The 115,343-nt window shown below is 48.6% G+C and carries 89 protein-coding genes (1 of these 89 running past the window's edge); 37 read left to right on the top strand and 52 right to left on the bottom strand.

The features are described from left to right. Positions 1–130: 130 nt before the first annotated feature. Positions 131–502 (bottom strand): hypothetical protein, encoded by a 372-nt coding sequence (locus ACKFKF_RS05430; protein ID WP_446857316.1) that lies wholly within the window; start codon positions 500–502, stop codon positions 131–133. Between the two features lie 79 nt (positions 503–581). Continuing rightward, positions 582–1,460 (bottom strand): carboxylating nicotinate-nucleotide diphosphorylase, encoded by an 879-nt coding sequence (gene nadC / locus ACKFKF_RS05435; protein WP_446866744.1) that lies wholly within the window; start codon positions 1,458–1,460, stop codon positions 582–584. A 116-nt stretch (positions 1,461–1,576) separates the two neighbouring features. Here nadC and ACKFKF_RS05440 point away from each other — a divergent pair, with 116 nt between their 5' ends. Continuing rightward, positions 1,577–1,744 (top strand): metallothionein, encoded by a 168-nt coding sequence (locus ACKFKF_RS05440; RefSeq protein WP_446857314.1) that lies wholly within the window; start codon positions 1,577–1,579, stop codon positions 1,742–1,744. 380 nt (positions 1,745–2,124) lie between these two features. Here the strand turns inward: ACKFKF_RS05440 and ACKFKF_RS05445 are convergent, their stop codons facing one another. The 3 genes from ACKFKF_RS05445 to ACKFKF_RS05455 all read right to left on the bottom strand — a co-directional run bounded on the left by ACKFKF_RS05445 (position 2,125) and on the right by ACKFKF_RS05455 (position 5,293). Further along, positions 2,125–2,703: a Uma2 family endonuclease gene (locus tag ACKFKF_RS05445; protein WP_446866745.1), complete on the bottom strand. Its 579-nt coding sequence runs from the start codon at positions 2,701–2,703 to the stop codon at positions 2,125–2,127. Between the two features lie 89 nt (positions 2,704–2,792). Next, positions 2,793–3,008 (bottom strand): hypothetical protein, encoded by a 216-nt coding sequence (locus tag ACKFKF_RS05450; RefSeq protein WP_446866746.1) that lies wholly within the window; start codon positions 3,006–3,008, stop codon positions 2,793–2,795. 77 nt (positions 3,009–3,085) lie between these two features. Continuing rightward, positions 3,086–5,293: an NACHT domain-containing protein gene (locus ACKFKF_RS05455; RefSeq protein WP_446866747.1), complete on the bottom strand. Its 2,208-nt coding sequence runs from the start codon at positions 5,291–5,293 to the stop codon at positions 3,086–3,088. Between the two features lie 383 nt (positions 5,294–5,676). Here ACKFKF_RS05455 and ACKFKF_RS05460 point away from each other — a divergent pair, with 383 nt between their 5' ends. Together ACKFKF_RS05460 and ACKFKF_RS05465 are read left to right on the top strand one after the other, a co-directional pair. Then, positions 5,677–7,749: a TonB-dependent receptor plug domain-containing protein gene (locus ACKFKF_RS05460; RefSeq protein ID WP_446866748.1), complete on the top strand. Its 2,073-nt coding sequence runs from the start codon at positions 5,677–5,679 to the stop codon at positions 7,747–7,749. A 456-nt stretch (positions 7,750–8,205) separates the two neighbouring features. Next, positions 8,206–8,559: a hypothetical protein gene (locus ACKFKF_RS05465; RefSeq protein ID WP_446857308.1), complete on the top strand. Its 354-nt coding sequence runs from the start codon at positions 8,206–8,208 to the stop codon at positions 8,557–8,559. A 169-nt stretch (positions 8,560–8,728) separates the two neighbouring features. On the opposite strand, the gene ACKFKF_RS05470 is transcribed toward ACKFKF_RS05465, so the two are convergent. From ACKFKF_RS05470 to ACKFKF_RS05505, 8 genes are all read right to left on the bottom strand, one after another. Beyond that, positions 8,729–9,943, bottom strand: a complete 1,215-nt coding sequence (locus ACKFKF_RS05470) for an acetate kinase (RefSeq protein ID WP_446866749.1) — start codon at positions 9,941–9,943, stop codon at positions 8,729–8,731. Between the two features lie 68 nt (positions 9,944–10,011). Continuing rightward, positions 10,012–10,650, bottom strand: a complete 639-nt coding sequence (locus ACKFKF_RS05475) for a histidine phosphatase family protein (protein ID WP_446866750.1) — start codon at positions 10,648–10,650, stop codon at positions 10,012–10,014. Positions 10,651–10,753: 103 nt separating this feature from the next. Continuing rightward, complete coding sequence (locus tag ACKFKF_RS05480) at positions 10,754–13,246, bottom strand: phosphoketolase family protein (protein WP_446866751.1); 2,493 nt, start codon at positions 13,244–13,246, stop codon at positions 10,754–10,756. A 338-nt stretch (positions 13,247–13,584) separates the two neighbouring features. Beyond that, positions 13,585–14,019 carry an ASCH domain-containing protein gene (locus ACKFKF_RS05485; RefSeq protein ID WP_446866752.1) on the bottom strand — a complete coding sequence of 145 codons (435 nt, stop codon included), beginning with the start codon at positions 14,017–14,019 and terminating at the stop codon, positions 13,585–13,587. Next, a complete protein-coding gene (locus ACKFKF_RS05490) occupies positions 13,992–15,464 on the bottom strand; it encodes a GNAT family N-acetyltransferase (protein ID WP_446866753.1) in 1,473 nt (490 codons plus the stop codon). The genes ACKFKF_RS05485 and ACKFKF_RS05490 overlap by 28 nt, the downstream gene beginning before the upstream one ends. 286 nt (positions 15,465–15,750) lie before the next feature. Further along, a complete protein-coding gene (locus ACKFKF_RS05495) occupies positions 15,751–17,346 on the bottom strand; it encodes an esterase/lipase family protein (protein ID WP_446866754.1) in 1,596 nt (531 codons plus the stop codon). Positions 17,347–17,598: 252 nt separating this feature from the next. Next, a complete protein-coding gene (locus ACKFKF_RS05500) occupies positions 17,599–21,180 on the bottom strand; it encodes a WD40 domain-containing protein (protein ID WP_446866755.1) in 3,582 nt (1,193 codons plus the stop codon). A gap of 380 nt (positions 21,181–21,560) precedes the next feature. Beyond that, positions 21,561–22,886: an AAA-like domain-containing protein gene (locus ACKFKF_RS05505; protein ID WP_446857302.1), complete on the bottom strand. Its 1,326-nt coding sequence runs from the start codon at positions 22,884–22,886 to the stop codon at positions 21,561–21,563. A gap of 1,183 nt (positions 22,887–24,069) precedes the next feature. On the opposite strand from ACKFKF_RS05505, the gene ACKFKF_RS05510 reads away from it, so the two are divergent. Together ACKFKF_RS05510 and ACKFKF_RS05515 are read left to right on the top strand one after the other, a co-directional pair. Then, a complete protein-coding gene (locus ACKFKF_RS05510; protein WP_446866756.1) occupies positions 24,070–25,818 on the top strand; it encodes a putative bifunctional diguanylate cyclase/phosphodiesterase in 1,749 nt (582 codons plus the stop codon). A gap of 547 nt (positions 25,819–26,365) precedes the next feature. Continuing rightward, a complete protein-coding gene (locus ACKFKF_RS05515; RefSeq protein WP_446866758.1) occupies positions 26,366–27,850 on the top strand; it encodes an esterase-like activity of phytase family protein in 1,485 nt (494 codons plus the stop codon). A gap of 231 nt (positions 27,851–28,081) precedes the next feature. Here the strand turns inward: ACKFKF_RS05515 and ACKFKF_RS05520 are convergent, their stop codons facing one another. After that, positions 28,082–29,164: a hypothetical protein gene (locus ACKFKF_RS05520; protein ID WP_446866759.1), complete on the bottom strand. Its 1,083-nt coding sequence runs from the start codon at positions 29,162–29,164 to the stop codon at positions 28,082–28,084. Between the two features lie 593 nt (positions 29,165–29,757). Between ACKFKF_RS05520 and pstS the strand changes: the two genes are divergently transcribed. From pstS to pstB, 5 genes are all read left to right on the top strand, one after another. Then, complete coding sequence (gene pstS, locus ACKFKF_RS05525) at positions 29,758–30,801, top strand: phosphate ABC transporter substrate-binding protein PstS (protein ID WP_446866760.1); 1,044 nt, start codon at positions 29,758–29,760, stop codon at positions 30,799–30,801. A gap of 127 nt (positions 30,802–30,928) precedes the next feature. Next, positions 30,929–32,788, top strand: a complete 1,860-nt coding sequence (locus ACKFKF_RS05530) for an iron uptake porin (protein ID WP_446866761.1) — start codon at positions 30,929–30,931, stop codon at positions 32,786–32,788. An 88-nt stretch (positions 32,789–32,876) separates the two neighbouring features. Continuing rightward, entirely contained in the window at positions 32,877–33,848 is a 972-nt protein-coding gene (pstC, locus tag ACKFKF_RS05535; protein ID WP_446866762.1) for a phosphate ABC transporter permease subunit PstC, read from the top strand. A gap of 68 nt (positions 33,849–33,916) precedes the next feature. Then, positions 33,917–34,783, top strand: a complete 867-nt coding sequence (pstA, locus tag ACKFKF_RS05540) for a phosphate ABC transporter permease PstA (RefSeq protein WP_446866763.1) — start codon at positions 33,917–33,919, stop codon at positions 34,781–34,783. A gap of 3 nt (positions 34,784–34,786) precedes the next feature. Further along, positions 34,787–35,599, top strand: coding sequence for a phosphate ABC transporter ATP-binding protein PstB (gene pstB / locus ACKFKF_RS05545; protein WP_446866764.1), 813 nt, complete (start codon positions 34,787–34,789; stop codon positions 35,597–35,599). A 193-nt stretch (positions 35,600–35,792) separates the two neighbouring features. On the opposite strand, the gene ACKFKF_RS05550 is transcribed toward pstB, so the two are convergent. From ACKFKF_RS05550 to ACKFKF_RS05565, 4 genes are all read right to left on the bottom strand, one after another. After that, positions 35,793–36,200: an ExbD/TolR family protein gene (locus tag ACKFKF_RS05550; protein WP_446857293.1), complete on the bottom strand. Its 408-nt coding sequence runs from the start codon at positions 36,198–36,200 to the stop codon at positions 35,793–35,795. A 500-nt stretch (positions 36,201–36,700) separates the two neighbouring features. After that, positions 36,701–37,114 (bottom strand): alternative ribosome rescue aminoacyl-tRNA hydrolase ArfB, encoded by a 414-nt coding sequence (gene arfB, locus ACKFKF_RS05555; protein WP_446866765.1) that lies wholly within the window; start codon positions 37,112–37,114, stop codon positions 36,701–36,703. 21 nt (positions 37,115–37,135) lie between these two features. Further along, positions 37,136–37,318, bottom strand: a complete 183-nt coding sequence (gene rpsU / locus ACKFKF_RS05560; RefSeq protein WP_446857291.1) for a 30S ribosomal protein S21 — start codon at positions 37,316–37,318, stop codon at positions 37,136–37,138. Positions 37,319–37,414: 96 nt separating this feature from the next. After that, positions 37,415–37,705, bottom strand: a complete 291-nt coding sequence (locus ACKFKF_RS05565; protein ID WP_446857290.1) for an RNA recognition motif domain-containing protein — start codon at positions 37,703–37,705, stop codon at positions 37,415–37,417. A 261-nt stretch (positions 37,706–37,966) separates the two neighbouring features. On the opposite strand from ACKFKF_RS05565, the gene topA reads away from it, so the two are divergent. Further along, complete coding sequence (gene topA / locus ACKFKF_RS05570) at positions 37,967–40,165, top strand: type I DNA topoisomerase (protein WP_446866766.1); 2,199 nt, start codon at positions 37,967–37,969, stop codon at positions 40,163–40,165. Positions 40,166–40,467: 302 nt separating this feature from the next. Here topA and ACKFKF_RS05575 read toward each other — a convergent pair whose 3' ends face one another. Beyond that, a complete protein-coding gene (locus ACKFKF_RS05575) occupies positions 40,468–40,644 on the bottom strand; it encodes a hypothetical protein (RefSeq protein WP_446866767.1) in 177 nt (58 codons plus the stop codon). A 182-nt stretch (positions 40,645–40,826) separates the two neighbouring features. On the opposite strand from ACKFKF_RS05575, the gene ACKFKF_RS05580 reads away from it, so the two are divergent. The 4 genes from ACKFKF_RS05580 (at position 40,827) to ACKFKF_RS05595 (ending at position 43,036) form a co-directional block, all read left to right on the top strand. Further along, positions 40,827–41,075: a helix-turn-helix domain-containing protein gene (locus ACKFKF_RS05580; RefSeq protein WP_446866768.1), complete on the top strand. Its 249-nt coding sequence runs from the start codon at positions 40,827–40,829 to the stop codon at positions 41,073–41,075. Positions 41,076–41,183: 108 nt separating this feature from the next. Continuing rightward, positions 41,184–41,747: an elongation factor P gene (gene efp / locus ACKFKF_RS05585; RefSeq protein ID WP_446857286.1), complete on the top strand. Its 564-nt coding sequence runs from the start codon at positions 41,184–41,186 to the stop codon at positions 41,745–41,747. A 147-nt stretch (positions 41,748–41,894) separates the two neighbouring features. Then, complete coding sequence (gene accB / locus ACKFKF_RS05590; RefSeq protein WP_446866769.1) at positions 41,895–42,419, top strand: acetyl-CoA carboxylase biotin carboxyl carrier protein; 525 nt, start codon at positions 41,895–41,897, stop codon at positions 42,417–42,419. Between the two features lie 263 nt (positions 42,420–42,682). Continuing rightward, entirely contained in the window at positions 42,683–43,036 is a 354-nt protein-coding gene (locus ACKFKF_RS05595) for an ArsR/SmtB family transcription factor (protein ID WP_446857284.1), read from the top strand. A gap of 327 nt (positions 43,037–43,363) precedes the next feature. On the opposite strand, the gene ACKFKF_RS05600 is transcribed toward ACKFKF_RS05595, so the two are convergent. From ACKFKF_RS05600 to ACKFKF_RS05630, 7 genes are all read right to left on the bottom strand, one after another. Then, complete coding sequence (locus ACKFKF_RS05600; protein ID WP_446866770.1) at positions 43,364–44,026, bottom strand: GerMN domain-containing protein; 663 nt, start codon at positions 44,024–44,026, stop codon at positions 43,364–43,366. A 115-nt stretch (positions 44,027–44,141) separates the two neighbouring features. Then, positions 44,142–44,918, bottom strand: a complete 777-nt coding sequence (locus ACKFKF_RS05605; protein WP_446866771.1) for an LmeA family phospholipid-binding protein — start codon at positions 44,916–44,918, stop codon at positions 44,142–44,144. A gap of 952 nt (positions 44,919–45,870) precedes the next feature. Next, positions 45,871–46,527, bottom strand: coding sequence for a glutathione S-transferase family protein (locus ACKFKF_RS05610; RefSeq protein WP_446866772.1), 657 nt, complete (start codon positions 46,525–46,527; stop codon positions 45,871–45,873). Continuing rightward, positions 46,527–48,362 carry a proline--tRNA ligase gene (locus tag ACKFKF_RS05615; RefSeq protein ID WP_446866773.1) on the bottom strand — a complete coding sequence of 612 codons (1,836 nt, stop codon included), beginning with the start codon at positions 48,360–48,362 and terminating at the stop codon, positions 46,527–46,529. The genes ACKFKF_RS05610 and ACKFKF_RS05615 overlap by 1 nt, the downstream gene beginning before the upstream one ends. 435 nt (positions 48,363–48,797) lie before the next feature. Further along, entirely contained in the window at positions 48,798–49,325 is a 528-nt protein-coding gene (locus ACKFKF_RS05620; RefSeq protein ID WP_446866774.1) for a cofactor assembly of complex C subunit B, read from the bottom strand. Positions 49,326–49,406: 81 nt separating this feature from the next. Next, a complete protein-coding gene (locus ACKFKF_RS05625) occupies positions 49,407–49,784 on the bottom strand; it encodes a PadR family transcriptional regulator (protein ID WP_446857278.1) in 378 nt (125 codons plus the stop codon). A gap of 1,166 nt (positions 49,785–50,950) precedes the next feature. Continuing rightward, positions 50,951–51,601: a response regulator gene (locus tag ACKFKF_RS05630; RefSeq protein ID WP_446857277.1), complete on the bottom strand. Its 651-nt coding sequence runs from the start codon at positions 51,599–51,601 to the stop codon at positions 50,951–50,953. A 321-nt stretch (positions 51,602–51,922) separates the two neighbouring features. Here ACKFKF_RS05630 and ACKFKF_RS05635 point away from each other — a divergent pair, with 321 nt between their 5' ends. Next, complete coding sequence (locus tag ACKFKF_RS05635; RefSeq protein WP_446857276.1) at positions 51,923–52,477, top strand: DUF3611 family protein; 555 nt, start codon at positions 51,923–51,925, stop codon at positions 52,475–52,477. A 123-nt stretch (positions 52,478–52,600) separates the two neighbouring features. Beyond that, the gene (locus tag ACKFKF_RS05640; RefSeq protein ID WP_446866775.1) at positions 52,601–53,818 is read left to right on the top strand and encodes a glycoside hydrolase family 10 protein; all 1,218 of its coding nucleotides are present in this window, start codon (positions 52,601–52,603) and stop codon (positions 53,816–53,818) included. A gap of 18 nt (positions 53,819–53,836) precedes the next feature. Here the strand turns inward: ACKFKF_RS05640 and ACKFKF_RS05645 are convergent, their stop codons facing one another. Both ACKFKF_RS05645 and mazG read right to left on the bottom strand, forming a co-directional pair. After that, a complete protein-coding gene (locus ACKFKF_RS05645) occupies positions 53,837–54,076 on the bottom strand; it encodes a DUF2949 domain-containing protein (RefSeq protein WP_446857274.1) in 240 nt (79 codons plus the stop codon). Between the two features lie 525 nt (positions 54,077–54,601). Beyond that, a complete protein-coding gene (mazG, locus tag ACKFKF_RS05650; protein WP_446857273.1) occupies positions 54,602–55,423 on the bottom strand; it encodes a nucleoside triphosphate pyrophosphohydrolase in 822 nt (273 codons plus the stop codon). A 281-nt stretch (positions 55,424–55,704) separates the two neighbouring features. Between mazG and ACKFKF_RS05655 the strand changes: the two genes are divergently transcribed. The 3 genes from ACKFKF_RS05655 to ACKFKF_RS05665 all read left to right on the top strand — a co-directional run bounded on the left by ACKFKF_RS05655 (position 55,705) and on the right by ACKFKF_RS05665 (position 58,461). Then, positions 55,705–55,863: a hypothetical protein gene (locus ACKFKF_RS05655; protein WP_446866776.1), complete on the top strand. Its 159-nt coding sequence runs from the start codon at positions 55,705–55,707 to the stop codon at positions 55,861–55,863. A 204-nt stretch (positions 55,864–56,067) separates the two neighbouring features. Next, the gene (gene eno, locus ACKFKF_RS05660) at positions 56,068–57,360 is read left to right on the top strand and encodes a phosphopyruvate hydratase (protein WP_446857272.1); all 1,293 of its coding nucleotides are present in this window, start codon (positions 56,068–56,070) and stop codon (positions 57,358–57,360) included. Positions 57,361–57,852: 492 nt separating this feature from the next. After that, a complete protein-coding gene (locus ACKFKF_RS05665; protein ID WP_446866777.1) occupies positions 57,853–58,461 on the top strand; it encodes an exonuclease domain-containing protein in 609 nt (202 codons plus the stop codon). Between the two features lie 144 nt (positions 58,462–58,605). Here ACKFKF_RS05665 and ACKFKF_RS05670 read toward each other — a convergent pair whose 3' ends face one another. From ACKFKF_RS05670 to lipB, 3 genes are all read right to left on the bottom strand, one after another. After that, positions 58,606–59,976 carry a glycosyltransferase family 4 protein gene (locus ACKFKF_RS05670; RefSeq protein ID WP_446866778.1) on the bottom strand — a complete coding sequence of 457 codons (1,371 nt, stop codon included), beginning with the start codon at positions 59,974–59,976 and terminating at the stop codon, positions 58,606–58,608. 98 nt (positions 59,977–60,074) lie between these two features. After that, complete coding sequence (locus ACKFKF_RS05675) at positions 60,075–61,148, bottom strand: glycosyltransferase family 4 protein (protein WP_446866779.1); 1,074 nt, start codon at positions 61,146–61,148, stop codon at positions 60,075–60,077. Positions 61,149–62,273: 1,125 nt separating this feature from the next. Further along, positions 62,274–62,945, bottom strand: coding sequence for a lipoyl(octanoyl) transferase LipB (gene lipB / locus ACKFKF_RS05680; RefSeq protein ID WP_446866781.1), 672 nt, complete (start codon positions 62,943–62,945; stop codon positions 62,274–62,276). 261 nt (positions 62,946–63,206) lie between these two features. On the opposite strand from lipB, the gene hpf reads away from it, so the two are divergent. The 3 genes from hpf (at position 63,207) to ACKFKF_RS05695 (ending at position 66,353) form a co-directional block, all read left to right on the top strand. Further along, on the top strand, positions 63,207–63,857 hold the full coding sequence (gene hpf / locus ACKFKF_RS05685; RefSeq protein ID WP_446866782.1) for a ribosome hibernation-promoting factor, HPF/YfiA family: 651 nt from the start codon (positions 63,207–63,209) through the stop codon (positions 63,855–63,857). Between the two features lie 236 nt (positions 63,858–64,093). After that, positions 64,094–64,282 carry a hypothetical protein gene (locus tag ACKFKF_RS05690; protein ID WP_446866783.1) on the top strand — a complete coding sequence of 63 codons (189 nt, stop codon included), beginning with the start codon at positions 64,094–64,096 and terminating at the stop codon, positions 64,280–64,282. Continuing rightward, positions 64,272–66,353: an elongation factor G gene (locus ACKFKF_RS05695; RefSeq protein WP_446866784.1), complete on the top strand. Its 2,082-nt coding sequence runs from the start codon at positions 64,272–64,274 to the stop codon at positions 66,351–66,353. The genes ACKFKF_RS05690 and ACKFKF_RS05695 overlap by 11 nt, the downstream gene beginning before the upstream one ends. A gap of 477 nt (positions 66,354–66,830) precedes the next feature. On the opposite strand, the gene ACKFKF_RS05700 is transcribed toward ACKFKF_RS05695, so the two are convergent. Continuing rightward, positions 66,831–67,052 (bottom strand): ChaB family protein, encoded by a 222-nt coding sequence (locus ACKFKF_RS05700; RefSeq protein WP_446857264.1) that lies wholly within the window; start codon positions 67,050–67,052, stop codon positions 66,831–66,833. A gap of 27 nt (positions 67,053–67,079) precedes the next feature. Between ACKFKF_RS05700 and hemL the strand changes: the two genes are divergently transcribed. Both hemL and ACKFKF_RS05710 read left to right on the top strand, forming a co-directional pair. After that, complete coding sequence (hemL, locus tag ACKFKF_RS05705) at positions 67,080–68,501, top strand: glutamate-1-semialdehyde 2,1-aminomutase (RefSeq protein WP_446866786.1); 1,422 nt, start codon at positions 67,080–67,082, stop codon at positions 68,499–68,501. Positions 68,502–68,745: 244 nt separating this feature from the next. Further along, positions 68,746–69,954, top strand: coding sequence for an NACHT domain-containing protein (locus ACKFKF_RS05710; protein WP_446866787.1), 1,209 nt, complete (start codon positions 68,746–68,748; stop codon positions 69,952–69,954). 289 nt (positions 69,955–70,243) lie between these two features. Here the strand turns inward: ACKFKF_RS05710 and ACKFKF_RS05715 are convergent, their stop codons facing one another. The 5 genes from ACKFKF_RS05715 to ACKFKF_RS05735 form a co-directional block, all read right to left on the bottom strand. Continuing rightward, on the bottom strand, positions 70,244–70,690 hold the full coding sequence (locus ACKFKF_RS05715) for a phospholipase A2 (protein WP_446866788.1): 447 nt from the start codon (positions 70,688–70,690) through the stop codon (positions 70,244–70,246). A 62-nt stretch (positions 70,691–70,752) separates the two neighbouring features. Then, positions 70,753–71,295 carry a hypothetical protein gene (locus ACKFKF_RS05720; RefSeq protein WP_446866789.1) on the bottom strand — a complete coding sequence of 181 codons (543 nt, stop codon included), beginning with the start codon at positions 71,293–71,295 and terminating at the stop codon, positions 70,753–70,755. A 113-nt stretch (positions 71,296–71,408) separates the two neighbouring features. Continuing rightward, positions 71,409–71,552, bottom strand: a complete 144-nt coding sequence (locus ACKFKF_RS05725; RefSeq protein WP_446866790.1) for a hypothetical protein — start codon at positions 71,550–71,552, stop codon at positions 71,409–71,411. A gap of 53 nt (positions 71,553–71,605) precedes the next feature. Next, positions 71,606–71,992, bottom strand: a complete 387-nt coding sequence (locus ACKFKF_RS05730; protein ID WP_446866791.1) for a hypothetical protein — start codon at positions 71,990–71,992, stop codon at positions 71,606–71,608. 344 nt (positions 71,993–72,336) lie between these two features. Then, complete coding sequence (locus ACKFKF_RS05735; protein WP_446866792.1) at positions 72,337–72,726, bottom strand: hypothetical protein; 390 nt, start codon at positions 72,724–72,726, stop codon at positions 72,337–72,339. A 351-nt stretch (positions 72,727–73,077) separates the two neighbouring features. Here ACKFKF_RS05735 and ACKFKF_RS05740 point away from each other — a divergent pair, with 351 nt between their 5' ends. After that, positions 73,078–76,806, top strand: coding sequence for a WD40 domain-containing protein (locus ACKFKF_RS05740; protein WP_446866793.1), 3,729 nt, complete (start codon positions 73,078–73,080; stop codon positions 76,804–76,806). A 177-nt stretch (positions 76,807–76,983) separates the two neighbouring features. Here ACKFKF_RS05740 and ACKFKF_RS05745 read toward each other — a convergent pair whose 3' ends face one another. Next, positions 76,984–79,572: a sigma 54-interacting transcriptional regulator gene (locus tag ACKFKF_RS05745; RefSeq protein ID WP_446866794.1), complete on the bottom strand. Its 2,589-nt coding sequence runs from the start codon at positions 79,570–79,572 to the stop codon at positions 76,984–76,986. 215 nt (positions 79,573–79,787) lie between these two features. Beyond that, a complete protein-coding gene (locus ACKFKF_RS05750; RefSeq protein ID WP_446866795.1) occupies positions 79,788–81,002 on the bottom strand; it encodes a glycosyltransferase family 4 protein in 1,215 nt (404 codons plus the stop codon). A gap of 449 nt (positions 81,003–81,451) precedes the next feature. On the opposite strand from ACKFKF_RS05750, the gene ACKFKF_RS05755 reads away from it, so the two are divergent. After that, positions 81,452–82,639, top strand: coding sequence for a histidine kinase (locus ACKFKF_RS05755; RefSeq protein WP_446866796.1), 1,188 nt, complete (start codon positions 81,452–81,454; stop codon positions 82,637–82,639). Between the two features lie 205 nt (positions 82,640–82,844). On the opposite strand, the gene ACKFKF_RS05760 is transcribed toward ACKFKF_RS05755, so the two are convergent. After that, positions 82,845–84,359, bottom strand: coding sequence for a tetratricopeptide repeat protein (locus ACKFKF_RS05760; RefSeq protein WP_446866797.1), 1,515 nt, complete (start codon positions 84,357–84,359; stop codon positions 82,845–82,847). A 197-nt stretch (positions 84,360–84,556) separates the two neighbouring features. On the opposite strand from ACKFKF_RS05760, the gene ACKFKF_RS05765 reads away from it, so the two are divergent. Then, positions 84,557–86,191, top strand: a complete 1,635-nt coding sequence (locus tag ACKFKF_RS05765) for a glycosyltransferase family 39 protein (protein WP_446866798.1) — start codon at positions 84,557–84,559, stop codon at positions 86,189–86,191. Between the two features lie 59 nt (positions 86,192–86,250). Here ACKFKF_RS05765 and ACKFKF_RS05770 read toward each other — a convergent pair whose 3' ends face one another. Continuing rightward, on the bottom strand, positions 86,251–87,222 hold the full coding sequence (locus tag ACKFKF_RS05770) for a DUF6492 family protein (protein ID WP_446866799.1): 972 nt from the start codon (positions 87,220–87,222) through the stop codon (positions 86,251–86,253). A gap of 153 nt (positions 87,223–87,375) precedes the next feature. Continuing rightward, complete coding sequence (locus tag ACKFKF_RS05775; protein ID WP_446866801.1) at positions 87,376–89,160, bottom strand: N-acetylmuramoyl-L-alanine amidase; 1,785 nt, start codon at positions 89,158–89,160, stop codon at positions 87,376–87,378. Between the two features lie 394 nt (positions 89,161–89,554). Here ACKFKF_RS05775 and ACKFKF_RS05780 point away from each other — a divergent pair, with 394 nt between their 5' ends. Beyond that, on the top strand, positions 89,555–91,216 hold the full coding sequence (locus ACKFKF_RS05780) for a CTP synthase (RefSeq protein WP_446866802.1): 1,662 nt from the start codon (positions 89,555–89,557) through the stop codon (positions 91,214–91,216). Positions 91,217–91,401: 185 nt separating this feature from the next. Further along, on the top strand, positions 91,402–91,617 hold the full coding sequence (locus ACKFKF_RS05785) for a hypothetical protein (RefSeq protein ID WP_446857247.1): 216 nt from the start codon (positions 91,402–91,404) through the stop codon (positions 91,615–91,617). Positions 91,618–91,689: 72 nt separating this feature from the next. On the opposite strand, the gene ACKFKF_RS05790 is transcribed toward ACKFKF_RS05785, so the two are convergent. The 3 genes from ACKFKF_RS05790 to ACKFKF_RS05800 form a co-directional block, all read right to left on the bottom strand. Then, positions 91,690–94,626, bottom strand: a complete 2,937-nt coding sequence (locus ACKFKF_RS05790; protein WP_446866803.1) for a hypothetical protein — start codon at positions 94,624–94,626, stop codon at positions 91,690–91,692. Between the two features lie 79 nt (positions 94,627–94,705). Then, entirely contained in the window at positions 94,706–96,952 is a 2,247-nt protein-coding gene (locus tag ACKFKF_RS05795) for a hypothetical protein (RefSeq protein WP_446866804.1), read from the bottom strand. Positions 96,953–97,200: 248 nt separating this feature from the next. Continuing rightward, on the bottom strand, positions 97,201–99,432 hold the full coding sequence (locus ACKFKF_RS05800; RefSeq protein WP_446866805.1) for a hypothetical protein: 2,232 nt from the start codon (positions 99,430–99,432) through the stop codon (positions 97,201–97,203). 247 nt (positions 99,433–99,679) lie between these two features. On the opposite strand from ACKFKF_RS05800, the gene ACKFKF_RS05805 reads away from it, so the two are divergent. Then, a complete protein-coding gene (locus tag ACKFKF_RS05805; RefSeq protein ID WP_446866806.1) occupies positions 99,680–100,261 on the top strand; it encodes a YkgJ family cysteine cluster protein in 582 nt (193 codons plus the stop codon). A gap of 300 nt (positions 100,262–100,561) precedes the next feature. Here ACKFKF_RS05805 and ACKFKF_RS05810 read toward each other — a convergent pair whose 3' ends face one another. Beyond that, on the bottom strand, positions 100,562–102,778 hold the full coding sequence (locus ACKFKF_RS05810; protein WP_446866807.1) for an FdhF/YdeP family oxidoreductase: 2,217 nt from the start codon (positions 102,776–102,778) through the stop codon (positions 100,562–100,564). An 821-nt stretch (positions 102,779–103,599) separates the two neighbouring features. Here ACKFKF_RS05810 and ACKFKF_RS05815 point away from each other — a divergent pair. Beyond that, positions 103,600–104,103: a L,D-transpeptidase gene (locus ACKFKF_RS05815; RefSeq protein ID WP_446866808.1), complete on the top strand. Its 504-nt coding sequence runs from the start codon at positions 103,600–103,602 to the stop codon at positions 104,101–104,103. Positions 104,104–104,287: 184 nt separating this feature from the next. Then, positions 104,288–105,094 (top strand): hypothetical protein, encoded by an 807-nt coding sequence (locus ACKFKF_RS05820; RefSeq protein WP_446866809.1) that lies wholly within the window; start codon positions 104,288–104,290, stop codon positions 105,092–105,094. Positions 105,095–105,180: 86 nt separating this feature from the next. Here ACKFKF_RS05820 and ACKFKF_RS05825 read toward each other — a convergent pair whose 3' ends face one another. From ACKFKF_RS05825 to ACKFKF_RS05845, 5 genes are all read right to left on the bottom strand, one after another. Beyond that, on the bottom strand, positions 105,181–105,594 hold the full coding sequence (locus tag ACKFKF_RS05825; RefSeq protein ID WP_446866810.1) for a hypothetical protein: 414 nt from the start codon (positions 105,592–105,594) through the stop codon (positions 105,181–105,183). An 11-nt stretch (positions 105,595–105,605) separates the two neighbouring features. Further along, positions 105,606–106,565, bottom strand: a complete 960-nt coding sequence (gene secF / locus ACKFKF_RS05830; protein ID WP_446866811.1) for a protein translocase subunit SecF — start codon at positions 106,563–106,565, stop codon at positions 105,606–105,608. Further along, positions 106,562–107,977 (bottom strand): protein translocase subunit SecD, encoded by a 1,416-nt coding sequence (gene secD / locus ACKFKF_RS05835; protein ID WP_446866812.1) that lies wholly within the window; start codon positions 107,975–107,977, stop codon positions 106,562–106,564. Before secD ends, secF begins: the two co-directional genes overlap by 4 nt. 242 nt (positions 107,978–108,219) lie before the next feature. After that, positions 108,220–108,624, bottom strand: a complete 405-nt coding sequence (locus tag ACKFKF_RS05840; RefSeq protein ID WP_446866813.1) for a hypothetical protein — start codon at positions 108,622–108,624, stop codon at positions 108,220–108,222. Positions 108,625–108,954: 330 nt separating this feature from the next. Continuing rightward, the gene (locus tag ACKFKF_RS05845) at positions 108,955–109,938 is read right to left on the bottom strand and encodes a pyruvate dehydrogenase complex E1 component subunit beta (protein ID WP_446866814.1); all 984 of its coding nucleotides are present in this window, start codon (positions 109,936–109,938) and stop codon (positions 108,955–108,957) included. 218 nt (positions 109,939–110,156) lie between these two features. Between ACKFKF_RS05845 and ACKFKF_RS05850 the strand changes: the two genes are divergently transcribed. Both ACKFKF_RS05850 and ACKFKF_RS05855 read left to right on the top strand, forming a co-directional pair. Next, complete coding sequence (locus tag ACKFKF_RS05850; protein WP_446857233.1) at positions 110,157–110,612, top strand: cupin domain-containing protein; 456 nt, start codon at positions 110,157–110,159, stop codon at positions 110,610–110,612. Continuing rightward, positions 110,609–112,267 (top strand): CocE/NonD family hydrolase, encoded by a 1,659-nt coding sequence (locus ACKFKF_RS05855; protein ID WP_446866815.1) that lies wholly within the window; start codon positions 110,609–110,611, stop codon positions 112,265–112,267. Before ACKFKF_RS05850 ends, ACKFKF_RS05855 begins: the two co-directional genes overlap by 4 nt. Here ACKFKF_RS05855 and ACKFKF_RS05860 read toward each other — a convergent pair. Then, positions 112,252–113,541 carry a pentapeptide repeat-containing protein gene (locus tag ACKFKF_RS05860; RefSeq protein ID WP_446866816.1) on the bottom strand — a complete coding sequence of 430 codons (1,290 nt, stop codon included), beginning with the start codon at positions 113,539–113,541 and terminating at the stop codon, positions 112,252–112,254. The genes ACKFKF_RS05855 and ACKFKF_RS05860 overlap by 16 nt on opposite strands. Positions 113,542–113,576: 35 nt before the next feature. Between ACKFKF_RS05860 and ACKFKF_RS05865 the strand changes: the two genes are divergently transcribed. Further along, positions 113,577–114,044, top strand: coding sequence for a GNAT family N-acetyltransferase (locus ACKFKF_RS05865; protein WP_446866817.1), 468 nt, complete (start codon positions 113,577–113,579; stop codon positions 114,042–114,044). Further along, positions 114,031–115,343, top strand: the beginning of a protein-coding gene (locus ACKFKF_RS05870; RefSeq protein ID WP_446866818.1) for a phospholipid carrier-dependent glycosyltransferase. The gene runs 1,324 nt beyond the window's last position; only the first 1,313 of its 2,637 coding nucleotides appear in the window; the start codon lies at positions 114,031–114,033; the stop codon falls past the right edge of the window. Before ACKFKF_RS05865 ends, ACKFKF_RS05870 begins: the two co-directional genes overlap by 14 nt.

Below are 115,343 nucleotides of genomic sequence, written 5' to 3' on the forward strand. Positions count from 1 at the left end.
TTTTTGTCTCATTTGAGATCCCATCTCACCCAAAACTAATTAATCGAGGTGCCCGCCAGTTTCTCTATTCAATTCCTCTATTCAATAAAGGACGATTATATGAAATGATCGTTCTTTTTTGTACCTTAAATCATCGTCGATCGAGCAGTTGAATCAAGCGGCTGACGTTTTCAGTTTGGGCGGCAACGATCGCGGCTTGCTCTCTAATGGTGACTTGTTGAGCCTCATTCATACGCTCAATTGCTAAGGTTTGTTGGGTAGCAACTTCGAGCAGGTGTTCGGTATTGGTGGTGAGGCGATCGAGGCGATCGTCCAGATTTCTAAATTTTTCGTCCACATCATGAAAGCCTACCGTAATCAATTCTGTGAGCCGTCCGATCTGATCGATCAGAATTTCTAGTTTTTGGCTCTGTCGGCTGGATGCCTGAACAAGTTGAGTTACAAGTACGGGCAGTTGGCTCCACTGCTGCTCAATCGATGGGTTGTTTGGGAAGTCTGTCATCGCTGTTCTTCTCGCTGCATAGAGAATGGTAGCAGGTTAGCCGCTTGATCGATAAAATCCCGCTGTGTTGAGAAGTCTCTTATGCGTCGGGTTGGCTTTGTGAAACGTTGAAGCGCATACTCAAATCGAGCCAGGGCGATCGCGTCATCGGGCCACTGCTTGAAATAAAATCCACGCCTGTTTGGGCGATCGCTCTGATCGTTTCCAAACTGACATTTCCCGATGCTTCGATTTTGATGCGATCGTTGTAGTGGCGAATCTTTTGCACCGCGTCCTTCATCAACTCTAAAGGCATGTTGTCCAGCATAATAATGTCGGCTTGATGGTGTAGCGCCTCTTCAACCTGGGACAGCGATTCGGTCTCGACCTCGATCGTCAACGGGTAGGGAATGTGAGACCGAACCTTGGCGATCGCAGATCCAATACCCCCAGCAGCAACAATGTGATTGTCTTTGATCATCGCTGCATCGTCTAATCCCATTCGATGGTTGACGGCTCCGCCGACCTGAGAGGCATACTTTTCGAGCAGACGCAGCCCTGGCGTTGTCTTGCGAGTATCGACGAATTGAGTCGGCAAATCGGCGATTTTTTCGACATACTTTCGGGTCATCGTTGCAATGCCACTCAGCCGCATCGCTAAATTAAGCGCCACCCGTTCGCCCGTCAGCAGCGCATCAAACGATCCTTGAAGGTTGGCGATCGCTTCACCCTTTTGACAAGTCTCTCCTTCTGCAATCAAGGGTTGAAACCTGACGGCCGCATCCAAGTGATGAAACACTCTGGCGGCGATCGGCAATCCGGCGATGATGCCTGTTTCTTTGGCGATCCAGACGGCGTGATTTTGCTGAGTCCCCGATGGAAAGAGGCTCTGCGTGGTGCGATCGCCGCGCCCAATATCTTCGAGCAGCCAGCTTTGGAGGAGTGGGTCGATCGCCAAAAACGGTGGCAGTGTAGCCATTGAAATATCTGCGTGTAGAGTCTTCGTCATTATAAACAGCGATCGCGTTTGAATTTCTTAATATCTGAACGTCTGTTCATACGTTATGATGAAGTCACAAACCAAAGGAGACGATTATGACGACTGTTACCCAAATGAAATGTGCTTGCGAACCCTGCCTGTGTGTGGTGTCTACAGAAGGTGGCGCAGTTGAAAAAGATGGCAAACTCTATTGCAGCGAAGTCTGTGCTGATGGACATCCTCAAGGACATGGCGACTGTGGACACAAAGGCTGTACTTGCTAATTGGTTTTGAGCTGATTAATGGTGGGGCCGTACTTTTCGATGCGACAGCTAGAAGAGGCTGCCCCTATTTTTAATGGATATATTTTTAATGAAAGGTTGCGATCGGATTTTCAGTAGGTTACTGAGATCTAAGGATCGTGAATTAAACAACCTGTAATTCTCGCGGTTTCGCGTCGTTTAATTCGGCTTCTGCCCCCTAAATCCCCCAAATTTGGGGGACTTTGAACCGCGAAACTGCCTTAAATTCTAGAATGTCTGCTTTCTCAAAGTCCCCCAGAATGGGGGATTTAGGGGGCGAAGCAACTAGGCAATCATCGATCTTATTTAATTCACGATCCTAAGCGCGATCGCTACAAATTTTTGAGCAAGTCAGTCTCAATCTAGATACTTTGTCGAAAGACTCTGACGGCTTCTCCGTTGTCTGTTTGAGCTATCAAAACGCATCTTGTGAGCAGGTCGATGTTGAGCGTCTCCAGTCCTGGCAATTCACTGCAATAGATCTGCTCATAGCCATCTTCTCGCAGGTGATGCAAGGTAAATAATCCATCTTGCCAAAACCAGACTTCAGAGACTCCTAATATTCTATATCGCGCCAGTTTGCTCTCGCCGCCGCTTGTAAAAACAACTTCAATTGATAAGTCAGCGATCGGTTTTAATTCGCCAATGCAATAAGACTCATCTGCTTGTGCAGACGCTTCGGTTTCTTTTTCCTGCGTCATGGAGCCAGTTGGCTTAAAGTTGATGCCTTTTTCGTAGAAGAACGTTTCGATCAGGTAGCCAATTAGACTTTTGAAAAATTCGTGATCTTGTCCAGGCATCAGAAGTTCGATCGTTCCCTTGTAGTAGGTCAGTTTGATGCCGGGGGAATCGGTCAAGCCCTGCTGAATCAGCTTAAAACTCTCCCAGGTGCCAGGAAAGGTCATCACTGTGTCGTGGGTTTTGTCGAGTAATTGCGTCATACGATCGCACTGCTGGCTATGAATGATTTTAACTCGCAGATGATGTGAGCGATCGCTTCAGATCTTCGTTGGGTCGATTGTAGCTTGACTCATACAGCGCATTCTCCTGGATCATTTTTGAGAAGTGTCAGAAGGTCTTGAGCGGCAGCATAGCTTTCGTAGGGCGACCAAATCTCGATAATGGGCAGTGTGTTATTGATTTCTGGTTCTTGAGATTCTAGAAGCTCTACGAAGTTACTAACTTGCTGCTGTTGAGGGGCTGGGAGTTTGCGCCATTTTTCGATGAGTTGCTGTTCAGAAAGCATAGGTTCTCCGATCGCTTCAGCAACCATTATAAAAGGCAGGATCAGGAAAGCGATCGCTCCTCCTCATCCTCTCAGTTTCATCTCGGTTCGCGGCGATATTTTTTGAGTTCTGGGATGCCTTGTAGAGGGTTGCGTGCCTGGTAGTCTTTGTGTTGTCCGTAAAACCAGAGGAGGGTGCAGGGGAGGACGATCGTGCCCCACAACAAAGCCACTTGCCACCCAGGAAGAAGGTTTAGAAATGCAAGGGTTGAATAGCAAACAGTGATAGGCAACCAACAAAAAAATGAAAACGCCAACGCTGCAAAAGATCTGCGAGAATCCGGTTTATCTCTATACCAGGCAATAAGACCAAAAATGGCAGCAGGAATAGCAACAGAACCAGCAACAGGAAGATTACTAAAAACACCAACAGAAACAATGATTATAATAGCACCGATAAAACCAGCAGTGATATTCAAAGTAATGGTAATAATGCCAGCAACAGTAATAGCAGCAGTTTTACGGTTTGTTATGGTTTCAAACAAAATCTCGATTCCAGCCCACACTAAACGCTGTGCATACAATCGACGTAGTTCGACCAGAAATGTAACCACGCCGAACAGTCCGAAATTCATGAAGAGATCGGGGGCAAAACGGTCTTCAATGCCTTGTTGTAGAAAAACCCAGAAACAAACAATCACCAGACTATTCAAGCCAAACAGCCAAGATGTCCAAGCTTGCGGCGACTGAAATGGCAAGTAAAACATTTGGATGAGTGCTACAGCAGATAGTAAGAAAGCACATCCTAGAATGACGCGATAATGCCAGCCTGTTTTGAATCGATACGTCATTCGCCGGAAGAGTCGTGACCAATCGCCTTTGTCTGGTTTTCGTCCGTTGATTAATCGATTCAGTAAATCAAGCTGTAGCTTTGGTGGAAGTCCAGAGAGCAAAAACGCCCATCTGAAAAGAGATTGTTGAACGCCTAATAAGTTATTAACTTCTTGTCTAATAAGATGTTCGATGTCGGGTGTGATGGTTTGTTGTTCGAGTAAGGCTTCTGCTTGAGAACTTAACTTTTTGGGTAAATCAACCTGTTGGCGAAGCGCGATCGCACACACCGGAATCACCAAACGCGGATCAAGATTCAATGGAGTTAGGTCCGTCTCGATCGGTGCCTCCTGCAACAAATAGGCGATGCGATTGGCGACGATCGACAAGGCAGATCTCAACACAAGTGGAGATGAGAAAACGTCACCAGCCGAAACGTTAGTTGTAGAGTCATAAGTCGAACCAAAAAATGGCTCCCAAACCCAATCCAGTAGGAATTTATTATCGAGCTGCGATCGTTCAAGCTGACATTCTCGAAACGCTGCTTCTATTTCTGGCTGGGAAATCAATCTCCCCAAGTGCCAAGCAGTTCGCCCCGACATTTCTGCATTTGAATGCCACAAAAACGGAACCAACCCCTGAGCCGCTCCCGGAGTCCCAATTCTCGCCAAATCATTCAGTGCATTCTGGTTGCCCGACTCCGCCAACTTTTTGAGCGCTGGAACTGCCAAATCTCCCATCCGAATCAACGGTTGCCGCACATCTGAGGAGTAGCGATCGGCGAGAACCTGAGCCGCTTTGGGCAAATTGCTTAACGACAACGCCTGAGCCGCCGCGATTCTTTGACTGCTTCCTCCACTTCTCAAACTCGCTTCCAAAAACTGAAAAACCGCCTCGCCTCTCGATCGCGTATTCGCCGCCACCGCCGCAAACGCCTGCACGATCGCTTCCCCTTCCGTCACCTCTCCCAATCGACTTTTGAACGCCTCAATAATTTGATCTGCCAACGCTTGATCGACCTGTTGAGCGTCTGCCAAACACTCAAACGCAGCGATCGCATCCCTCTGATAAATCCGCTCAATCAGCGAAGTGCTGTCTCCCACCAATCCACACCAGAGTTTGATCGGCTCCCGCCACGCGATCGCATCTGTCTCAAATCGAGCCACCAGATCATCCGCCCGATCGCGAAACTGATCTGCCACAAAAAACTCCTGCAACGTCAAATGAGCAAACTGATAGCGATCGCCTCCATCAATTTCCATGAGCAATCCACTGCGCTCGATCACTTCCTTCAACAATGGCTGAGTATCTTTGACCTCCAGATTCAGACTCGGCAACACCCGCGCAACTTGAGCAAACACAGACTGAAAATTGAGACTGCGACGACCCCTAGCGGGTAACTCGAAGAGATCGCTCCCTTGTTGTTCTTGCAGACAAGCCGCCAAATGACGCAGCACCAGCCGTTTCTCTCGCATCTTGTAAACGCTATAGCCTGACCCAGAATCTTGTTTTAAAGTCTCCCAGAATTGGGCGGTTGGGGGCAAAAGATTTGAACATCGAAGCGAAAAAACTTCATCAAGTTGACGTAACCTTCAACTAAAGCTTTCTGAAATCACGAACTACTGAGCGATCGCACCCGATTGACTGACAAAACCTTCTGCGTGGCGATCTGCTTCGCAAGCTCCTTGGGAAATAAACCAACAGATGTCAAATAGGTTCTGTAGACCACAAGTTTGACGAGTCGTCTTTTGACAAGGGCTATCACACTATGGGAATAAGCTTTTGTTGCACAAAAGTTAATGCTGTCAATTGTATTTGCTGCTTCCTTCGTGTGAGTTAAGTTAATTAGTACAAACCAATGAAATCAAAGTTGATGTTGATGTTGATGGGTGCAGTTTTTGCGACCTGTGGATTTGGGCCTGCTGTGAGTGCCAATCCGATCGCCCCCAAAATCAATATTTCTCGCTTGAGTGAAATCGATCGTCCCGAAACAAGAGCCAGTCTGCTGTTGATAACTCCTGAGTTTCAGTTTAGTCAGTTATCGCTCAAAGCGACCCCCCTGCAAGTGAGTCAAGCCGATTCTGATACGCCTGAAGAAGAACTGGTGGTCGAAGAAAAGCGAAGAACGGGATCGACTCCAGTATATGTGATTCCAGCCGCCGAAATCCAAAAGCAGGGTGCAGACAGTTTGGCAGAGGTGCTGCGCGGTTTACCAGGATTCGCAATTAATGACGCTGGATTTGGCGCAGATATTCATACCGGAACCTCTTATCGAGGAGCGTCGATTAATCAGTCGATTTTTATGATCAACGGCAGACCAATCGGCAGCAACATCAATACCTATCACGGCGCAACAGACCTTAATGCTATCCCAGTCGGCGCGATCGACCGGATTGAACTGTCTAGCGGCACTAGCGCCACGCTCTACGGCTCAGAAGCGATCGGAGGAGTTGTCAACATTGTCACCAAAGAAGGCTCAAGACAGTCTAAATTTGCTGGAGCTTCACAGTTTGGGTCTTTTGATGAATCTATCTATAAAGGTCAGTTTGGTGGCTCTGTAGGCGATCTGCGATATGCCTTTGGATATGATCGCGCCAAAGCTGAAAACAACTATCGAGTTCCGGTTGGGGCGGCTAATCGAGGCCCAGATGGTCGATTGTTTAACGCTGACTCAACTAAAGATAACTATTTTGGCAACTTCATTCTTGATTTGAATGCTCGAAATAGCCTGACCTTGGATGCGTCTAAAATTACAAGTCGGCGCGGCCTGCTGTATTTTGGGTTTCCCTTGCAGCGAGACCGTTTGGATCATGATGCGCTAAATGTGGGCTTGACTTTGAGTTCAAAATTAGGAGCTGGAGAAGATTCTAATCTCAGAACGACGCTGGCATTCAATCAAGATTATTTCAGCACCTATGGCCCGGCTCAAGGCAGGTTTTTTCGCAGTGGAAAGCTTGATTCACAAGCAATCAGCGCCAGGGTTGAGCATGACTGGAGAACGTCCACAAACAACACATTACGCTGGGGAGTAGACCTCAAAAACTCCTCATTAGATGGCGAAACGCTAAGTAATATTCCCCGATTTATTCCTCTAAACGAAACTGAAAATCGGGATCAGTTTCACGGAGCATTGTTTGCGCTCAACACCTGGCAAGTCACGAAAGGATTTCAAGTCGATGCAGGCTTGCGGCAAAACTTTAATAGTCAGTTTGGCAACTATCTTAATCCGAGTGTGGGCGCTCGTTGGGACGCATCACCTGCGATCGCCTTTCGAGGAAGCTGGGTGTCGGTGCATCGCAATCCTGGGTTGGATCAGTTGTATGTGTTTGACACGGTGCATAACTGGTTACCCAATCCTGATCTCGATCCAGAAACAGGGTCTTCGTGGACAGCGGGGGTTGATATACGCTTGGCACAAAACGTGACGGGGCAGTTAACTTATTTTGGGAGTCGATTAAACGATCGCTTAGGCATTCAAGCAGGTCGTTGGGCAAATATTGGTCTGGTTAATACCAATGGATTGGAAGCGGCGCTGCGGTGGAAAGTATCTCGTCAGTGGTCAACCTTTCTCAACTACACTTACACCGATGCCAAGATCGAAACAGGTGCCGAAAAGGGCTTCCAGCTTGGGTTAATTCCGTTCTCTGTGGGGCAGATGGGAATTGGCTACGAGTCAAATGGGTGGCAGCTTAATTTGTATGCCAGCTACTACAGTGGGGCGCGTCGAGCCTTTTTCAACAATTTTGGTGATACTAGCACCGATTTCTCCCCTGCCTGGGTCAATCTAGATTTGAGTGCGAGAATTCCTATTACACAAGGGTTGGGGCTGACGATTTTTATTGAGAACTTAGCCGATCGTAGTTATGAGAAAGTCAATCGTATTTATCAACCTGGGCTAACCTATCGAGTCGGGCTACAGTCTACCTTTTAGATTTAGCGTGCAGGAGAATGGAAGACTCAGGTTTATGGGTAAGGGAGGTTTTCAGCAGTGATATCACTCACCACATCAAAGACAAGACCGCTCTAACACCCTAAAAAGGAAATGGCACTGACTAAAGGTGAAGTTTGCTTAATAAGGGCTATTCTACTAAAGTCTTGTTTGGAAATTGCTGAACTAGCTACTTGACGAGAACCGAAATTCCAGATATTCTCTCAAATCAAGGACATCTTTTCGTTGCGGGAAGTTGTCCGATCGCCCAAAAAATCTAGTCTGTCGCCGCCCAAAGTTGCTGACAACAACCAAGGGCAGCTAACCCACGAGACTGATAGAGCAGTCCGGAGGGCTAATGGAGGATTTTAACACTCCTTTGGCCGCTCTGACTTGTTATGACCGTCGGGGCGGCTAGTTTTTTGGGTTTCTTCGGAAACCTAATTTGGAGTAATGACAATGGCAGAGCGCCTTTTGAACGCTGGCTTTTGGCTGTGCGATTTTGCTTACGCATTTCTAGAATTGATTCAACGCCGATTCCTTCCCGATTCCATTCCCCGTTTCACGATTACTTCGCTTCGCATTCCGCTTCAGGATCTCTTACCTGATGCTGTCGTTCCTCAATCTGATGAGTTTGAAGTGTTGCGCGTGTTAATCATCGGTTCTTCAGACGGCGTGACCGAAACGATTCAAAATTTGCACGTTCGACGATTTGCGAATGCTACTGAGTGGAGTCCTTTGCTGCCTGCGCCCTCATTTGGCGAAGTGATGAGTATTCTCACCCGACAGCGACGAAAATTGGCTGAATCGTGAATTCAATTTGATGAAGTCTTTCGCTGCGGTGTTAGCGTCTTCTGCCCCCAACTTCTCATTCTGGAAGACTTCCCCACAAAAATTGCGGTTCAAAGTCCCTCACTTGTGGGGGATTTGGGGGGCTGCCCAGATTGATAACCGTAGCGAAAGATTTCATCAAATTCACAGCTTACTGTCTCAAAAGTTGCCAGCATTCTTGCGCGATCGCCCAGTCTTCCTGAGTCTGAATCACCAGCACTCGAATGGTCGAATCTGACGTAGAAATGTCCTGATCTTTGGGAGAATTTGCGTTCTTTTCGGGGTCAATTTTCAAGCCTAAAAACTCAAATCCTTCGCAAGCCGCCGCCCTGATTTCTGGGGAATTTTCGCCCACGCCAGCCGTAAAAATCAGCGCATCTAACCCTTTGAGCGAGGCTGCCATTGCCCCAATTTGAGCGCGAAGCCGATGAATGTAAACGTCAAACGCCAATTTCGCCTGAGCATTGTTTTCTGAAATCGCCGCCAAAATTTGCCGCAAATCCGCAGACACCCCAGACACGCCTTTCAATCCCGACGATTTGTTTAACATTTCATCCAGACGATCGGCGCTCAAGCCCTCCTGACGCAATAAGTGAATCAAAATTCCTGGATCAATCGAACCCGATCGACTGCCCATCATCAGCCCTTCCAGCGGCGTAAAGCCCATCGTCGTATCAATACTGTGACCATTTTGAATCGCAGCCAACGAACAGCCATTGCCCAAATGACAGGTGATCAGGCGCAATTCTGACAAGTCCCGATTGAGAATCTGGGCGGCACGATCGGCACAATAGCCATGACTAATGCCATGAAACCCATAGCGACGAATGCCTTTTTCAAACCACTGATAAGGAATCGGATAGACCGTCGCAGCGAGGGGCAATTGGGCATGAAACGCCGTGTCAAAAACAGCAACCTGTGGCACTTCACCGAATACCGTTGTGATCGCTTCAATCCCCTCCAAATTAATCGGATTGTGAACCGGAGCAAACATAGAAAGCTCATCGATCGCCGTCTTCACCTCTGACGTAATGCGGACACTTTGCCGATATTTTTCTCCCCCATGTACAACCCGATGTCCGACAACATCAATGTCTGAAGGCTTCTCAATCACTTGAGTTTCACCATTCCACAAAGTATCTAGCATGTGAGTCAGAATGCTCGATCGCTCCGTTGCTTCCAGTTCCTCTTTGAGAATCGCCCCCTGTGTTTTAACCTTAAGTTCTACAACATCTTGCTGATGTGTCCAATCCGCAGTCGCTTCCCAAATCGGTTGCAAAAAGTGATCCGGCAGCGTATCTCCGGTGATCTCATACAAACAACTTTTCTGACTACTCGACCCAGCATTCAACACCAAAATTTTCATCCCTCATCCCTCTCGCGAAGCGTGTCGAAGACAACCGCTCATCCCTCATCCCTCATCCCTCATCCCTTCTATGTTCCCTGCAAATTCTGCAACTCAACACTGAGATGAGTGCGATCGCCCAACCGTTCCAACAGCGGCCCATTCGCATCAAACTTAACCACGCTCACCGAGGCTACAGGTGCCCCAATCCGAACGCGAAATCGACCCAGATCAATCCCCAACAAGCTACACAAAATAATCCGAATCGTCGCCTTGTGCGAAACCACGAGAACATTCCCACTACCGCACTGTTGCTGAATTTCGGTAATCACAGTAGACGATCGATTAGCCACCTGAACGGCTGTCTCTCCTGCGGTGGGCGAATTCCAGGCGGGTTCCGTCAGCCATGCTAGATAGTCATCCGTAAACATTTCTTTTACCGTTTCGACCGTTTCACCTTCCCATTTGCCATACTGAATCTCTTTTAATCCGTCTCGTAACTGCATTTCCATTCCAATCGCATCACAAAGCGGTTTTGCGGTCGCGATCGTGCGCTTCATCGGACTGACAAAAATAGCCTTCCAGGGAAGTGACCGATACGCTTGACCAAAGGCCTCTGCCATCTGCACTCCCTCTGGTGTGAGGTCAGGATCTAATCCGCCACAGTAGCTATTTTCTCGACTAAAAGGGGTCTGCCCGTGACGCAGAAAGTAAATTTTTAGGCTCATTGACTCAGAGTAAGGGATAGTGGTGGGAAATGAGCGATCGTTGGATTTTGTAACCGTTGATCGCCCATTCCCGCATCTTACACATTTGCTTGTAGACCTGACACTAAGAACCCGATCGTGCCCCTCCTTCTGCTCCTTCTAGAGCGGGTGTTCCTCCTCCATCCGTGTGATCTAGCGATGTTTTTGGCGTTTCACGAGTTTCAGGATTGCGGTAAAATCCCCAATTCCAGTTTTGAACTTCTGGCATGTCTTCGCCATTCTCGTTGATGTAATGTTTGTGATCAATGAGCTTGTCTCGAATGATTTGCTTGACGTGTGCGCCAGTGCTTCTGAGTCGAGGCACGCGATCGATCACATCCTGCGCCAGATGAAAGCGATCGAGGTCATTCAGTACGACCATATCAAACGGCGTGGTCGTCGTTCCTTCTTCCTTAAAACCTCGAACGTGAATATTGGAATGATTGGTACGGCGATAAGTCAAGCGATGAATGAGATAGGGATAGCCGTGATAGGCAAAAATAATCGGCTTATCCGTCGTAAAGATCGAGTCAAAATCTTTGTCAGACAAGCCATGCGGATGTTCGATCTTAGGTTGCAGCGTCATCAAATCCACCACATTCACCACTCTAATTTTGAGATCGGGGAAGTGTTGACGTAAGAAATCAACGGCCGCCAATGCTTCTAAAGTCGGCACATCTCCCGCACACGCCATCACGGCATCGGGTTCAGCGTCTCGATCGTTGCTGGCCCATTCCCAGATTCCCACGCCTGCCGTACAGTGTTTGATCGCATCCTCCATGTTTAACCACTGCAATTCCGGTTGTTTTCCGGCCACAATCACGTTGACATAGTGCTGACTGCGTAAACAGTGATCCGCGACCGATAATAAAGTGTTGGCATCCGGTGGTAAATAGACGCGAATTGTACTGGCTTTCTTATTCACCACATGATCGATAAAGCCAGGATCTTGGTGTGAAAAACCATTGTGATCTTGTCGCCAAACGTGTGAGGTCAGCAGGTAATTTAGCGATGCGATCGGTCTTCTCCAGGCGATATCTCGACAAGACTCTAACCATTTGGCGTGCTGATTAAACATCGAATCAATAATGTGAATAAACGCCTCATAGCATGAGAAAAATCCATGTCTTCCAGTGAGCAGATAGCCCTCTAGCCAGCCTTGACAGAGGTGTTCGCTGAGAACTTCCATCACGCGCCCATCGGGAGAAATATGATCATCCGTGGGCAAAATTTCTGCTGTCGAAACGCGATTGGTCACTTCTAAAACAGCCCCTAACCGATTCGAGTTATTTTCGTCAGGACTAAACACTCGAAAGTTTTGGTTCTCTAGATTCTCGACCATGACATCGCGGAGAAACTGCCCCAAAATGCGCGTCGATTCGGCCTCTATCGTGCCGGGTTGCTCCACTTTCACGGCGTACTTTCTAAAGTCGGGCATTTTCAAAGCTTTGAGCAACAGCCCCCCATTTGCGTGAGGATTTGCGCCCATTCTACGATCGCCCGTCGGTGCCAGTTCTGCCAATTCAGGAATCAGCTTTCCCGTCTGATCAAATAGTTCTTCTGGACGATAGCTTTTCATCCAGGTTTCCAGCATTTTCAAGTGTTCTGGCTTGCTGGCTAACTCCGCTAAAGGCACTTGGTGCGATCGAAACGTATTCTCAACTTGAACGCCATCGACGACTTTGGGGCCTGTCCAACCTTTGGGCGATCGTAAGATAATCATCGGATACTGAGGACGCTCCGTGAACCCGTGAGTTTTTGCCTCTCGCTGGATGGATTGGATTTCTGCAACGATCGTATCGAGCGTTTCTGCCATCAATTGATGCATCGTTTCTGGATCGTCCCCTTCCACAAAGTAAGGTTTGTATCCATAGCCAGTGAATAAGTGTTCAAGCTCCTGATCGCTTAATCGTGCCAAAACTGTAGGATTCGCAATCTTATAACCGTTGAGATGCAGAATAGGCAACACTGTGCCGTCACGAGCCGGATTGATGAATTTGTTTGAATGCCAGCTTGCCGCCAACGGCCCCGTTTCTGCTTCGCCATCACCGATCACACAGCAGACTAATAGATCAGGATTGTCAAAAACGGCTCCATAAGCGTGAACTAATGCATACCCCAATTCTCCACCTTCATGAATCGAGCCTGGGGTTTCGGGTGCCGCATGACTGGGAATCCCACCGGGATAAGAAAACTGGGTAAACAGCCGTTTCATGCCCGCTTCGTCTTGCGAAATGTTGGAATAAAACTCGCTGTAAGTTCCTTCTAAATAAGTGTTGGCGACCATTCCAGGCCCACCATGTCCCGGCCCAGCAATATAGATTGCATTCAAATCGTAGCGTTTGATAATTCGATTGAAATGAACATAGATAAAATTCAAGCCTGGTGTGGTGCCCCAGTGACCGAGCAGACGGGGTTTCACCTGTTCTAATCTAAGTGGCTCTTTGAGCAAAGGATTGTCGCGCAGATAGATTTGTCCAACGGATAAATAATTTGCTGCACGCCAGTATGCGTTCATTTTGTGCAGTTCTTCATCAGTCAAAGCAGGCTTTGTTTGAACTGTGTTAGCAACTGTCATAAGAATAATTGCCCGTGAACTATGGGTGTAGTCTATCTCAACAAACTTGAACACGACCAAAAGGAGGAATAGCCAGTTTTGATGGTTTCCCTGGTTTTGGTCGCACTGGCACTATGTTGAAGAATTACGATCAAGAATACAATTAAATCTTGGTTAAAGTCGGAGAACTCGACGAAATTTTCAGCTACATCAACGCGGAAATAGCTGCTAAAACCAATGGTCATTCCTAAATCGCTTTATGAAGCTATTCGACAGCGCGCTCAATTTCAGTGCGAATACTGCCACTATCCCGAACTTTTGAGTTCTGCTCCTTACCCATCCTGAAAGGCTAATCAAATCTAAGAAGGATTTTGATTTATCTTGATTGAATTAAATAGCTGCTTATCCAGGTATACATAGCTTTGCGGCGCAACTAATGACGTTGAAACGTGACTCAAGGAAAGAAAGTGATTGAGTTGATAAACTTTACCTACTTCTATGGCAACTCCTTGTCTAATATGGTCATAATAATCTTGAAAAAATTGTTGATCAACGCCTGCAACTTCACTATAAAATCGCCACAATTCCTCCGGACTTGCCACCTGAATTCCTTGAACCTCAAAATATCCAACTATTTTCTTAAGCGGAGTAGTTGCATAAATAACAACATGTGATACTTCAGAGGCAAAACGAGTTTTACGAAATTCTACCTTCTTTTTGCCTTCTAGAATTAATTGTGCAAATTCGGGATGCATAGACATTAAAACTATGTTGCAAGGTGATTCTTTAGCCATTTTGCTGCTTTAAAAGATAAACTAGAGATAGATTGTGGAGCTTTTTTAATAATGCTTTCCTCTAATAGTATTTTTAGTGGAATAGGTTCAATAACCGAGCGAGCGAGTCGAAAGAGAATTACAAGAACATCACCTTTACTGCATAGACTTTCGATTTCGGGATAGTTATAAACAGTTCTTTTTCCAACAGAACGAGCAATCATGTGAGGATCACTAGAGACAATTATACTCTCGACTACCCCATATGTAGTGACCCCTCCATGCTTTCCTGAGCAGTAGAAGAAAATAATGTCTCCAGGAGCAATCTTCCTTGTTTTTGCATGGCAAAGGTAGGCTTTACGGATACCATTTCCAAACGAATGTTCCCCTGGTAAAAGTTCTAATTGTGCCTCTGCTCCTGGAAAAAGCACTTTGTGATATCTGGGGACAATTGGGATTAAAAATGAATTTGTTCCATCAAACTTAACTTGGTTTGGCCCAAATCTAATATTGAAATCTAAAGGTGCTAAAAACTCATAATCTTCGCTTGAAAATTTGAGTAATTTGAGAAGGACAATTTCACCCCTCTTCGAGGTGCATGAGGCCTCAAAGCCAAAACTCTCTAAAAGATTTAGAAGTTCAATTTGCTTTTCAAAAGTTGTGATATAAATTGATGCTTGCTGATTCTGATCTGCGTAATCAAAAACCGCTTTCAGCAGTAGTTCACCAAAACGGTAGCCTCGAAAGTTTTCAGCAATCTTGAAGCTGCACACCTTTAAACTTGGGGTTGGCATCCCCTCATATTCTGGGACATCGTTGGGCTTAATAATACAGATGCCACCAATCCCACCGCCTCCCGTCTCAATTGTCCAAACCGGGCGATGTTGCAGCTTGCATTTTCTAAACCATTCATCGAACTCTGGGTAGTCCAATCGAAAAGAATCAAAAATCGGCTCTTCTAGGTCTAACTCATGAGCATATCGACTGCGGACTGCTGGAGGGGGAATAGGTGTGATTGGGAAGAGTGCCCGAACAATTGAAATCGCTTCATCGGCTGTTGCGACTCGTGTTTCTAATCCTAATTGTGAAGCTTTTTTACTTAGCTTTACATCATTCGTAACTAAGTAATCAACTGCATCTGCATCTACCGCAGACAACAGCGTCAGATCAACTTGATCATGCTTATTAAGGGATTCAACTGTGAAAGCAGCTTGAATTTTTTTCGTTACTGAGGGAGGGCTAGGTAACACTGGGTACTTATCGAGGAGTACCTTTCGCATTTCCCACCGCTTCCTATTTTTGTCTCCGCTCAACTCTTGAATAGATGCATTATGAATGTAATACTGCTGTTTTCCCTCGTTTAACCGTCGTAAGAGTTCAGCGATCAGTGGTGTATCCGTTTCGACATTCTCTAATTCCGTTGGCTCTGCGGGAATAATAATATTAGTATCCAGAAGAAACTTCATGCTCTACACCGCTATGAATTTCAGTAGTGCTAGTAGTGTAAGGCACTAGGACAGAGAATTAGCAGAGATGCCTACGTGTTGTGCCTTCAGCAGAGTTTAAAGCATGATTACTCTCACATCACTTGAATCATGGCTGACTCGAACCAACCGATCGCCCCGATCGAATTAAAGCGATCGTCAAAATAACTGCGATCGCCTTACATGGATCAGTTAAACCAGACAGAATGCAGACTTTATCCCTCGTTTAGAATTGAGTCCAAAGTCTCTGGGGTTAACGGACAGATTTCTACACAAATCGTACAGGCTGACCTTCTTCGGGAATACGATCGACTTCGATCCGATAGGTGCCAGAAAATCCGGTGCCACCAATATCAAACTCCCAGCCGCCGTCTACTTTTCGCATGGGGGTTGCGCTTTTGAGATCATCCTCTCCATCCGCAAACTCTTCGCCCGTGTAGAGATATAGCTGAAGCGTCGGCTGCAAAATTGCCCGCACATAATACTGTTTGGAAAATACAAGATTGTCAGAAAAGCCCAACCCAAACAAATCCCGCTCGCCCACGTAAAATTCTAATCGCATTACTAAGTCCGTTTGCGTCACGCTCGAACCCGTATTCAAAAAGCCCTCCCAAATCAGTCGATCGTCGTCTGCCCAAGGAAACGAGAGCTTGCTAGCGTCTTCGCTAAAGTCGGCTGACCGAAACGGCCCATAACAATTTTCGGCCTCTTTACTTTGGTGAAACAACTCAAAATCAACGCCGCGCGGCTTAACTGACACACCTAAAAAGATCTCACTTTTGCCAAACAAATCAAAGCCCCGTTTGATCTGAGCGCTCACCTGACGAAGGCGCGATCGCACATCGCCCAAAAAGAATCTGGTTGCCACCTCAAACGATTCACGAGCGCTAATTAACGAATCAAATCCCCCATGTGGCTTGTGCAAAAATGTCCGAGGGGCCCCTTCGATCTGAGCAGAAAACTGTTTGACCAACCCATCGCTGCGATTGTAGTTCAACCCATCTTCTCCCGCCGCCGCAAACAAACGATTTAACACTGCCGCACCCTGGCTGGCGTAAGAGCGATAATTCGTCCCCACGACACAGAGCAAGCGATCGAGCGGAAAGTGCTTTGAGAAATTCACATACGCTGCATCGTTGTTGGGATCTTTCTGGTTGTCAGGGTTGAAGTGTTCTATCTCGTTTGATGACTCTAAATTTAGCCAGCGAAACTCTCGCACCAGTTGAAAAGAAATGCCTTTGTGGGGCGTTCCGAGCGTAACGATTTTGTTGATGGCGCGATCGGCTGCCAATGCGCCCCGTTTGGGATACGCCCGTTGAATCGCTTCTCGCACCACCAGACCGCCCATCGAGTGAGCAATAATGTTGACCTTGGGCGTACACTCCTGCTTAATCGCAATCAGAGCGCGAATAAACTCAATCAGCCGCACCAGCGCCTCCCCATAAACAGAGAATCGGCGATCGCACAAATCGTAGTAGCGAAACACCCACAAACTATGACAGGGATCATCCGTCGATCGCAGCAGTTTCAACGCCATCGCCGGGTCGATAATCACCTTCCCCTGAAAAAAGCTCGGGTCAAACACCTTCAGCGCTTCAGGAATCACCGGAGGAGCCGTCATCTGGTTGGCATAATAACCGACCACATTAGTCGCATCGTGATAGCGCCAGTCAGACTTGATAAACCGCAGAATCAGCCCCTCATAAATGTAATTTTCGCCACGTTTTTGTGGGTAGACGCTCCCATCGTTAAAACCTTGATAGGTGAGTCGCCGCTCATCAACGGTATCCGTCCCCCCAAAGCCGCGCACCAAAATCACAGGCAACGGACGACGCACTGGATCAGACCATCCGGGATTTGACATATTCACTCCAAAAATCTCGACGAAATATGAACAACCTGACGAGACTCAGCCGATTCTACAAGTCCACCTTCAACAGTCCCACGGAACCATTGTGATGCATGACTCTCCCGTAAACTCACTGAGCCGTTGTAAATATTTTCAAACCTAGTTTTAAAGCCCGTCCCTCATCCCTCATCCCTCATCCCTCATCCCTCATCCCTCTCGCGAAGCGGATTACCCCCAAAGGGGGAACAGATCATCGAAGACAACCGCTCATCCCTCACAAAGCGATCGATCCCTCGCCTCCACCTCCCCATTCGTCCTTAAATAATCTCGCGCCCAGTCACAGCCATATTTCAGCAAGTCTAGATTGAGAATTCGGTACAAGTCCCATAAAATCACCGTCTGATCATCACTTGCAGAAGCCAACAATCGCCCATTGTGGCTAAAAGCAACATCCCAAACCGTGCCCCGGTGTCCCGTCAGCGTCGTCAAAAGCGTGCCATTGATACTCCAGAGCTTGACGGTGCCATCCATACTCGAAGCGGCGATCACCTGACCTGTGGGGTTAAAGTCTACTCGAATCAGCGCATGGCTCCCAGAAGTCAATTTGCGAGGTTGATCGAGAAACTGACCCTGACCATTCTGTGTCCAGAGTTGGATCGTCCCCTCGCTGTCAGTTGAAACGATCGCCTCTCCAGTGGGACTAAACTGCACCCCCCACACGGTTGAACTGCCGTTTAAAAGCGTTTTGTCTGGCCGACTCAAAAACTGCCCTGTCGAATTTCGCTTCCAGAGTTGTACTTTGCCGTCACCTGCCGCAGACGCTAACCAACGCCCATCCGGGCTAAAGGCCAAATCGAGAATTCTAGCTTTGTGTCCCTGCAAGGTTTGCAACAGGGTGCCGTCTAGCTTCCACAGTTTGATCGTTGTATCGTCGCTGCCCGAAGCGATCGTCCGTCCATCAGGACTAAACTTAATCGCCATAATTCCCGCGCCGTGTCCCTTAAAAGTTTTCAACGCAGTGCCATCGAGCTTCCACAGTCGGATCGTCGTGTCGTCACTGGCAGAAGCCAAAATTTTCGTCGGAGCCGTATCCGGGCTAAACGCTACTTTATTCACCGCCGCACTGTGTCCTTTGAGGGTTTTTGAAACGGTGCCATCAGGTTTCCAGAGTTTCACGCTTTTATCCGACCCCGCCGACGCGATCGTTTGCCCATCAGAGCTAAACGCCACACCCCAAACCACAGAACTGTGACCATTCAGCGTCTTGAGCAGGGTCGATCGCGGCTTCCACAAACGGACTGTGCTATCTGCCCCCGCCGTCGCCAACATCAACCCATCTCGACTAAAATCCACGCTATACACCCCCGACAAGTGCCCCTTGAGCGTCGTCAAAAGTGAACCATCTCGCTTCCACAACTTCACCGTGTTATCGACGCTGGTAGACGCGATCAGTTGACTATCGAGACTAAAGGCAACCTCGTTTACGCCTGCCGTGTGCCCTCTCAGCGTGTGAAGCAGCGTGCCATCTGACCGCCACAACTTCACCGTGTTGTCTTCACTGCCCGACGCGATAAACGCCCCATCGGGACTATATGCCACTCCCAAAACGGCCGCCTCGTGCCCCAAGAGCGTTCTAAAGGGCTGAGGTGAAAACTTTCCGGCATCCTGTCGCCAAAGCTGGATCGTATTGTCGGCGCTGGCTGACGCGATCGTGCCTCCATCGGGACTAAAGGCGACACTCCACACCGGAGAATTGTGGGATTTGAGAGTCAAAATCAGCGTCCCGTCCGATCGCCACAGTTTGATCGTGTTGTCTGCGCTGGCCGAGGCGACTAGCTGACCATTGGGGCTAAAGGCGACATCCCAAACGGGCCCAACATGTCCTCTGAGCGTGCGATAGGGGGTGGTGAAGCTTCCCGTTTTGTCGCGCTTCCAGAGATTCACCGTGTTGTCTAAGCTGGCTGACGCGATCGTTTGTCCATCGGCACTAAACGTGACTTTGTAGACGGCTCCCCCATGCCCATGCAGATCTTTTAACAGCGTGCCATCGGGTCGCCACAGCTTAATCGCATTGTCTGAATCAGAAGAGGCGATCGTCTGCCCATCGGGACTAAACGCCACCCCCAAAACGCCCGTTCCGACTGAGAAGCGATTGGACTCAACCACGCCATAGATCGATCGTTGCAGAGCCGTTTCGACTTTTTCCTCGGTTTCAGGGTCATGTTCATAAACAGTTTGAAGTCGGCGCTTGGACTGAATAGCCGCCATCAGCGCATCAAACCGTCGATCAGACGCATACAGCGCATCCGAAGACGTCGCACTCGCCCGAATTTCACTTAGAGTTGCCTGACGAGATTGCCAAAACGTCGCCATCGCCAGCCCGATCGCCACCACCAATAAGACACTCATCAGCGCCAGCAGCGATCGTTGTCGTTTGAGGTGAGTGCGCTGTTCTTTGAGGCGAGCCTGCACTTCTTTGAGCCGTTCTGCTTCCAGGGTTTTCTGGACTTCCTGGCGATCGAGATCCTGACTGGCCGCCAAAAACTGATAGTCCTGGTCGCTGAGACTTTTTCCCCGTGCCCACAGTTGAGCATCCAGCAGCGTTTGACCTCGCAACAGTCGAGAATCGTCCGCACAGCCAGAATTCAGCCATCCCGTCAGCGCCTCTGCGTAGGGCCGCCGTTTTGCCAGTTGTCGCTCGACCCATTCGAGGTTAAAGACCGCTTCATAGATGGGGTTTTTGATTCTCAACTGTCCCTGATGTTTTTCAACCAGACCCGACAGCAATAAATCTCCCTGTTCTCGGCTGCCATCGGCGGGAATGCCCTGATGACTGGTTCTAAACGTGGGCAAGTCGGCGGGAGCAGCGGGCGGCGAGAGAAGAATTTGTTGATAGAGTCCCAAAAGTCGGCCCGACTGAGGTTGGTTTCGCAAGAGGCGATCGCGAATCGTTCTCAGATGTTCTGGCTCGTCTTGAGTTTCCCAGTTGTGAATGATGCGGCTGTGAAAGATGTGTTCGAGTCGAGCGGTCAGCGGTTGAGTAGATTGAGCGGCTGGCTCTGCGCCTCCCAGTTCTTGGACAACGATCTGACACATTTTTTGCGTCAAAAACGGCTGGCCGCCCGTCCAATTTAAAATCTGCTGCAACACAGCCTTGGGGTGACTGACGACGCTAATCAGATCCGGGAGCAACGGAGCCGCCTCCGACAATTGAAAGCCATCTAGCTCGATCGCCTGTCCGATGTTAAAAGGCGTTCGTGTTTTGTCGGTGATCAGATCGGTGGGCGTGGCGACCCCCAAGAGGGCAAAGCTGAGATGGTTGTAGATCGCCTGTTCTGCGCGTTTGTTGTAGCAGGCCCGAATCAGCGCAAAAAAGTCATCCGTCGGAAACTTTAAGCCCAGCACGCTGTCAATTTCGTCAATAAAAATTACGATATCTTGCGTCACCTGAGCGAGAAGAATGGTTTCTAAAAAATCACTCAACCGATTGACCAGAGAGAGATGGGTGCGATCGCGCCACCAGCTTCCCAGATTGACTTTTAGCTGAAAATTGCTGACCAGAGAAGCGGCGATCGAGGCGTACCATTGTTCTGCGGTGACTTGTTGGGTGCCGATCGCGGTGATATCAATTACGCCACAAAAGATTCCCTCTTCGCGGAGTCGCTGCATCGTCTGCACCCGCAAGCTTGACTTTCCCATTTGTCGGGCGTTAAAGACATAGCAAAATTCTCGCTGCTGTAACGCCACATACAGGTCATCATCGGCTCGACGCTTAACGTAGCTGGGCGCATTAGGTGGAAGACTGCCGCCAACTTGATAGCGAGAGACGGGAAGCTGAGATGCGACCATAGGAGAAGCTTTAAGTTTTGATCTGGACGCTGGACTGTAGACGCTAGACTGTAGACTTTGGACGCTGGACTTTGGACGCTGGAGTTTAGTATTCAGTAGACCCCCTGCGTGAATAGAATTTTCGATGTCACCTGCCGCTTAGGTCTTGCTCCGTTTGGGTCGGCTTGTGCCCCCTAAATCCCCCATTCTGGGGGACTTTGAAACCGCAAGTCTTGGCTCAAAGTCCCTCACTTGTGGGGGATTCAGGGGGCGTTTCCGGATTCGCGCAGGAGGTCTAGTCTTCGGTCATTGATTTTCAGTCCCAGGTCTAAAGTCTAAAGTTTACAGTTCAACGTCTAAAGTCTAAAGTCCAAGCTCCTCTATCTTTACTCAAAACTTTTCTAGCTCACCGCCAATGACTGGGCAAAGTATTTGCGATACAGGTGACAGCTTGGTACAACGTGCTGGTCGCGAATCTTGACCAACCCCTTGCTTTGAAGTTTGAAAGACTGAACGGCTTCTAGCTCGATCGGGGTCGGAGACAACACAACTCGCTTGAGCGCCTCTACCAGTTCGGGGTATTTCTGCAAATCCCACAGCAGGTTTCTCAAATGGGGGCTATAGATACTTTCGGTGGAGATGGCGTTTTCATTGAGTTGTTCGAGGGTGACCTCTTCTAGACTGAGGTGATGCAGCGCCAACTGTACCAGATAAGGACTGCCCCCCACCAGCGTCAGCAAGTCGTCAGCGCAGGTTTCGGGTTGTTCTAGTCCATATCGCTGGGCCAGATCGCAGATTTGCTCTTGGGTAAAGGTTGGTAGCTCGATCGCCAGCCCCGCATTAAAGGGCGATTGGTGCATATTTAGCGGCACGTAGACTTCGGTAGAATGCACCAGCACGAGGCGCAGTTTTTGCCAGAGATCACTTCTACCATCGCCATAGCGGGCTTTTTCGTACCAGGCTCTCAACATGCCAAAAAAATCGGTGGCAATTTCGGGATATTCAAACACCACATCGACTTCATCAAACGCCAGCACCAATGGGGTCTCGACCTCTGACAAAATGTAGTTCTCAAAGTAGTTGGTGCAGTTGTAGCTGTTGCCAAACAGATCGTCCCAATGCTTCTCTAGCTGGTTGGGGAGGCCCAGGCTCTGAGTGACAACGGCACAAAACCACTGCAAAAAGCGCTTTAGATCAGTGAACACAGTCGAGTCGGCCAGTTGCAGGCTGGAAATGGCCGTAGCAAATCGCTGATCTCTGGCTTGAGAAAGTACTCTGGCGACGAGGGAAGTTTTTCCCATTTGGCGGGGGGCTTTAATTCTCAACAACGCCCCTGGTTGAAGAATGGTGTCGTAGGCCAATGTCTCGATCGGGGGCCGTTCGACATAAAAGTTGGAGTCTAGCGGTAGTTGACCACTCAACAATACTTGCTGCCGATTTCCCCCCAGGGAGTCTGAGTCCGCATAATCTTCGGCTCCTAACGTCAGGTCAAACGCCCGAAAGTAGTTTTCTAACGTCTGCTGATCGACCGCAACTTTACGACTTCTCACCCGGGCCAACGTGTTGGGGCTAAGTCCGGTACGATCGCTCAATTCTTGCAGCGTATAGGGCTTTCCAAAATTGCTTTGGCTGACCGATCGTTGCTCTGCGGTCTGCAATCGTTGCCACCCTTTTGAGCTTAGGATGATTCCTCGTTTTCGCTTGATTTGATGAGGGCGTTGCGACATGCGGGTAAAGGGGGACGACACAGAAGAAACCGGATGACCATGAAAGGAGCATTCTAATACGATTTCACCCTGTCGTTGCACCGTACAGGACAGTTTCCAGGTTCAAAGAATGATCACTTTGTACGGAGATAGAAAAGTTGTTGAGCGGTTGATCAAGCTAACTGGCAAACTCGACAAGTTTCTTCTGTGATGCAGCATTGCAATCTAATTGTCTGGCTTTTAAGAGTAAGAAAAAGGGAGAATAGGCGATCTTAAGTTCATCAAAACCCTCTCCAAAGGTGAAGATTTTGCCGTTTTTTATCATCGCTTTTTATCCGCACTGAGTGAGCTAAAAATTAACAATGATTGCCTCGTCACTATATCAGGCTTAAATTGTGGATCTGATTTGTTTTTTTAGGTTAAAACTATATAAATTACTTCAGGTCGGAGTTAATACTTCAAGTATCTAATTGTGATGCGCCTAAAATAGTCATCATTTATCAGAAGCCAGCTTATTTCCTGCAATTTTTGCTCACCGTTTGAAGTGAAAGATCGCGCTGCATCAAGTTTGGCACTCGCTCTTGTCTTGAGTCTTTTTCTAACTTGTGTGCTTAACTAGTGATCTTGAGTAGTCAAGGATTCCCTTGAGATGCAAGCTGTACAAAGGTAGCAAAACTCACTTTACTTACCTCAGTAGTATGATTAGATCTAAGTAAGAAGCCGAGTAGTGTAAGATGTAGCTTTCCAGCTTTCCTCTACCAAGATCTGTGCATCAAGATCGGTAAGGTAATTTCTGTCAGATCGGCGATCGCTGAAACCGGAGTTCCTGAGTTTGTAACTACCTTCAAACAATTCAAGGGTGCATGAAGAGTGACCATTATGAGAATCAAGAACCCAGGTAGCCCAGTATGCTCAATCAAGATAAGTCAAGACTGTAGCGGCCAGACTGTGACCCTGATGAAACGAAATAGTAGAGCTAACCTGATTGACTCAAGCGCGATCAGGGTGACGACTCCTGTTGAGCGCTTCTGCAACGTTCAAATTGATGATCTGCCCCTCAACAACCAGGATTGCGGTCAAAATTAGTGCGTATAAACTGTTTCTTAAGTTGAGTTGTACACACGCTCTTTTTGCCCAAGTCTTATCGCTAAATCATTTTTTCGACGTTCTGTGACCGCTCTCTTAAATTTCCTTGAATAAACAAATGGCGACTATTCTAGTAATCGAAGACGAGGACATCATCCTTGATAATCTACTAGAGATTTTAGAGTTAGAAGGCTTTCAGTCGATCGGGGCAGAACACGGAGCCGCTGGGATTGCCAAAGCCAAAGCCTATCGACCCGATATCATTCTCTGCGATATTAGAATGCCCGAACTCGACGGTTATGGTGTCCTTGAAGGTCTACGCCAAGACCCTGACACGGCGACGATTCCGGTGATTTTTCTCAGCGCTAAGGGCGATCGTTCTGACGTTCGTCGCGGCATGAATTTAGGAGCCGATGACTATTTGACGAAGCCTTGCGCCATCGCTGACTTGCTAGAAGCTATTCAGTCACGCCTTAAAAAAAAAGCAGTCCTCTTACAGACTTATAGCCAGTCGTCGCACTCATTTTTGCAGTCGATCGCGCATACTGACTCGTTGACCAATTTGCCCAGTCGCTTTCTGCTTCACCAGCATCTTCAACGGGCGATGGAGCAGTCAAATCAGGAGCAGTCAAATCAGGAGCAGTCGATCGCGGTGCTCTGTGTCAATGTCAATCGGTTTAGAACCATCAATGCTACTTATGGTCATGGAATTGGCGACGAGTTGCTGCAAACGATCGGTCAGCGGCTCCAAAAAACTGTCCAATCAGCCAGTCTCATTGCTCGCATGGGTGCCGATGAGTTTGGGGTAGTTTTGACAAGCGTCCTTGATCAGCAAGCGGTTGCGGATGTTGCACAACTGATTTTGACGGCAGTGACAAGCCTCTATTCTCTCAAGGGACACGAGATCAGGGTGCAGGTCAGCATTGGGGTTGCCTTACATTCTCGACATGCCAAAAGTTCGGAAGAGTTGGTCTTGAGGGCAGAAACGGCGAGGCGCTGGTGTCAAAAGCAGGGACAGAGCAGCTATATGTTTTATAACCTGACGATGGATGCGGTGGAGGCCGAGCGGCGATTAATTGAGTCTGACCTGGGTAAAGCGCTTGAGCAGTCAGAGTTTCAGCTTTATTATCAGCCACAGGTCAACCTGATGACGGGTCAGATTGTGGGCGTGGAGTCGCTGATTCGCTGGTGTCACCCTCAGCGGGGAATGATTCCGCCGAATGCGTTTATTCCGGTTGCCGAAGAGATGGGGTTGATTATTCCGATCGGCGAGTGGGTGTTAAGAACGGCCTGTCTACAAGCGCAACAGTGGCAGCAGATGAGTCTTCAACCGCTTCAGGTCTCGGTTAATTTGTCGATGCGTCAGTTTCAGCAGGCGGATCTGGCGCAACGGGTGGCGCAAATTTTGCAAGAAACGGGGCTTGCTCCTGAGTTATTGGTCTTGGAACTGACCGAAACTTGTCTGATGAAGGATGTGAATTCGACGATCAAAACGCTGCGATCGCTCAAGAAGATTGGCGTAGAAATCTCGATCGACGATTTTGGAACGGGCTACTCATCGCTCAATTATCTCAATCATTTACCGATCGATACGCTCAAGATGGATCAGACGTTTGTGCGGGAGGCAACGGTCAACCGAGGGGCGGCGGCAATCTCGACCGCAATTATGGCGATGGCTCAAAGCCTGAAGCTAGAAGTGATTGCAGAAGGGGTCGAAACGCATAAGCAACTGCTCTTTTTGCGGGAGATTGGCTGTCAGGCTATGCAGGGGTTTCTCTACAGTCCGCCGCTCCCTGCGGATGAGTTGCAGCCGTTGTTGAGAACCGATCGACGCTTACAGATGATCAGCGCTTGCTCTAAAGGTTGATGACAGCGGGGTGGATCACTGCTCGACACTTGCTGGAATAGAAATGGGTATTGCAGATAACAGGGATGATCTGTGAGAAGCGTTCATCTTTTCGCCCCCTAAATCCCCTAATCTGAGGGACTTTGAAGGTTTGATTTCCCTCTGCACTGAGGACAATTCATTCTGTAATTCAGCAACACGCGATGTGCAACTAACTTGCCCTCATCCCAACCCTTCTCCCCAGGGAGAAGGACTTTCAAAGCTTGTCCGATTCCCTCTCCTTGGGGAGAGGGCTAGGGTGAGGGCAGGTTATCTTCAAGCGTTTAGGAAAAGTTGCACATCGCGTAGCAACGTCTAGAAATGACATTAAAAACTTTGAGGTGAGGTGAGATCGATCGTCACGGATTAGAAAACAAATTTTTGACTCATCAACCGATCCGGAGAGCTTCACCCGTTCCTCAACCTACGCTTAAATACGGAACTTTTGTATAAAGTAGCCAAGAAGAAGCTCAGCACTTAAAGCTAGCTTAAAGTCGTCTTAATAAATTCATAGAATGCTGAAATTGTAGTGATTTATACGCTCAAAATGTTGCGATCGAACGCTCGGTTTCTACTGACTCATGGCTTGCTGCTTCTGATGATGGCAGCGCTGCCGACTGCCGCTAAAGCAGGGGTATTAGTCAATAGCTTGACCATTCCTGGAGAATCCACTGACAAAAATCCTGGAAATGGTGCAAATGTCAATCGTCTCGGTTTTTTCTCAGACCTTTACTACGATCGCCACGAAGATGTCTACTATAGTTTGGCGGATCGGGGGCCGGGTGGCGGAACGATCGCCTACAACACACGGGTACAAAAGCTGTCTCTAAATGTAAATGCTCAAACGGGTGAGGTTGGAGGCTTTAAGCTGCTCGACACCATTCTGTTTACCAAAGAAGGTCAAAACTTTAATGGGTTGAACCCTAAAGTCTTGAATGGTGACTCAGCCAAATTGGGTCTGAGCTTTGACCCAGAAGGCTTTGTGGTGGCTCCAAACGGCAACTTTTATGTGTCTGATGAGTATGGGCCATCGATTAACGAATTTACGCCAAAAGGGGTGTTTGTGCGATCGCTGACCACGCCTGACAATCTGATTCCTAGAGAAGGAAAAACGCCCAACTTTTTTGACGGTCGCCCAACGATCACCACAGGTCGCCAAGACAATCGGGGCTTTGAAGGAGCGACGCTCAGTCCTGATGGCTCAAAGCTGTATGCGATGCTGCAAGATCCTTTGGTGAATGAAGGCGATCCGGATGGTCGCCGAGGACGCAACATTCGCATTGTGGAATTTGACACCCAAACTGGAAAAAGCACGGCTCAATATCTCTATCAGCTAGAAGACCGCGCCGACATCAACGATCGCATTCCGGGCACAGCAGAAGACTTTGTCCCCAACGCTCAGGGACGCAACATCGGCATCAGTGCGATCACGGCGATCAATGACAAAGAGTTTTTGGTCTTAGAACGAGACAATCGTGGCATTGGCGTAGAAGATGCGAAAGGCACAACTCCGGTGGGCAGCAAGCGCGTGTTTAAAATCAGTCTGGCAGGCGCGACCAACGTGCAAGCTGTCAGCCTCGCAGGAACCAATGCACTTCCCAAGGGTGTGACTCCAGTTACCAAGTCTCTGTTTTTGGATATCGCCGGATTGCTCAAAACCGCAAACATGAGAATTCCTGAAAAGATGGAAGGACTGGCGATCGGCCCCAAACTCAAAGATGGTTCCTATGCAGTTTTGGTGGGCACCGACAACGACTTTAGCGTCACCCAAAATAGTAGCGGTGTTCAATCTGATGTTTGCACTGGGGGCACTCAAGTTGCGCTGGATGCGGGCTGTCCGACTGGAGAAACGCTAATTCCAACCTTTCTGTACTCCTTTAAGGTGAGCGGTGACGACCTCAAAGGATTTGTCCCCCCGTCAAAAGTCCCCGAACCGACGACGGCGGGAAGCCTAGTGCTGCTCGGCTTAAGTGGATGGCTGCTTAAAAAGAGAGGCGGGCGATCGGGGGTTTAATACTTCGTCAAGCCAGGGGTGAGGGGTTGCCTTTGGCACGCTTCGCGAGGGGGATGAGGGATGAACAAATCCTGATGCTTTTTTCGTCCCTTGACTTTGAGACGACGGGCTTTAAACAACCTGTGCCGAGTCACGAACCCAATTTCAATGAGATCCCCAATCTCTTTTCAGAAAGCGGGGATCTTTGTTTTTACCCTGATTCAATATTTGGATTCAAAATTGGGCAGACGGCTAACCTCTGGGATCTTTGAGCCAAGTGACGAGAATCGTTCCAACTTCTCCCTTCATGGGCACCAGACTGATGAAAATAGTCGTGCTGCCTTTCTTGAGTTGGTAAAGATCACCACCCCCAAAGGCTCCCAGTTTAGTCACCCCTTCTGTGAAGATGGTATTCAATTCTGCTGCCAGAAAGGTGTTGTAAAAAGCATCTGGAGCTTGACCTGCTGAAAACTTTAGGCGATCGATGCCTTTTCTAGGCACTGCTGGTATTCCATTCTGAGCCTCTTCCTCGGTTGGAATCTGACCGAAAAAGAACTGCGGTTGCTCAAACTGGTCTACGGTGGGAATGTCTCCCTCCACGTTGTCTCGCCCCGGCGGAAAGACTGAACCAATCATCTCGACAAACTCTTCGGGAGGCACCACAGCCCCTTTGAGGGTAGAGAGATCCTGAATGCGCTCAGGAGCCAGCACGACGACCGTAATACTACCATCTGGAAGCAAGCTGAGAAAGAGCGTCTGTTCGCCTTTGGAAACCTGAAAATACTTTGCGCCGCCTTCGTCTCCGGCTGGCTGAACGTTAAAGCCTTTTTTCTTGGGTTCAGATTGATAAAAGTTGGCGACAGCATCCAATGTGCCAGTGGCGATTCGGCAATTTTCGCCCAGTCCTTTGGCAAAGCAGTCAGGTGTAGACGGCTGAAAATGAGGAAAATCGGCGAAGGGATTGGTGACGTTTTCGTTTCTGCTGGCATTTGTCCCTTGCGCGGCAGGAGGAGTCGGCGTTTCTGTCGCTGGTGTAAGTTGTGGCAGCGTTTTTAAGACGGTGGGGCTGGTTGAGGGACGGTTAATTTTGGGCGTGGAGGGCCGGGTCGCTTTGGGAACCGTGACTCTGGGGGTGAGTTTGGTCTGAGCGCCTGCTTTGGTTGTGGGCAGTTGGGTGATTTTGACGGGAGCCTCTTTGTCTTCGGGCGGCTTTTTCTGCTCTTCAGGAAACGGGACAAACAAAAACAGGGCGTGCAGCCCCAAAGCGGCAAACAGCATCGGGCGAAATAGCGTCTGCAATGGAGGCAGAGAGGGTAGAGGAAGAGATTTGATCATGAGCCGTTTTGCGGGGGTCTGCTTGGGAGGGATGAGGGAGGAAAGGTTGAGAAGTGGGCAACAGAACAATGTGAGCCTTGAAGACTCAGGATTGCTTGTTTACGGTAGTCAAAAACTTGTGGTCGATCGCTGCCCTATTAACGATAGAGGATCTGTTGGCGATCCGGTTAGTCGTGGGTCATATTAGCATTGAATTTTTTCTATCTTCAGTAGATCAACTAGATTCCTCAGTCGATTTACTGATTTATCCTAAGTCGTTGAATTAGCAGTTACTTAGGGTAGCAACTCTCGATAACTACAACAAAACTTACAGCAATGTTGGTCTGATCAGTCAGCGTGATAAAACCTTTGTCAGTTTGCATTGATCAATATACAACCTTGGACAGAGTTGTAGCGACCTCAAATTCATCAAGATTCTATGCTGTAATGCGTTTCAGATTGTATTTAATCTTCCGTTCGCTAGAATTTAACTAAAGATTAAATAGAAATTAACCATTCATTATTCTTTCGTTTGTTTTGGCTTAACTACTTAAGTTGTAGGGTTGTCAGTGTGACTTCAGTATTAATTCGGTCTTTGTTGAGGACGAGGCACAATGTCATTTTCTACAACTGCTCTGCGTCGTGCTGTTACTGCCTCAGTGGTGACTGCTGCGATCGCATTTAGTCCCGTTTTGACCGCAATTGCTCAAGCGGTGACGCTCAATGGAGCGGGGGCAACTTTTCCGGCTTTACTCTATGACCGTTATCGCGCCGAGTTTCAGAAAAAAACAGGCATTTCAGTAAACTATCAAGCGGTCGGTAGTGGGGCTGGAATTCGTCAAACGATCGCGGGTGTGGTTGACTTTGGCGGCAGTGATGCAGCGATGACGGATGCGGACATCGCAAAAGTCAGTCGTGGGGTCATTCTCGTGCCGACCGCTGGGGGTGCAGTCGCGGCGGTTTACAATCTTCCAGGTGTTTCCAATCTCAAGTTGTCTCGATCGGTGCTTCCCGACATTTTTGCAGGACGCATTACTCGCTGGAATGATGCCAAAATTGCGGCTGACAATCCGGGTGTCAATCTACCGAATTCTGAAATCAAGACGGTCGTTCGCGCCGACGGGAGTGGAACGACCTTTATCTTCACCAACCACCTGAGCGCCATTAGCCCCTACTTTAAGGGCAGAGTTGGCGTAGGGACGGCTCCCAAATGGACAAACAATCCTCTTAAAGGGCGCGGAAATCCTGGGGTCGCCGCGCTGGTATCCAAGACGCAAGGGTCGATTGGCTATGTCGAGTACTCTTATGCGAAACAGAACAATCTGGCGATCGCAATGGTGCAAAACAAGAAGAACGAATTCGTGATGCCTTCTCTAGAGGAGACCAACAAAGCGATGGCTACCATCACCTTTCCCGATAACTTCCGTGTGTTTGAGGGCGATCCGTCCGAAGGGTATCCGATCACGGGGTTGACCTGGATGATGGTCTATCGGCAATATGACAGCAAAGAGAAAGCGGATGCTATCAAGAAGTGGATTGATTGGGTTCTCACCGATGGGCAAAACATCAACGGCGATCCCAAGCTTGAGTTTGCTCGCATTCCGCAGGCTGTTGCCGATCGCGCTCGTCAAAAAGTTCAGAGTGAAGTGAAACCGTAGGAAAAAGTTTTGAGTTTTGGGTTGAAGCGTTTCTGACGGGCTGCTTTCTCGTTCAGCTTGTAGAATCCGAAGCCCAAAGCTCAAGATTTTGCCGATTCAACGTTTGTGATGTGAGGAATTTAATACAATGTCTAGACTTTTCTGGAGTTTGCTGGGGATCGCTCCAGTTTCTCTGTGTTTTAGCGCGATCGCCGCAGTTGCGGCCGTCCCGGAAGCTCCTGTTCAACCAGAAGTTTCAACGACCCAATTGGCACAGGCAACCCCTTCAGTCAGTCAAGTGCTGAATCAGGTTGATGCGAATGCGCCCCTGGCTCAAGTCACGTCTGTCTCACAGCTTTCGGATGTGCGTCCTACCGATTGGGCGTTTCAAGCGTTGCAGTCTCTAGTTGAGCGCTATGGCTGTATTGCAGGCTATCCTGACAAGACCTATCGCGGCAATCGGGCCCTGACTCGCTACGAATTTGCGGCTGGGGTGAATGCGTGTCTCGATCGCGTCAACGAACTAATCGCAGCATCGACGGCTGATTTGGTCAAAAAAGAAGATCTCGCCACCCTGCAAAAACTGCAAGAAGAATTTGCGGCTGAGTTGGCGACGATTCGCGGGATGGTCGATTCGCTCGAAGCCCGCACCACGACGCTCGAAAAGCAGCAATTCTCAACCACCACCAAACTCGCTGGAGAAGTTATTTTCTCCGTAAGCCAGGCTTTTGGCGATGAACGAGCCATCAACTCAGATGTGCAGCGCGTCATTGATTTTCCAGGCACCTCGGCAGCCGCTCGAAACACAGCGATCACGAATGCGATCGGGGCGGGTGCTGCTAGAAATGTCCAAGACAATACCATCCTTGCAACTCGCGTTCGTCTCGCACTGGATTCTAGCTTTACGGGACGCGATCGCCTGAGAACTCGTCTGCAAGCCAGAAACATCACTTCTTTTAGTGGGGCAGTGACCAACACCAATATGACCCGCCTGGGCTATGACGGCTCTAACGAAAACACCGTTGAATTAAACCGTTTGGAATATCGCTTTCCCCTCGGCGACTTAACGACTGTTTTCGTCGGAACAGGCACCAACGATGGTTTGGAGTTCAACGATTCAGTTCCAACATTAAGTCCTGTAGAATCGAGCGGTTCTGGAGCGATTTCTCGATTTGGGCGCTACAACCCGATTTTTAGAGCCTCTACAGGAACGGGGGTCATCATCAACCAGAAGTTTGGCCCAGAATTTACGGTAGGAAACAAACTCACCTTATCACTGGGCTATCTGGCTCCCACAGGGGACGCACAAGATCCGACGGTCGATCGTGGCTTGTTTAACGGCAGTCATGCAGCCCTGGCACAGCTTGTGTTTCAACCAACTCCCAACATTGGGCTGGGGGTCACTTACGTCAACGCCTACTACAGCACTGGAGCGGGCATTACGGGCAGTACAGGCAGCGGATTTGCCAACAACCCGTTTAATAGCTCACAACAAACCGACGCTTCGACCACGGCGACCGCAGCCCAGAGATTAACCAACGTTCCGACGACGACCAACGCGGTTGGACTACAGGGCAGCATTCGCTTAAGCTCTAAATTCATTGTTTCGGGCTGGGCAGGTGTTACGGATGCCAAAGCAGAACGGCGCGTCATTGGGGGCGGATCAGCGATCGATCCCTTTGTCCGTCGGGGAGACAAAGCCACTATTTGGAACTGGGCCGTCACGCTGGCGTTCCCTGATTTGCTCAAGGAAGGCAACCTGGGCGGCATTGTCTTTGGGATGCCTCCAAAAGTGACCGACAACGATTACGGATTAAACAATCGCACCGCGACCAGCGTCCGTCGAGAAGATAGCGACACGTCATATCACCTGGAAGCGTTTTATCGCTATCGGCTGAATGACAACATCGCGATCACACCCGGCTTGTTGGTGATTTTTAACCCAGAACACAACAGCGCCAATGACACGATCTACGTGGGTACGTTGAGAACGACGTTTACCTTCTAATCCACGGGCGGGAGAAGGTGAAATCAGGACTGTTTTAAGCGCCTGCAACCCACTTTCTCCCCTGTCCTTTATTGAGGTTGAATGACTCATGACTGTTGACCCCGTTGAATTGAGCGATCGCTCCACTCCCAGCCTGCTTACCAGCGAACAAGACACGTCCTGGTTAGATCAAGGATTTGCGCGTATCGTTCAAGGAATCGCCCTGGCGACGGTGGCGATTTTGTTTTGGATGGGGTGGGTGATTTTTGTTGAAGCAAAACCTGCCATTCAAGCGTTTGGATTAGGATTTTTGACGCGCCAAGAATGGGATGTGAACGAGCTTCAATTTGGGGCTATCACCTATATTTACGGAACGCTGATCAGTTCGGTGATCGCCCTTCTCATTGCCATCCCCGTCGGGCTTGCAGTGGCTCTGATCACGAGTGAAAACTTTTTGCCGCCGTGGGTACGATCGCCCCTCAGTTTCTTGATTGAGCTAATCGCGTCGATTCCCAGTGTGATTGTGGGCTTTTGGGGTATTTTGGTTTTGATTCCATTCCTCAAGCCATTTCAATTATGGTTATATCAGCAGCTCAGTTGGGTGCCTTTGTTTAGCACTGAAACCTTTGGGCCGAGTGTATTTGTGGCGGGTGTGATTTTATCGGTGATGATTTTACCCACGATCGCTGCGATTAGTCGAGAAGTTCTGCTATCCATTCCTCGCGATTTGAGAACGGCATCAATGGCACTGGGCGCAACTCGTTGGGAAACCATCTTTTCGGTACTACTTCCGTCGAGTGCTTCAGGAATCATTGGAGCGATCATGTTAGCGTTAGGTCGAGCATTAGGCGAAACGATGGCCGTAACGATGGTAATTGGCAACTCTGATCAGTTGAGTGTGTCACTATTCGACTCAGGCAATACCATTCCTGCCATTCTCGCCAACCAATTCCCTGAAGCATTAGAGCAAATTCACATCGGATCGTTAATGTATCTGGCTCTCATTCTATTCGCTCTAACATTGCTCGTAAATATTGGGGCCGTCTTTTTAGTGCAAGTCTTCAGCTTCAAAAACAACTAGATTGATTACTAAATTTACTACTAAAAATACGCTGATCATTTCCTCCCTCCTCCCTCCTCCCTATTTCAATGGATCAAGAACTGACCAAACCCCTACCCGCTACCCGGACTCTCTTCACCTATGGGATGACCGCGATCGCTTTCCTGCTCACCGGGCTGGCACTGCTTCCCCTGCTGTCGATTTTGTTTGAAATTCTTAGCAAAGGCTTGCCTCATCTCAAGTGGGAGACTTTTACAGCCCTGCCTGCTCCTGTTGGCGTTGAGGGGCCCAATGGCTTTGGAAATGCGATTTTGGGAACGATGCTCATGGTGAGTCTTGCGGCTCTGATTAGCGTTCCGATCGGCGTATCGACTGCGGTGTATCTATCTGAATTTGGGAAGCAAAGCTCGATCGCTCGGACGATTCGTTTTGTTGTATCAATTTTGAGTGCTGTGCCGTCGATCGTCGTAGGAGTTTTTGCATACGGTGTAATTGTTGTAACGACGAAATCTTTTTCTGCATTCGCAGGCAGTTTTGCGTTGTCGATCATTATGTTGCCGATTATCGTTTTAGCAACTGAGGAAGCATTGAAGCTCGTTCCGGTTCCCCAACGGCTTGCGTCTGCTGCTCTGGGTGCAAACTCGATGCAAACTACATTCCGAATTGTATTAGCGTCCGCATTACCAGGGATTACGACTGGCATTCTGTTAGCGATCGCTCGTGCCGCAGGTGAGACGGCTCCTTTACTATTAACCGCTCTCTTTAGCCAGGGCTGGATCGAAGGACTGAGCGGGCCGATCGCGTCCCTTCCAGTCTTGATTTACAACTACGCCAACTCCGCCGCCAACGAACAATATCAGTTAGCCTGGAGCGCCTCTGTCATTTTATTGGGAATGGTTTTGATCACCAACATTTTGTCACGCCTGATTACCCACAAAAGCTCACCTTCTCGTTAAGTTATGCAACCTAGACTCGATCGCTCCCTCACTTCCAATAAAGACAGTTCACTCGCGCTTTGTGTGCAAAATTTGAGCTTTTATTACGGCGATCGCAAAGCAGTAGAAGGCGTTTCGATGGACATTTATTCCAGTCAGGTGACTGCGATTATTGGCCCGTCTGGCTGTGGCAAATCGACTTTTATCAAAGCGCTCAATCGAATTGGTGAACTAGAAGGCAACGTGCGGGTTGAGGGACAGGTCAAATTTTTTGGGCAAGACATCTACAGTCGGCGCGTGAACCTCAATCGACTGCGGCAACAGATCGGCATGGTGTTTCAAAAGCCCAATCCCTTTCCGATGAGCATTTACGACAATGTGGCTTACGGGGTGCGGGTGTTTAGCCGTCCGTCGCGATCGACCCTGGATGAAATCGTCGAAACTGCGCTGCGAGGAGCAGCCCTCTGGGATGAGGTCAAAGATAACTTGGGCAAATCGGCTCTGGGCTTATCCGGTGGTCAACAACAGCGACTTTGTATCGCTCGATCGCTCTCCGTCAAACCCAAAATTCTGTTAATGGACGAGCCTTGTTCTGCGCTAGACCCGATCGCCACCATGAAGATCGAAGAACTGATCCACCAACTTAGAGAAGAGTTGACGATCGTCATTGTCACTCACAACATGCAGCAAGCTTCTCGCGTCTCCGACTACACTGCCTTCTTTAGCACCGACGAAAGTCGCATCGGTCAGCTAGTCGAAATGGGCACCACCACCGACATCTTCACCGCCGCCACTAATTCTCGAACTCGCGATTATGTCGAAGGGCGATTTGGTTAATGTGACGTGAATTCGATGAAGTCGCTCGCTGCGGTTGGCCGTTCGGGAAAGCAAGCTAAATTCTCTAAGAGTGAGGGACTCTGAACTCTAATGTTAAAGTCCCCTAAAATTGGCAGCTTGAGGGGTAGAAGCGCTGAACACCAAAGCGAAAAGCTTGGTCGAATTCACGTTTGGGTAGATGAATTTATTCGGATTACTCGATCGCTAGAGAGACTCGATCGCCGCCCACATCTCGCAGCACGCCCAGGGTTTTCACGACTTTTTCGTAAGGAAGGGCTTTGTCTGCCTTGAGCACGATGCTGCCTTTGGGATTCTTTTGAAAGTAAGTCACAACTTGTTGAGCGACTTGAGCTTCATTCACATTAGCAGTGTCGATGAGGACTCGTCCCTGTCGATCCAAACCAATCACCAGAGGATCTTGAGGTCTTTCTTTATTCGTTCCTTTGTCTGTAGTCGGTAGTGATGCGTCTACTGCCTGAAAGTTGGTCAGAGACATGGAGACGAGAATGAAGAAAGTGAGAATCGTCATGATCACATCCATCATCGGAACCAGATTCACTTCTGGCATTTGTGATCCTTGTTTTTGGTGTTTAAATTTCATGTCTGGTAGCGTTGTTCAGAATGGAATCAAGACGGTTTCTAACTGCAAACGGATAGGTCTAAAGTTTTCATATGAGCGGGGTCTGAGGGATATGTCTCATCGCCCAACAAGGCCAGCAAGGAAGCCAGTCCTACAAGAGTTTCCAGCAGTTAAACCGTTCGCTCCAGGGCACAGGCGATCGTGGCGATCGACAGCACTCCCAACGGCACCATGACCGGCCCACCTTTACTGACCATATCGAACAAATTGGACATAATTTAAGGATGCTCTCTACCGAGTAATCTTAGATACGGAACTTCGATAGGCACACCCCTACTACAATAGCGGAAGTTCTCTCTAAGACTGGTTAAGGGTAGGTAAGGGCGATCGTAAGCCTACGTTAAGCTCTGATTTTTGCTCGACATCAATGGCTAGAACAACGCTTCCAAAGGAACAGTTCTTTCTAAAATTCTGCAAGTACGGATGTCAACTATCTGAGCTGCCGAACCCTATTCTAATCGTCACTCGGTTACGGGTCTTCTTAAAGATTTCACCTGACTGCGCTTGACCTTGCTCTCAAGGCGTTTTTTCTGAGAACTGCGCGTGGGCTTGGTGGGTTTGCGTCTGCGAGGAATGATCGTCACCGATTTGATCAAGTCCCTCAGTCTTTTTAAGGCTTCTTCTCGATTTTGCTCCTGGCTGCGATGCTCTTGAGCTTTGATCACGACCACGCCTTCCTGGGTGATGCGCTGATCTTTGAGGTCTAAAAGGGCAGACTTGAGGCGATCGGGCAGCGACGAAGCTCCAATGTCAAATCTTAGATGAATAGCACTCGCTACTTTGTTGACATTTTGCCCTCCTGCCCCCTGAGAGCGGATCGCCGTCATTTCGATCTCACTTTCAGGGATGGTGATGTGTTGGGTAATTTGCAACATGCCCGGAGGGTTGGATTAACTTTAGCGATTGAATCGACGTTGTTTTTGTTTAGCCAGAGCTTTACGCTTGCGTTTTTCGATCGGAGTCTCAAAGTGACGGTGCTTCCGCATGTCGGGGAAAATGCCCGCCTTAGAGACTTCGCGCTTAAAGCGACGCAATACGGAATCAATTCTTTCGTCTTCGCCTGGAATGACTTGGGTCATAGAAATCTCCGAGTGAGTGAACTGTAGGGGTGATCAAAGTGAAGCGGACTGCAAACATCCGCCCCTAGACAAACTAAGACGGCCTAATGTCTAATTCTAATAGCGACGCGGCGATCGATTGCCACCCCCCGCAGGCCCCCGATCTTCGCGAGGCTTGGCTTTGTTCACTTTCAGGTCGCGCCCCATCCATTCTGCTCCGTCGAGGGCGGTAATAGCAGCTTCTTCTTCGGCATCACTGTTCATTTCGACGAACGCAAAGCCCCGCATCCGTCCAGTTTCGCGGTCAGTAGGGAGTTGCACTCGCTTGACCGTTCCATATTCAGCAAAGATCTCAGTCAGGTCTTCTTGTTTGACCTCGTAAGAGAGATTGCCGACGTAAATTGACATGAGAAAGTCTCCAAAAATCAAAAGCGGGTGAACTTCTCTTCGGAGAGACGCGCACCAACGCACGACACAGCCGAGTCGAATTTTCTCACGCTAACATGCATAAGCTGAAAATACGATAGAATTCGCAGATTTCTTTACTAGAAGATTTGGAACCACTCGCTAATTAAACATTTTTTCACTCGTCTTAATTCAAGTGTACTATGAATGAAACTAATTTTTGACCGTTTGCACGCCCATTATTTAGGCCATTTTTAGGCAAGTATGGCTAATCTACTCTTGATTGAAAGTCCTGGCAAATCTAAAAAACTCAGCCAAATTTTAGGCGCAGGTTGGACGGTGAAAGCCAGTTTGGGGCATGTGCGCGAGTTAGCAAATGATGGTGAAGATTCTCTAGGATTTGATTTGATGGGCGATCGCGTCCAGTGTCGCTATGAACCGAGGGGCGATCGCGCTAAAAAGGTTCTGGCAGACTTGCGGCAAGCGGTCAAACAGGCGGATGTGGTTTATATCGCCACTGATCCTGATCGCGAAGGGGAAACGATCGGCTGGCATTTGCAGCAAGAACTGCGGCTCAAAAATCCTCGGCGGGTGGTCTACAGCGAAATTACCCCGGCGGTGGTGAAGAAAGCGATCGCCGCTCCTCGATCGTTGGATCAAGCCTTGATTGATGCGGGACGCGCTCGTGACTGTCTCGACAAACTGGTGGGCTACAAAGGCAGCAAGCATGTCGTCTGGAAGCTCAACAATGGGGCAAAGTCGATGGGACGGGTTCAAAGTGCCACGCTGCATCTGTTGTGTCAGCGAGAGCAAGAAATTTTAGCCTTTAGGCCACAGGACTATTGGAGTGTATGGGTGGACTATGCCGAAGGGTTCAAAGCTTTTTATCGACGCAGTTTGAATCCGACGAAAAAAGCAGCCCCCTCCCCCGACGATGCCGCAGAGGGCAAAGAAGCACCCGAATCCGATCGCGTCACGTCTCAAGCCGAAGCCGATCGACTGGTGGCGATCGCGCAGTCTTCTCTCCATCAGGTGGTGCAGATTGAGCGCAAAAACACGACCCAATCTCCGCCGCCAGCCTTCATTACGTCTACGTTGCAGCAAGCGGCGGGGGCTAAGTTAAAGCTGAGTCCAGATGCCACGATGAAGATCGCTCAGTCGCTTTATGAAGGCGGACATATTACCTACATGCGGACGGATTCGGTGATGTTGTCTGAGCAGTTTCGTCTCGCAGTGCGGCAGTTTCTCGAAAAGCACGATCGCGACAATCTACCCACGCGATCGACGCAGCACCGCTCTAGTCAGACGGCTCAAGAAGCGCATGAGGCAATCCGGCCGACGGCGGTCGATCGCACGCCTGCACAACTTAATCTTTCTGGAGAAGCTGCCAAACTCTATGACCTGATCTGGAATCGGGCGGTTGCGTCTCAATGTGCCCCGGCTCAAATCGCCAAAACTCGTGTGGTTACCCAGTCCGGTGAGGCTTATTGGGAAGCGAGGGGGCAGATTCTCACATTTGCGGGCTACACCTGCTATTGGAATAATCTCAGCAGCGATTTGGAGTTGCCCAACCTTCAACAAAATCAGCCTTTGGCGCTCAAGCAGGCTGGCTCCGAGCAGAAACAAACTCAGCCACCGCCGCGCTACACCGAACCCAAGCTCGTCCAACTAATGGAACGCAAAGGCATCGGCCGCCCCAGTACCTATGCGCCAACGGTGAAGACGCTCAAAGATCGAGAATACGTTCAAGTCGTGAAAGCTAAATTGCAGCCGACGGCTTTGGGCATGGAATTAGATGCATTTTTGGTGAAAGCTTTACCGGATTTAATTCAACCTGAATTTACGGCTCAGATGGAGTCTGTTCTTGATCAAATTGCTGCCGGAAAACAAGACTGGCAACGCTACTTGACTGACTGGCATCGCACCTATTTTGAACCTGCTTTAACTCAAGCGAAATTATTTATTCAAACGAGCTTTCAGAGTTCGCATCCTTCGACATTTGGCGGCTACAGTGCAGAGGGAAGCAGCCCATCTAAAAAGTCACCGTCTGCAAAATCTTCGACGGTCAAATCTTCCAAATCTTCTGCAACGATCGCTAAATCTTCTAGTAAATCTTCGACTAAATCGACGACCGCTCACTCTGATAAAACACCCAGCAAAACGTCTAGTAAGCCTAAATCTTCAGTTAAATCTTCGACAAAGCCAGCGACTTCTAAAGCTAATTCATCTTACAAACCACGATCGCCTGACTCAATCGCTGACTCTCTCACAGATGCGCCCTGTCCGGTTTGTGGAGCCTTGTTAGAGCGATATATCTACACCAAAGACGATCAAGAAAAGACGATGTTGAGATGTACGATCGCCGAAAATCGTCGCGGCAAATGTAAAGAGGTAGCGTTTTTTGACTCTCGTGGTCGGTTTTGGTCACCCAAGTTTGGAGAGTTAAATGTTGAGTTGATTTAATGTCAATTTGATGAAGTTCTTTCACTTCGTTGCTTAGAGCTTTTGCCCCCCAAGCTGCCAATCTGAGGGACTTTTGAAAAGATAATAATTTAACGTGAATTCGATAGAGTTTTTTCGCTTCGGTATTTAACGCTTCTGCCCCCCAACCCCCCAAATCTGGGGGACTTTCGGACAGGATTTCTTGCTCAAAGTCCCCCAAACTTGGGGGATTTAGGGGGCTGCCTGGAGTGATCGCCACAGCGAGGGATTTCATCGAATTCACGTTAATTTAGAGTAAAGGCTTGAAGAATTTGAGACGATCGCTATCTTCTTTCAGGCAATTCAAACACGATTTCAAAGCGCTCATTGGGAAACAATCGTCGATAAACTTTCAGGAATTCTTCAGCATCCGATCGTTTTTTGTAGCGATCCAAAATAATCCACTGAGGCGAAACAAACCGCACGATGGCCCACGGCTTTAGCCGCTCTCCATAAGTCATAATAATGAAGTCTCCTTTGAATCGAAGGAAGTACAGCCAGCGCGGGAACTGTCCAGGTCGAAGCGTTGGCTTTTGAATTACAAAATAGATTACTACATTTCTCGATAAAATGTGAGATATAAAGTGCGTTTTGATAGTTATTGTCTGTAGCTTTGTAACTTGCACTCCCAGAACATTGAGCAGTGAGGCAAGAAAAAGCGACAGATATAAAAGAGCGTTTCGGAAAAGCGATACGGCAGCGCAGACGAGCACTTGATCTCTCTCAAGAGCAGTTAGCCGAACGTGCAGGGCTTCACCGTACTTATATTTCCAGTGTTGAGAGAGGGACTCAGAACCCTTCATTAGAAAACATTGAGAAATTTGCGGAGGCGCTGGAGATTTCGATCGCCGATCTCTTCACAAAATACGGCATCGAGATCAAAGACCAGTAGACACCAACTACTTCCTCCCTCCTCCCTCCTTCATTCCCAAAACTCTCTTTTACAGGGTGACGCAGAGCGGTAAAATGAATTGCCGAACGTTCTCCCCTAAACACACTCATGATCTCCAGTAATGATTTTCGACCTGGCGTTAGCATCGAGCTAGACGGTTCTGTCTGGCGGGTCGTTGAATTTTTGCACGTCAAGCCAGGCAAGGGATCTGCCTTTGTTCGCACCAAGCTAAAAAACGCGCAATCAGGCAGCGTCGTCGAGCGCACCTTCCGGGCTGGGGAGACTGTGCCGCAAGCCAATCTGGAAAAAAGCACCATGCAGCACACCTACAAAGAAGGTGATCAATATATCTTCATGGACATGGAAACCTATGAGGAAGGACAACTCAGTGCCGCCCAGATTGGCGATCGCGTCAAATATCTCAAAGAAGGCATGGAAGTCAACGTCGTCAAATGGGGCGAACAGGTTCTAGAAGTCGAACTGCCCAACTCCGTCACCCTCGAAGTTACCCAGGCTGATCCCGGCGTAAAAGGCGACACCGCCACAGGTGGAACCAAACCCGCGATCGTCGAAACAGGCGCTCAGGTCATGGTGCCCCTCTTTATCTCAGTTGGCGAAAAAATCAAAATCGACACCCGCAACGATACTTACCTGGGTCGCGAACAAAGCTAAAAGTTTGAGTTTTGAGTTTTGAACGGCGCTCAGAGAATCTACCAATCTTCTCATTTCAGCCCACCCAGGTCTTCTCACTCAAAGCTCACCTCAGCACAACCGGAACTCAAAACTCAAAACTCTTTTAAAACTGGAGCGATAGAAACTGTGCCACTGGACTTAAACGAACTCCGCGAATTGTTGACGGCTCTCAATCAAACCGATATCGCAGAGTTGACGTTGAAGAGTGATGATTTTGAGTTGACCGTGCGGCGAGGAATGCGAAGTGACACCGGACTGCCCCAGACGAGTGTGAGCGCGGTGACCGCTGGCTTGCCCACTTCGGCGATTTCTCCAAGTTACCAGGAAACCGCTCCCCTTCCCATGCCCGAAGTTCCTGCGGCTAGTCCGATTTCCAGCCCTTCGGCTCCCCCTCCTAGCGGCGATCGCCGCTTTGTCGAAATTCTCTCTCCGATGGTGGGCACCTTTTATCGCTCTCCGGGTCCCGATGAGCCGGCGTTTGTCGAAGCAGGTGATCGCATTCGATCGGGTCAAACGGTCTGTATCATCGAAGCCATGAAGCTGATGAACGAGATCGAAGCAGAAGTGTCAGGCGAAATTGTCGAAATTTTGGTACAAAACGCTTCCTCTGTGGAGTACGGACAGCCCTTGATGCGAATCAATCCCACGTAGATTCGATAGAATTCGCTGCAAATTTTTCACCTAAAAAAGCTCCTAAATTCCCCACAAGTGATTTGTGCTGTCTTTATAAAGACAAGGCTATACACTCTCACAAAACTTTATTCTGTAAAATTACGGTTTGTGTATTGTGGAAAACACGGGTGGCTCTGTGAAGTTTCCAAGAAGCCTGTGTTAGCGAATCGATAACTCTATTGCTATAGAGAAGTCATCTGGCTAAAATCTGGGGATCACATTCATCCTGTCGTCGCATTGACATGAAAACAGCAAAGCCTGTCCCCCAGGAAGTCGTCCAACAAGTTGCTGATTACTTTAGTGTTTTGGGAGAGCCGATGCGTCTCCGCATTTTGAATCTGCTGCGAGATGGTGAAAAGTGCGTTCAAGATCTCGTAGAAGCCACGGACACGAGTCAGGCAAATGTGTCTAAACACTTAAAGGTGATGCTTCAGGCTGGCATTCTCACACGTCGCACCAAAGGCACCCTGGCTTACTACTGTGTGGAGGATGAGTTAATTTTTGAGCTTTGTAATCTGGTCTGCGATCGCCTTGCCAGCCGCATTGAGCAACAAGCCAGACACTTTCGCGATTTCACCCTGGCCAGCAAGCGATGAGAGAAGGCACCTGAGTTCTAAGGATCGTGAATCAATCTGGCGAATGCTGTTAGCTTCACAAATGCCTTCGGCAACGTGGCTATCAAAACAAAACCCGCAATCGCGGGCTAAATGGCTAATTTAACGTGAATTCGATGAGAGTTTTTTCGCTTCGTTGTTCACGGCTTCTGCCCCCCAAGCTGCCAATTTTAGGGGACTTTCAGAGAGGAATTCTGGTTCAAAGTCCCTCACTCGTGGGGGATTTAGGGGGCGTTCCTGGATCTAAAAGCGAAGCGAAGCGTTCCTCAAACTGACGTTAATTTAATTCACGACCCTAAATTTGGAACTCTACTTCTCTGCTTTCTCAAATCCCTGACGGGTCATCGGCTGATCGAGCATCAATCCTTCGCCGCCCAGCGTTTCGAGTGGTTTGCCCTCAACTGAGAGAAAAACGGGCGCATTAGGGTCGGCACTGGTCGCAGTATAGAGAATCTGAGCTACTCGACCCATCATTGCAGCGCTGCCGCCACCCGCTGTAAAGGATTGAGACAAATCGACGTGGATGCCATCTGGTTTGACCTTGAGACTGCGAAGCTGCGTCCCTGGAGGAATCACCGAGGTGAGCGTTTTGTCAGGAGTTTGGGTGAGGAGGGTTTCGATCGCCACCGTTAAAGTCGCTTCAGTCCGATCGTCGGATTTGAGCTGGATGGGGACTGGGGTCGGTTTCAGTTCGCCCTCAGCATCTTTGAGGTAATAGATCTCAGCCGTTTTTTGCTTAGGGACGGGAGCCACTTTGGGCTGAGGCTTTTGGGTTTGTTGAATTGGGGCAGGCGGCGGGGCGGGTTGGCTAGATGGAGACGGTTGAGACTGCTCGATCGGCGCTTCTGCCGTTTTCTCGACTGCGGAATGCCACGCCAAAAATGCGGCTGCGCTGCCTCCGGTCACCACTAGCGCCGATAGACCTGCGATGACTCCAACGGGAATGCGGCGATTGGGCTGTTGATCTTGCATATGAGAAATCTCCTAGAGGTGGGCTTTGACAAAGGATCGTCAAGGTGAGTATGCGGAGAAGCGTGTGACTCAATACAATCGTAGCGGTCTGAATTTCGGAAGTTTTAGAAAAACGTTACTTTTTGGGATCAGGTCTGACCTGCACAAACGCGGCCAATTGTAGCTGAGTCGGAGTTATCTGCAATTTTAGAACTCGTGTCGTAATTTGGGACTTTTCTAGCTGACGAAGATCAAAACGATCGAACACACGTGCGATCGCGCCCACAATTTGTTTGGGAGCAGGCTGGCCGTTGACCAGAAGGGTGAGATTCTCCAGTCGTAGCGATCGCCCTGAAATAATCTGCGGTTCGGCTTCGACGACGATCGCCAGCTTTTCGGGGTAGCCTTGCTCTTGAAGTTCAACCTGTAGACGAATGCGCTGATTGGGCAAAAAAGTGACTTGTGGATTGACCAGATCGTAGCGTTCGGCTTGTTGGGCTTCGCTGCGTCTCAAAAATCGGATGCCCAAATTACGAAGTCGCGCAGTCACCGTGGGCGATCGCAGTGCGCGATTAATATCGTCTGACTTGAGAACGAGCCGCACCCCTGCCTGAATCGGTTCTGCTAACTTGAATCGTCTGCCTCTGCGCTGAAGGGCGATCGGGTCGGTTTCTAACTCTAATGCTTCAATCCGAACTTCTTTGACTGGAAAAAGTCCTCGTCCGGCGACTCGAATGCGATCGACTTTTCCATTCAAAATCTGATAGCTTGGGGCATTGTCCACCCGAACTTTTAGCTGCTCAACTGAGACAAACTGAGAGCGGATAGTCTTTTCAGCGAGGCGATCGACGATCAAACCAGTCGGAGACACCAATCCAATCAAACTGGATAAAACGATCGTCAAAAATTCCATTACGGCTCAAACGCGGGAATCATCTCTGCATCTCAAATTCGGTATTTCTGCTTTTATTTGTTGTTTTTGCTGATTATAAAGTCGAACTGAACTTAGCCCAGTGGTGATGGTGGTGAGACATAATAGATTCTTAACTCGTACAGCGTCTATCTTAATGCTTGGGGCTGGTTTTCTCTTGATTACCTTGGGAAAATATTTGAGGTATCAATCTCCTCTCTTCAATCAGTGGACAGGTAGCATTCAGAGCCAGTTTGATGACGTACCTGGAGCTGGATTATTTCTTCTGGTTCCTAGTTATCTCACAATCACAATAGATCTGATACTCACTGGAATAGCTATTTTAGGAATGTTTCTCATGTGGAGCATGGCAAGAAGAAGAAATCCTCTGTTGAGAATTGTTTTACTTTTAACAGGTAGCCTTCTTGCATCTTCTGCCTTGGCAGCTTTTAACTCTGCTTGGGACAGTTTCAGATGGTCATTCTATACACTTGCCGTTGGACAGATCCTATGGGGTTCTGGACTAGTGTGCAATATCATAGCGATTTTTAACTCAATTAAATACAGCAATGGTAATAGATAAACCAAGCCCTAATATCGTTTACTATCACAACATGAGCAGCGGTTTACAAAGCCTTCCTAGCGCCACCAGATCTGTGAACTCTTAACCAATGAACGCTCTACTACACACCCAAGCGTGGCAGTTGGTTGGATATGGCAGATAAACTCGGTGTTCTGTCGCGTCAATGTTTAGACCGCTGCACTCCAGACAAGATCACCTTAACTCAACGTGAATTCGACAAAGTTTTTCCGCTTCGTTATTTGGCGTTTCTGCCCCCAACCCTCCAATTTGGGACTTTTAGACAAGAGTTTTCGTTCAAAGTCCCTCACTTGTGGGGGATTTAGGGGGCTGTCTGAATCTGTGACTGCATGGAAGGATCAAATTCACGTTCCATTACGGCTCAAACGCAGGAATCGTTTCCGTCTCGGTGTGGGCAGCTTCTAGCCATTCTTGCATCGCGGGTAACGCCAAAACTGCCTTCACATAAGCTTGACAAACCGCATCAAGCGCAACCTGGTACGTCCGAAAGCGCAACACGACAGGGGCAAACATAGCATCGGCGATCGTAAACCGCCCAAAGAGCAGACTTCCGTCGCCACCATAGGTTTCTCGGCAGTTTCGCCAGATGGTCGTGACGCGATCGATATCCGCTTGCACCTCGGATGTCATTCCTTTTCCTGGTAGAGTTGCTCGACAATTCATGGGCATTTGTTGCCGCAGAGCCAGGAAGCCGGAGTGCATTTCTGCACTGATAGAGCGCGCCACCGCACGAGCCACCGGGTCGCCCGGCCACCACGATCGCTCTGGAAACATCTCGCTCAGATACTCAAAAATTGCCAACGAGTCCCACACCGTTCGATTTTGGTGCAGCAGAATGGGCACTTTGCCGTTGCCATCTGGACAATGTTGCAGGATTTTCGCTTTCGACTTTGGACTGTAAAGCGGGATGAGAATTTCGGCAAACGATAAGTCAAATTGCTTCATCGCCAGCCACGGACGCAGCGACCAGGATGAATAGTTTTTGTTGCCAATAATCAAGGTCAGAGCCATCATTTGAGTGCCTCTACAATCCAGCTTTTGAGAGTATCAACTACCTCGGTTAATGGAATTTCTTGCACCGCTTTGTCGGCTCGTTTGACGACTTCGACTTTGCCATCTTTGAGTGATTTTCCGGTGACAACTCGATAGGGAATGCCGATTAAATCAGAATCTTTGAATTTGACTCCGGCTCGTTCGTTGCGATCGTCCAATAACGTCTCAACGCCAGCTTGATTTAACTCGTTGTAGAGTTTCTCAGCCGCCGCCACCTGATCGGAATCTGCGACATTGGGAATGATGACGATCGCATGATAAGGCGCAATGGCAACCGGAAAAATAATTCCATCTTTGTCATAAGACTGCTCCACTGCCGCCTGTGCCAGCCTCGAAACGCCCACCCCATAGCAGCCCATTACCAGCGGCACTTCTTCGCCTTGCTCATTGGTGTAGGTCGCCCCCATCGCGGTCGAATATTCGGTGCCAAGCTGAAAAATGTGTCCGATTTCGATGCCGCGTGCGGTCTTGAGGGTCTGAGTCGGATCGTGAAGGGCACGATCGTCCGCCTTAGCCTTTCGCAAATCCACCACTTGAGGTAGCTCAAATTCTTTACCCCAGTTTGCGCCGACGACGTGAAAGCCAGATTCGTTTGAGCCGGTGACGAAGTTTGTCAGGTCAGCAACGGTGCGATCGGCTAACCGCAAAAACTTAGTCGCCTGTAGATTGGGCGTGACTTCTGCATCCAGAGACTTCGGTGCAGGCGGTTTGAGGTAGCTGTTGGCCAAATCGGGCGCAATGTATCCCAATGGCAACGGTTTCGACAACCATTTTTGTTGAGTCTCCGCATCCGGAACGGTCAGCCCAATCACCGCTTTGCCGCCATATTGACTGGCCAATTTCACCAACTCATTTTGCAGTTTGACCTCATTGACATCCTGATCGCCCCGAATGCTAATCAGCACAGGAACCACCATGCCATTGTCGTAAACCACTTGATAGAGAACGTTTTTAACCAAATTAGTTGGCGAACATTTGAGGAAATCACAGACTTTGGCGATCGTCTCCGTCCCCGGTGTCTCGCGCTTCTCATAGGTAGTGAACGGCGAAGGTTCAACATCAGGCGGAAGCGACGTCGCTTTCTCAACATTGGCGGCATACTTACCATCGTCGGTATAGAGAATCTCATCTTCTCCGGCTTCTGCCAGCACCATAAATTCTTGAGAACCCGACCCACCGATCGCCCCCGAATCTGCATCCACCGCCCGAAACTCTAAGCCCGATCGCCGCAAAATATTGTGATAGACCTGATTCATTTTCTGATAGCTGACCTTCATTCCCGCTTCGTCCGCGTCAAACGAATAGGCATCTTTCATAATGAATTCTCGCCCACGCATCAAGCCAAACCGAGGACGAATCTCATCGCGAAACTTGGTTTGAATCTGGTAAAGATTGAGCGGCAACTGACGATAAGACCGCACCATATCACGAGCGATCACCGTGATCACTTCTTCATGCGTCGGGCCAAGACCGACTTCGCGCTGCTGGCGATCGATCAGCGCAAACATAATGCCTTCCGCTTTGGTGTAAGTGTCCCAGCGTCCTGATTCGCGCCACAGCTCGGCGGGTTGCATTTGAGGCAGCAGACATTCTTGTGCCCCGGCTGCATTCATCTCTTCGCGCACAATCTGAGACACTTTTTGCAACACACGCCACATCAGAGGCAGATACGCATAGATGCCGCTGCCAACCCGCCGAATGTATCCCGCTCGCACTAATAACTTGTGGCTCGGAATTTCCGCATCTGTCGGATCTTCTCGTAGCGTCACAAACAGCATCTGAGATAGCCGCATCGCCCGTTCCCTTTTTGACGTTGAATAAGTCTCAGTCTAAAACACGGGGGGAAAGAGTGGGACAATTCGCGGCTGTGACCCAGGCGTACTCGATGTGCAACTTTTCCCAAACGCTTGAACAGACTGCCCTCACCCTAGCCCTCTCCCTGGGGAGACAGGGTGGTTTCGTACACCAAAAGGAAAACCCAAAAGCCTGATTTTTCAGTCTCTGCGAACACTTTGTGGCGCGTAGCGATCGCAACTTTGAGCGAACCTCAACGAAGGAACCAAAAATCCTCACTATTTTTTTCTTGTATGAAACCACCCTGCTTAGAAGATTTCCTTTAATAAATTTACTCGGCTGTCTCCATTGAGAATTCTGAAAGTCAAAGTTCCCCAGAATTGGGGGATCTAGGGGGCTTCCCAAGATTGGTAACTTTTTTGCTACAAATCTCCCTACTCCAAAGCCTTTAGCTCCAAAACTCGCTGTAGCTCTGCTAACTCATCCCGATGTCCCTGAACGGTGATCGCAGTGAGCATCTTGGTCTCAGCGGACGACTCTACTTTCAAAGAGACCTGCTCCGATCGCGCCGCCCCTCGCCAATAAAAAACTCCCGCCAACGGTGACAGGAGTAGTAAGCCTAGCCAAAAGTTTGACCCACTGGGCAAAGAGTACGACAGCACTAGCGCAAAGCACAGCATCCCCGTAGCGGCCAACAGCGTCAAAAAGATCGCTAAAAACCAACTAGGACGAACTACTCCCTCAAACGTCACCTGATTTTCGGCAGCGTTGACTGCGACAACCCGATAGGCTCGTTGGTCAAAATACTGCCTCAATTGAGACAACAGTGACTCCTCCGATTGCTCAGAGGTCAGCTTCATGGTTTCGATTCTGGGTTTGACCGAGGCGCGAATAAAGAAAAACAGCCCGATCACCATCAAAATCGTCAAGAAGAAGGTGGAAGGAATAACAGAGGTGCTCATGTTGCAAATCAGGAGAGAAAGGTGGCCTGCCCAAGTTTAAGTCTAGTAAACAAAGGGGTCACTTTTGGGAGATCTCCAGAGTTAGCGATCGGCACCGACTTTAGCAACCGTCTGACTATCGCGTTTGACGGCGTATTCTTCCCACAGTCGCGCCAAATCTTGAGCCTGCTGCATTGCCTCAGACCGGATTTGATACATCCGACGTGGCCGCCCTCTCCCTTCGACTTTTTTCCAGTAGCCCGTTACCATTTCTTCGTCTTCCAAAAACTTGAGTGCACTATAAAGCACGGTGTCTGAAAGGCGGTAAAGCGGATGTTCGGTCTCTAAGAGTTGGATGAGTTCTGTGCCGTATGAGTCGCCCCGCAGAAGGACTGCGAGAACGTAACACACCGCCAATTCCTTATTTAGGTAAAAAGGTGGTGGATCTTTGAAAAACTGATAGATATCCTCAAATTTCATCTGTCTGAATCCAAGCTTGCGACAATAACGATTGGCTCTCGATGATGCTTTGAAATCTGGTGTCTGACCTAGCATCATCACGGTAGCAATTACGCCTCTTAGATGGCCGTCCTTCTAAAGGACGAAATTACCTTGAGGGTGAAAAAATTGCAGTCAAACATAGAGCACGATCGTGGGGTTATTACTTTGAGCGAGCCAGCAACGTATGTCTTTGAGAAGCGTCCAGTTTTTAGGACATTTCTTGGCAGGTTGTTGGTTCAAAAATGTAACGTTTTTGTGTGGTCAAGAAAACCCAAAAGCTAGTGCCGGGCATCAGGGCTTTTTCCAAATCCTACTGGTGTTGTACAACTTTTATACTGGGGGAGTATGAACTTGGTATGTCACCAGTAAAAATGCGCTTATCCCAAACAGCAACCTCATTAAATTGCTTAACCATATTTTAATTGTACAACTTGATTTTGAAGTTGGCTTCCTAATTTGCGGGTTAAGAAGTAAATTATTTTAACTTTACCGTAAACTTTTGACCTCACCTCTTATCAGTCAAGGAACTTGCTAACCCTGTAAGCCTCTCTCACGATTAGTAAAGACTTACAACCTGTTTAGAATCGACGTTTCAAAAAATGTTTCGCACACGAACCTATTATCAATGCTCTAAGTTTTCCGGACGTTAGTGAAGAGACTTAACAAACATTAATAATATCAACCCTCCCCATCTCTCGATTTCGATTATCCCGATCGTCTTAGAGCAGTCATGGCTCAATTTAAGGTCAACTACACTTGACAATTGACGACTTAATCTAATTAGCTTTAAGAAAAAATATCAGCTAAAAGTTGCTCACGTCTACTTAATGAGAACCTCTACCTACCAGTACAAAGGGCCAGCTTTGAACCTTTTTCCGGGATACCTGGATGAAGTTCATTAATCGAACGTACGAATTTTTGACGCACAACTAATAGAGACGGGTTGAGAGCAATTTCTAAAAAAGGTGACTGTCGAATGGGATATTCATTCTAGCGACCCAAATCGATTTTCGTCCGGACTGTCACCCCTTGCGATCGCCGTTTTAGCAGCACGAGAATGAATTTACTTGGGTGAGAGTCTATACTTCTTGTCTAAAAAAGCTGCGCTAACTTGTGCCAGATTTATAACTGACTAAACGAAAATCTCAAACCAGACCTGTTCTCAGAGCAACCACCGCCGCCTGCACTCGATCGTCCACAGACAGTTTGTTCATAATGCCGCGAATGTGGGTTTTGATCGTGTTGGGACTGAGATACAGCGCTGCGGCGATTTCTGGATTACTACAGCCGTCTACCATCAATTTCAAGACTTCTAACTCACGCACCGAAAGCTGCCCCACATTGGTATTGACCGCAGGTGGCTTGAGATGTTCTACAACCCGTCGGGCAATTTGTGGATCGAGGTAAGTGGCTCCTTCTTGAGCGGCCGCGATCGCCGCAACCAGTCGATTGACATCTGACCCTTTGATACAGTAGGCATCGGCTCCACTGGAGAGGGCGGCAATAATCTCGGTTTCTGAGGTGTGCGAGGTGAGCATGACAATTCGCACGTTGGGCAGGGCGGCCTTGATCTGCTGGGTGGCTGCGATTCCATCCAGGCGAGGCAGTCCGATGTCCATCACGATCAGGTCTGGCTTGTGTTTGAGGGCAGCTTCTACGCCTAAGTAGCCGTCATTGACCTGAGCGACGATCGTCAGTTGGGGATAGTCTTCAAGGGATTGTTCTAACCCTAGCTGCATCATGGGGTCATCTTCGACGATCAAAATTCGCAGGGGCGGTAACTCGATCGGATTCATAAGTTGTCGTGAATAGAGGGACGTTTCTCCATGATAAGTTGTATCCCAAAAACATTTCTCTGGATAGAGGGTTTTACGCCCTATTCGATTTTTGAAGGTTCTAGAGGTGTTTGGGGCTGCTAAAATCGTACTCTCTGGGGTTGAGGTGCAGGGTTCTCATTAAGTTAGAAACTGTAGGTTTAATAAACTTGAAGCCTGGGTTAGATAACAACTTTATTCAATCCACAATCATTTATTCAATCCACGATCAAACATAGAAGTAACCGACTTAATGAACGCATCCCTAAATGCCCTAACTAGCGCCATCGCAGGCTATTGAAGATGACCAAATCAGATCCGCCCACGCTTCGACAAATTGCCAGCACCTTTCGGCTAACGGGTTGGATTAGCTTTTGGGTGCAATTGGTGTTGACGGTGATTTCGAGTGCAATTTTGCTGTTTGCCTCAGTTTCAAATCGCACCCCCACCACTAATCCGGGAACCAGTGTCGGCGTTGTGTTGACGGTTTGTGGGATTGGGGTGTTAGGCTTTAATATGTTTTGGGCGATCGCTCGCTATGTTTCGATCGGGCGACGACTGGATGGCGCTCCTGAAATTCGACCCAAAAAAGCAGATGCAATCCAGACGCTGAGAATGGGACTAATCGCGAGTCTGATCGGGACGCTGCTGGCACTGTTGGGAGCAGAAGCGATCGTGGGTCTGCTGTTTGGGAAGGCGGTCAGCCAGGGCGTTGCAGGTTTTGTCAATACTGACCCTGCCAAGTTTATCCAACCGCTTGACATTCTGGTGGTGCAGGCAAGCATCAATGTGATTTTGGCGCAGTTTTGTGCGATTTCTGCATCGCTGTGGCTGCTTAATAAGATGAGTCGGCAGTGAGGAATCTGCGATCGTCGCCTTGTAACTGTCCTGATGGCAGGCTGTGAGCTATGAGTAATGGGTCATTCGACTGATCGCGGGCCCCTGTTTTGTTTGAAAATCCTTCGAGTGCTTGCCTGATTCATGTCTAACGCTCAAACCGTCGATGATTTGGAGAAGAAACCGCGATTTCCTAGGGTCTGGCTGCGTCGAGGGCTGCTGACTGTCCTGGCGTTTGGGTTGGTGGTTTCTCTGTGGCAGGCTCCCGTGGTACGGGTTGCTCAGGGGAAGACTGCTGAGATTCGTGGGGTCTGGATGACCAATTTTGGCGCAAGTCTGATGTACTACACGACTCGGCTGGATGAAACAGTGGCAAATCTGGCCCAGCATCGATTAAACACACTCTATCCTTGTGTCTGGAATCGCGGTCGCCCTTTGCATCCCAGTCCGGTTTTTGACCGGGCGAGTCGATCGCAGTCCTTTAAATTGCCCTTTCAAGATGTGTTGTCTGGCGTGGTAAAACAGTCTCATCGTCAGGGTTTGAGAGTGATTCCGTGGTTTGAGTATGGGTTGATGATTCCGGTACGATCGCCCATTGCCCAACAGCATCCCGATTGGTTGACGAGGACTCAAAGTGGTGGTGGCACGATCGAGCTAGCCGAATCAGGCATCGAGCAAGGTTGGCTCAATCCTTCTCATCCAGCAGTTCAGCAGTTTCTCACCGACCTGATTGTAGATGTGGTGAAACGCTATCCGGTTGATGGGATTCAGCTAGACGATCATTTTGCGCTCCCGATCGAGTTTGGCTATGACCCTTATACAGTGAAACGTTATCGGGAAACTCATCGCGGCAAATCTCCTCCAAAAGACATGACAAACCCTGAATGGATGGCCTGGCGGGCTGACCAAGTGACTCAATTGATGGGCAAGATTAGTCGAGCAGTCCGATCGGTGCGTCCGGGGGTGGTGATTTCGCTGTCGCCTAATACCCCTGATTATGCCTATCGAAAATCGCTACAAGACTGGCGACGCTGGGTAGATTTGCGGCTGGTGGATGAGGTTGTGGTGCAGGTGTATCGTTCTGATTTGAGTGGTTTGAAGGCTGAGTTAGAAGGCGGTGGGTTTCGAGATTTGAGTTCTCAGGTGCCGATCGCCATTGGTCTTTATGCGGGTCGATTTTTGAGTGCAAAACCGATTCAGCAGTTGCAGCGAGAGGTCGAAACGGTGCGATCGTCGCAGTATTCAGGAGTCTCTTTTTTCTGCTGGGAAACGACTTTTTGGCTGTTTAAAGGAAGCCCTCAAACCCAAGTCGAGCGGGGTTTTACCAAACTCTTTCCGACTGCCAGCCGTCCGACTGGTTAGGTCACTGAATCTAATCCGCTACTTCTCTAACCAGTCCAAGATTTGATTGAGTTGGTCGAGTGAGACAAAGCCATAGCGCCAGAGAATCATCGGCAGCGGGCCGCGTTCTTGTTGAGAATATCGCAGCGCCATCGCGATCGAAGGGGGCGAAATGGCTAATTCATTCTGCAAAAAATTAATTAGCTGCACGTTGCTTCTGTCGAGATTGACAACAGCCTCCTCTAACTCATTGATAATCTCTTTTGGCAACGCAACCATTTCTCAGCAAACCCCTGGATAAAATTGTTAACTAGTAGACATTTTGGATGTTCATGCTATCACTAAAGTTAAGAGTTGAGCCAAACAACTTTAGTGAGTTTTTTTGAGTGTGGAAGTGACTTTGTTAAGAAGTCTGCTGAGAGAAGTAAAGTGCCACAGCATTCAAGCAAAGCCCGACTCAAGTTCTATGCCCTCACTTAAACCACACTTATTTCAAAGTGATCTTTAAGATTGATTAAAGATTAAATCATTTTACGCAAGTATTTCTACATTTAGAGGCTTCGGGAAGCATTTAGACCTCTGACCCCTACATCTAGGATCATGCAGGTTAACCTTTGTCCGATCTCTTCGAGTTACCCGCAAGGGGTCGCTTCCAGGGGTCTGCAAAGGGTTGAGATTCTTGGCTTCGGTGTTTACGGCTTCTGCCCCCAACCTCCCAAATTTGGGGGACTTTGAGATAAGCACATCCCCCTCGCAAAGCGGGACAAAGTTCTCCCTCATCCCTTATCCCTCATCCCTCATCCCTCATCCCTCATCCCTCAGCTTTACCTTTGCCTGTTGCCAGAGTTGCTCCAATTCTTCCAGACTGTACTCAGTAAGAGGACGATCGACTGCCCGTTCCATTTGCTCTAGTCGTTGGATAAATCGTTGATTGGTGCCCCGCAGCGCTTCGACGGGATCGAGGTCACACCAGCGGGCCAGATTGATCACGGTAAACAGCAAATCGCCTAGCTCTGCCTGCTGTTCTGCGGGAGTTTCGTCGGTCAAAGCTTGCTGAAATTCGCCCAACTCTTCCTGAAATTTAGCCCAAACGTCGGCGATCGTTTCCCATTCAAAGCCTGCTTGAGCCGCTTTTTGAGAAATCTTCATGCCAGCCGTCAAAGGAGGGAGCGATCGAGCGTAGCGCTTGAGTTTGTAGCTAAGTTGCTGGGTGGTTGCAAAATCTTCGCCTTTTTCGGCGGCTTTGATCTGCTCCCAATTGCGATGTACGTCTTCTACAGATTGAACCTCGACCGTCCCAAATACGTGAGGGTGACGACGAATCAGCTTTTCGGTAATTTTTTGAGCCACGATCGACAGATCAAACTGTCCCGCATCTTGAGCCACCTGCGCCTGAAGGACAACCTGTAACAAGAGATCACCTAATTCTTCAGCGATCGCGTCTTGGTCTCCCGTTTGGATCGCGTCTACTACTTCATAAGCTTCCTCAATCACATAAGGAGTCAAGCTTTGAGGCGTTTGGGCTAAATCCCAGGGACAGCCACCATCGGGCGATCGCAGTTGAGCCACTACCTCAATCAGTTGTTGAAGTGCTGTAAGAGTCGAGACGGTTGTGGGAGAAGTCATCTTTAGAGTTAGTTGATTTGATGAATACGAGATGCAGTTTAAAACTAATGTCTCTTTTGAATTAAGGATCGAGGATGAAATAACCTGTCATTTTGGCTGGCGGTTCAAACCGCGCCTATGAGAACGAAGTCTGCCTTCGCAGACTAGAAAAGCGTTTTAACCTGGGCAGGTTTTGTTCTTATAGGCGCGAATTAATTTGCCGGGCTTATTTAATTTATGGCCCCAAGCAGGGTTAGGAATCTCAAGGTCAATCGATTTGTGATCCCCGAATTTCTTGTGGAATGTCACTACCCGCAAGTTTTTCTTGTATTCGTCGTGCCAAATACACTGTTATGGTCATTGCCATGTCACGATCGCCAGAGAGCTTGTATCCATTTTCCAAACTAATGCGACAAAAGCGGCAAGGACATTGGATCGGCGATCGAAGACTCTGTGTTTAAAGTCCAAAGTCTAATGTCTAATGTCTAATGTCCAATATCTTTTCTAGATTCGCCCAAGCATCATGCCCCGTTGGGTTTTCCAGGTTCATGACTTGAGGCTACCTTTATCGTAGAAGATGTTGGTAATGACAAGCTTAAAAAGAGGGGTGCCCAGAAGTTGCATATTCCTCGTCGCCTGTCCTTCATCCCTTTAGAGAGGTCTACATGATTGACATGTCCGAAACTGCGATCGATTCGATTCATGCCCGTGAAATTCTTGACTCACGAGGGCGGCCGACGATCGAAGCCGAAGTCACGCTTCTCAATGGTGCGTTTGGGCTTGCCCAGGTTCCGAGTGGAGCGTCAACCGGAAGTTTTGAAGCTCACGAACTGCGCGATGATGACAAAAGTCGCTATGGGGGCAAGGGCGTTCTCAAGGCGGTACAAAATGTGGAAGAGACGATCGCGCCAGAGCTAATCGGGCTGGATGCGGTCGATCAAGAATTAGTCGATCGCGCCATGATTGCGCTGGATGGGTCGCCTAACAAGTCAAATTTGGGAGCCAATGCGATTTTGGCTGTGTCTCTAGCCACCGCAAAAGCCGGAGCCGAATCGGTAGGCTTGCCACTCTATCGCTATCTGGGCGGGCCGTTGGCCAATCTGCTGCCCGTTCCCCTAATGAATGTGATCAATGGCGGTGCCCATGCCGACAATAATGTGGATTTTCAAGAATTCATGATTGTGCCGATCGGAGCCTCCTCCTTTAAAGAAGCGCTGCGCTGTGGGGCAGAAGTGTTTGCTTCGTTGAGTAAAGTGTTGCATGACAAAGGCTTGCTGACGGGCGTGGGTGACGAAGGCGGCTTTGCGCCCAACCTAGAATCCAATCAGGCGGCACTAGATTTGTTAATGATCGCGATCGAAAAGTCAGGCTACAAACCGGGCACCGAAGTTGCTTTGGCGTTAGACGTCGCCGCGAGTGAATTTTACAAAGACGGCAAGTACACCTACGATGGCACGGCTCACGATGCGCCTGTGTTTATCGATTATTTGGCGAGTCTGGTCGATCAGTATCCGATCGTTTCTATTGAAGATGGTTTGCATGAAGACGACTGGCAACACTGGCAACTGATGACCGAGAAAATTGGCGATCGCTGTCAGCTAGTGGGCGATGATTTGTTTGTCACCAACATCACTCGGTTGCAAAAAGGGATTGAACAAAAAGCAGCGAATTCTATTTTGATCAAGCTGAATCAAATTGGATCACTAACAGAAACGCTACAAGCGATCGACTTGGCCACACGAAATAGTTTCCGATCGATCATCAGTCACCGCTCTGGAGAAACGGAAGATACGACGATCGCAGATCTAGCCGTGGCCACTCGTGCGGGACAAATCAAAACCGGATCGCTTTGTCGTAGTGAACGGGTCGCCAAATACAATCGTCTCTTACGAATCGAGGACGAATTGGGCGATCGAGCGATCTATGCAGGCAAAGTTGGCATGGGGCCAAAATCGTAACCAAACCGTTGATTAGAGAGCAGATGAGGCATGAGAAAGTTGATCGGTCTCATCTGTTGTCTAATTCTTGTTAATGTGAATTCGATGAAATCTTTCGCTACGGTGATTAATCTGGGCAGCCCCTTAAATCCCTCAATACTGGGGGACTTTGAACCAGAAATCTGATCTAAAAGTCCCCCAAATTTGGAGGGCCACCGTGTATACATAAGTCGATTGATCTGTACTTGCCATAATCCTTCGCTCCCTAAATCCCCCAAATTTGGGGGACTTTGAACGCTGATCAGGGTTCTAAATTCTGGAAGTCTTTTTTGCTTAAAGTCCCCCAGAATGGGGGATTTAGGGGGCTGAAGCCGACTAGAACGAAGTGAGTATAGACTTGTGTATACACCGTAGCAAAGTTGGGGGGTGGGGGGCAGAAGCGCTGAACAACGCAGCAAAAAGACTGCATCGAATTGATGTCTTGTTAACGTGATCAGGATGGAGTGCTGAAGATTGCCTGACTTTTATTTAGTGCTGGATTTAGAAGCCACCTGTTGCGATCGTGAATCTATTCCCAGAGAGCAGATGGAGACGATCGAGATTGGGGCGGTGATGGTAGAGCGCAAGACATTGGAAACGATCTCATCAAGTTACCCGCAAGGGGTCGCAGAATTTCAAACGTTCATTCGTCCGGTCACTCACCCCAGGCTGACGGAGTTTTGTACGCAGCTAACCTCAATTACTCAAGCAGATGTAGACAGTGCCCCAAAGTTTGAGGAAGCGATGGAAACCTTTGAGCAGTGGTTAGCCAATTATCCAAACTACTTGTTTTGCTCGTGGGGTAAGTTTGACCAACTTCAGATCAAAAAAGATTGTCGTCTCCATGAGATTCCGTATCCCCTCGGTCGCAAACATTTTAATCTCAAGACTCGATTTGCTCGCAGTCAGCGTCTGAAGGATCGAGTCCCCATGCTGCAAGCGCTAGACCTGATTCAGAGTCCTTTAGAAGGAACGTTGCATCGCGGCATTGATGACGCTCGAAATCTTGTCAAGCTGTTGCCCTACGCGCTGGGAGTAAAGGCGATCGAACCAGCGAACGATCGTACAGAAGCTTCTATTTAATGTGGCTCTACGTTAGTTTGATAAGTGTAAAGTCCGTCACTCGTGGAGGATTTAGGGGCTGATCGAATGAACAATCGCAGCGAGAGATTTCAGCGACAGGTGAATTTCAAAATTACTCGCTGCGTGATCTAACCAAACTAGTTTCTAAGAAACTTTGCTCAAGGTTTTGGTTGGCAACGCTTTGGGAGCCGAGTAAGCCGATCGTCCGCCTACCAACTTTTCATGCGTGATTGACTGAGCCAACACTCTTCGATACAGATCACTCAATTGGGCTGCAACGCCTGACCAGCTAAAGTTTCGTTGAACTCGCTCTGACGCTTGTTTTCTCAGCTTTTTGGCCCAGAGTTCGTCGGAGTGAATGCGCCTGATCGCGTCGGCAAAGGCTTCTACATTTTGAGCAGGCACGAGCAATCCAGTTTCTTCGGGAACGATCGAAAACTTCAAACCGCCCACCGCAGAAGCAACGACAGGAGTGCCACAGGCCATCGCCTCGATCGCCACCAATCCAAATGGCTCATAGTGACTGGGAATCACACACACATCGGCAGCCGTGTAATAGAGCGGCAAGCGATCGTGACCTACTCGTCCGACAAAAGTGGTTTGTTCTGAGAGTCCCAGACCTTCGACGATCGTTTCAATTCTCCGGCGTTCTTGTCCATCTGATTGAGTTGGGTCACTCCCGCCGACAATGACCAGATGGAGATTAGGATTTTCTTGCAGTTGGGCACAGGCGCGAACCAGCGTTTCGATCCCTTTGCGGGGATCAAATCTGCCCACATAAAGGGCGATCTGCTGGTCAGGTTTAAAGCCAAGCTGCGATCGTGCCTCTGATCTGGGAATCGCCTGAAAGTTTTCGATGTCGGTTCCACAGGGAATGACTTCGATGTGCCCCAGTTGAGAAACTAGCGTGCGTAAGGCTTCCTGCTCCTGGGGACTGGTGGCTACAATGCAATCTGATTGTTCTAAAATTTGTTGTTCAACCGCTAGACGAATGGGCGCGATCGCAGGTTGATTCTGCACCGCCTGATACTTAATAGCACCCAGTGAATGATAAGTGTGAATGAGCTGCACGTTATGGGTTTTCTTCACTTCTAAACCCACCCAGGCAGACATCCAATAATTGGTGTGGATCAAAGGATAGTGATACTTGGCTTGATAAGTTTGAAACGCTTCGACGAATGCTGGCATAAATTCAAACAAGCGATCGCGAGGTACAAATTCCTGCGGCCCAGCAACCAAGCGAATGGTTCGGCAATGGGGAGAATGCTGCACGATCGTTTCATCGTCTTCTCGCGTTTTGCGGGTAAACATATCGACCTGCCAGCCCAATTTTGCCAGCGCTTCTCCGACCTGCCGCACATAGACATTTTGTCCGCCTGCTTCTTCTTTGCCGATATCGGCTGCCGGGTCGCCATGCTCCGAGATGAGTGCGATCGCCTGTCGGTTGGGCAACGTTGATCGTATCAAACCGTGGGATGTCGGGTTAGATGCCTTATCTTCTTTGAGAAGTACCATTCTTTTACCTCATTAGTTATGTAGTGTTTAGCAATCGGTCTGCAACTGAAGACTGCTAAAAGCTACTAGCCGAAAGTGGATGTGTCTCGAATCGTGTCTTAGCTCATCGCTAATAGATTGGACAGTCGCTCGATCACACTCAGCCGCTTGCCTAAAATTTGTCGATAGACGGCTTCATAGCCATCGGTCATTTTCTGAACGCTAAACTTATCAACGACATGCTGACGACAATCGGCGCGCTCGATCGTTTCAATTTGATTCAACGCTGTGATGCAGTCGTCTACGGTGTCACACAAAAAGCCCGTTTTACCATGATCAATGACTTCGGGCGCAGATCCTAACCTCATGCCAATGACCGGAGTCCCTGAAGCCATCGACTCGACCATTACTAAGCCAAATGGCTCACGCCAGGTAATCGGAAACAACGTCGCGACCGCGTTGCCCATCAGCGTATTTTTTTGAACGTGATTCGCTTCGCCCAGATATTCGATCTGAGTGCCGTCAATATGGGGTTTGAGTTCGGCTTCGTAGAAGTCTCGATCGACCACATCAATTTTGCCCGCCATCTTTAGCTTCCAGCCTGTGCGTTTGGCAATCTCGATCGCCACATGGGGCCCTTTTTCAGGAGACAGCCGTCCGAGAAATGCTAGATACGGCGGCTCACTCGGTTGAGCATAAAACTTGTAGCTATCGACATCGATGCCGTTGTAGACCGTCGCAGCGCAGTTTAACTCCAGTCTTGGCTCACGTTGGGCATCCGAAATGCTCACATAGGGCTGACGGCTGGCGTGGCTATACATCTTCTCGTTGTCAGGAGTAAATACGCCATGTAGCGTATGGACTGTGGGCGTTTTGGAGAAATGTGCGTAGGGCAACGCGGGGCAGCCCATATGAGAGTGTATGATGTCAAAATCCTGGGCTTTTTGATAGACCTGACTGAGTTGCAGCATTTCATAAATCTGGTGTTCTTTCACCGTTGGATCAAGCCGCAACGCTCGTGCGTGAACCGATTCTAGCTTTGCCAAACTGATCGAGTCGCCAGATGCAAATAGCGTCACTTCATGGCCACGACGCACCAATTCATCGGTGAGCAAGCTTACTACTAACTCAATCCCGCCATAAGCTGGGGGGGGGACGCGCTCCCACAAAGGGGCAACCTGAGCAATCCGCATACAAACCTCCTACAAAGTCAAACTGTTTAGAAGTCTCGTTCTAGCTACAGAGTCCTTCCAAGCTAATTTCGCTTGAGAGATATGTCAGATTTAATTGAAATTCAAATTTCTGCCAAGTCGGAGATTTCACCTTGACAATTTGAGAAGTTCCACTTTTGCTACAAGCGTGGTACACCAATGCTACAAGTTGTCGTAAGAAGAAACACTTATTTGAGAGACCTTGTTCAGAAGCGTCGAAACCCGCTCACTGCCTAGAGATATCCGCTAAGAAGGCGGCAGGTTTATTTAGCTCTCTCAAAGTTTAATCCGCTACAAATTAGACTAACTGAGCGAAGGTGAGGGTATTACGCCATGCATAGGTTGCGATCGACTTCTAAAATTGGTCACGATCGCTGACAAAGCTTATTTCTTCGATACACAAAAAATCATTTGTTTACTCAAAATCTCGCCCTCTAGATCCAACTGCACGTTTAGGAGCGCAGAGAACCTATTTCGAGCCTGACGAACCCTGAACCGGAAAGTTTCCGAGCACGATCGCAAATTTTGTATTACTTTCCTTCGCCGCTCACTGCCTGGGTTCCATAACCATTTGGGCAACCCAAAATTCCCCACCCGTCAAGGCTGTCGAATGCCGTTAGCTTCGCAAGTACCTTCAGCAACGCGCCTAAAAGAACAAAGTTTGCCTTCGCAGACTAGGCCGATTCAGGCTTTGTTAATCCGAGAAGGCGGATTTTGTTCTCGTAGCTGCGGTTTGAACCGCCAAGCAAAAAGTTTTGTCAGTTAACGTGAATTCGACAGAGTTTTTTCGCTTCGTGATTCAGCACTTTCGCCCCCCAACCCCCCAATCTGGGGTAGGGTTGATTTATTCTAGGGAGAGAAAAGCGAACAGCCGATTCCCTCATTAGTTGCTAAGAACCATCCAAATGAAAGAATCAGGGTTTTGGGTTTCCTTGATTTTCCCTTAATCAGAATGAATCAGCCCTACCAATCTGGGGGACTTCCGGATGGGATTTTTTGCTCAAAGTCCCCCAAACTTGGGGGATTTAGGGGGCTGCCCGGAGCGATCACCGCAGCGAAGGATTTTATCGAATTCACGTTCAGTTAACTAGCACCGACCCATAACCTTTATTCAACCCATTCCACCTCAAAAACCTCAGCAAAAGCCTTCACCACATCGGGCTTAATTTGTTGAACCGTGATGCCTGGAATGAACTGTTCTAAACTACCCACAGGCCGGTCAGGAATGCCACAGGGGACAATTTGATCAAACCCCCGTAAATCAGGGCAAACATTCAGCGCAAATCCGTGCATCGTAATCCAACGGCTGACTTTGATGCCGATCGCTGCTACTTTTCGCCCTTCGACCCAGACTCCGGTTAAGCCAGCAATTCGCGTTCCGCTTAAGCCATAATTCGCCAACGCTTGGATGATCACTTCTTCTAATTGGCGCAAATACCAATGCAAATCTTTTTGGTAAAACTGCAAGTTCAAAATTGGGTAGCCCACCAATTGACCCGGACAGTGATAAGTTACCTCGCCTCCTCGCTCAACCCGGTGTAATTCGTACGCTGTTTGGGTGGGATCAAACTTCAAAAAGTCGAGTGTTGCGCCGTGACCCAGGGTGTAAACGGGAGGATGTTCTAACAAAATCAAAACATCGTTTAATTTAAGATTTTCTTTACGTTCTGCGACTAGCTTTTGCTGCCAGGCCCAGGCTTTTGAGTAAGGAATGAGACCGCAATCGTACAGCACACAACAGCGCGTCAAAGATAGATTTTCTAAAGGTGAAAAACTCACAAGCGATCGCAATCTTACCTTTAATATAAACGAATTCTAAACGGCTGACGTATCCCAACGTAAATACTATTTACAATGTCTTATTACAATGTCTTAGAACCGCTGAGAAATCAAGGGGAGTTACTCCTAAATTGCCCTTAGATCACAACAGAAATCATCAAGAATTATCACAGGATGCAACACATTCTAAAGAGGACTGTCTGCCAGAATACAAAGTGTTAGGGTAACAGTAACACCCAAATCTTTAAGGGGAGAGCCTCTATGAAGCTTGTTATCCAGGGCAAAAATATCGAGATCACTGAACCGATTCGTGAGTATGTCAACCAGAAGATTGAGAAGGCTGTCAGCCACTTTCAAAACCTGACCACCGAAGTTGATGTACATCTATCTGTTGCTCGAAACCCCCGGATCACGCCCAGTCAAATCGCTGAGGTGACAATCTATGCCAATGGTGCCGTTGTGCGCGCCGAAGAAGGGAGCGAAAGTCTTTACGCCAGCATTGATATGGTTGCCGACAAGATTTCTCGACAGCTTCGCAAATACAAAGAGAAACGCTACGATAAGCGACACGAAGCCAAAACATCAGAAGTTCTAACCGATCAACCTGTTACCGAATTGTCCCTCGATCGCACCCCCGAACTTCCCGCCACTGTTTTACGAACCAAGTATTTTGCGATGCCACCGATGACGATCGCAGAAGCGCTAGAACAATTGGAACTAGTTGGACACGACTTCTATATGTTTTGCAACTCAGAAACAGGCGAAATTAATGTCGTTTATGAGCGAAATCATGGCGGACATGGCGTGATTCAACCCCGCAAAAACAACGGACACACTCACTCTAGTAAAAATGGAAAAGCCCACACAAACGGTCATTCAGCCGTCGATCGCGAAGGACACGCCGTAAGTTAGCGCCAAGGATTCCAAATCTCTAACGTTAGATCCCTGACTTCTTAAAGAGGTTGGGGATCTTGTGTTTGATAAGCTGTTTTATTGAACTCAGTTGTCATCACTTCAAAAACAACTTTATTAAGATAAACGGTTAATTTGATCACAAAGCGATCGCGCTACTCCATAATTCAGACATACCAAATTTTCTTCGAGATCAAAGCATTGATTGACCTGATCTGTTTACCTGATCAAAGGTTTTGCGAAAATTTCTGATCGACCAATCCGTGGATGAAGGATGTCGTCACTTTCTAGCTTTGCCCAAATTCTTGATCCAGCTTGGACAACCTTTAAGAAAAATTCGCCAATCGATCGCAGACTGCTTAATTTTTGAGGCAGTTGAGATGACTTACTTTTCTTTTCTTCACGGAGGAATGTATGAGCGATAGACTATCATCGGGTTCCCGAAGCGTTGCGATCGTGGGGCCCTATTTAAGTGGAAAAACAACCCTTCTCGAAAGCCTTTTGTGGGTGACAGGCGCAACGACTCGCAAAGGCAATGTGCAAGATAAAAATACGGTCGGAGACAGTGCCCCAGAGGCCCGCGATCGTCAAATGAGTGTCGAAGTCAACGCTGCCAGCACCCAATACGGCGGCGTTTCTTTTAATTTTCTCGATTGTCCGGGGTCAGTCGAATTTTCTCAAGAAACCTACAATGTGCTGATTGGCGTGGATGCCGTTGTCGTCGTGTGTGAAGCGGTGAGCGATCTCTTCGAGTTACCCGCAAGGGGTCGCGTTCTTAGCCTTGCGCCCTTATTCAAATTTCTCGACGATTGGGAGATTCCGCATCTAGTTTTCTTCAACAAAATGGATCGGGCTGATGTCGATTTTATGGAGGTTTTGCACGCACTCAAATCGATTTCTAGCCGGCCTTTGGTGCCTCATCAATATCCCATTGGGCGGGGCGAAACGCTCACAGGCTTTATCGATTTAGTCACCGAGCAAGCCTATCACTATCATCCCGGTGCCCCTGCTGACCGCGTGCCGTTTCCCAAAGAATTAAAGGAACAAGAAACGATCGCTCGCACTGAAATGTTAGAAACGCTGTCCAATTTTGACGACCATTTATTAGAAGAACTGCTCGAAGACATTGAGCCACCCGAAGCCGAAATCGTTCAAGATCTCAAGCTGGAATTGGGCGCGGATTTGATTGTGCCTGTGTTTGTGGGAGTTGCCGATCGTGATTTTGGCGTTCGTCCTTTATTGGATGCTTTGGTACGCGAAGCGCCCGACTCCGAAACGACCGCAGAACGACGCGGCATTATTCTCAGCGCCAGTACGCCGTTGGCTCAGGTTCTCAAAACCTACTTTACGCCTCAAGGGGGAAAGCTCTCGCTGGTACGGGTTTGGCAAGGCACGATTCAAGATGGCACAGTCCTAAACGGGGTGCGAGTCGGCGGCATTTATCGTCTAACCGGGCAACATCAGCAGGGGTTACAGTCCGCTCAGGCGGGTGAAATCGTCGCCCTGGGACGCATGGACGGCATCAAAACGGGCGATACGCTTACCTGTATCGAGGCCCAAAACGCGACGGAGTTGCCCAAAGCCGAGCAAATCGAACCCGTCTACGCCCTCGCCATCAACGCCGAAAAACGCAACGATGAAGTCAAACTCACCGGAGCCTTGACCAAACTGTTAGAAGAAGATCCTTCACTACACTGGCATCAACACGGCGACACCCACGAGATTATTCTCTGGGGTCAAGGCGAAATCCATCTGCAAGTGGCGCTCGATCGCCTTCGTCGCAAATACAATCTGCCCATGTGTACCCATTTGCCGCAGGTCGCCTACAAAGAAACGATTCGTAAATCCGCCACCTCTCACGGACGCTACAAACATCAGACAGGCGGACACGGACAGTTTGGCGACGTGTATTTGGATATCAAACCCATGTCACGCGGTCAAGGCTTTCAGTTTGCCGAAACGATCGTTGGGGGAGTCGTGCCCAAACAGTACATTCCAGGCGTGGAAACGGGGGTACGAGAATATCTAATTCGCGGCGCGTTGGGCTTTCCGGTCGTCGATGTGGCAGTAACTTTAACGAATGGGTCTTATCACAGCGTCGATAGCTCAGAGCAAGCCTTTAAGCAAGCGGCCCGATTGGCGATGCAAGAAGGATTGATCAAGTGTGAGCCTGTTTTACTCGAACCGATCGTGCGGGTGATTCTCTCAATTCCGACAGATTTCACCTCCAAAGTGCTGCGGCTGGTGAGTGGTCGGCGCGGTCAGGTGTTGGGTTACGACGCAAAAGCCGATTGGCAAGGTTGGGACGAAGTGACCTGTCTGTTACCCCAGGCGGAAATGCACGATCTGATTGTGGAACTACGATCGCTCACAATGGGCGTGGGTTCTTTTCACTGGCAACCCGACCACCTACAAGAAGTCCCTGACAAACTGGCGGAACGAGTTCTCTCAACGCTGGGAAATGGCAAAGAGAACGGTCGATCGCACAGCCATTAAACCTGGATTTTAATCTGGATTCGATGAAGTTTTTTCGCAAAGTTCTCTACTCGTGGGGGATTTAGGAGGCTGCTAGATTAACAACCGCAGCGAAAGATTTTATCGAATTCACGTTAATGTCAATTCGATGAGAGTTTTTTCGCTTCGTTGTTCACGGCTTCTGCCCCCCAACCCCCCAATTTTGGGGGACTTTCAGAGAGGAATTCTGGTTCAAAGTCCCTCACTCGTGGGGGATTTAGGGGGCGTTCCTGGATCTAAAAGCGAAGCGAAGCGTTCATCGAACTGACGTCACGTTAAAAGCGATCGAATCACGCGCTTGTTATAGAAAACTCAATCAAAAAGGGAGAGCGATCGCCATTCAGCAAAATCGTTCTCCCTTTTTTCAATCCAACGAATTTGAAATTTCTCCTCAACCAATTGCAGAGCAAATGCCCCTAAAATTCACAATCTAAAAACCAAAATCAAAAAATCAGAAAATTAACCAACTTCAACCACTGCCAGACAAACTTCTTGAGAGATGCCACTGTTTAGACTTACGGCCTGGTTTCTGACAGCGCTCCAAGCGATTTGATGAGCTTTGGTCTCTTCCCCATACCACTGAAGAGCAGAGTTAAACGCTACTCTGTAAAAGTGTTGAGCCGTCTCAGAAAGCTGATTGCGAATGCTCGCAGGTAACTCCTGATTGTTTTGGTACGACATCCTAGCCGCCTCCGGTAAGTGAGATAATTGTTTAGTATTGCTTGCAAAACTCAGAAATCTGCCTATCTTGAGGAATATCTTCGGAATTGGCATCAGAAAGCACTGCTACAGCTATTGCAACGCGATCGCAATGGATTAAAGGAGAAAACATTGATTACAGGCACTTTGAGAACCACTAAATCAGAAGAAATCTTTGCCGCTGCTCAAAAACTAATGCCCGGTGGAGTCAGCTCTCCCGTACGAGCGTTCAAATCGGTGGGCGGGCAGCCGATCGTCTTTGATCACGTCAAGGGCGCATACGCCTGGGATGTCGATGGCAACCAATACATTGATTACATTGGCTCCTGGGGGCCGGCCATTTGTGGTCATGCCCATCCCGATGTGTTAAGAGCGCTTCATGAAACGTTAGAAAAAGGCACCAGTTTTGGCGCTCCCAATGCCTTAGAAAATGTCTTGGCGGAAATGGTGATCGATGCCGTCCCCAGCGTCGAAATGGTGCGGTTTGTCAATTCAGGGACTGAGGCTTGTATGTCGGTTTTGCGACTGATGAGAGCCTTTACCAACCGCGAAAAGCTGATCAAGTTTGAGGGCTGCTATCACGGTCACGCCGACATGTTTTTGGTGAAAGCAGGCTCCGGAGTTGCGACGTTGGGCTTGCCCGATTCTCCTGGCGTTCCTAAATCGACCACCAACAACACGCTAACGGCACCCTTCAACAATCTGGAAGCGGTGAAAGCTTTGTTTGAAGCAAATCCAGGTGAAATTGCGGGCGTGATTTTGGAACCGATCGTCGGCAACGCTGGCTTTATTCCTCCCGAAGCTGGTTTCTTGGCCGGCCTGCGCGAATTGACCCGCGAACATGGCGCGTTGCTCGTCTTTGACGAAGTGATGACAGGCTTTCGGATCGCTTACGGCGGCGCACAAGAAAAGTTTGGCATCACGCCAGATTTGACGACGCTGGGTAAGGTGATCGGCGGTGGGCTGCCTGTGGGTGCCTATGGCGGTCGCAAAGACATCATGGCGATGGTTGCCCCGGCTGGCCCCATGTATCAAGCCGGAACGCTGTCTGGCAATCCGTTGGCGATGGCGGCTGGTATCAAAACATTGGAACTATTGCGCCAACCAGGGACGTATGAGCAACTCGATCGCATCACCTCCCGCCTGACTCAAGGGCTTCTGCAAGTTGCCAAAGAAACAGGTCACGTCGCCTGCGGTGGCTCGATTAGCGGCATGTTTGGCTTCTTTTTTACCGAGGGCCCGGTTCACAACTACGAAGACGCGAAGAAGTGCGACTTTAATAAGTTCGGTCGCTTTCACCGGGGCATGTTAGAGCAGGGCGTTTATCTGGCACCGTCTCAGTTTGAAGCGGGATTTACTTCCCTGGCGCATACCGATGAAGATGTCGATCGCACCCTGGAAGCCGCCAAAGCAGTCATGACCAGCTTGTAGAGAAATTTGAGTTCTGGCTTGAATCGCAACTCAAAATTAACTTGTAGATTCTGGTTAGCATAGAATATTCGACATCAGGGCAATCTTTTTGGGGTTGCCTTTTTTGTTGTAGTTAATCCGCGAAGCGAGTTAGCACGAGTTATTCCCCACAAGGATTAAAATCTAAACGTTGCGTTAGGGTTTCCGTAATTCCTCGGAGGAAATGATAGAACAGAGACGTGAATGATGTTTAGCGAGTTGCCCCGTGTCTAAACTTTTTCAGCGTCAATGGATCTTGGTTTTTGTTCTGACATTTCTAATTACTTTTGGCTCGGTCACGGCAACGCATTCTCAAACGCCTTCAAGTCGAGATGCGGTAATTCTTGAGGTCAAAAAGTCTGCCGATCGACATGTCAAAACAGACAGTTTGATGCAAACTTCGACGGTATTAAAGCGGTTTGAAAAGAATGACGCAGGATTGACTCCACCTGAAATTATTACAATTTACGAGGAGGAATACGCCCGACTCAAGGAAGCAAAGGAGGCTGACCCCTGGGAGCAGTTTTTACCGAAAGTGGGGTGGGTTGCCGCTGGTTTACTAGGTTTTTGGGCAATTTTTCGAGACACGATTAACACCTGGACGAAAACGCTTGCAGACAAATTCTTTAAGGCAATCTACAACCGATTTGCTGGGACGAAACTTTTCTGGGGCATTGCGCTCAAGAAATATCATCAGGCGTTGATTGGCAAATATCGCGAACTCAAGATTCCGTTTCGCTCCGCCGATCGACCGCTCAAAATGCAAGATGTCTATGTGCCGCTCAAGGTCAAGGGTAGCCAAAATTATGACTTAATCGATGCATATCAAGCGGTTTCGCAGTACAAGCGATTGATGGTGACAGGGAAACCGGGATCGGGCAAGTCGATGCTGCTCAAGTATTTGACGCTGAGTGAGGCAGAGGGGCGGTTGGCGAGTTTGCCAGATCAGCCTGTAGCAGTTTTGTTGGAGCTATTTCGCCTGAGTGATGGGTCTGAGATTTTGCCGCAGTTAGTCAAGGCGCTGGAGCGAGAGGATTTTCCACACGGGGAGAACTTTTTGCAGCAGGCGTTAGACAAGGGAACGATTTTGCTGCTGTTGGATGGGCTGGATGAAGTGGGAAGTGCTGCCCGATCGCAAGTCATTCAAAAGCTCAAAGATTTTCTCGATACCTATGAAAAGTGTCGGTTTGTGATGACTTGTCGATCGCAGGTTTATCAAGGCGAATTTAGCGATCGCGTCGATCGCACGTTAGAAGTCGTTGAGTTTACTGATGTGCAGATGCGGCGATTTCTCAAAGCTTGGGCGATGCCGCCAGAGAAGTCGATCGATCAATTAATGCAGACATTGCGTGATCGTCCTCGCATTCTCGAACTGGCGAGAAATCCATTGCTGCTCACAATCATCGCTAAATCCCCCAAAATTGGGGGACTTTGAACCGTAGATCATTCTTAAAATTGGAGAATTTTTCCATCTTAAAGTCCCCAGAATGGGGGATTTAGGGGGCTTTCCGAGATTTCACAACTCAAATCGGACTGCTATAGTTCAGCAATTTTCAAAGGGCTAGAATCTTCAACAAAGTCAGTTCGATGAAGTTTTTCGCTTCGTTAATGAACGCTTCTGCCCCCCAAGCTGCCAATTCTGGGGAACTTTCAAACAAGGTTCAAAGCTCATCGAACTGACATTAACTTCAGCAAACTTGATCTTCAATTAGTGCCATTTTTTTCTAGGGTGTTAGCCGTCTTGTCCCTATCGCGGTGCGTGCTGCCACTACTTTATAGTATGTATTAGCCGTTTCGTAGCAAGCAACTCGCCGCCGTACTCCTGGTCGGTGTTGTTGCCTGCAAGCTCTCCTCATGTTGGACAAGAAGCGTCGATCGCACTCTAGAAACCCTAATTGAGCCTGAAAGCGCCGTCTGATGCGACCTCGGTAATTCTGTAAACGCTGTCTGAGATTGAAATAGCAACGATCGTGAGCAACACAAGCCTCCCGAAAATTAGCAATCCCTGGAATACGATCAACTCCTGGTCTACTGCATCCGTCAGTCTCGAAACCACCACTAGTTGCACTACGCGCAGTTGCACTCATCGGTACAACGGCTTCCAAAGCCATTCCGCTTGATAAGACAACACTTGATAAGAAAAGTCCAATCCACTTGTCCTTAATGTTCATCTTTTCCTCTATTAGTCCTGTTAATTACAAAGCGCTATGTTGCTGAATGGAATCGTTCAGGTTCAAAAATTACGTTCCGAGATTGCAGTCGAGGGGGCATTGCCATCTGCTCCACGGTTTAATCTAGCGGTGTAATTAACCCATCGGGTTCTCAAGCCCGATCGCAGTTCTCTAAAGTTCAACGGATCATCAAATTTGTAGAAGACTGAGTTGCGCGTAAACTTGCGAGCATTTTGATCCCAACCGCCTCCCGTCGTGAACTTTAGGGTACAGGTGCAAGAAGGAATTCCTGAGAGAGTTACTTCTCGGTTGGCTTGTACATAAACAAAGCGGAGAGTTTTGCCAGAAGTGCGATCGACAAGTTTAATTGCCGCGTCAAATCGATTGCCGTTGATCACCCGCAGGGTTGCCCGTCCTCGTTTGTTTTGAGGAGACGTGATGTTTGTGCCGTTGGGCAATGAGCCAGAAGTACGACTGATCAGAATTGGTGCATGGAGCGATGAGACAGAGGATAGTGGCAGCGATCTAGCTTCAGGTTGATAGACGGTAATGCTAAATGCACTTAAACTGAATGCACTTAAAGCACCCATTACAAAGGGTTGCATGATGACTGATCTCCTATTGTGTTTCAAGTTGTGTTTCAAGATTGAATGTGAGCGCTCGTGGTTAGTTAGAGTCCACTAAGTTCCAGTTGTTTGATGCAAGTGAATATGGGTAGTTAAGGCAAGCGATCGCGCACCAGATCCCAAATCACCTTTTCGTATCGCCACTGTGCTGATTGGTTGGGATAGTTTGTACAGGCTTGCTGGAGTAGCCGATTTGCGGTGCTGCGATCGCCCTGTAGCAGAGTCAGCAGTTTCAAGTAAAGCGGATGGTCAGTAGAGAATGTAGGAGTTGGAGAAACGGGTGGCTGATTCAGTTTCCGCTTGGTTTCTGAGGACGGTTGGGCTTCGGATGAAGTAGATGATTGGTCGCGTCGGTAGTAGTAGTGACCGCTGGAGAAGCAGTAGTTTGGTTGACTGCTTGTATGAGATCTTGTGGTGGCTGGGCTTCGGTAGCTTGCTCATGGGTTGGCAGTTCCTCACGGCGACTCACCAGAAACAAGCTACTGATAAAAATGGTTAGATAGCTACTAGTGACAAACAGCAGCATCAGTACCAAAGGAAATGAAATTGCAGGCTCCGGTTTAGAGATGGGTGCAGTTCTCAATTGTGGATATGGCTCAATATTCTCTACTAATGCGTGAGATGTAAGCCTATTGAGTTGATTTGAAAGTTGACTTGAAATCGGTGGGATTGGCATCGTTGACTCCCTGTTTCAAGATGAATGGATTGTAGAGTGGAAGCGATCGCTAGAAGTGAAAGCGCGATCGCCCATCTTCTGAAATCGAAAAGTAGAATTTGCAGTTCGACAGCTAGATGTTGAAGGTGAACAATGTAGCTACTATCAGTGGAAATCAACCTACCCAAAAAGCTTCTTCCCTATCAATTCCTCTGCATTTAATCCGATTTAATGTGTAGCAGTGAGAACTATCCCGATTGCTCTACCAGTTCAAATTGGGACAACAACGACATCGTGACTAAATGACCAGCCGACCATCTCTCTATCCCTGAAGGACGATCGGACTGGTCTTTACCGATTAGAGTTTACACCGTCCGGCAGACACGCCTCTGCTGAGTGATTGGCACCCTCTCTATTTTCTGTCCACTTGATCGCATGGTGCGCCAACCGGATTGGGTGGGTACTCGGTAAGTCTGGGGGTTAGTAAGTACCCGTTGGTTCTTGTACCCGATGATAAAAGGCCGCATCTCGCAACGTCGCCGCCACGCAGGAGCCGGAGCACCCTGAAAAGAGCGACGGCGGTTGGATCGGGCGATTAGGGTTGACTCAACCTCAGTCCCCATAACAGTTGAATTCACAGCAGCAGCCATGTTGGGTAGTGCCGCAGTCGTAGCTGCCTTCGCGACTCCGATTTCTACTACACTCATAAGCAAACCGACAGTGCCGACCAGACCTAGTTTCAGAAATCTGTGCATAGTTGACATCCTCCAAAAAATACTTTGAAGAGCGAACAAGGGCGAATATAGTACAAAGACTCAGTACTTACCGCCTTTAAGAAACGATTCGGGCATCATCTGACTGAGAAGCGAATTCAGCGATTCAATGAAACGTTCAATACAAAACGTATAGGTACATTGCTGTCTAAAGCACAACTTCAACCTATGCTGAGAGTGTATTCTGGACTTATTCCCTAAAGCAAGAAAGGATGGGTAAGCTGGAAAGAGCTTAGAGCCTCGAATAGAAGCTTTGGGGAAAATGTAAATTGGGGAAATCCCAAAAATCCCCAAACTTTCTTGAATTCTGAGGTGACACCTGAGGTGATATCTATGGCAAGAGTGAGCTACGGCCCTAAAGTACAAGCCCGAGCCAAACACCTTCTAAGATCTCTACTCGCTTATGCAAATAATCCTGAAAGTAAGCGCAACCCCATTCCCGAGAAAGATCTTTCGATAAACTGGCGAACTGAACAGCGGTGTGTTGTTCGCACAAAAGTTAGAATCCTGGAAAAACTCTCGCAATTGCCAGACCACAAGCCTTTAACTTCACAACAAATTAGAGAATCGCTCAAATGCTACGAAGATTTTCTTAACATTTTGCAAGACCATCGGATGAAGGATCGAGGCTCAGAACACTGGCACTTTACTCTTAACTTGTGGCATCCCCATCAAGATGGTGGAGCGAACCTATCGCGATTTGACACTGAATGGAAGCAGCGCAAACAGCCTCAGCCGCGAGAAAGCCCTAATGGATTGAATGCTGCAATTTCACCAGCTTTGACGCAGAAAATCGGAACGATCGCAGGCGCACCCAATGTTTCCACCTTCTATGGGCGAACAGAAGAACTAGAAACGCTGAGACAATGGATGCTTGAGGATCGCTGTCGGTTAGTGGCGATCGTCGGCATGGGTGGCATTGGCAAAACGGCACTTGCTGCTAAATTTGCTTACTCTTTTAGGCAAACATTCGATCAAGTCATTTGGAAATCACTGCTTCAAGCGCCTCCATTAGAAACGCTCCTCTCAGAAATTCTTCAAACCCTCGTTCCAGAACAAAACATTCCTGATCACATACCTGATCGCATAGACACTTGCACAACTCAACTACTAAAACAATTGCGTCTAAAGCGCTGCCTCTTGGTATTAGACAACCTTGAGGCGATTTTACAAAACGGTGAGTTAGTGGGAATTTGTCGAGCAGGTTATGAAGGATATGAAGCTCTGCTTAAGCAGCTTACGGACGTGCCTCACCAGAGCATTGTTGTACTGACAAGTCGATACAAGACTAAAGAAGTCTTTGCGCGGGAAAGCGTAAAAACACTTCAACTCAGAGGACTACAAACACCTGAAGGGGAAGCCATTTTGCATCTAAACGAATTGTGTGGCACTTCAGAAAACAAACAACAGTTAATTGAGTCTTATGAAGGCAATCCGCTTGCCCTCAAACTCGCCTCAGCTTCGATTCGCGAGTTGTTTGATCGCAAGATTGCAACTTTCTTACAACAAGGAACCGCCTTATTTCTGGGAATCTCAAACCTGTTGGATAAACAATTTGAACATCTCAGTCCATTAGAACAGCAAATTCTATACTGGCTTGCAATTAATCGCGATTTCATTTGCATGACAGATCTACAGAACGACCTAATTTCTACTAGACCAGCAAAATTACTCCAAGCGTTAGAATCTGTGCAGCGTCGATCGCTCATTGAACAAAGCCAAGCTAGCTATACGCTCCAACCTGTTGTCATGGAATACGTCACTGAGCGCTTTATAGACCAAATTGTAAGTGAAGTGGAGACGCAAGACATTAAACTCTTCAACAGTCACGCTCTGGTCAAAGTACAAGCCAAAGACTACGTGCGAGAAACGCAAATTCGATTAATTGTTCAGCCTGTCATTGTTGCTTTAGAGAACAAGCTGAGAACAAAAGCTCGTATTGAAATCCGTCTTGAAGATCTTTTAGCTACTCAACAGCAGCAAGATCCGGGAGAGCGAGGGTATTTAGCTGGAAATATACTGAATCTTTTTAGAGAACTCAAAACAGATTTGAGCGATCGCGACTTCTCAAATCTAACCATCTGGCAAGCAGATCTTCGAGGCTTAAAGCTTCATCGAACTAATTTTGCAAATGCCAAGTTTGATCGGTCTAGTTTCACGCAAAAGATCAGTTCAATTCTTGCGATCGCGTTTAGCCCAGATGGTAACTATCTTGCTGCGGGTGACACGGGTGGCGAGATCTATGTTTGGCAAGTTGTCGATGGTCAAATATTTCGTGAATTCAAAGGACATACTCACTGGATCTTCTGCCTTGCATTTAGTCCTGATGGTAAAACTCTAGTCAGTGGTTGTGGTGATAAAACTGTAAAGTACTGGAATGCAGCGACAGAACAACTAACAGAACAACTAATTAGAACATTGCAATGTAAGGATGCGATTTTTTGTGTGGTGTTTAGTCCCGATGGTCAAACCGTTGCGATCGCCAGTGGAGATGGCACGATCGAAATCCGGAGTCTCAAAGGAGAACACTTAAAGGTATTTCGAGGACACACCGAGCGAGTCTGTTGCGTTGCATATAGCCCTGATGGACGCTTACTCGCCAGTGGAGGTGCCGATCAAACGGTGAAAGTGTGGGACGTTGATTCTGAACAACTACTCAACACGCTGCAAGGACACACAAATCAAGTTCGCTCTGTTGCCTTTGGCCCTGATGAAATCTTGGTCAGCAGTAGTGAAGATCAAACCATTAAGCGATGGGATTTTAAGACTGGGTATTGCATTCAAACATTAAGCGAACATACTGACTGGGTGGATGCGATCGCATTTAGCGCGGATAAACAACTGCTTGCTAGTGCCAGCGAAGATAAAATGATTAAACTCTGGGATGCTCAAACTGGAAAGCTTCTAAAAACATTGGGTGGACATAGAAGACCCATTAGAGCATTGACTTTTCACCCTCAGAGTCGAGTTTTGGCAAGTGGGGCCGAGCAATCCGTGAACTTGTGGGATGCAGACACCGGACAGATTTTGAAGACCTTCCAAGGCTTTGCAAATCCGGTTCATCGAGTCGTGTTTAGCTCAGATGGTCAGAGGGTGGTCAGTGCCCATGAAGACAGCGTAATTCGCGTCTGGAATCAACAGACAGAACAACCTCCGAAGACTTTAGAAGGACATGCAGGTTCAGTTCGTCGGATTAGCTTCGCCCTCAATAACCAACTCCTGGCGAGTTGCAGTAATGATCACACTGTGAAATTGTGGAACGTTGATTCGGGGCAGCTTTTAACGACGTTTCAAGGACATCAAGGGATAGTTTGGGCAGCAGCTTTCAGCGCAGATGACAAAACGATTTCTAGTTGTAGTGCTGATCAGACGATCAAAGTGTGGGATGCTTCGCAAGTGAAGCTGTCCGGGGAAAATGTGGTGGAGGTGAAGTCATGTCTTAGAACATTAGAAGGACATCAAGATTGGGTCGTGACAATTGACCTCAGCCCAGAGTGTCAAATGCTTGCAAGCGGAAGCTTTGATAAAACGATAAAGCTCTGGAATTCTGAAACTGGAGAGATTGTTAGAACCCTACAGGGTCACACCAGTCCAGTACTTACAGTTTGCTTTGACCCTAGCGGACAACTGCTTGCAAGTGGCAGTGACGACCTAAAAGTTAAGCTCTGGGATATTCAGACTGGGGACTGCTTGAAGACTTTGAACGGACATACCCAGAGCATTTGGTCGATTTGCTTCATAAATCTCGAAGGACGCGAAATTGTGGTCACTGGAAGTGCCGATAAAACGATTAAGCTGTGGGATGTTGAGACTGGGGAACACTTAAAAACATTAGAAGGACATACCAAGCACGTTCTTTCTGTTAGTTTTCATGACGACAGTCAACGGTTGGTCAGTGGTAGTGCAGATGGAACAATCAAATTGTGGGACGTGCAGACAGACCGATGCTTGAGAACCCTGGAGGTTGAGCGTCCTTATGAAGGGATGAACATTGCACGAGCATCCGGACTCACAGAGGCTCAAAAGCAAACACTCAGTGCTTTAGGTGCGATCGCTCAGTAGTTCGTGATTTCAGAAAACTTTAGGTTAAGGTCGCGTCAACTTGATGAAGTTTTTTCGCTTCGATGTTTAGATCTTTTACCCCCAACCGCCCAATTCTGGGGAACTTTAAATTCAAAGTTCTTTAGTAAGGGGTTTGGCGGCATTTTTAGTTGAAAGATCGCAGCGGGATAATTTATATCAACCCACAATTACTTTCCATAGCAGAGAGCCGATCGCGACCATTGCTAAATGCTGAGGTAATAGATTTTTGAACGGCTGACGAGCAATCTTTTGAGTGAGAAAAACACTCAGCCAGAATGAAAAAATTAACGTCACGCCTTGCAAAAATGAAATCACAGCGGGATCAGCAACGGCGATCGGAAGCGTCATGCCCTGCGTCTTTAACCCGAAGGTGGCGATCGTCACGGGAATGATTTGTCCTGCCTCGGTCAAACCTAATCTTAGGTAATGGGCTAGACTACTCCCCAAAACAAGCGGCAGATATCCATAAGCTAATTCTAAAAATGGACGAGATTTAGTACTGAGCCAACGATTTAGAGAATGGGCGGATAGTGCAATTACACCTGGAATCAGCAACGCTAAAGTAGACACACCTGCATGGATTCCGAAATCACTTAAATGTAAATTCCAACCAAACTGCTGCTCAATCTCTGGCAACCGATGGAGAAACACGGCACCGAATAGCAAAAACAATAGCGAAACTTCGGAATAACTGGGTGTGTGGGTTGTCCAGAGTTCAATTCCTGGGGGTCTGAGGTTGAGTTCGACCGATCGATGGGGACAGGCTTTGAGACAAGTCATACACAAAACGCAATCCTTGTTATCTTGCAGTTGCGCGGGATGTGAATAAACTGGACAACCACCCGTTTCCAGCCCTTCGCCTTTTTGCGGGCCACCTTTGTAACACTGATAAGTTGTACAGCTTGCCGAGCAAATTCCCTGTTGGGCGCGAAGTTCGATCATTGAAAGCTTGGCAAATAAACCATTCATGCCACCGATCGGACACAAATAGCGACACCAAAAACGACGTTCAAATAACATGGAAAAAACGACCGCTCCGGCTGTGATTAGAAGTAGCAAACAGCCCGATAAATAAGCGACATTTTCCAGATTCCACAACTCCTCCCAGAGTAAAATTAGCGCAAACATGCCAAACAAAAACCAACCGCCCCATTTTTCTGCTTGTTGACGCGGCCAGGATTGCAGTTGTCTAGGATAGATCCACAGTGAGATTTTTTGCGCCAGTTCTCCGTAAATCATAAACGGACAGACCGCACACCACGCCCGACCAACAAACGGAAACGCCACCAAAATCAACATCCACCACCACGCCCAAAACATACTTAGGGCAAAGTTTTGATCACGGCTTTGAGGTGCCAACATTAACACTGCAACGATCAGCCCAAAGAATCCCAGCGTGAATCCATAGTTGATGCGATCGGGATACCAGGGACTACGCAAAAAATGACGGAGTTTGGGATACGCATTCAATAGATTGATCCGAAATCGACGAGTCTTGGTGCCGACTGACCAAAACACTTCTTCGGTGAGTTCTGCGGCTCCGCCAGACTGAGCGATCGCTCGTTCGATCAAGCTTTGTAGCTCGGTCGAGTTGCCCGGAAAATCATAGCCTTGTAGCCGCCTGAGCGCTTCTGGAGTCACCTTCTGTTTGGGAATTGCTCTGGCTCGACTCGCCAAACTCAGGTAATAGTCCAACATCGCCGCTACATCTGCTTTCCGAACTCGCAACGGTGCAATTTTGATCGTATGTTTGATCAGTTTACAGCGCTCCAATCGTGGCAAAATTCGTTCAGAAGTCATCATAATTCGAGCGTCACAGTGGCGCGGTTCTTCTCGTCCGACGGGATGGTATTCGCCCGTGGCCAAAAGCTGCACCAACTTTTCCTCAAGCTCTGCGGGAATGTCTTCTAAATTGTTGAGCAAAACCGTTCCTCGCCCAATCCAATCGAGCAATCCGGGCTTATTCGATCGCCCAAACAATTCTGCCCCCGTCGATTGCAGCAAATTACAGTTCACCTTGATCATCGGTTCTTTGCGATCGCTCGACCCAAAATGAATCAACGTCGCCGCATTATCTTTCTCTAACCCCGGCTCCCCAAAAATCAACACAGGTTGACGATCGCTCGCCGCCTTTTTGATCTCCTGCCGCATCCGCACCGCATACCGACTTGACCCGACAATTCCCCGCTTCACCCTCGGCACCAGATAGGGGCGCAATGCAGTCTGGCGATCGCGCTCATACGCCAACTGAGACGAAACCTGCTGTAGCTCATCCGCTAACTGGCGAGAAAACGTTTGCGAAATTTCGGGAAACTGCTGCGTCAGACTCAAAAATTCCTCACGGGGAATCGTCCACAACACGCAGTCACTCAAAGTAATCGTCGTTTCCTGAGCAGGCTCGTTGAGCAACAGTTCCTTGAGATAAAGTGTCGCACCTGGCAACAATCCCGATGCTCTGGCAACACTCGCCTGACTGGTTCGATAACGCTCAATCCTGCCCGCATAGAGAATGTACAGCGCAGGGGGCGGCGTGTCTTCCAGCACGAGACGGCGATTTTCCAAAACCGATTCTGAATGAAGGGCGATCGCGATCGCTGCCAACGTCTGATCAGAAAGTGATCCTAAAGTTGTGTTTTGTTTGAGCCAATCCTGACGTTCTGCGGGTTCCATGCCTGTGCCTTTGATGCGTATCTTTTGATTAGCACGATCGCACGACCCATCCGCCAGACAAAAACTAAACTTCATCGACAGCCCTTTTCAGGAAGATGGCACCGCCCATCAATTTTTAAAGCGATTTCGATAGCAAGGTCAATATCTCGTGTTCCTCGACTTTCGCCATGCAGCGAACTAGCAACCGACCCACTCACGTTGCTGACTGATTCTATCTAAGTTAATAAATAGGTTCTATCTTGCCTCGTTTCAATGACTGAAAACCTACGTTCAGGAGGAAAGCGGATTTTCTACCAGTTCACCTGCGATCGCTCGTGTAAGACTCGCCCATAGACCGCCTCGGTTTGCTGCGCTAACTTTGCCCAATCAAATCGCCTGGCCAGATCTTTGTAAGCGTTATCGACCAGCCATTGGGCATATCGGGGATTTTGCAGCACTTCTAAAATGCCCCAGGCGAGAGAATCTGGATTGTTGGTTTGGGTGACGACCCCCGTTCTTAGATGGCGCACCACCTCTGGCAAACCGCCCGTATCCGAGACCACCACAGGAACCTTCGCCGCAAAGCTTTCTAACGCCACAATGCCAAACGGCTCGTAGAGACTGGGAAAAACAGCACAGTTGGCGATCGTCTGAAACTTATCCAAATCCTCATCGGGCATAAACCCTGTGAAATAGCACTTCTGCCAAATTCCCAGATTCCACACTTGCTGCTTGAGGTGATCGGTATTGCCCCCGCCGATAAAGACAAACTTCACTTGATGATTCATCGCTCTGATCACCTTGGGAGCCGCCTCGATCAGCACCGCCACGCCCTTCTCATGACTCATGCGCCCCACGTAATAAACGATTCTCTCCTCATCGGCCGCAAACCGTCGCCGAAAGCCCCAATAATCAAAATCAGGGTGAGTCTGCTTCTTCTCAGCGCGAATCCCGTTGTAGACGACATCAATTTTGTTCCACGGGGTATCGAGCGATCGCTCGACTTCTCGCCGCATGTAATCCGTACAAACAATCACCCGCCACGCATCGTAAGAGAGCCGCTTTTCTTTTTGACTCACATAGCGCTGCGCTTCGGTATGAATGCCGTTGTAGCGTCCAAACTCAGTCGCATGAATGGTGGCCACCAGCGGAATTTTGAAACAGAGCTTAAGGGCGATCGCCGCATCTTCAACCAGCCAATCGTGCGCGTGAATAATATCAAAATGGCCCTCTTCTTGAATCAGTTTGCCGCCGTGTTGCCCCATACTCTGATTCATATTGGCGACCCAGTGAAAGAAGTTGTCGCTCTCACCCACGCTCACCCGATGCACCTGCACCCCATCCACCACCTCATAATGAGGAGCCTGTCCAAACTGCACCGTGATTAAATGAATCTGATGCCCCAGTTTGACCAGTTCAGGATACAGTTCTGCAACATGTCGTGCGATCCCGCCCACAATGCGCGGAGGAAATTCCCAGGTCAACACCAAAATCTTCATCAGCCCCAATTTAACTCTCTGATTCAAAGATAATCATTACTTTAAAGGGATGAAGGATGAGGGAGGAGGGATGAAAGAGAACTGTGAGTCTCTAGTCAGGTCGCACGATGGATGCTGATACCTAGATCGCTCCGCTACATCCCCTTACAGGGACATGGATTTAGAGTTGCACATCGCGTCAATTAAGTTTTCAACATCGAAAGCCATCCCTCATCCCTCATCCCTCATCCCTCATCCCTCATCAACTGTCCCAGAACGCGATAGTCTATTAATTAGCAGATAGTTATAAATTGTTCTCCTTGCGATGATCAAAGCTTGGGCGGATAAACTCTGCTTCATTTCAGTCTAAAGTTGACAGTATATTAGGTTTAAGGTTCCCTTTGGAAACTTAGCTTACCAGGTGACACTGCTCATTAAGCTCTGTTACCTTGATTGCAAAGCCAGTTCGATTCGTCTGTTCTAACGATTCATGAGAAATGCAGGCACCTCCTGAAAAGTTAACAAATCCTGAAGTGCCTCTACAGATTCTGCTGTTTGTAGATCGTCGCCCCAATTCTCGCGAGCAGATTCAGCAGATCCGTCGCTTTTTAAAAGAACTGAGCGCAGAGTATCCGTTTGACCTTCAAGTTATTGATGTCAGTGAGCAGCCTTACCTGGCAGAGCATTTTCGTTTGGTGGCGACACCCGCCCTCGTCAAGACTCACCCCGAACCCAGACAGACCCTGACGGGAACTAACCTCGTTGCTCAGTTAAAAGACTCCTGGGTGCGCTGGCAACGATCGGCTGAGGACTACTTGAATCAAGCGATCGAGCCAGAACCCGATCTTACCGAAGTCTCCAATTCTGACAGCGAGTTGCCCAAAGCGTCTTCTCTGATTTACTCTACTGAACTGTTGCAGCTTTCGGATGAGATTTTTCGCCTCAAGCAAGAAAGAGAAGAACTTCAGGCGCAGCTTCAATTTAAGGATCAGATTATTTCGATGCTGGCGCACGATTTGAGAAACCCGTTGACGGCGGCTTCTTTGGCGATCGAGACGCTAGAAATTGGCCACAACGCCAGAGAAGCTTCTCGCCTGACGACTGCTCTGACGACTCAGCTTCTCAAACACGCTCGGACACAGATTCGGACAATCGATCGCATGATCACTGACATTCTCCAAGCGGCCAGGGGCACCAGTTCTGAGTTACACATTCAACCCAAACGGCTCGATCTGGGGGTGCTGTGTGAAGATGTTTTGCAGGACTTAGAAGAGCGCTTTAAGACCAAACTGCAAGTTATCGAAACTGACATTCCCACGGATTTGCCCCAGGTCTACGCTGACGAAGAACGAGTGCGTCAGGTGTTAATGAACATTTTGGACAATGCTGCAAAGTACACGCCTTTGGACGGCAAAATTCACGTCTCAATGCTGCACCGCACGACCCAAAAAGTACAGGTGAGCGTTTGTGACAACGGGCCAGGGGTGCCCGAAGAAAATCGAGAGCGGATTTTTGAAGATCACTACCGTCTTCAGCGAGACGAGGCGCAGGATGGGTATGGGATTGGGCTATCGCTCTGTCAACGGATTGTACGATCGCACTATGGCCAGATTTGGGTCGATTCGGTTCCCAACCAGGGCAGTTGTTTTCACTTTACGCTGCCAGTTTATCGTCCCCAAAGGTAGGAAGTTCTGTGGTGGGTTTCACAAGGCCCAACATACGCTACTCATATCTTCGGGCGGCGTTGCTGAATCAGGGGATGAATTGCCCCAAAGCGGCGGGAAACCCAAGGTTCAAATTCCCCATTTTTGGAGGAATTTAGGGGGCTGCCCTAATCACCGTAGCGAAAGATTCTATCGATTTCACGTTAAATCAGAGGCTCGATCGCACTTAACGCTGACCGGGAGGCGTAAAAGAAGTAGGCGCAGAAAATGAGTCGTCTCCAAATTCGCGACAAAACCAGATGCTCAACTCCCAGGCAGATTTGAGATGCTTGAGGGCAACGTGAGATTCGCCTTTGTAGTCGTGGGCGGCCTGGTTTCCGATACGACGGATGTCTTGCAGCTTGCGGTGAATTTCTTCTGGTAAATAGCCCGTATCAAAGAGGCGATTCAGCAGATCAAGTTGAGATTCCTCCAAAACGGGGGGTAGCGCTACTTTTTTGGCAACGCTCTGGGCCAGCAATTCGCCAAACTGCCGCAGTTTCATCAGACCAGTGACGGGATCGTCGCTTAAATATTTTTCTGCCAGCGAGGCCAGCGTTGCGAGTTGCGGCTCGTAGTCCTGCAAAAAAGCAAAATTCGCTGAAGTTGAGCTATCTGAGGCGATCGCAGGCTGAAATGAGTTGAGCAAGCTGATGGTTTTGTTGTAGTTTTTCCAGTCTTGTCGGGCACAAAATTGACTGGCTGCGATTTGACGATCGTGGATTGCCTGCTGCATATCTTCTTGATGAGCGTAGGCTTGAGCGCGACCGAGATAGGCTTCGGGGTATTCGGGCTGTAGCTTGATGGCGTGAGAAAAATCAATCAGCGCATCCTGATAATTGCCCATTGCGCTCTCAATTTGGCCGCGTCCGACATAGCTCATGGCATCTTGAGGATTCATCTGTAGCGCCTGATTGAGGTCAGCTTTTGCGCCCAAAAAGTCTCCTATTTGTAGACGAAGTTTGCCCCGGTTGCGGAGGGCGATCGCATCCTGTGGATTGAGCTTTAGGGCTTGGTTGAGGTCAGCGATCGCGCCTTGTTTGTCACCCATTTTGCTTTTGACGATCGCTCGACAACAATACACCGTCGCATCTTGAGGATCGGCTCGGAGCGCCCAGTCTAAGTCTTGCAGCGCTTGGGCACAGTTTCCGTTTTCGGCCCTTTTGAGAATGTTGGCCAAAAGTTGGGCATGAGAGGGCATCTCGATCGGCGGTTCAGGCTCCGATGGGGGCGGCGATGGTTGAAGCTGCTCGATTTTTTGCAGACAACGGCGACAACTGTCAGAATCTTTTGCCAACAGATAGAGGTGAGCGGCGGTCTTAAAGCTACCAATTGCGGCTGGACGCATCATCAGTTTTTGCTCGATCGTGCCCTTCAGTTGGTGGGCATCGGCATCTTTGGGACTACGACGAATGGCGGCCTGTACGTCTTCTAGCGCTCCAGAAAAGTTTCTCAACTCCAAGCGACCCAGAGCGCGGGCATAATAAAACTCACTGCGATCGCTATCCTGGTTGAGCGCGGCTGTGTAGTCAAAAACGGCAGCATGAATATTGCCCAACTCAAAGTGAGCGAGTCCTCTGCGATAGTAAGCCTCGGTGAGATGAGGAGTGAGGGTGACCGCTTGACTAAAGGTTGCGATCGCGCTTGAGTAGTCTCCTTGACGCGCTTGCTGAATGCCTTGATCGAGTAGAGATATCTCCATGAATGACGATCGTGATGGTTGACAACACTATATCTTAGAGAAGTTTGAAAAGGGTCTAGCGCTGGTTGACTGACAAAACTCCTGAAACCCTCTTCTTGTAGGGTGGTGTTGAGCAAAGCGAAACCCAACCGTCGCCTCTCTGGTACGTCAAAGATTCTTATTAATTTTGGCTCAAATACCCTCATCAGACGTGATTTATGAAGATATTTCTAGCCCATTTTGCAAAGCTGCGAATTTTAGCGATCGCTCTGCTAATTGTTGGTGTTTTTTTTAGATTCACGAATCTTGATAAGAAGATTTTTTGGCTTGACGAAGCAGCAACTTTGTTTCGGGTTTCTGGATATGCCGAGACTGAGTTAATTGCTTCATTTTCTTACAGCCGTGTCGTCCGCGTCAGAGAGTTGGCTCAGTTTCAGCGGCTTGATTTAGAAAAGCAGAAAATGGATATTGTCAAAAATTTAGCGATAGAAGAACCACAGCTTTCACCACTTTATTTTGTCATTTTACGATTTTGGATTCAATGGTTTGGGCACTCGATCTGGGCGATTAGAAGTTTGTCAGTTTTGATTAGTTTGTTGATTTTTCCTGCTCTCTACTGGCTTTGTTTAGAGTTATTTCAGTCATCCTTAATCGGATGGGTCGCAGTAGGAATTGTTGCTATTTCTCCTTTCCATGTTTTGTTTGCTCAAGAAGCGAGACCTTATTCTCTCTTTTCACTCACGATTTTGCTTTCTAGTGCAGCACTTTTGAGAGCAGCCAAACACCCAAATCCAGCCAATTGGGCGCTCTATACGGCGACCATTGTATTAGGAATTCATTCATACTTGCTTTTTGGTATGACTGCGATCGCTCACGCAATCTACATTAGTCTTTATGAAGGCGTGATCAATAAGCTCCAACGTAAAAAGGTGTTAATCAACTATTTAGTTTCCAGTGTATGCGGACTTCTTATTTCTCTGCCCTGGCTCTTTTTAGTAATCGTTAATGTCGCCAATATTCCCCAATTAAATGATACTAACAAATCATCATCAGGAGGACTGGGAGCCTTTCGAGAGCTTATTGGTGGCATCAGACAAACATTCTTTGACTTTACATCAGATGCTTTTTCTAGCATCCATTTTTTTGGTTTAGATATCAACTTGTATTCACTTTCAAAGATTTTGTATCCTTCTCTAAATCTCGTCTTTATCGCTATCATTGGCTACGCTGCACATACACTTTACTATCATTCAAAGTCAACGTGGCTTTATGTCTTGCTGCTGGGCGGTACTGGAGCATTGTTTTTAGCGTTATTAGGAAAAATCTTGCCTCGCTACTTAGTTGCCACTTATTTGAGTGTTGAAATTTCAATTGCTTACCTGATGACCACCAAACTGCTTTCTACCAGAACTAAAATCATCAAAAATCTGTTTTGGAAGGGCGTTACAACTGCTCTAATTGTGATGGGAATTGTTTCTTGCTGCGCGATCGCTCAAGCAGATACCTGGTGGAGCAAAGGCAATAGCCAAAATCTTCAGCTTGCAACCTTAATCAATCGATCGCCCAAGCCGTTACTGATCAGTGATGCCATCCCTTTAGAGTTGCTGTCTCTCAGCCACTACCTCAACCAAAAGGTCAGCCTACAAATACAACCGCAGTGTGCTTTTTGCCTAAATTCAACGGCTAAAAATCAGCCTGTCGCGATCCCAAAGATTCCGATCGCTTTCAGCAGTCTCTTTTTATTTCGTCCGTCTAAAGCTTTAAGAAGTGAACTTGAAAAAACCTACAGATTGTCTCCACTTAAAGCAGAAAAAACCACATTTGAAGAGGTTTGGAAATTGGAAAAGAACTAGATATTGTAGAATTTTGTGCAGGCTTATTGCTTTCTGCCTTGTTGCTTTTTGCTCAATCGCTAAGGTTCAGCATAGTCGTTGAGATAGCAATCGACTTTTTGCCAAACTTGATCAACTTCTAAATTAAGCCAGCTTTGTACAACCACAAAGAAATGATTGCTGTCGGGGCTAAATACTTTGTCTACATCCCAGCTATCAAAGCCTTCTTTGTACCAAACCGAATCGTCTTCAGCATAGAGGCAATTTTCGACGCGAATGTGATGTCGATCGAAGCGATCAGTTTCTTCCAAAAAGATGTAGTAGAGACCATATTCTGTCCAGGGGATGGAAACCGAGAGGAACGATCGCCAACCCAGTAGTTGACTACGACGTAAGGAATCTTTGGGCAAAAATTGAGCATAAAACTTCAACAAAGTGGCTCTAACTTCTCGCTTAGTGCCAGGAAACTTTAGCTGTTGATAAATTTGTGATAAGTAGTCTCGTAGCTCAAAAATTCCTTGTTTGCTCAAGACGGCTGGTGTGACATTATGCAGCAGATCGCGGTGACGAGATTTGAGTTTCAAAACTTGCTCTGCCCAGCCATACCAATCAGTCTGCGTGTTTCTTTCAACCGAGTGAATAAAGCAAACGCCTTTTTCATTTTGCACTAAATCACTGTAGTGAACTGGTTTAGTACAAATTACATCGGCATCTAATGTTAGATAAAAATCGGTTTCGATCTTGTCGGCGATCGCGATTTTGATAATCTGCTGTTTGTACCATCCAGGCACAGACTTAAAAATGCTAAATCGACTGCCGCAAAAAATCTTAAACTCAGGCACTAAACTTGATTCTGCAATCACACAATAGCGATCGTCTTGAATCAAATCTCTAATCTGCTCAAACTCACGATCGGGCGTGACAATCCAGCATTTCCCCAGATCTTTGAAAAACCGTTTGAAGGACTTATCTAAAATCTCAAACCTTGGATAATCTTTTAAGGTCAAAGGTAAGACCGCATCAATTTTTTGAGCATCCTTCTGAGCATTCACAGGCAAATTCCTCAAGTCTATGCACCTTGCTAAAGGAGATACTAAGCTGACTAACCACCCTCAATCCTGACATAGACCCTATAAATTTTGGGTAAAGCACTTCCAGAAATTGTGTGAATTCACGCAGTATGTTTGAGCAAGCCGAAATCTGGTCTAGCGATCGCGCCTCAGCCATTCCGTAATTCCATCAGCCAGCGAGAGAATTAGCGCTTTTTGAGACTGAGGATCGGTAATCCATTCAAACTCGATCGGGTTGATCATAAAGCCCAGTTCTAATAAAACAGACGGCGTAACGGTGGGACGAGTCAGCGCTAAGTTATTCCAAAACACGCCATAGGAGGGGCGATCTAATGTTTTGACCAGATGATCGTGCAGAAAGGCGGCTAGATCGTAGGCTTGAGCGTTGTACCAAAAAGTGGCTACACCCTTGGTATTGATGGCATCTCCGTCGTCGGGCAAGGCGTTGTAGTGCAGACTGAGCGCGATCGTCGGTTCGAGTTTGTTGATGATGGCGACGCGATCGTTGGGTAATAAATCAATGTCCTCCTCGCGAGTTAAAAAAACCGTTGCGCCCCGATCGACTAACTGATCCCGCAGCGCTTTTGAAATCAACAACGCCACTTCTTTTTCGGGGTAACCCGTTCCGCCTCTCGATCCAAAGTCTTCGGGGCCGCCGTGTCCTGGGTCGAGCAGGATTTTGAAGCCGGAGAGTGAGGAGGAAGGAGTGAGGGGTGAGGAGTGAGGAGGATGGCGCAGCGAGAGGATCAATGTCGTGCCTTCGTAGCGCAGTTTGTAGCCCCATTGAGACTTGAGCGAGAATGTGTATTCGACTTTGCCAGGTTCGGTTTGTTGCCAGTCGAGACGAGAAATCACGCGATCGCTCGTCAACCGAATCGTATCCGTCTGGGCGGTCGTATTGTGTAGCGTCAGTTTGAAGGTATTTCTAGCCTGCTTGACGGTGATGGGAACGGGCACCTGGAGGGGAAACAGCACTTCTGTCCAGTCGCCTGCTTGTCTCGATGTGATCCCGCGAATCAGCGATCGTACAGGCACCGATCCTGACGAAATCTTTACGTCTTTGCGATTGATCCAGCCGCCGTAATCAAGTCGTACCCAGTCGCCTTCCTGTCCGGTGATGGTGGCGCGAGTGCCTTGCGGTAGGGGGGTGAGGCGAGAATAGTCGGTGCTGGCTCCTGTGCGGGCCGTCCCAGAAGGAACGATCACCTCAGCGATTTCGAGTTGGCTGGGAGAGAGAATTCTGATCTTACCGGGGGCAGTTTGGGCGACTTGAGCATCCTTCAAATTCAAAAGATACTGCGGTTTTCCTAGCTCTCCGATCGAATTCGCTGTCGCACATCCCGCATATTGACTAGCTCCTTCTGACGTAGGCTGCGTCAATCCCGTTAGCACTCCCGAATTGGCAGGTAAATTCATCACAGTCTGACGCTGGAGCGGAAGGATACGATCGTCTACTTTCACCGACACCAGCGCATTCTCAGGGGCAACCGCCGCAAAACAAATCAACTCACCTGGCAATCGAGCGATATCCACCGCAGGCGAGAGAGAATCTTGACCAAAAGCAGCGCCAACTAACGGCGGAACAAGCGGTTCACGAGTCACCGCAACCTTAAGCTCCTGATCTTGATAGCGCACCGTAAACAGATTGTCCCCTAACTGCAATGGAAAACTGGGCGCAAAATGACCTTGAGGACTGCGGTCGAGGCGTTCACCATTCACCAAAACCTGCCCTGCTGGAGGAGCCGACCCAATCAAAAAAATCTGTTTCGCCGTCGTTTTGTGATCGGCTGGAGGATAGGCAACGTACAGCTTTTGCGGGTCTGCCACCCTGGTAGAAATTAAGTTTGGTGAAGAAGTCGCCCAGGTCGGGAGCGTGACCAACAATACCATCAGCAATGCCAGCCCAAAAAATCTTTGCATGTCGGGTGAGAATGAGGAGCGAGTCAATATTTTAAGGGATGAGGGATGAGAGACTTTAGGAGATTTCTGCTAGAGGAGTTACCAATCCTGGAACGCCCCCTAAATCCCCCATTCTGGGGGACTTTGAGAGTTGAGAAGAGCAACTTTCTAGACGCAAAGCAATTGATCAGATTCAAAGTCCCCCAATTTTGGGGGATTTAGGGGGCTGAAGCCGACTGAACCGGAGCGATGCCGCAGATCTTCTCTTGGGTCTTTAGTCTCTGGTCTTCAGCCTTCGGTCTCTGGTTTGATCGCTTTAAGATCGATCGCTCAACTCAACCCCCATTCCCTCGCTCAGTGCTGATCGCTATGTAGAATAAACGGGTTATCCTCCAGCGTTTCTGCTCTTCTAGATATGGCTAAATTTGTGTTTGTCACGGGTGGCGTTGTCTCCAGTATTGGCAAAGGCATCGTAGCGGCAAGTTTGGGTCGGTTGCTCAAATCACGAGACTACTCGGTGTCGATTCTCAAACTCGACCCTTATATCAATGTCGATCCAGGAACGATGAGTCCTTTTCAACATGGGGAAGTGTTTGTCACAGAAGACGGTGCCGAAACTGACCTCGATCTAGGTCACTATGAACGGTTTACCGATACCGCAATGTCACGGCTCAACAGTGTGACAACGGGTTCGATCTATCAAGCGGTGATTAATAAAGAACGGCGCGGTGATTACAACGGGGGTACGGTTCAAGTCATTCCACACATCACGAATGAGATCAAAGAACGAATTCTAAGAGTAGCGAATAATACTAATCCCGATGTTGTAATTACTGAAATTGGCGGCACTGTAGGCGATATTGAATCGTTACCGTTTTTAGAAGCGATTCGACAATTTCGGAAAGAAGTGGGACGGCAAAACGTGCTGTATATGCATGTGACACTCGTGCCCTGGATTCCGTCAGCGGGAGAAATGAAGACTAAACCGACGCAGCATTCTGTCAAGGAACTGCGATCGATTGGCATTCAGCCCGATATCCTGGTGTGTCGCAGCGATCGCCCGTTGCCGCCTGGTTTAAAGCAAAAAATGTCAGAGTTTTGTGATGTCTCGCCCGAATGTGTGGTCACGTCTCAGGATGCGGTCAGCATTTACGAAGTGCCGTTGAATTTGGAAAAAGAAGGCCTGGCCATTCAAGCGATCAACCTGCTGCAACTCGAACAGCGCCCGTTGAATCTCAGTCAGTGGCAAACGATCGTCGAGCGGCTCTACTGTCCGACGGGACAAATTGAGATCGCGATCGTCGGTAAATATGTACAGCTAAATGATGCTTATTTGTCAGTCGTCGAAGCGCTCAGACATGGGTCAATTTCGGCTGATAGTGGCTTAAATTTGCGCTGGATCAGTTCTGAAGACATCGAAGAAAACGGGGCTGACTATTATCTCAACGGAGTCGATGGGATCGTTGTACCAGGCGGGTTTGGAATTCGCGGAGTCGATGGCAAAATTAGCGCGATCGAGTATGCCCGGTTAAACAAGATTCCCTTTCTCGGTCTGTGTTTGGGAATGCAATGTTCGGTGATCGAATGGGCCCGCAATATTGCTCATCTCGAAGAAGCCAGCAGTGCTGAGTTTATCTCTGATGCCAAAAATCCGGTGATCAATCTCCTACCCGAACAGCAAGATGTTGTGGATTTGGGAGGCACCATGCGGCTTGGCTTATATCCCTGTCGATTGGTTCCCAACACGCTCACTTTCAACCTTTATCAGGAAGAAGTCATTTATGAGCGACATCGCCATCGGTATGAATTTAATAATCAATACCGCAGTTTGTTTTTAGAAACGGGCTATGTGGTGAGTGGCACTTCTCCAGATGGGCGCTTGGTGGAGATCATTGAGCTTCCTAATCATCCGTTTTTTGTGGCGACTCAATTTCACCCAGAGTTTCAGTCGCGACCCAGCAGTCCTCACCCGTTGTTTAAGGGATTTGCTAAGGCTGCCTTGTCTTATGGGTTGAGAATGAAAGGGAGTGCAGAATTGCAGGTAGAAGGGCAGGAGGTTGTGGGGGTGAAGGGATGAGAGATGAGGGATGAGAGTAATCACTTCGGTTGATGCATGAGTTGATTCATGAGGGTCAACATTTTTTAGTTCGGTTCTTAGTTGATTGTTGGGGACGACTCTTGAGTTTCAGAGTAACTTCTGTAAATCTCTTGAACTATTGCAGTCAATCTGGAATGCTGAGTCTCAGGACTTGAGGAAGTGGTGTGTCTTTCTGGATCAAACTAACTTACGAACGAAACGTTTATGTGATTGATCTCGATCGAGTCGCTGCCTTTTGTCAGATCTCGAAGGGTCGATTGTCTTTTGTGGTGCCCGATGGAGAGACGACGATCGTCATTCACAAGCAAACGGATGCTGAAACTTACCAGAAGCTTCTGGACTACATTGAGAAGGCAACTGGACAAAGCTTGGAAGAGTGAGGGATGAGGGATGAGTTGGTGGAGAATGACTTGCCCATTTGCCTGATCCCTATTGCTTCCCTTTTTCCTTTTTTATGGAGATACGCCAATCAAAGTTTCCTCAGTTGTTGTAAAGGCTCCTTGTTGCATTTTGTTGTCTGAGACGAAGGTGAGACGATATTGGAAGCTGCGCTTTGAGCCATCTTTGAGGGAGATTCTTAGCGGGACGGGTGCGGTGGCGGTTCCTGATAGTTCTAGCCGTTCTTCGCGGTGGTAATGGTGGTCTCTGTCGTCATATTTCACATCAACGAAGACCATTCTGAATGAGCCAGGGGTGAACAATGGAATGAATTCGATGTCTAATGCACCTTCAAACGAATCGTTGACTGCGATCGCCGTGGCTTCCGTGGTGACTTTCTCAGATTCTTGACGAGAACCGTCCTTTAGGTGATGAATCAGGTAGTAGCTGTAAGTGCGGGCGCTGGGGTCGTCGAGGCGGAGTTTCCAGAATTGGGCAGGAGAGTTGGCGGTGAGGGTAATGGTTTTGGTTTTGCTCCAGCCGTTCGGACTTTGGTAGAAAAGCACTGTGTCAATCGAGTCGATCTCGCCCCAGTCAATTCGGTTAGGCACGACTTTCAGATCCAGAAAGCCCAAATGCTCAAAGGGATTGATTTGTAGCGTTCGATCTTCTGTAGGATTGGCAACAACTTCGTAGGAATAAGTGTGTCCTTCCCATTCAGAACCCGGATCGAAATGATATTGCACGTTGTAATCGTAGCTTGTGTCAAACGTTGAATTCATGAACACCTCAAACTTATGCTCGGTATGATTCCCCGGCTCAAATACAAAGTCCGCATGTTTGTGATCCACTTCATTCGCGGGACTGCCGTAATCGATCGCCACCTGAGCCGAGAGCAAGCCAATGTTCTCAAAGTCAATCGGCGCATCTACTGTAACGGTAAACACTCGGAAAAACGGATCGTCTAAATCGACTTCGACAAAGTGTTTGCGCTTGTTTTGCAAATCATTCAACATTAAGCCGATCAAACCCTGGGGAGCATAGGTGCGCTGGACGGCCTCCGATCGATTGTATTGCAGCGTGATGGTCTTCTGTTCGTCCTGGTGAATGAATTTCAGCTTCAACGCAATGGCAGGATCTCCGGCGATCGGGGTTGGTGTAGTAGGTGTAGGGGTTGGTGTAGTGGGCGTAGGCGTGGGCGTGGGTGTAGTGGGCGTGGGCGTGGGTATGTTTGGGGTAATCGCTGCGGGGCGAGAAAGTTTGGCTCGAATCGTCGCAGTCGGACTGGCAATGACTTTTCCGGTGATTTCGGCCACTCTGTCTCGAAAATCGCCAATCCGTTGAGGCACGGCATCTCGCGATCGTACATGTCCTTTGCCCACCGGATCGCCACTGATGCTCGTCACCAGAGGAGACACAATGCCGATCGCCACTTGTCGCCGCCGTTGCGAGAGTTTGCGATTGTATTGTTGTTTGGTGGGGGAGTCGTCATTTTCGTAGCTGGCGTGGGCTTCGATCGTTACATCTTTGGGCACTGCCAGACGCTGAACCCAGGCTCGTAGCTGATTGCCATCACCCGAAAGATGGTTCCCAGGCGTGTCGGTGATGCCTTGCCGAGAAGTAGTATTCGAGAACTCAACGTCTGTCGGATTCGGTGAATTGTTCAGATATCCAGTATAGGCTCTCGATGTCGTAGACCATCCGGCTTCCCGTGGCTTTTCGTATTCAAAAAATAAGTGAAATGTTTCGTCTGTAGTGGTCTGAGGATAGTCTACTGTGATGTCAGCGCTGGCATTGTCGTCTACATTCACAGTGATTTGATGATTGGCGTTGACCGATCGCACTTCACCATTTACTCGTACTGTTGGATTATTCCCACGAACCGTAATCGTTTCTGATGTTCCTGATGTAGAAGGTGTGTGTTCGATTCCATAACCATCTGGTAGCGGATTGGGATCTCGACTGAGAATCTCTAGCGTTGCAGGTTGGCGAGTCGTGGATGGATTCGGTGTGTCTAACCGAGTTGCGACCACATCTCTAACTGCGGAGGCTACACCAGATACAAGATTCTCAGACGATGGTGTATCAGGCGTTGGGCTAGGCGTTGCGCCACCGTTAGAATTTCCATTTCCAGATGAGTTGCCTGGTGAAGGCGTTGGCGTTTCTGGTATTGTGACTCGACCTCCCGCAAACTCCCCTGGAGTCAGGGTTGGCTCAAACCAGTCCTTGAGTAAGTTTTCTTTGAAAAAGTCGAGGGCCCATTTCTCTTTTTCGGCACGATCGTCGGCACTCGAATAGTTCACTACCTCAATCTTAATCGCACCGTCTTGTACCAGTTTCTCAAATCCTGCTTCGATGCCCAACTTAAAGAAGTAATATTGTCCACTCAGACTGGCGCTAAAGTGATTGTAAACCCGCTTCATGTCTGCCGTAATTTTGACATCCAAAGCCGGCCGCATTCCCGTATATTTCAGATCATAGAGAACACCAACGGGGGTAGTTCCTCGCTCAAAGGCTTTCTCTAAAATAATTGCGCCTTCTTGACTGAGCGTGAGACTAAAGGTTGCCGTATTCGTCGCATCCAAAGAAGGCACCGTCGCACCGAGAATTTTTTCAACCGCGTTAAAGGTTCCCGGCTGACTCGCTGACGCAGTAATGCCCCCTGAGCCTTGTAGATTGAGCGCGATACACTGCACCGTCCCCTCGTCAAATGGCACTGCCGACAACTTGGCGCGATCGGGCGCAATCCCACTCAATTTGGACAAAATTCGCTGCTCTAGTTTGGGATCTAATTGCAAGTCCACATCAAACATCAAAAATCCGCCGCCCTTGGCCCCTCCTGACACTGCCGCAGGCTTGTACTTGATGAAAGTGAAGGAAACCTGCTTGTCAGCCCCTCTGCGGGCAAATTTGACGGGGCGAGGCAGATACCAGAATTGGTTGGGGTCGGCGTGGTCAGCAAAGACCGTTGTGTGGTCGATCGTGAGGGTTTTGTTTCCGAGTAATAGCATGGGGAACGGGGGATGAGGAACGAGGGATGAGGAACGAGGAACGAGGGATGAGAGATGAGAGATGAGGGATGAAATGCTTTTAGGCGACGGGTAGCATTAGGGTGTCGGAGGAGGCTGAAGTCCAGTCGGTCGATCGAGATAGTCCGTTTAAGTGGCGGTAGGTGATGCGGTATTCGTAGGTCGATTTTTGGTTGTCGGCATAATCGAATTCAAAGGTCGAAGCGTCGTTGATTGACTGGAAGCTAAACAGGTCAGAAAAACTTAAGCCTGCGTCTTCGTCTTCATAGCGGAGTTCGACTTGCATTTCATAGAGGCGTTTGCTGGCGAAATCGACTTTTTTGGGTTGGACAGTCACAATACGATGGCCGCGCATATCGCTGCGAAGAATGATCCGGCGATCGTTGGTCACAGACGGCGGCACTTCCAACATTCGTCCACCTTTGAACAGCAGCGTCACCTGATATGCAACCTTCCGGTAATCGGGATTGACTAAATCAACCTTCAAACTTTTGGATGCACTGTCATCTTTGCTAAACTCAAACGATTGTTCTGCATAAACATCATTTTTGGAATCGTCGTAAATTAGATCAACGAATGCTCGTTCGACTAAATTCCAATCTAAATTAGAAACGACGGTCAGCGATCGCTTATTGGGGCGAGGATCGCGAATGGTAATACGCTCGTCATCGTTGTCGTTAAAGATAGTTACAACGTCGCGGTTATCAGCGGCGCGATAAATAAGCTTATACTGAAACTTCGTCTGTCTGAGATCGCGAACAAACATTTTCCAGGTTTGATCACTGTGCGCTTGATCTAAAAGCAGCGTGTCATCCATGCGAATGCCGTTTTGCTCGTCGGTGTACTTGAGTTGAACTTCGACCTGCGGATAGCGATCCCACGGGAAACTCAAGGCGACGATCGGCACATGCAGAATGCTATAAAACTCGCGGGGATTGATCTCAAAGTTGTCACCGTCAAAGACTTCCGGGACTGACTTGACTGAGATAGGACGTTCACTCCCATCGATTCCCTTAAAGGTAACGGTGTATTGAGCTTCGATGTCACGTCGCATTGTATTATCTGTGACAATACTTGCCCATTCAACTTGCGTTTTAGCGTTACTCGATTCTAATAAGACATTCGTAGGAGTGTTGCCATAGTCTAATCGCACATTGATCGAGCTAATCGAATCCTCTTCAAAATTAGCGCGAGAAATCACAGCCAATTTGCGCCGCTCAAACCACGGATCATCCAGATCCACCGAGAGAACAAATCTGCTGAGATCCAGACCCTGCTGGGTGATCACGCGAGACAGACCGCTCAAATGTCCCTGCGGATAGATACTGCGTTTAACGGTGGTGCGCTCGCTAATATTCACGTCAAGCGACTTACGATCGATCCTCGTATAGTCCGTCTTTTTATAAGAAAAGCCACCCTGAACCCCCAAACGAGACACGCGATCGGCAAAGTTGGCCGCCTTATCCCACCCGTCTTCTTCTTCCTTCACAGGATCAATGCTGGGTTTAAAGAATGCATCCAAAATCATTTCTCGCACTTCGTTGACCGCTTGATCACGTCGTCCCAAAACCGCACTCTCGTCTTCGCCTTCAGGAATAAAGGTGTCTGCTTCGAGCACGATCGCTCGTTTTTCAACCAATTCGTCAACGGCTTTGTCAATGTCAACCGAAACAAAAATTGCATCAATGCCAAAATGCTCATCGAGATGTTTTTGCACCCGATCCCAATCCACTTTGAGACGCACTGAGTACGCTGGACGCAACGCTAAATAATCGAGAGAATACACAATTCCGATCGGCGACATTTCTCCCTGAAGTGCTTTCTCCATCACCGTTACGCCATACTGATCCAACGCCACCGAGAATGCCGCTTGATTGTCTCCATAGAGCGAAGGTTTTGCCGCCTGATCGATTTTGAGAACAAACTGAGGTGTCGTGCTGTTGGGAGCCGCCGTATCGCCCGTCTGTTTGCCAAACAAGAGCAACCGAACAGTGCCATCGACCAGCGGAACGGGAGCCAGTCGGGGCGCTTGATTTAGCCCGGCCATCTGCCGTAATTTGCCGCGAATCTTTTCTAAAGTGGCTTCTTCAACGCCAATGTTGACATCAAAATTGAGAAATCCACCATTCCCCGCTTTGCCGCGATATTTAATTAATTGAATCTGGGGAATCTTTTGCCCTGTGACCGAGTCCGCGATCGTCGTCAACTTAGGCATCATCGGCAAATAATAATACTGCAACGGATCGGCATGATCCGAAAACAGCGAAACGCCTTCAATAATATGAAACGGAGGGTTGAGATATAGCATTGCTTTTTGGGGACGATCAATAAAGTCAAAAACAATTTGAATTGAAATTGCAACGAATTTGAGAGCAAAGGACAAGTAGAATTTGATGAATCTTACGGCTACGGTCGCAAATCCAGGAGAGCAAACTAAATCCCCCCCAAGTGAGGGACTCTGAGCTAGAACACTTGTTTTAAAGTCCCCCAGAATTGGGGGGTTGGGGGGCAGAAGGACAGCGAAGCGAAGAACTTCATCGAACTGACAACCTAGACTCAGACAGGCATCCGTAGCGCCAGCGTTAGCGAATCTGTAAGCTGAGGAGTTACATTCGCCTTGCGTTCGGTGCCATCATTCATATAAAAGACAGCATTCCAGGTGTACTTGTTTGAATGTTTGTCTTTGAGTGCAACAGACCAGGTTTGCGGCGTTTTTGCAGTGCTATCAAACGTCATATCGTAGCGTTCTACAATGTCATGCACTTTGTCTTCATAACTCAGTGACACAATCACTAACGCCACCTTGTTAAAGTCAATTCCAACAGGCACCACTTTGACATCTAGCGAGTCTTCGATCTTTCTGCCGACCATGATGGTCAGGTCTTCAGTGGTGGCTTCTGGAATCTCTTCAAGCTGGCCGTTTTTGAGTTGAACTGTACCTTTGTAAGTGATTTTGCCGATCTTTTCATCGATCGCCGGAAACTCCCAATCAAAGAACGGCTGTGATTTGCTCAATGCCGCAGTGGTGTTCTTGGTGTAATGATTTAATTCATCAACATATTTCACATCCACAAAAATGGTTTGAATGTCTTTATCCAAGTCACCTGCTGCACGCAAACTCACCGTCTTGGTTGCATTAAACGGATCATTTAAATAGAGTTGCGGAGAGCGTGAAGACGCTTCTGTCACTTGATATTCTTTACCATCCGCCATAAAGTACTTAACAATGTACTTGTAAGGTTGTTTGACGGGTGCAAAAACCACTTCTCTGAGCGTTGCTTTTGGGCTGGTTTTGTCGAGTAGATAGGCGCGTTCGATCTGTCCCACATCGCCTTCAGAAGCGTCATAGTTGATCTTCACTTGCACTTGACTGACTTGACTCCAGTTGATATCACCGGGGAGAACGTCGATCGCTAAGATCCCCGTTTCACCCACGTTAATCGTCAAGAACTTTTCATCGGTTGGAATCTCTTGAGACTTGTAAGCACGGCTCTCGTTTTTGTAGTTAACTTGATACCAATACTTGTAGTCCCATTTGGCATTTTCAATGAAAGACTTGAACTTCTCTAACTTGTCGGGACTGTTAAAGCTAAATTCCTGAATCTGATGAACGCTGCCTTCTTTGTAGTCAAGGTGAACTTCTACACTATCGAGCGGCAAATCTTTGAAGTCAGCATTTACCCGAATCGGAACTTCCAACGTCTTAAAGAAGGGATCATCGAGATCAACGATCGTGGCATAGTCTGACCACTTCAAGGGTTGACCCTCTTTATCCAGCAGCGTGGTGATCGGTTCTAGCATCCCTTGAGGAGCCATGTTCCATTCAACTGCCTGACTTTCTTTGTAGCGTTGATTGACATTGTTAAACTTGTATTGACTCAGACGAAGATGAAAGTCTGTTAGATTGTCAGGCACTTTCTTTTGTTCTTCGGTGAACGGTTGTAGCTTGTCTTCGTTGGAGGCTTTGATCGCTTCTGCCAGCGTATTCATCGCCCAATCACGAATCTTTTGCTTAACATCTTCAGTCGCTTTAAAGTCTCTAAAGTCAATTTCTACGCCGCCCCACTGATGCTGACTAGCATACTCACTAACGGTTTTATTGATCGTCGTTCTGTTGCGATTTGAGCCGCCAAACAACCACTTCCAGATCGAGCTAAATGCACCTTGAGACTGCTCTCTTTTAGTGAAATCTTCGACAAAGCTCGAAAACTTGCTGGAATCAAACCAGATACGAGCTTCGATCGGAGGCAATTTCACCGCACAATACAAGTCGTAAACCACTTGAACAAATCCACCTTTGTTTTGCAGTGCCTGTTCAAAAAAGGTTGCACCCAGATCGGTTAGCTCGACGGTAAAGGGAGTAATATTGCGTCCATACAAAGACGGTTTGCCAGGGTTAAAAACAGTTTCAACAAACTTATCGCTAATGCTTTCGATATTAAGCTTTGCGGTGCCTTTGGTGTAAGTGATCGAGCCAATTTCAACTTCGGGTGGTTTGACGTTGCTACCCACATAGCGTTGATTAACTTGCTCTTGCAGCTTTTTGACGATGAGTTGCTTCTTCTCTTCAGGAACGCTAAATTCCACGTCACAAATCAAGAAACCGCCGCCTTTTGATTGGTCAGCCCGCTCGATCGGCATCCGATATTTATAGAAGCTAAACGAAGGACGGCCATTATCATTCATCCGAAATCGAGGAACATCGGGCACCAGATAAAACTTATTTGGGTCTTCGTCTCCATAAACCTGAACACCCTCGATCGTTTGTACGTCATCAATTTTCAACATAAATCTGATTCCTGAAATGAATTCTGAAAGCTCTAGCGGATGGTTTTAGCAGTGAACCAACGCTCTTGTTTCTCGATTCTGCTCAATTAGGATCAGAAATAGGGGTAGCCGATCGGGGAATGTTTTGTGAAGACGTTAAACGCTAGATATTAGGCATTAGACATTAGACTAAAGACCGAAGATTAGTGCTTCTCCGTCCAATGTCCAAAATCCAAAATCCAGTGTCTTGAATACGATCGCCACCCCTATGAACCAGACTTCTACTCAGGTTATGGCTCTGTTTGAGCAAATTGACCAACAGACCGAAGAATTTCGGCAAGCGACCGGGTTATCTTGCTCGTCTGACTGTGGTCGCTGTTGTGATCGTCCCAGTGTTGAAGCAACTGTATTGGATGTGTTGCCATTAGCGATCGCGCTCTTTCAACAAGGCAAAGCAGAAGAGATTCTCGATCAGTTAGAAATCGATTCACCCCAGCGCTGCATTTTTTATCAACCTGACCTTACAAATTCTCAAAAAGGACGGTGTGGAGTCTATCTCTGGCGGCCGTCCCTCTGTCGTTTGTTTGGCTACGCAGCCGTCAGAGACAAACACGGCAAACCCCAACTCGCCGCCTGCACAGAACTCAAAGCCACCCGATCGCTCACCCTCACCCACATTCAACAACAGCTTACCCAAGGATTGTCTGCCCCCAGTTTTGTCGAGTTTGCGACGCGAATGGAAAGTATTGATCCCGCGATCGGTTCCCAACGGTTTCCTATCAATCAGGCCATTCGATTAGCCCTGCAAAAGGTAGGCTTAAGCGCCCAGTTTTCAGACCTCGAAGATTAAATGTTGGAGCATGACAAGAGACTTTAGACATGAAACTTTGAATATTAAACAGTGAATTAAAAACCTTATGCGAAAGTCCCCCAGAATTGGGCTACCGTGTACACACAAGTCCGGAATCGCTTCGTTTCGATCGGCTTCAGTCCCCTAAATCCCTCATTCTGGGGGACTTTGACAAAGGAAAGATTTCCAAAGTTCAAAGCCATGACGACAGCTCAAAGTCCCTCACTTGTGGGGGATTTAGGGGGCTTCCCAAGGTTGGTAACTTCTTTGCTAGAAATCTCCTTAGTCCTTAGTTTTTAGTCAATAAACAACAACAGGAACTCGCTTAAAAGCAGGCGTACCCGATCGCTCATCTACGCTCGCCTTAAAAATCACATTGACTTCGGGGTAAAACATTAGCGCGGCTCCTGGGCGGACGGTGCCATAAATGATCTCGACGTTCTCTAGTTTGCCAGCATCGCCTTGTACTGTGACTCGTTGATGTTCGGTAAATCCTGCGCTTTCGGCATCCGATCGATTCATCAAAATGCAGTTGCGGTGGGGCATTGCGCGATATCTGTCGCCCGGTTTGTAGACGACGGTATTGTGCTGTGAATAGCTGCGTCCGGTGGTCAACGCCAACACGAGACTGCGAATCGCATCAGAAACGCCAAACTCTTGAGCCGTCGGTAATGTCAGGTGCGGCAGGGGCGTAACAAACATCTTGGCTTTGCCCGAAGGCGTGGCAAATTTGGGCGTGTTAAAAATGCGTCCCTGAATGGTGAATTCTTGTTGAGTGCTGTCGATCGTCGCCATCGCTTTAAAGCCAGGAATCGTCTGGGCAATCAGTTGACGAACATATTTTGTGTCTTGCAGTTTGCGCCAGTCGATCGGCGTGTCGCCATGAATCCGATGAGCAATTTCGGTCAACAATTCCACTTCTGAAATCAGATCGGCCTGTTTAAGATGGCTTTCTCCTTCATCGTTGAGCCGCACGAAATTGTTGCCTGATTCTGCTGTCGTCTTATGGGGATTTTCAAAGCGGGCAAAGACCGGAAGGATCAGCGTGTTTTTCTTGGCCAATCCGTGGAAGTGTCCCAGGTTGGGCTTGGTTGCCACATAGAAAATGGTCTCGATGTTCGACAAAGCGCGTTTTGCCTGGGTGAGGTCGGGATTTGCGGCGTAGAGATTGCCTCCCAGACAGAGCAGCGTATCGACTTTTTCAGAATCGGCAGCGTCGATCAAGGCGCGAGTGTCATATCCTTGAACCCGACTGAGTGAGGTTCCTAGCAGTTTTTCTAAGGCTTCCTGAATTTCTTTTTTGAGGTGAATCGTCACGCCCATCGACCCAAAGCCCTGCACGTTGGAGTGACCCCGAATTGGCATTGTTCCGGCCCCTTCTTTGCCTGCATTTCCACTCAATAGGGCCGTATTGGCAATGCTGTAAATGTTGTCCACGCCGTTTTTTTGCTGCGTCGCGCCCATCGCCCAGGCAAAGACGACTCCTTTTGCAGCGCCAATGATCGAGGCAGCGGCCACGATTTCAGCTTGAGAAACGCCACAGGTCTTAACGATCGTTTCCCAGTCGATCGCTTGTGCGTAGGCCACCACTTCTTGCCAACCGTCGGTATGGGATTCTAAATACTCCGATCGAATTAAACCTTGCTCAATCAACGATTTTTGAATGCCAATAAATAAAGCAACATCACTCCCAGGAATCGGTTGAAGATAGAGCGAAGAAATGTCTGAACCTCGAATCAAAGACTTAATCGGAAAGGCAGGAGACGCAAATTTCACCAATCCCACTTCAACGATCGGATTGACGACAATCACTTTACCGTCTCGATCGCGCAGTTTGATCAATTCATTCATCAGTCTAGGATGGTTGGCTGGCGCATTCGACCCAATCAGCACCACACAATCTGCTTGTTTGAGACTGTCTAGACTCACCATCGACGTACCCGATCCAAACATTTGCTTGAGTCCGGTCGTAGAAGCCGCATGACACAGATCAGAACAGTCCGCCAGATTGTTTGACCCCAGCGCCCGGATCATCAATTGCAGCAAAAAAGCCGCCTCATTCGACGATCGCCCCGAACTGTAAGAAGCCACTCGCTCTGGAGCCTTGCCAAAAGCCGCTTCTGCAATCTCATACACCTCATCCCAACTCAGCCGCTCATACTGGGAACTGCCCTCTCTAAGAATGAGCGGCACGCTCAACCGACCCAGATTGTTTGCCTGCTCAGAAGTCAGTTGTTGAAGGTCTTGGATCGAGCGATCGTAAAAGTGGGCCGCAGGTTGAAGCTCAGACGCGATCGCTTCGACACTTTTGGCGCACCGCTGCAACACTTCTCCATCCTCATTGACAAATCCGCCTTTTTGTCCGCCTGTGCCCCACGCGCAAGAGAGACAGGCACTTTTGTGGAGGAGTGTTTTCCAAATTTTGGCACCATCAGGCGACAGCGTATGTTCTGCCCAATATTGAATCACAGGCATCCCGCCGCCAACTTGGGAAGTTTTGTGAGCGTGTTCGTCCATGTGTTGATTCCTACCCTACAAATTGAATCTAACGTGAATTTAATGAATCTCTCCACTCCAGTTACAGATCCAGTTAGAGAGTTAGCTTGACTTCTAAATTCCCTCTTCACACAAGGCTTTGAACCAAAAATTTTTGTCTGAAAGTTCTCTAGAATTGACAGCTTGGGGGGCAGAAGGTGCAGTCAACGAAGCGAAAAACCAGATTTCTTCGAGTTACCCGCCAGAAGTAGAATCTATGCTGAACTTAATAGGAGCGATCGCAAACTTAAGGAGATTTTCAAATAAGAACATACCTACGTTACCCCACCGCCTACGGCTCCTCCCCTTAGCAAGCTGCCGTGTACATACAAGTCGATTGATCTGTCATTGCTGAGAGCCTTCGCCCCCTAAATCCCCCAAAAATGGGGGACTTTGAGCCGTCGTCATGGCTTTGAACTTTGGAAATCTTTCCTTGGTCAAAGTCCCCCAGACTGGGGGATTTAGGGGGCTGAAGCCGACTGAAACGAAGCGACAATGACTTGTGTGTACACGGTAGCCTTAGTAAGGTGAGGCTGGGAGGGGTCAGAGAGATCAATTTGGGTAAAAGTATTCCTGGAAATCTCCTAAGAAACAAAGATTGTTTAAGATAACCTGCTACAAAATTAAATTCATCAAAAGTTACGAACATCTCGATCGACCTACGTCGAAAGTTAGATAGATACTGACAGCCCAAAACTTGGTACTCTCACACTAGAGACAGATGACCTGATAGCTGAGAAACTGTTTCTCTCTTGTTTGTAGTTTTGTTTCCAAAGTCGATGATGAATCAATCTGTGAGGATCGTGAGCCTGTTACTAGCGATTTCTGCCTGGGTCAGCCCCTCGGCAACCGTTGCAACAACGCCCCTTCCCAAAGCGATCACGGCTCCCGATTCTCTGGATCGATCCATTACTCAGCCTGTACGATTAGAAATTCGTCTCAGTAAGCGTCAGGTGACGGTCTTTCGAGGAGACAACAAAGTTAAAACCTATTCGATCGCCGTAGGTCGTCCTGGTTGGGAGACGCCGACAGGCACCTTCAAAGTCAGAGAAATGGTTAAAAATCCCGCTTGGATACATCCGTTTAAGGGCTTTGTGATTCCGGGAGGCGACCCTGAAAACCCATTGGGACGGCGCTGGATTGGCTTTTGGACAGACGGCAAAAACTGGATCGGCTTTCACGGCACGCCCACGCCTCAATCAGTTGGAAAAGCCACCTCCCACGGCTGCGTACGGATGCACAACAAAGATGTCGAAGAACTTTTTCAAAAAGTCAGTCTGGGGACAGTGGTTGAGGTGATCAAGTGAGGCGATACCAAAGGCGTTACGAAATAAAATCCAACTAATGACAGATCAACTAAACTTCACATCTCCTTAAACTTCTGACGGTGGCGATGATCCTGATCACAGAGGGTCAGGTGTCGTGGCAAGCGATCGGACTTCTAAAAGTGCGATTGTCTGCACAGAAATCATCAGATGTAAGGAGATACTCATGAACGGAACTCAGAAAGGTATTCTTGTCAAATTGGCTGGCTCGATCGGCGTAGTCGGAGCTAGCTTGATGGCGCTTCCTTCTTTCGCAGCCTCCCCGCTCAACCCCAATCCCAAAATCTTTAGCGAAGCCCCCTACAATCGTCTGGCTCAAGCGACTCCCAGCATGATGACCCCGGCGACCGAGAGTGTGACGACCGAAACGACCATTCGCTCCTCATCTCCCTCGTTGGCCAAAGTCAACCCCAACCCCACCATCTTTAACGAAGCTCCCTACAATCGTCTGCTGTCTCAATCGACGGGGGGGGCTAACGATCGTCCTGCTGCTCCGGCCGCCGAACCTTCTAATGTTGGCCCGACCATTCAGCAGTCACCGGGCAGTTCTCCGACCATTCAGCAGTCACCGGGCAGTTCTCCGACCACTCCTGGCACCACTGAAACCACTCCTGGCACCACAACGCCTGGTTCTTCTGGAGATGTCACCGTTCCGACCAGCCCCAGCGAATCGACGACTCCCAGTTCTCCAGGCACCACAACCCCTGAGTCAACCACACCCAGTTCTCCAGGTACCACAACCCCTGAGTCAACTACCACACCCAGTTCCCCAGGTACCACAACCCCTGAGTCAACTACCACACCCAGTTCTCCAGGTACCACAACGCCCGAATCGACCACACCCAGTTCTCCAGGTACTACAACCCCCGAATCGACCACCACTCCAGACTCGACGACACCGAGCGAAGACTCTACCACTCCTTCTGGAGACTCCAGTGGCGGACAGTCGGGCGGCGTTCGCGCGCTCTGGTAATGGGGAGGATGCTGGACTGAAGGCTTTGGACTTGAAACATAGGGTTTAAGTTTTCTTATCCAAAGTCCCTCGTCCGCTCACCTGTATCATTGGCGGGGATAAACCCACTTCCATAAAGGATGGCTTTTACCCTGCTGATGAATTTTGAGGACTTGTTTTTCTAGCCGCTGACGTTCGAGGAGGGGTAGCCCAAATAGAATGTTGCGGCTTTGCCATATCAAGGTAGACAGCGTGACTCCAATGCAGAGCGCCAATCCCACCGAGGCAAGCAGATGGTAACCCAGACCCAACCGCAACGCTGCCCAGGTGAAATATTGCCGCAAAATCGCAAACACGTCTCGCAAATCCCACAGGCTGAGAAGCCCGATCGTTGCCCACAGCCCCAAAGCCAGCAGCCACTTCGTCAAAACCGTCAACTCATGGAGCTTCTGAACCGCAGCCTCAAAGCCAGGATCGCGGGATAGCTCAATCTCTGAAACCGACTGGTCTGGCTGATCCATATCTGTAATGACTAAGCCTCAGTAGCGTCAGGTGTAGTGGTCGGAGCGATCGCCTTTCCTGTTTTCTCTCTCCACAAGGCAAGCAGCGTGCTGGCAATAAAGATACTCGAATAGGCACCCATGACAAAGCCGATGATCAAAGCCAGGGCGAAGTTTTTCAGCGTTTCTCCGCCAAAGAAGAAGATCGCAAACAGCGTCAACAGCGTGGTCATGGTGGTGTTGATTGACCGTCCCAAGGTTTGATTGACGGCCTCATCGACAATATCGTTAATGTGACGACCCGGATTGAGGACGATCGTTTCTCTCACCCGGTCATAAATCACAACGGTATCGTTGACGGAGAACCCGACGATCGTCAGCAGGGCGACAATAAACAAACTATCGACTTCAGTGCCGCTGACCAATCCCAAAATGGCGAAGATGCCAACGGTAATCAGCACATCGTGTAAGAGCGCGACGATCGCAAACACAGCATAATCTGGCTGAAATCGAACGCTGAGATAAAGGGCAATGCCTGCAAAGGAGACAATCAGCGCCAACAAGCCTGACTCAAAAAGCTGTTTCCCCAGGGTCGGGCCGACGCTATCGATCTGAGTCGTTTTGGGGTTGAAGGCTCCGATCTTTTCGGTGAGGGCTTGTTGAAGTTTGGTGCGCTGATCGACGTTGAGATTGGCAGTCCGAATGGAGATGATTCGCTGCTCTGGGCCGACCGCTTGAATGCTGCTACCTCCCAGTCCTTGATCGTCTAAAACGCCTCGCACGGCATCGAGGTCGATCGGTTTACTGCAATTGTCAGGTTGGGTGCAGTCGAGTTCTAATTGGAGGCGCGTTCCTCCGACAAAATCCAAACTTGGGCGCAGCGGAGTGCCAATCTGATTCCAGGAAATGGCCATCGCGATCAGGCCCGCCAAAATAATCGCTAGAGAAAGCGTCCACCAGATTCCTCGTTGACGGATGACTTGAAGTTTCATGAGGCTGCCTCCGCCGAGGGTTTGTTGGTTGTGGGTAAGTTGGGGCAAAACAATTCTGGTTTACGGAGTCCTTGGATGCCCAGCACAAAGAGAAGCAGGGTGCGGCTACAGGTCAGGGCGGTAAACATACTCACCATCACGCCCAACGCCAGCGTCAGGGCAAACCCTCTCACCAGTCCGGCACCCAGCCAAAAAAGCGCTCCGCAGGCGATCAGAGTTGTGACATTACTATCGAGAATGCTGGAAAAGGCGCGGAAAAAGCCCGCTTCGACTGATCGATACAAGGTCTTCCCGGCGCGCAGTTCTTCACGAGTCCGCTCAAAGATCAGCACGTTTGCATCGACTGCCATCCCGATACTGAGAATGAATCCGGCGATTCCTGGTAGGGTCAGCGTCACACCCAGCAGATTGAAAGCCGCAAAGGTGAGGAGGGAATAGATGATGAGCGCGATCGAGGCAATGGCTCCCGGCAGACGATAATACACCACCATAAAGACGAGGACGAGGAACAATCCACCAATCCCAGCGTAAATGCTGCTTTGAATGCTGTCTCTCCCCAAGGTTGCGCCAATGGTGCGATTCTCGACGATTTCGACGGGTAGAGGGAGTGATCCGCCACGTAGCTGAACGGCTAAATCTTGGGCTTCTTGAGCCGTAAATCGTCCGGTAATCGTTGCACCGCCGCCTGTGATGCCTGTTTGAGCGAATTCTACGCCGACGTTGGGAGCGCTAATCAGTCCGTTGTCGAGGAAGATTCCTAAGCTGCGTCCGGTGCCTGCCAGATTTTTGGTCAACTGGGCAAATTTCTGACCGCCATCATCGTCAAATCGCAGGCCGACGCTCCAGGTATTCGAGTTGGGCGTGGTTTCGGGGTAGGCATCTTTGAGGTTTTTACCCACGAGGGCAGGTGGCTCAAATAGGCTCAAAATGGCTTGGTCGCTTTGTTTGATTTTTGCCTGATTGTCGTCGATCGCTTTCTGGTCGCCCGATTTTCTCAGTTCTGTTTGTTTGGCAAGCAGTTCTTGGCGTAGTTGTTGTTCGATCGGCAGTCTGGCCTCAGTACCTTTTTTCTGTTCTCGAAAGTCGAGTTGAGCGGTGCCGCCGAGGACTCGTTCTGCCTGTTGAGGATCGCTCACGCCGGGGAGTTGGACGAGAATCTGATCTTCGCCCACCGTTTGCACCACGGGTTCTGAAACGCCCAATCCATTGATCCGTCCCTCAATCACTCGCTGGACGGCTTCCAATTCGCGAGAGGTGACTTTTTTAATTTCTTCGGACGGCTTAACCTGAATCGTAAGCTGTGAGCCGCCCTGCAAGTCTAACCCCAACTGCACGGGCACTTTGACGATGACAAAAATCGCGGCAATCACCAGAGCCAAAATCACCAAAAGTAATGAACGCTGCCTTCCCATACCCAAACCTGCTATGACAAACGCTATGATAGCGCGTTAGAGTTTTGAGTTATGAGTTTTGAGGGTTGAGTTTGGCTACAAGGGTAAACAAACCTAGCGATTAATTCGCGGCCATAAGGTCTAAACAAACCCGGCGAACTAATTCGTGGCTAAAAGAACAAAACCTTAAAGCGTTTTATGTTTAATTCAGCCCGTCTACTTAACGGACAGCTAACACTTCAGCCTTTTGGTCAAAGTCTAAACTACTGGCAGCTTGCGTTGATGGAGACCGATCGACCGCTTGCCAGTGCCAAACTCAAAGTGGCGCAATTGGAGCGAATCGGATAGATCGGAACAATCGGATGCAAAACGCCACGGACGATCGTCGTACGACTGGTTGGGGTGACAATAATCGTCTGGGGATAATTGACCGATGGATGAGACGTAAACCCAAAGCTATCGCGCACCACTGTTGGCGCAGTAATCACGATCGACTGAGGCACCCCAAACGGATCGATAAAGTTGGTCTGCGAGTAAATTGTCGAATAGGACGGCTGTATCGGAATGGCTTTGACGGGCGCACCTCCGATATCCGGCGAAGCGATCGCTCGTCCTGACAGCAATGGAACGATCGAGAGGGCAACTAAAAGAGACAGACGTTTCAGCATGGCCATGTCTTAATTTGAGGTGACTTTCAGTGTTCGCACCCTTGCCTTTAGGATAACGCGGACAAAACGGTAACAGCCAGGTTTTGAGGGAAATCTTGTCTTGGCTGCAAGAAACAGGTTGGCAATGACGATCGTCAATCGTACGTCACCCATCTCGAATTTGGCGAAGGTTGGTCAACTGTATACAGATGCTTTGAATGCGGCGGGCAAGTAGAGTTATTGGGTTAGAAAAAGTTTCTATGGAAAATTCTCACACATCAAATTCACCTAAAAAATAAGGGCACACAATCTGCACCCTTAAGCGAATGATTTCAATAGCGAAACTCAAGACTAAACTTTGGCGGCAGTCATTTTTTTGACGGCATCGATGATGTCTTGGGGTTGAACGATCGTCAGATTCTCCAGTGCGCCATTGTAGGGAGTAGGAATGTCTTGAGACGACAAACGTAGGACGGGAGCATCCAACTCATCAAAGAGGCGATCGTTGATCGAAGCCACAATTTCAGCCCCGATGCCGCCTGTTCTCATACATTCTTCGACGATGATCACCCGGTGGGTTTTGCGAATAGAAGCGCCGATCGTTTCAAAGTCCAACGGCTTCAACGACAGCAAATCGATCACTTCTGGGTCGTAGCCTTCTTTTTCTAGCGTCTTGACGGCTTGCAGAACGTGATAGCGCATCCGAGAATAAGTCAAAATCGTTACGTCTTCACCTTTTCGCACCACTTCGGCCTTGTCGAGCGGCAGCACGTATTCTCCATCCGGCAGATTTTCTTTAAGGTTGTAAAGCAACACATGCTCAAAAAATAGCACCGGATTGTCATCTCGAATAGCAGCTTTGAGCAATCCTTTGGCATTGTAGGGCGTGGAGCAGGCGACAATCTTGAGACCCGGAACGGCTTGAAAATAAGCTTCTAGACGCTGCGAATGTTCTGCACCCAACTGACGACCAACCCCACCCGGCCCACGAATCACCAGCGGAATCTTGAAGTTGCCGCCTGATGTGTAGCGCAGCATTCCAGCATTGTTGGCGATTTGATTGAAGGCCAACAGCAAAAAGCCCATATTCATGCCTTCGATGATCGGACGCAAACCTGTCATCGCCGCCCCGATCGCCATTCCGGTAAAGCTGTTTTCGGCGATCGGCGTATCCAGCAGCCTCAGATCACCATATTTTTTGTACAGATCTTTCGTGACTTTATAAGACCCGCCATAGTGACCCACATCCTCACCCATCACCAGGACGCTAGAATCACGCGCCATCTCTTCGTCAATGGCTTCTCGTAGGGCGTTGAAGAAAAGGGTTTCTGCCATTGTTCCTCTAAAAAGTTGCAGCATCCTATTTTAGAGGAGGTTGGGCGATCGCGGAAGTCTACAGTCTGGTCAACTGGCCCGTCAACTGAAAACCGCTTTCCCTCCTTTATGAGAAGAATCCTAATTCTTAATACAGATTCACTTTGTATCTCAAATAGCGGATAAGTTGAAGAGAAGACGCTGAAATCGGACTATTCGTGACTCTAGAGGAACGCTTCATGATGGATGATAGTTGCGTCATACCTGTGATCAAATCTCCCAACGATTATCAGGCTTACCGCATCAGCCCCAATGATACCAATCGGTTGGCGATCGTCTTCGATCCGGTGATTGCCAATTTCTCGATGACTTTTTGTGTCGAAATTTTTGATGTCGGCGGCAAGACTCCGCCCAATCGCCATCAGTTAGCGGTTGAAATGTTCTTTGTCCTCAAGGGAGAAGGCATTGCCGTTTGTGATGGCAAAGAGGTGGCGATTCGAGCCGGGGATAGTTTGCTGGTGCCCCCGACGGGCATTCATGAAGTGAGAAATACGGGCAGCGATCGCCTTTATGCGCTCTGTATTATGATTCCCAATGAGGACTTTGCGGAACTGATTCGCAGTGGAGTCCCGGCGGAGTTGGATGCGGAAGATATGGCGGTTTTGCGGCGGGGTGGAGTGCCTGTTTTGCGATGATGTATGGGGTACGCGAGAAACAAACTGGCTCGATGCTGACGCGCGATCGAGTTCGGTTAGACGTGGACATTTATTATCCCGATGGAGAAGGGGCGTTTCCGGTTTTGTTGATGCGGCAGCCGTATGGTCGAGCGATCGCTTCCACGGTTGTGTATGCTCATCCGATCTGGTATGCCTCACATGGCTATATTGTCGTGATTCAGGATGTGCGGGGGCGAGGCACATCTGAAGGGGAGTTTAAGCTATTTGAGTCAGAAATTGAAGACGGCTATGATGCGGTCAATTGGGCGGCGAGTCTTCCGGGCAGTTCTGGCGATGTGGGCATGTATGGCTTTTCTTATCAGGGCATGACGCAATTGTATGCGGCGGTCAAGCAGCCTCCTGCGCTCAAGGCGATCTGTCCCGCGATGTTGGGCTATGACCTGTATCACGATTGGGCCTATGAAGGCGGCGCGTTTTGTCTACAGGCGAACTTAGGTTGGGCAATTCAGATTTCAGCAGAAACCGCTCGATTAAAGGGAGATGAAGCGACGTTTTTGGCGCTGTCTCAAGCTGCGAAGAATCTGCCCTTGGGCGATCGCATTCCCGCTCGTCCTGAAGTTTTGCGGGGTCGTGACTCTTTTTATGAGGAATGGCTCGATCTCTGCGAGTTACCCGCAAGGGGTCGTCCCGCTGGCGATCCCTACTGGCAGAGACTCTCACCCAAAACTTACGTTGAAGCGTTTGACCTACCGATGCTGCATATTGGGGGCTGGTTTGATCCTTACCTGCGCGGCACGTTGAATCTGTACAAGGCGATGGAATCGAGCGATCGACCTCAACATCTGATCGTTGGCCCGTGGGCGCATTTACCGTGGGGTCGAAGAGTGGGCGCGTTGGATTATGGCGCAGCGGCGGTGAGTGGATGCGATCGCCTGCAAATTCGATGGTTCGATCAGTTTCTCAAAGGCATTGACACGGGATTGCTGCAAGATTCCCCAGTCCAACTTTTTGAAATGGGCCGCAACGAGTGGAAAGCGCTCTCTCACTATCCCACAGCAACTCCAACGCCGTTCTTTCTCACCAGTACTGGACTGGCTGGCATGGACGATCGAGACGGTCATTTGATCGCGTATCCGTCTTCTCTCAGTCCTGCGATCGATCTGCTGGTTCATGATCCCTGGCGACCTGTGCCAGCGTTGGGCGGACATGCGGTGGCTCCGTCGGGGTCGTTCGATCGGGCTGCTCTCGATTGTCGCAGTGACATTCTCACCTACACCTCAGACCCGTTGACCGAAGATTTGCATTTGGTAGGAGATGTGTTTGCAGAGTTTTACTGTACGGCGGATACGCCCAGTTTTGATCTGTGTGCGGTCTTGTCAGAAGTCAAACCCAACGGCAGCGTTTACAATTTCACCCAGGGTTATCTTCGAGTTGAGGTTGCTCAAGAACTTTTGCAAATGACGCTTCAGCCGACTTGCATTCAAATTCCTCAAGGGAGTGCAATTCGCTTAAGTTTAAGTGGGGCCTGTTTTCCAGCGTATCCGGTGAATGGGGGAACGGGCAGTTTGCCAGGGGAAGCCAGAGCGATCGACGCTCAAATCATCACGATCGCCCTTCGCAGTGGAGGTGACTTCCCCTCAAAATTGCGCTTACCGATTCAACCCCACGTTTGAACTTCTACAAACTCAGCGGGACAAGCCATCGGTTTTGAGTCAGTCGTCGCTTTGGGCATTTTGGGCAAAACAGGCTTTGATTCTTTGCTTTCACATAGTCTAGAAAGCGTGATCGGCGCTCCCGATCGTCCGGTTCTGCCCATACTCACCAGCCCAATGTAGGTTTTTAGCCCTTTGACTTTGGGAACGGCGGCAACCATCGTTAGGCGGGTACGATCGCCTTGAGAAAAAATCCGGTAAGCATACTTTTCAGTTTCGGCGGGGACGTTGATCCGAAGGTCTTCTAGCTTGGTCGCAAACCGATTTTTTTCAAGCAAATGGGCTTGCTGCGATCGCATCAAAGACCCCATATTTTGCTTGACTTCTGGAGAAACTTGGGCTTGCAGGGCGGCTTGCTCTGTTTTGATGGCTGCCCTCAAGTCAGCGTCACGGGTGCCTTTGAGACTGGTGCCCTCGATGAGCGCATTTTTGAGGAGCGCCGATCGCAGGTTAGCGTTGTCGAGAATGGCATTCTTGAGGTTGCTGCTGATCAGACAAGTTCCCGACAAGTTGGCATCAGTGAGATTAGCGCCACTCAAATCAGCCTTGACCATGATCGCACTGCTCAGATCTGCCCCTTTGAGCGTTGCCCCACTCAGATCCGCGCTGGCAAACTCTAACCCGTAAGCCTGAAATTCTTTGTTGTTGGTGAAATCAGGAATCGAACTTGACCCCTGACAGAGATAAGCCGACAACGCACTGGGATCGATCGACCCAAACGGAAACCCCGCAGGTCGAGCGCTACCCAAAATTTGCCGAAAACCGCTCAAAGTAGCGCCACTCAAGTTAGCATTGCTCAGATCTGCCCCGCGCAAATTCACCCCGATGAGATTAACTTGAGACAATTTGGTGCCTTTTAGTAAAGCGCCTGACAACTGAATTCCTTTCGTAGAAGCGTTTTTGAGATAAGCTTCGCTGAGGTCGGCTTTGGTGAAGTTAGTATTTTCTAAGGTGGCACGATCGAGATACGTCCGATTTAAGTTTGCACCCGTCAGATCCGCATCCGTCAGATTTGCAGAGCCGAGATTTGCGCCGCTCAGATTCGCCCCTTTAAGATTCGCATTGACTAGATTTGCGCCAAATAAATTAACATCCTTTAAATCCGCCCCACTCAAATCACACAACGGACACTGATTGGTTTTTAATAAGCGCTGAACGTGATCAGGATTGGCCGCTACAGCCGGAACCGCCCAAACCAGAAACACCGCAGCGATCGATAGATTTTTAAGCAACATTGCAGGAATTCTTTGAGTAAAAAATTGGTTGACCTATGGTAATCGATCGCACCCTTCCCACTATCAAACTTGCAGAATTGCCCGATGATTTTGGGGCGATCGCAGCCATTCGCACCACCGTCTTTCAAATCGAACAGGGTGTTGACGAAGCGTTGGAATTTGACGGACTGGATGATGAGGCGATCCACTGGTTGGCCTATTTGGGTGATCGTCCGGTTGGGACTGCACGAGTCAGGTTTTTGGATTCAGAGATTGCAAAGCTAGAGCGTCTGGCCGTCCTTTCAGAAGCGAGAGGTCAGGGGATCGGTAAACAGATCATGCAAACAGCGATCGCCTTTTTAAGTGAAAAAAGTATTTCAGAAATCCGTATTCATGCCCAAGAACCTGTAAAAGAGTTTTATGAACAACTGGGTTTTGTCAGTGAAGGCGATCGCTTTTACGAAGCAAACATTCCCCATTTCAAGATGAGCAAACGGTTGGAATCAGGCAGTGGGCGCAAATAAACCGACTTGGGTGACAGGGCTGCCAATCTTGGGGTCAGTATGGTTGACGGGAGCGATCGTCGATCGGATTTGGTTTGCGGCTGACCGATCGATTCCCGGTTGGGATCAGGCTGACTATCTGACGGGCGCAATGAACTATTGGCGGGCTTTTCAGACTCCTGACTGGTTTTCTCAAGACTGGTGGACGAGCGTCTGGATGCTGTCTTCCAAAATGCCGCCCCTGGTCTATATCTCAACCACGCCGTTTATCAGTCTGTTTGGAGCGGGGATCGAGCAATCGACTTTGGTCAATCTGCTGTACAGCGCGATTTTGCTAACTGCGGTTTACGGGTTAGGGCTGCGCCTCTTTACAGTAGAAGTCGGACTGTGGGCGGCGGGGCTGTGTTTGTTATTACCGGGACTTTATAAGATTCGTCTCGACTTTTTGATTGACTATCCCTTAGTGGCGATGGTGACGCTGAGTTTTTGGCTGCTGACGCTGCTAGTCATGGAGGTCGAAACAGAAGAACGGCTGGCTTTCTCCTCGTTCACCAAACTGCGGAATCCCGAAGATCGCTCCATCGTTATTCGATCGCTCTCCAAATTCCTCCTTCTACCGATCGCATTCGGGATCGCGTTGGGGTTGACGTTTTTAACCAAACAGCCTGCGATCTTTTTTCTGTTGGTGCCGATCGTTGCCTTCCTTTTCTCGATTTTGCAGCGCCGCCATTGGAAGAAGCTAATTCAATTATTTTTAGGCTTATTTGTCGCCACAACGGTCTGTGTGCCCTGGTATCGCACCAACTGGCTACTCATTCTCACAGCCGGAAAACGAGCCACCGTAGACTCCGCGATCGCAGAAGGTGATCCTCCACTCAATACGCTGGCTGCCTGGACATTCTATCTTCGCGAGATTCCCATCCTCGTATCACTGCCGATCTTTGTCGTCGGGCTTGTGGGACTGGTGCTGTATTGGAAGCGATCGGTGATCGTCGGACATTGGTTTTGGGCAAATCGACGCTTACAGCGCATTTCAGACTACGGGGGACTGAGGGCACGAGGCTATCGCCAAAAAACCCATCGATCGTGGTGGCATTCCGTCCGGTGGCTGTTGATTTTTCTAATCGGGGCATATTTGCTGTGTTCGCTCAACGTGAATAAGGACGATCGCTACATCACGCCTCTGTTGCCCGTTTTGACCGTTTTGCTGGCTCAGGGATTGGTCTTATATCCCGATCGACTGCGGGCGTTTCGCTGGGGTGCGGTTGGCTTATCAGGAATTTTGATGTTGCTCAATTTGCTGCCGTTGAATGTGGTTCC

The organism is Phormidesmis sp. 146-12, assembly GCF_052939495.1.

Coding starts and splice junctions, on each gene's coding strand:
- ACKFKF_RS05625 (WP_446857278.1), bottom strand. CDS start 49,784: ATGAAATTTGAGGATATCTATCAGTTTTTCAAAGATCCACCACCTTTT.
- ACKFKF_RS05615 (WP_446866773.1), bottom strand. CDS start 48,362: ATGCGGCTATCTCAGATGCTGTTTGTGACGCTACGAGAAGATCCGACA.
- ACKFKF_RS05695 (WP_446866784.1), top strand. CDS start 64,272: ATGAGCGATAGACTATCATCGGGTTCCCGAAGCGTTGCGATCGTGGGG.
- eno (WP_446857272.1), top strand. CDS start 56,068: ATGATTGACATGTCCGAAACTGCGATCGATTCGATTCATGCCCGTGAA.
- ACKFKF_RS05845 (WP_446866814.1), bottom strand. CDS start 109,938: ATGGCAGAAACCCTTTTCTTCAACGCCCTACGAGAAGCCATTGACGAA.
- ACKFKF_RS05775 (WP_446866801.1), bottom strand. CDS start 89,160: ATGCAAAGATTTTTTGGGCTGGCATTGCTGATGGTATTGTTGGTCACG.
- ACKFKF_RS05460 (WP_446866748.1), top strand. CDS start 5,677: ATGAAATCAAAGTTGATGTTGATGTTGATGGGTGCAGTTTTTGCGACC.
- rpsU (WP_446857291.1), bottom strand. CDS start 37,318: ATGACCCAAGTCATTCCAGGCGAAGACGAAAGAATTGATTCCGTATTG.
- ACKFKF_RS05620 (WP_446866774.1), bottom strand. CDS start 49,325: ATGAGCACCTCTGTTATTCCTTCCACCTTCTTCTTGACGATTTTGATG.
- arfB (WP_446866765.1), bottom strand. CDS start 37,114: ATGTTGCAAATTACCCAACACATCACCATCCCTGAAAGTGAGATCGAA.
- ACKFKF_RS05865 (WP_446866817.1), top strand. CDS start 113,577: ATGGTAATCGATCGCACCCTTCCCACTATCAAACTTGCAGAATTGCCC.
- ACKFKF_RS05735 (WP_446866792.1), bottom strand. CDS start 72,726: ATGCACAGATTTCTGAAACTAGGTCTGGTCGGCACTGTCGGTTTGCTT.
- efp (WP_446857286.1), top strand. CDS start 41,184: ATGATCTCCAGTAATGATTTTCGACCTGGCGTTAGCATCGAGCTAGAC.
- ACKFKF_RS05860 (WP_446866816.1), bottom strand. CDS start 113,541: ATGTTGCTTAAAAATCTATCGATCGCTGCGGTGTTTCTGGTTTGGGCG.
- hpf (WP_446866782.1), top strand. CDS start 63,207: ATGAAGCTTGTTATCCAGGGCAAAAATATCGAGATCACTGAACCGATT.
- ACKFKF_RS05850 (WP_446857233.1), top strand. CDS start 110,157: ATGATGGATGATAGTTGCGTCATACCTGTGATCAAATCTCCCAACGAT.
- ACKFKF_RS05505 (WP_446857302.1), bottom strand. CDS start 22,886: ATGTCGCAACGCCCTCATCAAATCAAGCGAAAACGAGGAATCATCCTA.
- ACKFKF_RS05765 (WP_446866798.1), top strand. CDS start 84,557: ATGAAGATATTTCTAGCCCATTTTGCAAAGCTGCGAATTTTAGCGATC.
- ACKFKF_RS05745 (WP_446866794.1), bottom strand. CDS start 79,572: ATGAAGTTTAGTTTTTGTCTGGCGGATGGGTCGTGCGATCGTGCTAAT.
- secF (WP_446866811.1), bottom strand. CDS start 106,565: ATGAAACTTCAAGTCATCCGTCAACGAGGAATCTGGTGGACGCTTTCT.
- ACKFKF_RS05655 (WP_446866776.1), top strand. CDS start 55,705: ATGTCACTACCCGCAAGTTTTTCTTGTATTCGTCGTGCCAAATACACT.
- ACKFKF_RS05840 (WP_446866813.1), bottom strand. CDS start 108,624: ATGCTGAAACGTCTGTCTCTTTTAGTTGCCCTCTCGATCGTTCCATTG.
- ACKFKF_RS05675 (WP_446866779.1), bottom strand. CDS start 61,148: ATGCGGATTGCTCAGGTTGCCCCTTTGTGGGAGCGCGTCCCCCCCCCA.
- ACKFKF_RS05700 (WP_446857264.1), bottom strand. CDS start 67,052: ATGTCGTACCAAAACAATCAGGAGTTACCTGCGAGCATTCGCAATCAG.
- ACKFKF_RS05670 (WP_446866778.1), bottom strand. CDS start 59,976: ATGGTACTTCTCAAAGAAGATAAGGCATCTAACCCGACATCCCACGGT.
- ACKFKF_RS05610 (WP_446866772.1), bottom strand. CDS start 46,527: ATGGCTCTGACCTTGATTATTGGCAACAAAAACTATTCATCCTGGTCG.
- ACKFKF_RS05645 (WP_446857274.1), bottom strand. CDS start 54,076: ATGGTTGCGTTGCCAAAAGAGATTATCAATGAGTTAGAGGAGGCTGTT.
- ACKFKF_RS05740 (WP_446866793.1), top strand. CDS start 73,078: ATGGCAAGAGTGAGCTACGGCCCTAAAGTACAAGCCCGAGCCAAACAC.
- ACKFKF_RS05810 (WP_446866807.1), bottom strand. CDS start 102,778: ATGGACGAACACGCTCACAAAACTTCCCAAGTTGGCGGCGGGATGCCT.
- ACKFKF_RS05490 (WP_446866753.1), bottom strand. CDS start 15,464: ATGAAGTTTCTTCTGGATACTAATATTATTATTCCCGCAGAGCCAACG.
- ACKFKF_RS05760 (WP_446866797.1), bottom strand. CDS start 84,359: ATGGAGATATCTCTACTCGATCAAGGCATTCAGCAAGCGCGTCAAGGA.
- pstC (WP_446866762.1), top strand. CDS start 32,877: ATGACTGTTGACCCCGTTGAATTGAGCGATCGCTCCACTCCCAGCCTG.
- ACKFKF_RS05450 (WP_446866746.1), bottom strand. CDS start 3,008: ATGCTTTCTGAACAGCAACTCATCGAAAAATGGCGCAAACTCCCAGCC.
- ACKFKF_RS05800 (WP_446866805.1), bottom strand. CDS start 99,432: ATGTTGAAAATTGATGACGTACAAACGATCGAGGGTGTTCAGGTTTAT.
- ACKFKF_RS05730 (WP_446866791.1), bottom strand. CDS start 71,992: ATGCCAATCCCACCGATTTCAAGTCAACTTTCAAATCAACTCAATAGG.
- ACKFKF_RS05440 (WP_446857314.1), top strand. CDS start 1,577: ATGACGACTGTTACCCAAATGAAATGTGCTTGCGAACCCTGCCTGTGT.
- ACKFKF_RS05455 (WP_446866747.1), bottom strand. CDS start 5,293: ATGCGAGAGAAACGGCTGGTGCTGCGTCATTTGGCGGCTTGTCTGCAA.
- ACKFKF_RS05565 (WP_446857290.1), bottom strand. CDS start 37,705: ATGTCAATTTACGTCGGCAATCTCTCTTACGAGGTCAAACAAGAAGAC.
- ACKFKF_RS05795 (WP_446866804.1), bottom strand. CDS start 96,952: ATGCTATATCTCAACCCTCCGTTTCATATTATTGAAGGCGTTTCGCTG.
- nadC (WP_446866744.1), bottom strand. CDS start 1,460: ATGGCTACACTGCCACCGTTTTTGGCGATCGACCCACTCCTCCAAAGC.
- ACKFKF_RS05755 (WP_446866796.1), top strand. CDS start 81,452: ATGCAGGCACCTCCTGAAAAGTTAACAAATCCTGAAGTGCCTCTACAG.
- ACKFKF_RS05855 (WP_446866815.1), top strand. CDS start 110,609: ATGATGTATGGGGTACGCGAGAAACAAACTGGCTCGATGCTGACGCGC.
- ACKFKF_RS05605 (WP_446866771.1), bottom strand. CDS start 44,918: ATGGAATTTTTGACGATCGTTTTATCCAGTTTGATTGGATTGGTGTCT.
- ACKFKF_RS05500 (WP_446866755.1), bottom strand. CDS start 21,180: ATGGTCGCATCTCAGCTTCCCGTCTCTCGCTATCAAGTTGGCGGCAGT.
- ACKFKF_RS05825 (WP_446866810.1), bottom strand. CDS start 105,594: ATGGATCAGCCAGACCAGTCGGTTTCAGAGATTGAGCTATCCCGCGAT.
- ACKFKF_RS05790 (WP_446866803.1), bottom strand. CDS start 94,626: ATGCTATTACTCGGAAACAAAACCCTCACGATCGACCACACAACGGTC.
- ACKFKF_RS05630 (WP_446857277.1), bottom strand. CDS start 51,601: ATGAATCCGATCGAGTTACCGCCCCTGCGAATTTTGATCGTCGAAGAT.
- ACKFKF_RS05530 (WP_446866761.1), top strand. CDS start 30,929: ATGTCTAGACTTTTCTGGAGTTTGCTGGGGATCGCTCCAGTTTCTCTG.
- ACKFKF_RS05520 (WP_446866759.1), bottom strand. CDS start 29,164: ATGATCAAATCTCTTCCTCTACCCTCTCTGCCTCCATTGCAGACGCTA.
- pstA (WP_446866763.1), top strand. CDS start 33,917: ATGGATCAAGAACTGACCAAACCCCTACCCGCTACCCGGACTCTCTTC.
- ACKFKF_RS05600 (WP_446866770.1), bottom strand. CDS start 44,026: ATGCAAGATCAACAGCCCAATCGCCGCATTCCCGTTGGAGTCATCGCA.
- ACKFKF_RS05715 (WP_446866788.1), bottom strand. CDS start 70,690: ATGAACATTAAGGACAAGTGGATTGGACTTTTCTTATCAAGTGTTGTC.
- ACKFKF_RS05640 (WP_446866775.1), top strand. CDS start 52,601: ATGTCTAACGCTCAAACCGTCGATGATTTGGAGAAGAAACCGCGATTT.
- ACKFKF_RS05495 (WP_446866754.1), bottom strand. CDS start 17,346: ATGTCAAATCCCGGATGGTCTGATCCAGTGCGTCGTCCGTTGCCTGTG.
- ACKFKF_RS05780 (WP_446866802.1), top strand. CDS start 89,555: ATGGCTAAATTTGTGTTTGTCACGGGTGGCGTTGTCTCCAGTATTGGC.
- mazG (WP_446857273.1), bottom strand. CDS start 55,423: ATGACTTCTCCCACAACCGTCTCGACTCTTACAGCACTTCAACAACTG.
- ACKFKF_RS05445 (WP_446866745.1), bottom strand. CDS start 2,703: ATGACGCAATTACTCGACAAAACCCACGACACAGTGATGACCTTTCCT.
- ACKFKF_RS05470 (WP_446866749.1), bottom strand. CDS start 9,943: ATGAAAATTTTGGTGTTGAATGCTGGGTCGAGTAGTCAGAAAAGTTGT.
- secD (WP_446866812.1), bottom strand. CDS start 107,977: ATGGGAAGGCAGCGTTCATTACTTTTGGTGATTTTGGCTCTGGTGATT.
- ACKFKF_RS05595 (WP_446857284.1), top strand. CDS start 42,683: ATGAAAACAGCAAAGCCTGTCCCCCAGGAAGTCGTCCAACAAGTTGCT.
- ACKFKF_RS05430 (WP_446857316.1), bottom strand. CDS start 502: ATGACAGACTTCCCAAACAACCCATCGATTGAGCAGCAGTGGAGCCAA.
- ACKFKF_RS05510 (WP_446866756.1), top strand. CDS start 24,070: ATGGCGACTATTCTAGTAATCGAAGACGAGGACATCATCCTTGATAAT.
- ACKFKF_RS05820 (WP_446866809.1), top strand. CDS start 104,288: ATGAACGGAACTCAGAAAGGTATTCTTGTCAAATTGGCTGGCTCGATC.
- ACKFKF_RS05475 (WP_446866750.1), bottom strand. CDS start 10,650: ATGAGCCTAAAAATTTACTTTCTGCGTCACGGGCAGACCCCTTTTAGT.
- ACKFKF_RS05465 (WP_446857308.1), top strand. CDS start 8,206: ATGGCAGAGCGCCTTTTGAACGCTGGCTTTTGGCTGTGCGATTTTGCT.
- ACKFKF_RS05485 (WP_446866752.1), bottom strand. CDS start 14,019: ATGGCTAAAGAATCACCTTGCAACATAGTTTTAATGTCTATGCATCCC.
- pstS (WP_446866760.1), top strand. CDS start 29,758: ATGTCATTTTCTACAACTGCTCTGCGTCGTGCTGTTACTGCCTCAGTG.
- ACKFKF_RS05805 (WP_446866806.1), top strand. CDS start 99,680: ATGAACCAGACTTCTACTCAGGTTATGGCTCTGTTTGAGCAAATTGAC.
- ACKFKF_RS05720 (WP_446866789.1), bottom strand. CDS start 71,295: ATGCAACCCTTTGTAATGGGTGCTTTAAGTGCATTCAGTTTAAGTGCA.
- topA (WP_446866766.1), top strand. CDS start 37,967: ATGGCTAATCTACTCTTGATTGAAAGTCCTGGCAAATCTAAAAAACTC.
- ACKFKF_RS05635 (WP_446857276.1), top strand. CDS start 51,923: ATGACCAAATCAGATCCGCCCACGCTTCGACAAATTGCCAGCACCTTT.
- ACKFKF_RS05575 (WP_446866767.1), bottom strand. CDS start 40,644: ATGACTTATGGAGAGCGGCTAAAGCCGTGGGCCATCGTGCGGTTTGTT.
- pstB (WP_446866764.1), top strand. CDS start 34,787: ATGCAACCTAGACTCGATCGCTCCCTCACTTCCAATAAAGACAGTTCA.
- ACKFKF_RS05480 (WP_446866751.1), bottom strand. CDS start 13,246: ATGACAGTTGCTAACACAGTTCAAACAAAGCCTGCTTTGACTGATGAA.
- ACKFKF_RS05550 (WP_446857293.1), bottom strand. CDS start 36,200: ATGAAATTTAAACACCAAAAACAAGGATCACAAATGCCAGAAGTGAAT.